Source organism: Rhizobium sp. 007, assembly GCF_015353075.1.
Lineage (GTDB): Bacteria > Pseudomonadota > Alphaproteobacteria > Rhizobiales > Rhizobiaceae > Rhizobium.
In genome coordinates this window covers 230,686-346,028 of the sequence record NZ_CP064189.1, presented here as the reverse complement: position 1 = coordinate 346,028, position 115,343 = coordinate 230,686, and the positions used below count along the sequence as shown (strand labels likewise).

Genomic DNA, 115,343 nt, shown 5'->3' with positions numbered 1-115,343 from the left:
ACGGTTCCGGCGCCGAGGAGCTCCGGCGCCGGTTTGATCCACGCCGGCAGCGCATCGACCTTGGCCGGGCGCCGCTGTTGCGGTTTGTGATCGCGCGCGAGCCGGGCAGCGGGCGCTGGCTGCTGCTGGAGCTGCAGCATCATCTGATCGGGGATCACACGACGCTGGAAGTGATGCATGCCGAGGTGCGGGCCGTGCTCGACGGGCGTGCGCATGAGCTGGCAGCACCGCAGCCGTTCCGCAATCTGGTGGCGCAGGCGCGGCTGGGGGTTGATGCCAAGGCGCATGAAGAGTTCTTCCAGGAACAGTTGGCCGACATCGACGAGCCGACCATGCCGTTCGGGCTGAGCGAGGTCGCGGCGACGGCAGCGGGTCGGCGAGGCACGGCGGATGCTGCCGCAGGCGCTCAACGATCGGCTGCGGCAACAAGCGCGGCGGCTCGGGGTAAGCCTGGCGAGCCTTTGCCATCTGGCCTGGGGGCAGGTGGTGGCGCGTGCAAGCGGCCGTGAGCAGGTGGTGTTCGGCACGGTGCTGTTCGGCCGCATGCATGCGGGTGCGGGCGCCGACCGGGCGCTGGGCCTGTTCATCAACACCCTGCCTGTGCGGCTCGACCTCGACGGGACCGGGGTCGAGGCGAGCGTGCGGACCACCCATGCGCGGCTTTCCGAGCTGCTGGCGCACGAGCATGCCTCGCTGGCGCTGGCGCAACGCTGCAGCGGGGTGGCGGCGCCGGCGCCGCTGTTCAGCGCGCTGTTGAACTACCGTCACAACACGCCGGCGCTCGCCTGCGAAGCGGATGATGTCCTGTCCGGCATGGAATGGCTGGGCGGCGAGGAGCGCACCAACTATCCGCTGACCCTGTCGGTGGAGGATTTTGGCGAGGCGCTCGGCCTGACGGCGCAGGTGGCGGAGCCCGTGTCTGCGGATCGGGTCTGCGGCTACATGCAGCAGGTGCTCGAGCAACTGGCCGAGGCGCTGGAGCATGCCCCCAATAGGCCGGTGCGCGAGCTCGATATCCTGCCGGCCGCCGAACGCAGCTATCTGCTGGAGGATCTGAACCGGACGGCGGCGGCCTATCCGTCGGAGCGGTGCATCCACGAGCTGTTCGAGCAGCAGGTCCGGCGCGCACCCGAAGCCGTCGCCCTCGTCCATGAGGACGACCGCCTGAGCTATGGCGAGCTCAACGCCCGGGCCAACCGGCTGGCCCATCATCTGATCGGGCTGGGTGTGAAGCCGGATCAGCCGGTGGCGATCTGCCTGGAACGCAGCCCGGCGATGGTGGTGGGACTTTTGGCGATCCTCAAGGCGGGCGGCGCCTATCTGCCGCTGGATCCGGCCTATCCGTCGGCGCGGCTGCGGCAGGTTGTCGAGGATGCCGCACCGCACCTGCTGCTTTGCGATGCCGCCGGACGCGCCGCACTCGGCGCCGAGGCGCTTGTCGATCTGACGGTGATCGATCTGGAGACGGCCACCCCGGCCTGGGCCGAACTGCCGGCCTCGAACCCGGACCCGCGCGCCCTTGGCCTGACCGCGCGCCATCTCGCCTATGTCATCTACACCTCAGGCTCAACCGGAACCCCAAAGGGGGTCATGGTCGAGCATCGGGGGTTGGTGCGTCTGGTGGCGGGCAACGATTTCGTCGAAATCTCGCCGCAGGACATCTTTCTCAATGCCTCCTCGCCGACATTCGACGCGACCACGTTCGAGGTCTGGGGTGCCTTGGCGAACGGCGCCAGGGTTGTGCTCTATCCTGGACGTCACCTCTCGACCGCAACGCTGGCCCAGATCATCCAGGACCAAGGCGTCACCATCGCTTGGATGACTGCCCGGTTGTTCGACGTCTATGTCGCGGAGGGGCGGAGCACCAATCGGCTACAGCAACTGCTGGTCGGGGGCGAGGAGGTCTCCATCGCTTCCATCAGGGCATGCCAGAAGCGACATCCGACGCTGCGAATCTCAAATGGCTACGGCCCGACAGAGAACACCACCTTTAGTCTTTGCTATCCGGTGCCTGCTGAGTTCGATGGCCGGCAACGGGTGCCGCTGGGTCGACCAATTCGCAATTCGGTGGCCTATCTGTTGGATCGGTTTGCCCAGCCCGTGCCGTTCGGGGCGGTGGGCGAGCTTTACATCGGCGGGGCAGGGGTTGCGCGGGGCTACCTGAACCGGCCCAAGCTGACGGCCGAGCGGTTTTTGGCCGATCCGTTCAGCGATGAGGCAGGCGCCCGGATGTACCGGACCGGCGACCTGGCGCGGTATCTGCCGGACGGCAATCTGGAGTTTCTGGGCCGCAACGACGACCAGGTGAAGATCCGCGGCTTCCGCATCGAGCCGGGCGAGATCGCCGCACGGCTTTGCGAGCACGCCCGGGTGCGCGAGGCGGCGGTGGTGGCGCGCCAGGACCGCGCCGGCGACAAGCACCTTGTCGCCTATGTCGTGTGTGGACCCGAGGCCGGATCGGACGACGACGATGGAAGCGGGCTGGCCGTCGCCTTGCGGGCGCATCTGGGCGGGCGGCTGCCGGACTACATGGTGCCGTCGGCGTTCGTGCGGCTCGAGGCGCTGCCCTTGACGGCGAACGGCAAGCTCGACCGCAAGGGGCTGCCGGCGCCGGCCGACGACGCCTATGCGCGCCGCAGCTATGAGGCGCCGCAGGGCGGGATCGAGACGGCGCTGGCCGGGATCTGGGCCGAGCTCCTCGGTGTCGAGCGGGTCGGACGCCACGACCACTTCTTCGAGCTCGGCGGACATTCCTTGCTGGCGATGCAGCTGCTCAGCCGAGCATCAGATCTTGGGCTGAAGTTCAGCACCGCCGACCTCTTCCAAGCCCCTGTTCTGACGGACTTTGCATCGAAGATTGACTTGGAACCACAGCTCAGCAATCCAGGAGTGATATCCGTTCAAGCAACCGGCTCGCAGCCGCCGCTGTTCTTTGTTCCCACAGGTTTGGGCGATTGTTCCTATGTCCCCAGTTTGGTAAAGGAAATGGACGTAGACTGTCCCGTCTATGCTTTGCCATGGCCGTCTTTCGATGAAGTTCGTCCACCAACCCTTGAGGCGATAGCCGCGGAGATCATCGTGGCGATCAGAGAGATTCAGCCGCGGGGTCCATATCGCTTGGCTGGATACTCATCAGGCGGAATATTGGCTTACGCAATCGCACAGCGCTTGCTGAGTCTCGATGACGCTGTGTCGTTCATCGCTCTCATCGATGTTACGCTACCTGCAAATCCATCAAGCATATCGCCCACCCAAATGATACGAGAAGTAGTACTGGATTCTTTTGAATCCTTGGATGATGAGAGCTTCGAAGTGTTGGAACGCTTTACTAGACAAAGTTCGATCGCACAGCTGCTTGAAAAGGCACAGCAAATCGGGGCGATACCTCTGGATCGTGATCTCCAAAACGTTGTTCTGATGTATGAAAAAAGCGCGCAATTTCATGCGGCGCTACAGTCGTATCGGGTTCCGTCGCTGCCAATTGAGGTACATCAGTTTTATGCCACTGAGCCTCTCATCAGTCGTCGGGTACCACCTGATGAAGCCTCAATAGGTCCAGAGGCAAGCTCACCCATGCGCGGTTGGGACCGGGTTCTAGGTGCGGCGGCCATTCATGCTGTGCCGATCCCAGGTAGCCACGAAACATTGATGAGCGTTCCACAAAACCGCGTAGTTCTGGCACGCTCCATATCACGAGCCTTAGGTGGTGTGGACTCTAGGCGCACCTGATGCCACTCAGATCTCGGAGTCGATGGCATCTTCTCGCGAATTCAGGCGAAGCTCTTCGTCTGACGGTCGGTCGTCATCGGAAAGCTGTTCGTCGTGCCGGTGTCGCCGCCATGAATGAAATCTCCGCAAGCGGCATGACGACCAAGAACAGCCCTCGTAGAAGCAAACATTGCCGCGAAGGGCACCGTAAAGTTAACTGACGGCTGATGAAGATGTGCGTACATGGGCCATGTCAGAAGTTGCTCGTGATCCGCTTTATCGTCGCCACCGCTTTCCCGCCGAGATCATTGCGCACGCGGTATGGCTCTACTTTCGCTTTCCGCTCAGCCTGCGCATGGTTGAGGACATGCTGGCGGCCCGCGGCATCATCGTCACGCATCAGACCGTTCGAAGCTGGGCGGAGAAATTCGGACGGCATTTCGCCCGGGAGATCAAGCGACGGTCGGCCGGCTGCCTGGGCGACAAATGGCATCTCGACGAATGTGTGGTGGCGATCAATGGCAAGAAGCAGTGGCTCTGGCGTGCCGTCGATCAGGACGGCTTCGTCCTCGAAGTGCTGGTGCAAAGCCGCCGAAATGCCAAGGCGGCAAAGCGCCTGATGCGCAAGTTGCTGAAGGCTCAAGGGCGGACACCACGGGTCATGATCACCGACAAGCTCCGGTCCTATGATGCCGCCAGGCGCGACCTCATGCCCGGTGTCGAACACCGGTCGCACAAAGGCCTCAATAATCGAGCGGAAAATTCGCACCAGCCGACCCGACGACGCGAAAGGACCATGAAACGCTTCAAGTCGGCACGCCAGCTTCAGCGGTTCGTTTCCATCCATGATCCGATTGCCAACCTGTTCCACTTTCCCCGCAATACGCTGTCATCGGCTCAATATCGAGACTGCGTAACGCCGCCATGCAATCTGGAACAAAATCGCGTGTGTCGCCGCAGCCTGACAGCCGTCCCCGCCAGCTATCGCTGCATCAATCCGCTGATAACTTTACAGTGCCATCCAACATCTCCCAGCAACAGCTCGTCGACCTTGCCCATCACCTGAATGCGCAGCCACGCAAATGCCTCGGCTACAAAACACCGGCCGAAGTGTTCATCGCTCATTTGCGTGAATCCGGCTGATCCCCTACCCTGCACTCGCCCATGTTGCACTTGGTGTAGATTCTCACACGTGCCGGGTGACAGCGGCAATGGTGGTTGACTTGGCTCGCGGCGTGACGCCGTTGTCGGGTTGCAGTTGCTTATCGAACGACGCGCGCCACGAGGAGATTAGTCAAAGCGCTAAAGGCACGAATCGCCGCTGTATCCATTCGGTGAATGATGACATGCAAAAAAGTAATTTTGCCGGTTGTGTCAAACCTTACTAGAACACGTCCAGCATAATCAGGGCATCACACGGTCTGCGGACAATGCGCCTGCCCTCGGCGACTGAACGGAGAAAAATTTTGTCTGATGCAAAACTTCAGAACGTACTCTCGTCTCTTTCGCAATTGGCCAGGAAGCTGGATTGTTTGGCGTCCAGCCCAGCACCGGATGCTAGTTGCGTCAAACTAAACACGAATGAAAACCCCTTTGCGTTGCCGTCACCCTGACGCGCTCTGCGCCTCATTAATCGTTACTCGAACCCACTGTCGCTAAAAGCGATGATCAGAAAAGCTGCGCAGGCGATGGAGACCGCACGTGAGAGAGAATTCCTACATAATTCATGGTGGTTCTCAGGGCCGGGAGCGGATGCGGCTCGTCGCTGAGGTCCTGTGGCCCGGGACACTCGCATTCCTGGCGCACGCCACACCGATGGCGGGGAAGCGTGTCCTGGACCTCGGATGCGGCGGCGGCGACGTCACTCTCGAGCTCGCCCGGTTCGCGGGATCAGACGGGTGTGTCCTCGGCCTTGATTTCGACCCCGTCAAAGTCGCCATAGCGCAGGATGAAGCCACCGTCGCCGGCTTAACGAATGTTCGGTATTGCGTTGGTGATGCACAGTCGCCAGACATTTTTGGAATCCTAGGCGCGCCTTTCGACATCGTTTATGCACGTTGTTTTCTCTCTCACCTCACTGAGCCCGATGCGGTTCTCAGGCACATCCGCGACGCTCTCGCGCCCAATGGCCAGCTCCTGGTCGAGGACGTTGATTTCGGCAACTCTTTCTGCACCCCAAAGTCATGGGCCTTCGATCTTTACGTGGATCTCTACCAGCGTGCGGCCCGTAGGCGTGGCGCCGATCCGGAAATGGGAGCGAGCCTCGGTCAACGGTTGGCGTCGGCGGGGTTCAAGGTTGCCCGTAGATCGTGGACGCAGCCCACGGGTTGTGAACGCAAGATTAAGCTGCTGTCGGCGTTGAGCTTGGAGGCAATAGCCGAATCCGTCGTCGTCGACGGCGTGGTAAGCTCCGACATTGTGTCAAGTGCTGTCGACGAACTTTATCGATTGGCGGAGGATAGCACGACGGTCATGTCGACTCCGAGGATCGTGCAGGTCAGTGGAACCTGCCAACCGTAGCTGGGGCTGGTGGCCAGCCGGGCGATCATAGAACCAGCTGGAGTGTCGATCCGATTCAGATCATTCCCCAGGAGCGCGACGATTGAACCCCGATGCTGCTAGACGGGGTCTCCTTGTCGCTTAGTTTGCTGTGTTCTGACTGGGCAATGCAGTTCATTTCGTCAGCGATCCCCTGGCTCTCAGCCGGCGCCAACAGTGCAGCGTCTGGAAGAATAAACCTATCGAGCAGATTTCATTTGAGCTCCTGCGGCGAAGATCGGGAGACTACCGTGGTCGTGCGAATCCTTTACGGTGTCCCTGCAATCGACATGCCGACCAGGACCGTTGTAGGGAAAACCATGTGCATCGCGTCGCCGCGCCGACGGAATACTTGCGCTTCAGCGTCGGTTTCGGACATATATGTCTTCACTCGGACTGACAGCCGTAGCATCAAATGACGATTGTCGCCTCTGACCTGCCATGGAACTTTCATCCAGCGGCGATTAGAGCCTCGGCGGTTTTCGTTTACGCCAATTGGCGCGGCGGGGAGCAACCGGCGGGAACGGTAGCCTTCATCCTCTAAAGCGTTGGAGCCGGTTGCGGCAATGGTCCCGGCATAGGCTGCCGGGGTGCATCCGAGCGACGAATGCGGCGGAATCTAGTGTAGTCGTCAACCCATTCGGAAATGGCACTGCGGGCGTGGCCGAGTCCGCAGAGCAGGTTCTCGTTCAGCGCTCGTCGCGCATGCGGCCGGTGAAGGACTCGAAATGGCACTGTAAAGTTATCAGCGGATTGATGCAGCGATAGCTGGCCGGGACGGCTGTCAGGCTGCGGCGACACACGCGATTTTGTTCCAGATTTGCATGGCGGCGTTACGCAGGTCTCGATGTTGAGCCGATGACAGCGTGTTGCGGGGAAAGTGGAACAGGTTGGCGTTGGTGCACGGATGTGGAGCTGAACGGATGGGGATCTTTGAAACGGCTGACTATGGCGTGGCTGCCTTGCGGCGGACGGCTTTCGGGCGTGCGCAAGCAAGCATGCGGTTGAGGACGGCGCAGCCGATGGCGACTTCGGTCTGCTGACCAGGCAGCGACCTGGCCCGCAGACGCCGCCCGATGATGGACTTGTATCGCCCGATTGCCGTCTCAACCAGCGAGCGTTTGCCGTAGCCGTTAGAGACCTGCCATTTCATCCGGCCGTCACTGTTGATTGCGGCGATATGCCGGTTCCGTTGGCCGGGAGGTCTATCGTCGCTTGGCTCGACCGCGTGGCGCGAGGCGGAATGACGATAGCCGCCGCCGCGCTATGATCGATGACTGCGTCGTATGTAGGTTTTCCATCATAGGCACCGTCGGCTGTGAACTGTGCGATCGGACCGCCAATCTGGTCGAGGAGTGGCGCAACTTGAGAGACATCGCCAGCATCCTTATCCGTCAGGGTATGGGCAACGATCTCGCCGCTATCCGCATCCAGTGCCAGATGCAGCTTTCGCCAACCTCGGCGGGATCTGGCGCCATGCTTCTCCTCCAGCCACTGGCCCGCGCCGTAAACCTGCAGGCCGGTGCTGTCCACCAGAACATGCAACGGTCCGGCAGGTGGAACCTGATTTCCGGGCCGCTTCCCGGCAGATCGCCATGCGCGCGCCCGACGGCTCAGCGTGGTGTGATCGGGGACGGCAAGCGCTAAGCCCATCAATTGCAGCACCGATTCCAACAAGCCTTCTGCCTGGCGAAGCCGCAAGCCAAACACCAGGCCCAGCGTCAAGGTGGTCTCGATTGCCAGATCTGAATAACGGTGCTGGCCGCCGCGGGTCTTGCGTCTTGGAGCATACCATTTGGACAGGGCTTCCGGTGTCAGCCACAAGGTCAGGCTGCCACGCCGACGAAGTCCTGCTTCATACTCCGGCCAGTTCGTCACCCTGAACTTCGTCTTCTCAATGTGATGACGACGGCTGGCATTGTGTTTGAAAGGCATGACTAAACGACAAGAGCTGTTGCGGTTCCCTCTTGCCTAACTCAGAACGCTAAACGTTCCGTGCACCAACGCCGTAGGGAGGGGCTTATTCGATTGTCTCTAGGATTTGGTGATGCTTGACTATCGCGCCGAGGCCGCCATTGAGCAATGCCAGGATGTTATCCTTCGTCATCGGAAGCGTTTCGATCCTCTCGATGTGCATTATGGGCCACTCTGCGTCGGGATCGCTGGTCACGTCTCTGCGCAGATCAAGCACCGATCGGCGCGCAGCTTCCTCCTCGTCAAAGAATACATCGGGAATCCCGGTATCGACCCAACGATTTTCGTCGCGTGAACGAAGCGGCGAGTACGTGTAGAATGTGAAAGACTGGTCTCTGGACATAGTGGTTCCTTGCGATGGTTTGGGCCATTACTAGGCTGGGTGACCGATCTTTGCGAGGATGAAGGGGTTAAATCAATTGTAGAATCCTACAAGGTCTGCCGAACGATTATAGGATGGCCGGTGCGGGGACTTGCCGGGATGGGCGTTGTTGCGTGGATCACCCGGCGACTGATATTGAGCGGTGGTTTTCAGTCTCCTGATCCGGATTTCGACGATGCCGCACAATTTCAATGCCGATCGGCGGGACAAGATTGCCAAGCAGAAATATCAGGTGACGAATTGGCCGGCATATAATGAAAGCCTGCGTCAACGTGGTGATTTGACCATCTGGGTGAAGGATGAGGCCCTGTCTTTATGGACGGCGCGGAGGCGGACATCGCGGGGTGGTCAGCCGAAATACTCGGATCTGGCGATTACGTTGTGCTTGACGCTGCGCGTCGTCTACGGGCTGGCGCTACGCCAGACCCAAGGCTTGATGCGCAGTGTCGCGGCGCTGATGGGGTTCGATATTGCCGTGTCTGACTTCTCCACCCTGTCTCGCCGGAGCAAAGGGCTGGCGTTGCCGTCGACAAAGTCCCGAGCCACAACATCAGGTCCGGTCCATCTGGTTGTCGACAGCACCGGCTTGAAGGTCTTCGGCGAGGGCGAGTGGCTGGAAAACAAGCACAAAACCAAGGCCAAACGCAAAAGATGGCGCAAACTGCACCTTGGTCTCAATCTTGTCAGTGGTGAGATTGTTTGTTCCGATCTGACCGTGGATGATGTCGGCGATCCGACAGCGTTACCAGGACTTCTGGACCAGATCGGTGGCCCCGTCGAGAAGTTCATTGCCGACGGCGCCTATGATGGAACGCCAACCCGAGATCTTCTGGCGACACGCTTTGGTGAGATCGTGGAGGTCATTATCCCACCTCCCAAGACTGCCGTTGCCAGCCCTCAATCGGTGCTGGTTCCATCTGTCCGCGATCGCCATATTGCAAAAATCCAGACCAAAGGGCGGATGGCATGGCAGAAATCCACCGGCTACAACAAGCGCAGTCGCGCGCGTCTCTATGCACGTAATCCGAAGGATCACGGGTCGCGATCATGTTGCTGAAATAAAGAACATCAGTCAGGGGAACGGATTGCCGAAGCATCATCGGATAGTGCGGATAGCCCCCGTCATCCCCCCATGAATTAAGGATGTCCATTTCAAACTGGACTGTCGCTTGTCCGGTTGCTTGGGCCGCTTTTTTCAGCCTCATGACGGTCTGTGCGTAGCTGTCTTGCGCCGTCGGACGATCTTGCACGAGTTCTTGGCGTAAATCTGCGAAGTCGCTGTCACTTCCTTGTCTCTGATCGTGATGCGCGTGATGTAGCCATGCCTGTCGTTTTTCCCGATGGCGAGGCAATCGGTCGTCCATTCGCCATTCAAATTCAAAGGCTTTTCCTGAGCAAAGGCGGTGGCCGGAGCAGCCAGGGCTAACAGATATGTTCCGGCGACAAGATAGCGAATCAAGGTCATCACAGCCTCTCTTGATATTGACTTCGAACGATATGGATAAAAAATCTCGGCCCAATTATGAAGGCCGCGCCCCTGTTACGCGGCCCGTAGCATTCTGCCGGGAAGTCGCAATGACCTGAAGCCTTCCGGCATCTGTTGCTCGGCATCCCAGGAATAGATGCCAGTGAGATTTATGTGTTCCCAACTGAGCGGCGAGATGTGCTTGAGAAGATCGTCGGGAACAATTCGTCCCTGCTGGCGCAGATGGGCCGTGGCGCGGCTGAGATAGACGGTGTTCCAATGCACGATCGCGCTCACGACCAGATTGAGGCCGGATGCCCGGAATGCCTGGCTATCGAAAGACCGGTCGCGGATTTCGCCGCGCTCGTGGAAGCGCTTGCCGATCAGGGAGAACAGGATCCAGGATTGGCGAAAACCCGTCAAGGTTTAGCCGCGCCAGGCGGCTCGTCGCCGGCGAGAGAAAGTGCAAAGATTTTTAGCAAAACATAACAGTCTGTTACGTTTTGAACACGTTTGCATTGCATTCTTCATAAATGAACGCCACAGTTACGCCACATCCTTAAACGAGCGTTTCCGAGCAAGCACACGCTTGTGGTTGCGCAATGACGCGTGGCCAATGACATCCATGCGTTGGATGTCCCTCTAAAAAACTAGGAAGGAATGAAAGTATGTCCGATACCCAGTTGAAAGAGCGTCCCACCCAATCAGAAAACAAGAAGCCCTTGCCGCAGGACGACAAGGCGTTTCAGGACGCCCTGAAGGAAATCTCCGGCGATACGGAAGACTATGCTGGCTTTGATGCCGGCCCGCGTCGCGATATCGGTCCTCGGACCTGATTAGAAGGAGAGCGGGGATGTGGAGGGAATTGTATCAAGATTCTCAGGAGTTTATCGGCCCTCATTTGGTTCGAAGCCTCAAAGCGTTTCCGCTCTCCTTTGATCATATTGCCGATGCTTTGGATGGAGCGAAGAGCGACAACGGTCCCTCGAAGCTCAACTACTTCCGCGGCTACGTTGGCGGTAAGGAAGATTACAGCCTCGCGGAAAAATTCCTGCGTTACGACCTGGCGCCCAACTCGATCGAAAGATCGATTGCCGACGCGTTCGGCGGAGAGGCCCCGAAACTTGGGGAAACCGCCGGTCTCATCGTCAACGGCTCGCTCCAGTGGTCCGACCGCCTCCAGGAAGTAAGTAGCGAGCACGCCCACCAGATCGCGTCGATCTATGCTGACCAGCAGATCACCTTTGATGTGACGCTCTTTATTGGTGCATATGGATCCACGCCGTTCGGAGTGCACATTGACGACGCGAGCCACCGCACAATTCTCTTCAATCTTGGACCGGGCGACAAGGGTATGGCCATTTGGCGCAACCAGGACATCCTCGAACAGTTTGCGAAACCGGCCCCTGCCGGATGGTCCGCTGCATGTGCTGGTCGACAGCACGGGATTGAAAATGTACGGCGCCGGGCAATGGCTTGAGGAGAAACATGGCGCAAGGTCACGCCGCAAATGGCGCAAACTCCATCTGGCAGTGGATGCCAATAGTGGCGAGATCATTGCTCATAAGCTGACCGATCAGAACACGGATGATCCTTCACAGGTGGAGCCGTTGCTCAGCCAGATCGACGGCGGGATCGACCAGTTCACAGCCGACGGAGCCTATGACGGCAAGCCAACCTATAGGTCTGTCCTGCAGCACAGTGCCACCGCGAGCGTCGTCATTCCACCGCGTTCGACGGCGGTTGAAAGCGGTGACACCGGGCCGCCCGGTCAAAGGGACAAGCACATAGCGACGATCGCAAAAGACGGGCGGCTGAAATGGCAGGCAGCCACCGGCTATGGCAAGCGGGCGCTGATCGAAACCGCCATCGGGCGATACAAGGCTTCAATCGGACGACGCTTGCGAGCTCGTTCGTTCGCAGCTCAGCAGGTGGAGGTCGCCATCGGTTGCGCCGTTCTCAACCGAATGCTGGCATGCGGACGCCCGGACTCTGTCCGCTGCCAGGTTAGGCAGACATAGTTAACCCTGTCAAAGACCGAGGTCCGTCGAATTCTTGATCGCTGCACCAACGCCGTTGCTGGCCGGACTTGCCAGCCACACCTCGTTCGCAGCTTGATCAACCGCCTTCCGAAGCGTGGTTCGGCTTTCCTCAGGAAACAGCGTTTCCGCCAATGTCAATCTTTTGGCGGCGCTTCGCTCGATCCCGGCTAAATCGAGAAGTGTTGCGAACGTCAGCACCGGCTCACTCCGAAATCACAGTCACCCATTGCCCGAGATCGGCCTTTTCCTCCGGAGACCCATAACGCAGTCGGTTCATGATGGTGTGGACGGCCATCAGCGCCATGGCGGCCGACTTGCCTTTCACCTGGTACGTCGAGCCGTCAGCCGTAAACGTTGCTCGATGCGGGCCAAATTCGAGGCAGATAGTCCCGTAAATGTCCGGGTGCGAAACCATGATCAGGTGCTCAACGCCTTTGACCGATGTCGTCCACGCATTGTCGACGCCTCGCTCCTGCACCTTGTCGAAGCTTTCTGTCATCGACGTGGGAGGCCCCAGGTCGAAGGACATCAGCGCCTGCACTTTGCGGTCGAGGAAGCGACCAGACGTTCCGGACGCAAGGTCGGACATGATCTCATCATAAGTCACCTTACGCGGACGACGATTTTCTGGCTTGCGGTGCTCGGCTTGAGGAGCCGCCCTTCCTCGCTTTCCGCATCCGCCTTATTGGCGCGGATATGCAAGCCGAAAGATCGGTAGATGTTTCCCTTCAGTGACCGCCTCATGTTCCCTCGTTTTCATCCAGGCGGTAGACCTCGGCATTGTCCTGCACCTCCCGCAAGCCTTTGTAGGATGCATTGCGCAACTTGTTATCTGAGGTCCAAGCCCGGTACTCAATCTCCGCGATGAGCGTCGGCTGAATCCATACGACCTTCCGCTTGCACGAGTATGGAACCGGCGGCTGCTTTCTCCTCCACAGCAGCTTGTCTATGGTGGTCCGTAGCACGAGCGACGCTCGCTCCTTGAATCCAGTTCCTACGCTGCCCACGTAGGTCAAATGATCGCCTCGATAGGCCGCAAGCAGCAGGGAACTGAAGCCGCCGAAAGCGCCGACGGAGGGCTCATACCCGACGATGAAGAATGCTTCGCTCTGGACGCATTTGCATTTGATCCAGTCGCCGGTTTTGCCGGATCGGTAAACGCTATCGCGATTCTTCCCAACGATCCCTTCCAAGCCCAGCCTGCAGGCGTGGTCCAGCAGCTCGACAGGATCAGCGTCGATCTCCTCAGAAAGCCGGATCGCGCTTTCCTTGCCCTGCAGCAGGTCTTCGAGCAGATGGCGGCGAGAGCGGTATTCCAGCCCTCGCAGATCGTGGCCGTCGAAATGGATCAGGTCGAAGGCCATCATGGTTGCGGGCGATACGAGGTTGCCGCTCCGTCGGCCGACCGCGCCCAGACTGGATTGTAACAAGTTGAAATCCGAGCGGCCTTGTTCATCGAACACGCAGGCCTCGCCATCCAAAATCATTGACGCAGGTCCCAGTTCTCGAGCCGCGTCAGCAATTGTGGGAAATCGATGCGACCAGTCGTATCCGCCTCTCGTTAGAACACGGATTCGACCGGCCTCGACGTGGACGTGAATTCGATACCCGTCCCATTTGACTTCCCAGGCGTACCCTTCTGCCGGTGGACGTTGCTTCAGCAAAGCCAGGGCCGGTTCCACTCGATCCGGCATGGGATCGAAGGGCAGGGCGGGTTGCCGTTTCCGGACACGGCGACTTTGAAGCTGGCTGCTCTCATCAGCGAGGAGCGGTTTCGAGCGAGGCGGACGCGGGACTTTTGCCATGCTGTCTATTTCAACAGCATCTGCTTAAAAGTATCCATATGAAAGTCGCCGTTGACCGGGTGATGGCTTACTTCTTCCTCTTCGTCAGCTCGCAGAACGTGAAGATCAGGTATGTGCCAGCATGAACACTCCGCCCAAAACCGGATTGATGAGGCCGAAGATTGCCCACCTTCCCGAAGCCGAGAGCGATTGGGCAATGGACCAACCAACACCTCTGGGCGTCAACTGCCTAGCCGAGAACCGAATACTCGGTGTCCCAATTGACACCTGAAGCAATAGCTCATAGTCGATTTTTCTGTGTATGTACCGATTCCCCGCCATCACTGGATGCATCCGTTGGCGTGGAATGCTCCTGGCGAATTTTTAGAGGTTTGGTCCGCCGTGTCCAATTTTATAAATAGCTTTGCAGAGCAAATTTCGATCATTTCGGATTCCGACGCCCTTGAATACCTTGAGGTCCGCCAATCAGCGCCTCGGGCGGTCAATGAGTGGATCCGCATCGGCACTTGGAACGCTGAGCGCTGCAAGCAGCTTCCCGCGTCGGCGGAATTGCTCGCTAGTCAGGATCTCGACCTGATCCTTCTGTCGGAAATGGACTACGGCATGGCTCGATCCGGCAATTTCAATACAACCAGGGATTTGGCGGACAAGCTCGCGATGGACTATGTCTTTGGTATCGAATTTATCGAGTTGGGCCATGGCAACCAGACTCAAGAACGAGACAAACAATGTCGGCCTTCACGGAAATGCATTGTTGTCGCGTATTGCGCTCGCGAACCTGGAAATCGGTCGACTGTCAGGGGGGAGTTGTGTCGAAGCTCGATTGGCACTCCGATCGTATCGGGAGTCGGATGGCAATTTTTGCGACCGTGGCAGGTTTTGACCTCGTGGTCGTCACGGTCCATCTGGAGTCGCTGAATGACCCTGAGCTGCGGGCGAAACAAGCCCAAGAGGTCGTCGATCTCCTTGAGCGCAATTTTCCTCGCATGCCAGCGATCATTGCGGGAGACTTGAACAGTTCTGCGCTTCCGGAGGGCGCCTCCCAGCCTGATAAAGTACCGGATTGGTTTCTTCATCCACATCAATATGAACCAATGTTCGAGGTTTTTGACAGCGCAGGGTTCTCATGGAGATCGTGCAACACTGCCCAGCACACGCGAAGGCCACTGGCCAACGGCTGGCCTCGCCCCCCGTTCAAAAAACTAGACTGGGGGCTGTCGCGTGACCTCGCTGTTCGTGCGTTTGAGGTTATCCCCGCCGTTGATGATTGTGGCGACCCGATCTCTGATCACGAGTTGATAAGTTTTGAGGTCTCGCCGCGGCGCTCGACATCCAAAACGCAATCATGACCGAGGCCGGTTCGCGGTCCGTAAGGCGCTGTGGCAGCCGACTGCCCATGGTTCGGCATCGGCGGGTCATGCCGTCGAAGTAGCAGACTGCAACGTCCGGTCCTGCTTGTAATGCCTATTACACCTTGCCGATGTCGGTGCGATAATGGGCTCCCTCGAAGGGCTTGTCGCAAACCTTCCCGTAGATCGAAACTACCGCTTGATCGGCAACATTTTCACGCTTTGTTAAGCTTTTGAAGTCCGAAAAGGCACCCGATCAGATCGTTCTGATCGTTGACGGTCCAATCGCCGGTGAAGCCGAAACCCTTCCTTAGCCAGAGCATCGCTTCGAAACCAGCAATCGTTCGGCGTGGCGTATTGAAGGATTGGAAGCCGCCGATTTTTGGCATGTTCTTCTTCACCCGGAAGTGGTCGCACTCGATGCCTTGTTGGAGGTGCTTGGTGACATAGTGGACCGGATTCGGATGCAATAGCCCATCATCAACGGCTGTCTTAATCGTTGACGGGAAGGTGTTGGCGCCGTCTGTGCCGATCTTCTCTGGCGACATCAAAGGCTCATCCTTCAACATTTTACGGAAGAATCGCTTCGCGGCATCGAGGTCGCGCTTTGCGGTCGGCAAGAAGTCGACCGGGTTTCCATGCTTGTCGATGGCGCGGTACAGATAACGCCACTTTCCGCGGATCTTGACGTAGGTCTCATCGATCCGCACTGAGCCACAATGGGGTCGGCGGAACTGACGGAGCCGCTTCTCGATCAGCGGCGCGTAGGCAAGGACCCAGCGATTGATGGTACTGTGGTCGACCTCGAAGCCACGCTCTCGGAACATTTCTTCCAAGTCCCGGTAGCTCAGTGGATACCTCAGATACCAAGTCACGGCTTGGACGATGAGCCATGCCTCGAAATGCCGCCCTTTGAAGTCATCCTTCGATTGTCGCTTCAGTTTCTCAGCAATGGCATTTAAAATCATCAATACGCTCCACCACATAGGGAGCGGGAATTTCCCCGCCGATCGTCCATGCCGTTAAACAAGAAAATTTGCGACAAGCCCGTTGTCGATCCGACACGTGTCGAACATGTGACATGACACTGTTGGGATCATCCTATTGTTTAGAACGGATTTTCTCTGTTGGCACGGTGCATGCGTGGTCATCGGCAAACGTGCATAGACAGACGAGAATTGTTCCATGATCACGCCCACCGAACACTCAGATGAGGTCACCGAACTGCCCCACCGCCGATCCGATTGGTATCTCGGCGCGGTTGCCCGCGCAATTCGAACCGGTGCGGCTGGTTTGAGCCGCTACGTGGCGCGGCGCCTAGGATGGGAAACGCCGGTGGGCGAACTGCTGAAGGGGTAGAGATGACGCGTTGCTCTTCGCCGGGACACTTAAGCCTTTTTGAACCAGATGGGCAGCGCCCTGCAGCCCCTTCAAGATGCTCGAGCGTGTTCATTGGCAGTGGTACGCTCGCTGTCAGGTGCACTGCGCTCGCAATCGAGATGGGCCACGCCGTTCGCGCGGTGCTATCTGCCGACACGATATTCGCCGATTGGGCGGCTCGCGCCAACATCTCGGTTGTAGCCAGTGTCGAAGAGCTCTCGACGTTGCTTGCCACCGAGCCGGTGGAGTGGATTTTTTCCGTAGCCAATCCGTTCCTATTGCCGGCCGATGTGTTCGGACGAGCCCGTCAAGGCGCTTTCAACTATCACGACGGAACGCGATATGCGGGGACGCATGCGACGTCCTGGGCGCTGCTGGCACAAGAGAGCGAACATGCGATCACCTGGCATCGGATCGATGACGGTGTTGATACTGGTGAGGTGGCGATTCAGCGCCAGGTGTTGGTGACGCCGGCCGACACGGCGCTGAGCTTGAACCTCAAATGTTACGAAGCGGCCGTCGAGGGTTTCCGCGCGCTTTTAACCGGCTTGGCGGCGGGCGAGCTCAGTACCCGTCCGCAGGCATTGGAAGACAGAAGCTATTTTCCGAGACATCGGCGCCCGGATGCGGCCGGCTGTCTGCGATGGCATCGCTCCGCGCAAGACTTGTCGGCGATGACGCGTGCCTTGGACTTTGGGCCGTATCATCCCAATCCATTGTGTCTGCCCAAGGTTCTCGCAGGGGATGGTTTTATCCCGGTGAGGCGCCTTGAGACGTTAGCGCGACGCTCGGGCCTTCCGGCCGGTTGCCTGCTCGAGATCCAGCCCAGCCACTGGCGCGTGGCGACGGGGAGTGAGGATGTCGATGTATGCTTTGGCAGCCTGGACGGTCAGGCTCTGGACGCGCGAGCGCTGGCAATGCAGGTCGATCTGGACGTAGGCGATCGCCTTCCGGTTTTGAGCGATGACCAGGCGCGCAGCCTGACGGCTGCACATGAGGAGATAGCGCCTTCAGAGGATTTTTGGCGACAGCGGCTTGAGCAGTTTAAAACAGTGGTGCCTCCTTTCCTGTCCGCGTCGGAAACGGAGACACCCCCCAGATGGCAGACAAGTGTGTGGTCCATTCCAGATGCTTTGGCTGCGCTGTCCGCCATTGACCGGGCGGAGCACCTGGCAATTGCGTGTTTGATCTATCTGGCCCGCGTTACTGGCGAATCGGAGCTGCAACTGGGGTGGAGGCCGGCGCCAAACGGATCGCAAGCTGGTTGGAACGCGCTGGAGGCGCTGATCGCTTCTGTCGTGCCGATGGAGGTTGCCATTGATCTTGCACATGGTTTTGAAGACCTGCGCAAAGTGGTGGCGGCGGAATTCGCTCGGTTGACCGAGCACGCGAGCTTTGCGCGCGATCTTGTCGGACGCTGCCCGTCCCTCAAGGGGACGGAGGCGTTGCGGTCGCAACGGCCCTGGCCGATCGGCCTGACGATTACCACAAACAGCTATTCTGCTGCTGATCTGCCTTCGAGCCCCGGTTCAGAGACCGTTCCTTGCGGTGATTTGCTGACATTCGAGATTTGCGCTCTGGATGGGAGCTTCCGCTGGCATTTTGACGCCAATCGATTGGCGCCGGAGCAGATCGATCGCATGACGCAGCATCTGCAAAACTTGGTGTCAGGTGTGATGGCCGATGCCGACCAGCCGGTCGGCCGCATCGACATTCTTCCGGCCGAGGAGCGGACCTATCTTTTGGAGGAGCTGAACCGGACGGCGGCCGATTATCCGTCGGATCTGTGCATCCACGCGCTGTTCGAGGCGCAGGTGCAAAAGGCGCCCGACGCGGTGGCGGTGGTCCACGAGGACGAGCGTCTGAGCTATGGCGAGCTCAATCAGCGCGCCAACCGGCTGGCCCATCATCTGATCGGGCTCGGCGTCAAGCCGGACGAGCGCATTGCGATCTGCGTCGAGCGCAGCCCGGCGATGGTGGTGGGGGTGCTGGCGATCCTCAAGGCCGGCGGCGCCTATCTGCCGCTCGATCCCAGCTATCCCTCCGGCCGGCTGCGGCAGGTGCTCGCCGATGCCGCGCCGCGGCTGCTGCTGTGCGATGCGGCCGGCCGCAAAGCGCTCGGCGCCGAGGCGATCGCAAGCCTGAGCGTGGTCGATCTCTCGAACGGCGAGCATCCCTGGGCCGACCAGCCCGCAGACGATCCCGACCCGCATGCCCTCAGCCTCACCCCCAGCCATCTCGCCTACGTGATCTATACCTCCGGTTCCACCGGAACGCCAAAGGGCGTCATGGTCGAGCATCGCGGACTGGTCAATTATCTGTCCTGGGCCCGCGAGGCTTACACGCCCATATCCTCCTCCGTCGTCTCCTCTTCGCTCGCCTTCGATGCTACCATTACCAGTCTGTTTGCGCCTCTAATCTGTGGTGGGTATGAACATCTCATATCCGAGGGAAAGGAAACCGAGGACCTTAAGGTAGAGCTAGTCTTAGGCCGCAGGCTGGTCAAAATCACTCCCAGTCATCTGGATGTTCTTGGGCAGCAACTGCAGTCGGCTGGAGATGCCAGTCAAGTGGAGCTGTTCGTCATTGGCGGCGAGGCATTGTCGTCTTCGACGGTCGAGCGCTGGCGTCAGATCCAGCCGGCTGCCAGAATGGTCAACGAGTATGGCCCGACGGAAGCGGTTGTCGGTTGTGCTTTCCATGACATCCCCGCAGACCTCTCCGCATCGACAAATGTGCCGATCGGGCGTCCGATATCGAACACGCGGCTTTATGTGCTTGACGACCATGGTCAGCCGGTTCCGTTCGGGGCTGTGGGCGAGCTCTATATCGGCGGTGCAGGCGTTGCGCGTGGCTACCTCAACCGACCGGATCTGACGGCGGAGCGGTTTATCGCCAGTGCCTTTGTCGAGGGCGATCGTCTCTATCGGACCGGCGACCTGGCGCGCTACCTGCCGGACGGCAATCTGGAGTTCCTGGGCCGCAACGACGAGCAGGTGAAGATCCGCGGCTTCCGCATCGAGCCGGGCGAGATCGCCGCGCGGCTGCTGGAGCACAAGCTAGTCGCCGAGGCGGCCGTGGTGGCGCGCGCGGATGTGACCGGCGACAAGCGGCTTGTCGCCTATGTGGTTGCGAAGACGACGGACGGGCCGGACGACGGCGATGGCGCCGAGCTCGCCGCCGCGTTGGCGCCCATCTCGGTGGCCTGCTGCCCGACTACATGGTGCCGGCCGCCTTCGTGCGGCTATCGGCGCTGCCGCTGACGGTAAACGGCAAGCTCGACCGCAAGGCGTTGCCGGCGCCGGAGGACGACGCCTATGCGCGTCGGAGCTACGAGGCGCCGCAAGGCGAGGTCGAGACGGCGCTGGCAGGGATCTGGGCCGAGCTGCTCGGCATCGAGCGGGTCGGCCGTCACGACAATTTCTTCGAACTCGGCGGACATTCCTTGCTGGCGGTGCAGCTGATGGAGCGGCTGCGGCGGCAGTCGCTCGGGGTCGAGGTGCGCACCCTGTTCGCCAGGCCGGTGCTTTGCGATCTCGCCGCCAGCCTCGGCAGCCATCACGAGGTGGCGGTGCCGGCCAACCTGATCACCGAGAAGAGTACGGCGATCGCGCCAGAGATGCTGCCGCTGATCGATCTGACCCAGGAGGAGATCGACCGGATCGTCGCCACGGTGCCAGGCGGGGTCGGCAACATCCAGGATATCTATGGCCTGTCGCCGCTGCAGGACGGCATTCTGTTCCACCATCTGCTGGCAACCGAGGGCGATCCCTATCTGCTCGTCAGTCAGATGGCCTTTGCCGATCGGGGTGTGCTCGAGCGCTACCTTGCGGCGGTTCAACAGGTGGTCGACCGCCACGACATCCTGCGCACCGCCTTTGCCTGGGAGGGCCTGTCGAGCCCGGCCCAGGTGGTCTGGCGCAAGGCGGCGCTGGATGTGAGCGAGGTCGAGCTCGACGAAGATGGCGGTCCCGGTCATGAGCAGCTGAGGCGGCGGTTCGATCCGCGTCAGCATCGCATCGACCTTGGCCGGGCGCCGCTGTTGCGCTTCGTGATTGCGCGTGAGCCGGGCGGCGGGCGCTGGCTGCTGTTGGAGCTGCAGCACCATCTGATCGGCGATCACACGACGGCCGAAGTGATGCATGCCGAGGTGCGGGCCGTGCTGGAAGGGCGCGGGCCTGAGCTGGCCGCGCCGCAGCCGTTCCGCAATCTGATCGCGCAAGCCCGTCTCGGAGTTTCGTCCGAAGCGCATGAAGCGTTCTTCCGGGAGATGCTGGCCGGCATCGACGAGCCGACGCTGCCGTTCGGGCTGAGCGAGGTCTACGGCGACGGCCGCGGATCCCGCGAGGCACATCGGACGCTGCCGCAGGCACTCAACGACCGGCTGCGGGCCCAGGCGCGGCGGCTGGGTGTGAGCCTGGCGAGCCTGTGCCATCTGGCCTGGGGCCAGGTGGTGGCGCAAAGCAGCGGCCGCGAGCAGGTGGTGTTCGGCACGGTGCTGTTCGGTCGCATGCATGCGGGTGCCGGCGCCGACCGTGCCATGGGATTGTTTATGAATACCCTGCCGTTGCGACTGGATCTGGACGGGAGCGGGGTTGAGAAAAGTGTGCGTATCGCCCACGCCCGTCTGGCCGAACTGCTGGCGCACGAGCATGCCTCGCTGGCATTGGCGCAACGCTGCAGCGGGGTTGCCGCGCCGGCGCCACTGTTCAGTGCGCTGCTGAACTACCGTCACAACACGCCGGCGGCCGGCTCGACAACCGATGATGATCTGTCGAGCATGGAATGGCTGGGGAGCGAGGAACGCACCAACTATCCCGTGACGCTGTCGGTGGACGATTTTGGTCAGGAGCTGGGGCTCACGGCGGACGCGGTCGAGCCGATCTCCCCCGATCGGATCTGCGGTTACATGCAGCGCGCGCTCGAGCAGCTGGCGGAGGCATTGGAGCAGGCGCCGAATACGCCGGTGCGAGAGCTCGACATCCTGCCGGCTGACGAGCGCAGCTACCTGCTTGAGGAGCTGAACCGGACGGAAGCGGACTATCCGTCGGACCTGTGCATCCATGAGCTGTTCGAGGCGCAGGTGCAAAAGGCGCCCGACGCGGTGGCGCTGGTCTTCGAAGAGCAGTCGATCTGCTATGGCGAACTGAACGCCCAGGCCAACCGGCTGGCCCATCATCTGATCGCGCTTGGGGTCAGGCCGGACCAGTCGGTGGCGATCTGCGTCGAGCGCAGCCCGGCGATGGTGGTGGGGGTCTTGGCGATCCTCAAGGCCGGCGGCGCCTATGTGCCGCTCGACCGAGCCTATCCGTCCGGCCGTCTGCGGCAGGTGCTCGACGATGCCGCCCCGCGGCTGCTGCTTTGCGATGCGGCCGGCCGCAAAGCCTTCGGCCCAGACGCGATCGGTGACCTAAAGGCGATCGATCTCGATGCGGCTACTTCTGCCTGGGCGGAACTGCCGGCGTCGGATCCCGACCCGCATGCCCTCGGTCTGACCCCCAGCCATCTCGCCTATGTCATCTACACCTCCGGTTCCACCGGAACGCCAAAGGGCGTCATGGTCGAGCATCAGAACTTAGTCAATCTTATATCATGGCATGTGCAAACGTTTTGTCCGCAACCAGAAACGTGCTGCGCGCTCACGGCTGGATCAGCGTTCGATGCCAGCACCTGGGAAGTATGGTCCGCATTATGCAATCGTAGCACATTGCTGCTCCCGCCCGGAGCATCGGCAGAAGAGCCTCTTCGTCTGCTGCAATGGTGGCGTGATCAGGCGTTGGACGCTGCCTTTTTGACCACCCCGCTGGCGGCGATCGCATTGGAAGACAAGTTGGTAAATCCAAAATTGGGATACCTGCTGATCGGCGGTGACCGTCTCCAGCGTGTTCCTTCCCGGCTACCGCCTCCTCTCAAGTTGATAAACAACTATGGCCCTACGGAAGCCACCGTCGTGGCAACGTCGGGACAGCTTCTCAGTGACAACACTGTGCCGCATATCGGCCGTCCGATAGCGAACACGCGGATCTATCTGCTGGACGCTCATGGTCAGCCGGTTCCGTTCGGGACGGTGGGCGAGCTCTATATCGGCGGTGCAGGCGTTGCGCGTGGCTACCTCAACCGACCGGATCTGACGGCGGAGCGGTTTATCGCCAGTGCCTTTGTCGAGGGCGATCGTCTCTATCGGACCGGCGACCTGGCGCGCTACCTGCCGGACGGCAATCTCGAGTTCCTGGGCCGCAACGACGAGCAGGTGAAGATCCGCGGCTTCCGCATCGAGCCGGGCGAGATCGCCGCGCGGCTCTGCGAGCATGAACGGGTGCGCGATGCGGTGGTGGTGGCGCACGAGGATGGCGCCGGCGACAAGCGGCTCGTCGCCTATGTGGTTGCGAAGACGGCGGACGGGTTTGACGAAGCCGATGCGCCGGGCTTGCTGCGTCGTTGCGGGCCCATCTCAGTGGCCTGCTGCCGGACTACATGGTGCCGTCGGCCTTCGTGCGGCTGGAAGCACTGCCGCTGACGGTAAACGGCAAGCTCGACCGCAAGGGCTTCCGGCTCCGGAGGGCGATGCTTATGCGCGCACCGTCTATGAGGCGCCGCAGGGCGCGGTCGAGACGCTGCTGGCCGGGATCTGGCAAGAGCTGCTCGGCCTCGAGCGGATCGGCCGCCACGACAACTTCTTCGAACTTGGCGGCCACTCATTGCTGGCGGTGCGCCTGCTTGCCCGGCTGACAGAGGCCTTGGCAGTGGAGCTGCCGCTGGCGACCCTGTTCGCCAGGCCGACATTGGCCGATTTGGCGCTAAGTGTTGGCGAAGTGCTGAACGGTTCTGGTGCGCAGGCAGCACCGGCCATTATGCCAGTTGGACGTGATGGTGCGCTTGCGCTGTCCTATTCGCAGCAGCGTCTTTGGTTTTTGGCGCAGCTCGACGAGGGCAGCACCAACTATCACATCCCGCTGGCCTTGCGGCTGCGGGGAGCGCTCGACCGCGTCGCCTGGCAGCGCAGCCTTGACCGTTTGTTTGCCCGTCATGAGGCGCTGCGCAGTGTCTTTGTCGCACCGGAGGGCAAGCCCCGGGTCGAGCTGCTGCCGGCCGATGCCGGCCTGCCGGTGACAGAGCACGATCTGCACGGGCTGCCGGATGCGGATGCCGTGCTTTCCGAGCTGTGCGATGAAGAGATGCACTCGCCGTTCGACCTGGCGCGCGGGCCGCTGATCCGCGGCCGGCTGATCCGGCTGGCGGCTGACGACCACGTCTTCCTGCTGACCCAGCATCATATCGTCTCGGACGGCTGGTCGATGGGCGTGCTGGTGCGTGAACTCAGTCAGCTTTACCGGGCGTTCGAGGCTGGAGAGGACGATCCTTTGCCGCCGCTGGCGATCCAGTACCCGGATTATGCCGCCTGGCAACGCCAATGGCTGTCGGGGGAACGGCTGCAGAGCCAGGCGCAGTATTGGCGCGACACCCTGGCCGGCGCTCCGGCCCGTCTTGCCTTGCCGACGGACCGGCCGCGGCCGGCCCAGCAGTCGTTTGCCGGGGCCAGTGTGCCTGTTGTCATCGATCAGGACCTGACGCGCGGGCTGAAGCGGCTGAGCCGGCAGCATGGCACGACCTTGTTCATGACGGTGCTGGCGGCCTGGGCGGCGGTGCTGTCGCGTCTGTCGGGTCAGGACGACCTTGTGATCGGCGTGCCGAGCGCCAATCGCGGCCGGCGCGAGATCGAAGAGTTGATCGGCTTCTTCGTCAACACCCTGGCGCTTCGGGTCGACCTGTCCGGCGAGCCTGATGTGTCGGAGCTTCTGGAACGGACGCGGCGCACGGCGCTCGCCGCACAGGAGCATCAGGATCTGCCATTCGAGCAGGTGGTCGAGATCGTCCAGCCGCCGCGGGCTCTTGATCACACGCCGTTGTTCCAGGTGATGTTGGCCTGGCAGAACAATGCCGTCGAGACCTTCGATCTTCCCGGATTGAGCGTGAAGGCCGTGGGGGAGGGGCTCGACCAGGTCAAGTTCGATCTCGAACTGAGCCTTGGAGAGCAGGGCGAGGTCATCGCCGGGACTCTGGGTTATGCGACGGCGCTGTTCGATCAAGCGACGATCGAGCGGCAGCGTGGTTATCTGCTGGCGCTGCTGCGGGCGATGGTTGCCGATGCCGAGCAGCCGGTCGGCCAGATCGACATCCTGCCGGCCGAGGAGCGCAGCTACCTGCTGGAGGAGCTGAACCGGACGGACGCGGACTATCCGTCGGAGCGGTGCGTCCATGAGCTGTTCGAGGCGCAGGTGCAAAAGGCGCCCGACGCGGTGGCGGTGGTCCACGAGGACGAGCGTCTGAGCTATGGCGAGCTCAATCAGCGCGCCAACCGGCTGGCACATCATCTGATCGCCCTCGGGGTCAAGCCGGACCAGCCGGTGGCGATCTGCCTGGAGAGCAGCACGGCGATGGTGGTGGGGCTGCTGGCGATCCTCAAGGCGGGCGGCGCCTATCTGCCGCTCGATCCGGCCTATCCGAGCCCGCGGCTCAACCAGGTGCTCGCCGATGCCGCCCCCAAGCTGCTGCTTGCCGATGCCGCCGGCCGCGAAGCGCTCGGCGCCGAGGCGATCGCCGATCTCAGCGTGATTGATCTCGACGCGGCCACCCCGGCCTGGGCGGAACTGCCGGCGTCGGATCTCGACCCGCGCGCGCTCGGGCTCACCTCCCGCCATCTCGCCTATGTCATCTACACCTCGGGCTCCACCGGAGCACCCAAGGGCGTCATGGTCGAGCATCGGGGATTGGTGAACCTGGGCTTGGCGCAGATCGGGCTTTTTGGCGTCGGTTCAAATAGCCGGGTCGTGCAATTCGCCTCATTCGGTTTTGATGCGAGTGCTTGGGAACTTATGATGGCGTTTGGCTCCGGCGCCGAATTGCATTTGCCTGCGGACGAGCGCCGCCAAGCGAGTGCCGAACTATCGGATTACCTGCGAAGCCACGCTATCACCCATGCGACGTTACCTCCAGCCTTGCTTCAGGCAAGCAGGAATGTGGAATATTTGGCGTCGCAAGCTCTCATTCTTGCTGGAGAGTTGCCGAAGGCCGAACTCATCCGACGTTTAGCTCCAGCCTCTGTTATCAACGCCTACGGCCCGACCGAAGCAACAGTTTGCGCCACGGTTTGGACTTGCCCGGCTGACTTTGATGGGGCGATCGTGCCGATCGGGCGTCCGATATCGAACACGCGGCTTTATGTGCTTGACGACCATGGTCAGCCGGTGCCGTTCGGGGCTGTGGGCGAGCTCTATATCGGCGGTGCAGGCGTTGCGCGTGGCTACCTCAACCGACCGGATCTGACGGCGGAGCGGTTTATCGCCAGTGCCTTTGTCGAGGGCGATCGTCTCTATCGGACCGGCGACCTGGCGCGCTACCTGCCGGACGGCAATCTGGAGTTCCTGGGCCGCAACGACGAGCAGGTGAAGATCCGCGGCTTCCGCATCGAGCCGGGCGAGATCGCCGCGCGGCTGCTGGAGCACAAGCTAGTCGCCGAGGCGGCCGTGGTGGCGCGCGCGGATGTGACCGGCGACAAGCGGCTTGTCGCCTATGTGGTTGCGAAGACGACGGACGGGCCGGACGACGGCGATGGCGCCGAGCTCGCCGCCGCGTTGCCGCCCATCTCGGTGGCCTGCTGCCCGACTACATGGTGCCGGCCGCCTTCGTGCGGCTATCGGCGCTGCCGCTGACGGTAAACGGCAAGCTCGACCGCAAGGCGTTGCCGGCGCCGGAGGACGACGCCTATGCGCGTCGGAGCTACGAGGCGCCGCAAGGCGAGGTCGAGACGGCGCTGGCAGGGATCTGGGCCGAGCTGCTCGGCATCGAGCGGGTCGGCCGTCACGACAATTTCTTCGAACTCGGCGGACATTCCTTGCTGGCGGTGCAGCTGATGGAGCGGCTGCGGCGGCAGTCGCTCGGGGTCGAGGTGCGCACCCTGTTCGCCAGGCCGGTGCTTTGCGATCTCGCCGCCAGCCTCGGCAGCCATCACGAGGTGGCGGTGCCGGCCAACCTGATCACCGAGAAGAGTACGGCGATCGCGCCAGAGATGCTGCCGCTGATCGATCTGACCCAGGAGGAGATCGACCGGATCGTCGCCACGGTGCCAGGCGGGGTCGGCAACATCCAGGATATCTATGGCCTGTCGCCGCTGCAGGACGGCATTCTGTTCCACCATCTGCTGGCAACCGAGGGCGATCCCTATCTGCTCGTCAGTCAGATGGCCTTTGCCGATCGGGGTGTGCTCGAGCGCTACCTTGCGGCGGTTCAACAGGTGGTCGACCGCCACGACATCCTGCGCACCGCCTTTGCCTGGGAGGGCCTGTCGAGCCCGGCCCAGGTGGTCTGGCGCAAGGCGGCGCTGGATGTGAGCGAGGTCGAGCTCGACGAAGATGGCGGTCCCGGTCATGAGCAGCTGAGGCGGCGGTTCGATCCGCGTCAGCATCGCATCGACCTTGGCCGGGCGCCGCTGTTGCGCTTCGTGATTGCGCGTGAGCCGGGCGGCGGGCGCTGGCTGCTGTTGGAGCTGCAGCACCATCTGATCGGCGATCACACGACGGCCGAAGTGATGCATGCCGAGGTGCGGGCCGTGCTGGAAGGGCGCGGGCCTGAGCTGGCCGCGCCGCAGCCGTTCCGCAATCTGATCGCGCAAGCCCGTCTCGGAGTTTCGTCCGAAGCGCATGAAGCGTTCTTCCGGGAGATGCTGGCCGGCATCGACGAGCCGACGCTGCCGTTCGGGCTGAGCGAGGTCTACGGCGACGGCCGCGGATCCCGCGAGGCACATCGGACGCTGCCGCAGGCACTCAACGACCGGCTGCGGGCCCAGGCGCGGCGGCTGGGTGTGAGCCTGGCGAGCCTGTGCCATCTGGCCTGGGGCCAGGTGGTGGCGCAAAGCAGCGGCCGCGAGCAGGTGGTGTTCGGCACGGTGCTGTTCGGTCGCATGCATGCGGGTGCCGGCGCCGACCGTGCCATGGGATTGTTTATGAATACCCTGCCGTTGCGACTGGATCTGGACGGGAGCGGGGTTGAGAAAAGTGTGCGTATCGCCCACGCCCGTCTGGCCGAACTGCTGGCGCACGAGCATGCCTCGCTGGCATTGGCGCAACGCTGCAGCGGGGTTGCCGCGCCGGCGCCACTGTTCAGTGCGCTGCTGAACTACCGTCACAACACGCCGGCGGCCGGCTCGACAACCGATGATGATCTGTCGAGCATGGAATGGCTGGGGAGCGAGGAACGCACCAACTATCCCGTGACGCTGTCGGTGGACGATTTTGGTCAGGAGCTGGGGCTCACGGCGGACGCGGTCGAGCCGATCCCCCGATCGGATCTGCGGTTACATGCAGCGCGCGCTCGAGCAGCTGGCGGAGGCATTGGAGCAGGCGCCGAATACGCCGGTGCGAGAGCTCGACATCCTGCCGGCTGACGAGCGCAGCTACCTGCTTGAGGAGCTGAACCGGACGGAAGCGGACTATCCGTCGGACCTGTGCATCCATGAGCTGTTCGAGGCGCAGGTGCAAAAGGCGCCCGACGCGGTGGCGCTGGTCTTCGAAGAGCAGTCGATCTGCTATGGCGAACTGAACGCCCAGGCCAACCGGCTGGCCCATCATCTGATCGCGCTTGGGGTCAGGCCGGACCAGTCGGTGGCGATCTGCGTCGAGCGCAGCCCGGCGATGGTGGTGGGGGTCTTGGCGATCCTCAAGGCCGGCGGCGCCTATGTGCCGCTCGACCGAGCCTATCCGTCCGGCCGTCTGCGGCAGGTGCTCGACGATGCCGCCCCGCGGCTGCTGCTTTGCGATGCGGCCGGCCGCAAAGCCCTCGGCCCAGACGCGATCGGTGACCTAAAGGCGATCGATCTCGATGCGGCTACTTCTGCCTGGGCGGAACTGCCGGCGTCGGATCCCGACCCGCATGCCCTCGGTCTGACCCCCAGCCATCTCGCCTATGTCATCTACACCTCCGGTTCCACCGGAACGCCAAAGGGCGTCATGGTCGAGCATGCGAGTGTTCTCAATCTTCTACACGCTTTTTTGGATGTATCCGGCCTCACAGCGCAGGATTCACTCCTCGCGATCACGACGATCTCTTTCGACATTGCGGGGCTGGAACTCTATCTTCCACTGGCCGTGGGAGCTAACGTCGTCCTTGCTCACGGGAGCAATGCTGTTGGATTGGAGCAGCATCTATCGCATCAGAAGATAACGGTGATGCAGGCGACCCCGGCATCGTGGCGTATGCTCTTCGACGCCGGCTGGGAGGGTGCGCCCGATTTACGCGCGTTGTGCGGCGGCGAAGCGTTGCCTGCAGATCTGGCCTCGAACCTCGGCGGAAGGGTAAAATCTCTCAGGAATCTCTATGGTCCGACGGAGACTACAATTTGGTCGACCACCTTCCTTGCCGACACGGGGATTGAGGCGCCTTGCCGGAATGTCCCGATCGGACGTCCGATATCGAACACGCGGGTGTACCTGCTGGACGCTCATGGCCAGCCGGTGCCGTTCGGGGCGGAGGGCGAGCTCTATATCGGCGGTGCAGGCGTTGCGCGTGGCTACCTCAACCGACCGGATCTGACGGCGGAGCGGTTTATCGCCAGTGCCTTTGTCGAGGGCGATCGTCTCTATCGGACCGGCGACCTGGCGCGCTACCTGCCGGACGGCAATCTCGAGTTCCTGGGCCGCAACGACGAGCAGGTGAAGATCCGCGGCTTCCGCATCGAGCCGGGCGAGATCGCCGCGCGGCTCTGCGAGCATGAACGGGTGCGCGATGCGGTGGTGGTGGCGCACGAGGATGGCGCCGGCGACAAGCGGCTCGTCGCCTATGTGGTTGCGAAGACGGCGGACGGGTTTGACGAAGCCGATGGCGCCGGGCTTGCTGCGTCGTTGCGGGCCCATCTCAGTGGCCTGCTGCCGGACTACATGGTGCCGTCGGCCTTCGTGCGGCTGGAAGCACTGCCGCTGACGGTAAACGGCAAGCTCGACCGCAAGGGGCTTCCGGCTCCGGAGGGCGATGCTTATGCGCGCACCGTCTATGAGGCGCCGCAGGGCGCGGTCGAGACGCTGCTGGCCGGGATCTGGCAAGAGCTGCTCGGCCTCGAGCGGATCGGCCGCCACGACAACTTCTTCGAACTTGGCGGCCACTCATTGCTGGCGGTGCGCCTGCTTGCCCGGCTGACAGAGGCCTTGGCAGTGGAGCTGCCGCTGGCGACCCTGTTCGCCAGGCCGACATTGGCCGATTTGGCGCTAAGTGTTGGCGAAGTGCTGAACGGTTCTGGTGCGCAGGCAGCACCGGCCATTATGCCAGTTGGACGTGATGGTGCGCTTGCGCTGTCCTATTCGCAGCAGCGTCTTTGGTTTTTGGCGCAGCTCGACGAGGGCAGCACCAACTATCACATCCCGCTGGCCTTGCGGCTGCGGGGAGCGCTCGACCGCGTCGCCTGGCAGCGCAGCCTTGACCGTTTGTTTGCCCGTCATGAGGCGCTGCGCAGTGTCTTTGTCGCACCGGAGGGCAAGCCCCGGGTCGAGCTGCTGCCGGCCGATGCCGGCCTGCCGGTGACAGAGCACGATCTGCACGGGCTGCCGGATGCGGATGCCGTGCTTTCCGAGCTGTGCGATGAAGAGATGCACTCGCCGTTCGACCTGGCGCGCGGGCCGCTGATCCGCGGGCGGCTGATCCGGCTGGCGGCTGACGACCACGTCTTCCTGCTGACCCAGCATCATATCGTCTCGGACGGCTGGTCGATGGGCGTGCTGATGCGTGAACTCAGTCAGCTTTACCGGGCGTTTGCGGCTGGAGAGGACGATCCTTTGCCGCCGCTGGCGATCCAGTACCCGGATTATGCCGCCTGGCAACGCCAATGGCTGTCGGGGGAACGGCTGCAGAGCCAGGCGCAGTATTGGCGCGACACCCTGGCAAACGCTCCGGCCCGTCTTGCCTTGCCGACGGACCGTGCGCGTCCGGCCCAGCAGTCGTTTGCCGGGGCCAGTGTGCCTGTTGTCATCGATGCGGACCTGACGCGCGGGCTGAAGCGGCTGAGCCGGCAGCATGGCACGACCTTGTTCATGACGGTGCTGGCGGCCTGGGCGGCGGTGCTGTCGCGTCTGTCGGGTCAGGACGACCTTGTGATCGGCGTGCCGAGCGCCAATCGCGGCCGGGGCGAGATCGAAGAGTTGATCGGCTTCTTCGTCAACACCCTGGCGCTTCGGGTCGACCTGTCCGGCGAGCCTGATGTGTCGGAGCTTCTGGAACGGACGCGGCGCACGGCGCTCGCCGCACAGGAGCATCAGGACCTGCCGTTCGAGCAGGTGGTGGAGATCGTCCAGCCGCCCCGGCATCTCGATCACACGCCGCTGTTCCAGGTGATGTTGGCCTGGCAGAACAACGCCGTCGGGTCGTTCGACCTTGCCGGGCTGAGCGTGGAGGCGGCCGGGGACGGGCTCGATCAGGTCAAGTTCGATCTGGAACTGAGCCTTGGCGAGTGCGATGAGGTCATAGCCGGAACGTTTGGTTATGCGACGGCGCTGTTCGATCAGGCGACGATCGAGCGGCAGCGTGGTTATCTGCTGGCGTTGCTGCGAGCGATGGTTGCTGATGCCGGGCAGCCGGTCGGTCGCATCGAGCTGCTGTCATCCGACGAGCGGACCTATCTGCTGGAGGATCTAAACCGGACGGCGGCCGATTATCCGTCGGATCTTTGCATCCATGAACTGTTCGAAGCGCAGGTGCAGCGTGCGCCCGATGCCGTCGCGCTGGTCTTCGAAGAGCAGTCGATCTCCTATGGCGCGCTCAACGCCCAGGCCAACCGGCTGGCCCATCATCTGATCGGGCTCGGGGTCAAGCCCGGTGATAGCCTTGCAACAATGCTGGACCGCTCCGTCTCTCTTGTGGTGGCGCAGCTGGCGATCTTGAAGGCTGGGGGAGTGTATGTGCCGATCGATCGCGCTCTTCCGTCTGCGCGACAAGAATGGCTGATTGCCGATTGTGCTGCACGCTTGGTGCTTAGCGAGAGTGACGATGGGGATTTGGTCGAGGCGACGATCCCTGTTTTGCCCATTGAGCCGCTGATGGCTGGAACCGGAGCCAGTGCCGATCTTGGCATCGCATTGAGCGCCGACGCTGCCGCTTACGTGATGTACACGTCTGGCTCAACTGGCCTTCCGAAGGGAGTTGTTGTGCCTCATCGTGCCGTCAACCGGCTCGTGATCAGCAATGGATATGCGAAGATCGATGCCGGAGATCGTGTGGCATGGGCGGGTAATCCTGCCTTTGATGCCAGCACATTTGAAGTCTGGGCGCCGCTGCTTAACGGTGGTTGCATTGTTGCAATGGATTCCAGCACAGTCTTAGATGCAGCAAGCTTTTCCAAAGCGCTCGAACGTCAGAAAGTGACATCCCTGTTTCTAACAACGGCGTTATTCAACGAGTATACGTCATCGATTGCCCCAACGTTAGCACAACTTAAATACCTCCTGTGTGGAGGAGAGCGGAATGCCTCCCCCGCCTTCCTAAAGTTGCTGAGAGAACAAGGTCCTGTACGTCTCATTCACTGCTATGGTCCGACTGAAACGACGACCTTTGCGGCTACCTACACCGTAGGTCCGATGCAGGAGAAAGCTCTCGGTGTCCCGATCGGCCGTCCGATTGCCAACACGCGGGTGTATCTGCTGGACGGTCATGGTGCGCCCGTGCCGTTCGGGGCGGCGGGTGAGCTTTATGTCGGCGGGGCGGGGGTGGCGCGCGGCTATCTCAACCGGCCGGAGCTGACGGCCGAGCGGTTCATCGCCAGCCCCTTTGTGGCGGGCGACCGGCTGTACCGGACCGGCGACCTGGCCCGCTACCTGCCGGACGGCAATCTGGAGTTTCTGGGCCGCAACGACGAGCAGGTGAAGATCCGCGGCTTCCGCATCGAGCCGGGCGAGATCGCCGCCCGGCTTTGCGAGCACGCGCTTGTGCGTGACGCCGTCGTGGTGGCGCGAGAGGATGGCGCCGGCGGCAAACGGCTGATCGCCTATGTGGTTGCGGCGGCGGAGCAAGCCGGCGAGGCCGAGAAGTCCGACCTTGCCGGTGCCTTGCGCGCCCATCTGAGTGCCTGCCTGCCCGACTACATGGTGCCGTCGGCCTTCGTGCGGCTATCGGCACTGCCGCTGACGCCGAACGGCAAGCTCGACCGCAAGGCGCTGCCTGTTCCGGAGGACGATGCCTATGCGCGCCGGACCTATGAGGCGCCGCAGGGCGCGGTCGAGACGGCGCTGGCGGCGATCTGGGAAGAGCTTCTCGGGATCGAGCGGGTCGGCCGCCACGACCACTTCTTCGAACTCGGCGGCCATTCGCTGCTCGCGGTGCAGCTGATGAGCCGGCTGCCGCAGGCTCTCGGTGTCGAGATGCCGCTGACGACGCTGTTCGCCAGGCCGACATTGGCCGATTTGGCGCTAAGTGTTGGCGAAGTGCTGAACGGTTCTGGTGCGCAGGCAGCACCGGCCATCATGCCAGTCGGACGTGATGGTGCGCTTCCGCTTTCCTATTCGCAGCAGCGTCTCTGGTTCTTGTCACAGTTGGACGCGGAGAGCACCAACTATCACATGCCGCTGGCCCTGCGGCTGCGGGGAGTGCTCGACCGCGTCGCCTGGCAGCGCAGCCTTGACCGTCTGTTTGCCCGTCACGAGGGGCTGCGCAGTGTCTTTGTCGCGCCGGAGGGCCGGCCCCGGGTCGAGCTGCTGCCGGCCGATGCCGGGCTGCCGGTGACAGTGCACGATCTGCACGGGCTGCCGGATGCCGAGGCCGTGCTTTCCGAGCTGTGCGATGAAGAGATGCACTCGCCGTTCGACCTGGCGCGCGGGCCGCTGATCCGCGGCCGGCTGATCCGGCTGGCGGAGGACGAACACGTCTTCCTGCTGACCCAGCATCATATCGTCTCCGACGGCTGGTCGATGGGCGTGCTGGTGCGGGAGCTCAGTCAGCTTTACCGGGCGTTCGAGGCTGGAGAGGACGATCCCTTGCCGCCGCTGGCGATCCAGTATCCGGATTATGCCGCCTGGCAACGCCAATGGCTGTCGGGGGAACGGCTGCAGAGCCAGGCGCAGTATTGGCGCAACGCCTTGGCAAACGCTCCGGCCCGTCTTGCCTTGCCGACGGACCGTGCGCGTCCGGCCCAGCAGTCGTTTGCCGGGGCCAGTGTGCCTGTTGTCATCGATCAGGACCTGACGCGGGGGCTGAAGCGGCTAAGCCGGCAGCATGGCACGACCTTGTTCATGACGGTGCTGGCGGCCTGGGCGGCGGTGCTGTCGCGTCTGTCGGGGCAGGACGACATGTCAGTGCTGTCGAGTGTGCCGACCGCCAATCGTGGCCGGCGCGAGATCGAAGAATTGATTGGCTTCTTCGTCAACACCCTGGCGCTTCGGGTCGACCTGTCGGGCGAGCCTGATGTGTCGCAGCTTCTGGAACGGACGCGGCGCACGGCCCTGGCTGCGCAGGAGCATCAGGACCTGCCGTTCGAGCAGGTGGTGGAGATCGTCAAGCCGCCCCGGCATCTCGATCACACGCCGCTGTTCCAGGTGATGTTGGCCTGGCAGAACAACACCGTCGGGTCGTTCGACCTTGCCGGGCTGAGCGTGGAGGCGGCCGGGGAGGGGCTCGATCAGGTCAAGTTCGATCTGGAGCTGAGCCTTGGCGAGCATGGCGAGGAGATCGCCGGAACGTTCGGCTATGCCACGGCGCTGTTCGATCAAGCGACCATCGAGCGGCAGCGTGGTTATCTGCTGGCGTTGCTGCGGGCGATGGCTGCCGATGCAGGGCAGCCGGTCGGTCGCATCGAGCTGCTGTCATCCGACGAGCGGACCTATCTGCTGGAGGAGCTGAACCGGACGGAAGCGGCCTATCCGTCGGAGCGGTGCATCCATGAACTGTTCGAAGCACAGGTGCAGCGTGCGCCGGAGGCGGTGGCGGTGGTCCATGAGGACGAGCGTCTGAGCTATGGCGAGCTCAATCAGCGCGCCAACCGGCTGGCGCATCATCTGATCGGGCTCGGGGTCAGGCCGGACCAGCCGGTGGCGATCTGCCTGGAGCGCAGCCCGGCGATGGTGGTGGGGCTGCTGGCGATCCTCAAGGCGGGCGGCGCCTATGTTCCGCTGGACCCGGCCTATCCGTGCGCGCGGCTGCGGCAGGTGCTCGAGGATGCCGCACCGCACCTGCTGCTGTGCGATGCGGCCGGCCGCAAAGCGCTCGGCGCCGAGGCGATCGCAAGCCTGAGCGTGGTCGATCTCTCGAACGGCGAGCATCCCTGGGCCGACCAGCCCGCAGACGATCCCGACCCGCATGCCCTCAGCCTCACCCCCAGCCATCTCGCCTACGTGATCTATACCTCCGGTTCCACCGGAACGCCAAAGGGCGTCATGGTCGAGCATCGCGGACTGGTCAATTATCTGTCCTGGGCCCGCGAGGCTTACACGCCCATATCCTCCTCCGTCGTCTCCTCTTCGCTCGCCTTCGATGCTACCATTACCAGTCTGTTTGCGCCTCTAATCTGTGGTGGGTATGAACATCTCATATCCGAGGGAAAGGAAACCGAGGACCTTAAGGTAGAGCTAGTCTTAGGCCGCAGGCTGGTCAAAATCACTCCCAGTCATCTGGATGTTCTTGGGCAGCAACTGCAGTCGGCTGGAGATGCCAGTCAAGTGGAGCTGTTCGTCATTGGCGGCGAGGCATTGTCGTCTTCGACGGTCGAGCGCTGGCGTCAGATCCAGCCGGCTGCCAGAATGGTCAACGAGTATGGCCCGACGGAAGCGGTTGTCGGTTGTGCTTTCCATGACATCCCCGCAGACCTCTCCGCATCGACAAATGTGCCGATCGGGCGTCCGATATCGAACACGCGGCTTTATGTGCTTGACGACCATGGTCAGCCGGTTCCGTTCGGGGCTGTGGGCGAGCTCTATATCGGCGGTGCAGGCGTTGCGCGTGGCTACCTCAACCGACCGGATCTGACGGCGGAGCGGTTTATCGCCAGTGCCTTTGTCGAGGGCGATCGTCTCTATCGGACCGGCGACCTGGCGCGCTACCTGCCGGACGGCAATCTGGAGTTCCTGGGCCGCAACGACGAGCAGGTGAAGATCCGCGGCTTCCGCATCGAGCCGGGCGAGATCGCCGCGCGGCTGCTGGAGCACAAGCTAGTCGCCGAGGCGGCCGTGGTGGCGCGCGCGGATGTGACCGGCGACAAGCGGCTTGTCGCCTATGTGGTTGCGAAGACGACGGACGGGCCGGACGACGGCGATGGCGCCGAGCTCGCCGCCGCGTTGCGCGCCCATCTCGGTGGCCTGCTGCCCGACTACATGGTGCCGGCCGCCTTCGTGCGGCTATCGGCGCTGCCGCTGACGGTAAACGGCAAGCTCGACCGCAAGGCGTTGCCGGCGCCGGAGGACGACGCCTATGCGCGTCGGAGCTACGAGGCGCCGCAAGGCGAGGTCGAGACGGCGCTGGCAGGGATCTGGGCCGAGCTGCTCGGCATCGAGCGGGTCGGCCGTCACGACAATTTCTTCGAACTCGGCGGACATTCCTTGCTGGCGGTGCAGCTGATGGAGCGGCTGCGGCGGCAGTCGCTCGGGGTCGAGGTGCGCACCCTGTTCGCCAGGCCGGTGCTTTGCGATCTCGCCGCCAGCCTCGGCAGCCATCACGAGGTGGCGGTGCCGGCCAACCTGATCACCGAGAAGAGTACGGCGATCGCGCCAGAGATGCTGCCGCTGATCGATCTGACCCAGGAGGAGATCGACCGGATCGTCGCCACGGTGCCAGGCGGGGTCGGCAACATCCAGGATATCTATGGCCTGTCGCCGCTGCAGGACGGCATTCTGTTCCACCATCTGCTGGCAACCGAGGGCGATCCCTATCTGCTCGTCAGTCAGATGGCCTTTGCCGATCGGGGTGTGCTCGAGCGCTACCTTGCGGCGGTTCAACAGGTGGTCGACCGCCACGACATCCTGCGCACCGCCTTTGCCTGGGAGGGCCTGTCGAGCCCGGCCCAGGTGGTCTGGCGCAAGGCGGCGCTGGATGTGAGCGAGGTCGAGCTCGACGAAGATGGCGGTCCCGGTCATGAGCAGCTGAGGCGGCGGTTCGATCCGCGTCAGCATCGCATCGACCTTGGCCGGGCGCCGCTGTTGCGCTTCGTGATTGCGCGTGAGCCGGGCGGCGGGCGCTGGCTGCTGTTGGAGCTGCAGCACCATCTGATCGGCGATCACACGACGGCCGAAGTGATGCATGCCGAGGTGCGGGCCGTGCTGGAAGGGCGCGGGCCTGAGCTGGCCGCGCCGCAGCCGTTCCGCAATCTGATCGCGCAAGCCCGTCTCGGAGTTTCGTCCGAAGCGCATGAAGCGTTCTTCCGGGAGATGCTGGCCGGCATCGACGAGCCGACGCTGCCGTTCGGGCTGAGCGAGGTCTACGGCGACGGCCGCGGATCCCGCGAGGCACATCGGACGCTGCCGCAGGCACTCAACGACCGGCTGCGGGCCCAGGCGCGGCGGCTGGGTGTGAGCCTGGCGAGCCTGTGCCATCTGGCCTGGGGCCAGGTGGTGGCGCAAAGCAGCGGCCGCGAGCAGGTGGTGTTCGGCACGGTGCTGTTCGTCGTCGCATGCATGCGGGTGCCGGCGCCGACCGTGCCATGGGATTGTTTATGAATACCCTGCCGTTGCGACTGGATCTGGACGGGAGCGGGGTTGAGAAAAGTGTGCGTATCGCCCACGCCCGTCTGGCCGAACTGCTGGCGCACGAGCATGCCTCGCTGGCATTGGCGCAACGCTGCAGCGGGGTTGCCGCGCCGGCGCCACTGTTCAGTGCGCTGCTGAACTACCGTCACAACACGCGCCGGCGGCCGGCTCGACAACCGATGATGATCTGTCGAGCATGGAATGGCTGGGGAGCGAGGAACGCACCAACTATCCCGTGACGCTGTCGGTGGACGATTTTGGTCAGGAGCTGGGGCTCACGGCGGACGCGGTCGAGCCGATCTCCCCCGATCGGATCTGCGGTTACATGCAGCGCGCGCTCGAGCAGCTGGCGGAGGCATTGGAGCAGGCGCCGAATACGCCGGTGCGAGAGCTCGACATCCTGCCGGCTGACGAGCGCAGCTACCTGCTTGAGGAGCTGAACCGGACGGAAGCGGACTATCCGTCGGACCTGTGCATCCATGAGCTGTTCGAGGCGCAGGTGCAAAAGGCGCCCGACGCGGTGGCGCTGGTCTTCGAAGAGCAGTCGATCTGCTATGGCGAACTGAACGCCCAGGCCAACCGGGCCCATCATCTGATCGCGCTTGGGGTCAGGCCGGACCAGTCGGTGGCGATCTGCGTCGAGCGCAGCCCGGCGATGGTGGTGGGGGTCTTGGCGATCCTCAAGGCCGGCGGCGCCTATGTGCCGCTCGACCGAGCCTATCCGTCCGGCCGTCTGCGGCAGGTGCTCGACGATGCCGCCCCGCGGCTGCTGCTTTGCGATGCGGCCGGCCGCAAAGCCCTCGGCCCAGACGCGATCGGTGACCTAAAGGCGATCGATCTCGATGCGGCTACTTCTGCCTGGGCGGAACTGCCGGCGTCGGATCCCGACCCGCATGCCCTCGGTCTGACCCCCAGCCATCTCGCCTATGTCATCTACACCTCCGGTTCCACCGGAACGCCAAAGGGCGTCATGGTCGAGCATCGGGGATTGGTGAACTATTTGCACTGGGCCTGTGGGGCCTACGCGCCCAGGTCCTCCTCGGTAGTCTCCTCGTCCTTGGCCTTCGATTCCGTACTTACCAGCCTTTTTGTGCCTTTGTTGTGTGGTGGCCATGCACAGCTTGTCAGGGAGGGAGACGAGGTCGAGGGGGTGAAGGAAAGGATCCGCTCGCACTGCGGGGTCATCGACATCACGCCGAGCCATTTGGACGCGCTTGGCCAACAGATGCTGGCGGACTCTACCGCCAGCGAGGTTGGCCTGTTTATCATCGGCGGTGAAGCGCTGTTCGGTTCGACAGTCGAGCTGTGGCGCAGAGTCCAGCCTGCGGCCAGAATGATGAATGAGTACGGCCCCACCGAAACGATCGTCGGCTGTCTGTTCTATGAGGTTCCGGCAGCGCCAGCTGTATCCGCGAACGTCCCGATCGGCCGTCCGATCGCGAACACGCGGGTGTATGTGCTTGACGCTCATGGTCAGCCTGTGCCGTTCGGGGCGGTGGGCGAGCTCTATATCGGCGGGGCGGGGGTGGCGCGCGGCTATCTCAACCGGCCGGAGCTGACGGCCGAGCGGTTCCTGGCCGATCCGTTCAATGATGAGCCCGGGGCGCGGATGTACCGGACCGGTGACCTTGGGCGTTATCTGCCGGACGGCAATCTGGAGTTCCTGGGCCGCAACGACGAGCAGGTGAAGATCCGCGGCTTCCGCATCGAGCCGGGCGAGATCGCCGCCCGGCTGCTGGAGCACAAGCTAGTCGCCGAGGCGGTGGTGGTGGCGCGCGCCGATCGCGCCGGCGACAAGCGGCTCGTCGCCTATGTGGTTGCGAAGACGGCGGACGGGTCGCACGAGGCCGATGGCGTGGAGCTTGCCGCAGCGTTGCGGACCCATCTCGGTGGCCTGCTGCCGGACTACATGGTGCCGGCCGCCTTCGTGCGCCTGGAAGCACTGCCGCTGATGCCGAACGGCAAGCTCGACCGCAAGGCGCTGCCTGTTCCCGACGACGATGCCTATGCGCGCACCGTCTATGAGGCACCGCAGGGCGCGGTCGAGACGGCGCTGGCGGCGATCTGGCAAGAGCTGCTCGGCCTCGAGCGCATCGGCCGCCACGACAACTTCTTCGAACTCGGCGGCCACTCGCTGCTGGCAGTACAGCTTCTCAGTCGAGCGCTATCACTTGACCTCAGGTTTGACGCCGCTGATCTCTTTCAAGCTCCTGTCTTGCACGAACTCGCGTCGAAGATTGATGTACAGCGGCACCGCAATACATCTCGAGTGCTTTCCATTCGTGCTACGGGATCGCAGCCGCCGCTCTTCTTTGTTCCTTCGGGTTCAGGAGATTGTTCCTATGCCCTTAGCTTGGCAAGGGAAATGGACGCATCCTGTCCCGTCTATGCTCTGCCATGGCCGCCTTTCGATGAAATTCGTCCCCTAACTCTTGAACACATAGCCGCCAAGGTAATCCTGGCGATCAAAGAAATCCAGCCGCAAGGTCCGTATCGCCTTGCTGGATACTCTTCAGGCGGAATTTTGGCTTACGCAATTGCCCAGCGCCTACTATATCTCGACGAGGCTATATCATTCATGGGTTTCATTGATGTTGCGCTATCCTCAAATCCATCGAGCATACGACCCTTAGAAGTGGTGGGAGAAGCGGTGCTGCAATCCCTTGATGTCGTGGACCATGACGTCCTCGAACTCGAGGACCACCTTGCACAACAAAATTCAATCGCTCAATTGCTCAAGAAGGGACAGCAACTTGGAGCGCTGCACGCGTATCGCGATATTCAAAGCGAAGCTTTGATGTATAAAAGGATCGACCAGTTCCAACAAGTGGTGCAATCGTATCGAGTTCCGTCCCTGCCAATCGAAATACATCAGTTTTATGCCACCGAGCCGCTCATCAACCTTCGTGCAGGAACTGAAGAAAATATGGATGGTCAAGAGGCAAGCTCGCGCATGCTAGGTTGGCAACATATCATAGCTGCGGCGTGTGTTCATGCCACACCGATCCCAGGCAACCATATGACGATGATGAGCGTTCCGGAAAATCGCCGAGTTCTGGCCCGACGGCTCTCAACTGCCTTAAACCGGTCACCTGAGAGCGGCGGTGCAAAAACCTGCCACGGTAGCGGCGGAATAGTCCGGCCGCGGGCGGAGTAAAATCCGGCCACCTATTTCCTTGCTGCATTGAACGCAGGAGGGACAGGGGATCTACACCGTGGAACTTTGTCTGAAGGTTCGGCTGGCTGTTTCGGAAGGAATGAGCCGTCGTCAGGCTGCAAAGCATTTCAACATATCGCGCGACAGTGTCGCCAAGATTATTCTGTTCCGCCCGGCTATCAGCGCCGGTCACCTGTGCGGCGGCCGAAGCTGGATGCGTTTGTGTCAACCATCGATCAGTGGCTCGATGAGGATGTGAAGGTGCCGCGCAAGCAGCGCCATACGGCCAAGCGGGTGTTCGACCGGCTCCGTGACGAGTGCGGGTTCACCGGCGGCTACACGATCATCAAGGATTACACGCGCGAGCGGGAACAACGCCGCCAGGAGGTGTTCGTGCCACTGCCGCATCCGCCGGGCCATGCGCAGTGTCGTTTTGCAGTTAATCGTGAGACTCTGCCTGCAAGCATTTCAACGAGATAGCACGGCACACTATTTGGATCGAGCAGTAAATTTGAGATTTCAGTTCGTGATTTGGCACCTAATTTGATATTTTGCCACAAGGACAGGAGCTTTCCATCCTAGCAGATCACGTCCAGTAAATCGGAATTTTTACAACCACTTAAAATCAGAATTGGTCAATGCGGAACATGGGCGGACCGTCTCAAATTAACTGCCAAGAGCTGCTCTAACGGGCGCATTCTCACGTTTAACTGCCAAACGACAGGGACAAATCGGAGGGGGATCACCCGCCCGCAGGCGAAGCAGAAGGGGCGACGCATGATCCGCGCATGCGGATCCGCGTCGATCCTGCACGGAGCGTGGCCGGAGGCCTTAGCGGAGGAAGGACGGGGAGACCGATTTTCTCCTTGCAGGGGAGAGGGGCAGCGCGCCCTTCCCATCGCCACGATCTTTGGCGGATGGCTAGCAAGAAAGGTGCGCAGCTGACCTCGCGTCAGCTTCTTCCAGAACAGTGGCCTGCCGGTAGCGTCTGCACCATGCAATTGGAACATGGATTAGCCAAGTCCTATCCCGATCACAGCGGCACGATCCAGCATGGAGGCGAATTGCTCTAGGCGGCGGTCTAGCCGGAGTGCTGCGGCGCAACAAGCGAACCTGTGCTTTTGGCAACGGCGCCGCTCCAATCACCTGCGGCGGGGAACCCATGCACTGCCAGACTCTCAGGAGCGACAGGCCGCGCCGTTACGATCGATCCGATGAAACCAACCTTTGTTGGTAAATCGTATACGCGCCAGCAGTGGCTTCCCTGCTCGTTCCGAAGCCACAGACGCGCACCATTGGGGCCAGTTTGTCGCGAGAGTGGAACCACGACCTGCGACAGGGGGTGGGCAAGTCCGAGTCCCAGAGCTTTTACTGCGGCTTCTTTACGAACCCAAAGGCGCAATAATAGTTCAGGAGCATTCGTCATCGTCCGAAGCCGTCGCCATTCTGCCGGCGACCAAATGGTCTCAAGCCAGCTCCATTCAACCGCTTGGTCCAGGCATTCGACGTCGATGCCGAGCAAAGGCTGGTGAGAGACAGCGACAAGTGCTAGGTCGCCGCTGCGGCTCAACGAAAAAATAGGCCCTCCGGGAACGTATGGGCGACGCCATTGGCTGTACGCAAATTTCACATCCCAGGGCTCAATAAGCAAGCAACCGGCCAAGATTCGGCGTAGGGCCACGTGCGCCGCTGCAAACCTTCGCGCGTCGTGCCGATGCTTCAAACGATTATATTTTTCCTGTTCTTCGTGATCCAACCAGGCAAGGCAGTCCGGCCACGGGTGGGGCGGAACGTTCAAATCAAACTGCCAGATCTTCACAGATTTCATTTGAGACGCTTGTGTTTCTGTTTTGGTAATTCAACTCTTTCGCCGAAGTAGCATTGCGATGTTAAACGCGAAGCGAACGTTCATCTCTGCTCAAGCGCCGCCACTCTCGATAAAGGACGAGCGTGGCAGTCAGGCCAGCAGCAGCCTCACTGAGAACGGGACTAATGATGAGACCTTTGACGCCCAGCCACCGCGGCAACACTAGCAGGAGTGGTATCAGGAATAGCCCATCGGGCGTAATTGCGAGCAGCGATGCCCGTGTCACTTCGCCTTTGGCCTGTACCAGCATAATAGTGACTGCCATTGCGGGAAAGCAAACAGAAGCAGCTAGGAATGCAGCAATTGCGCGTTCCGCGACCGCGATAGCTGAGGTCTCCGTAACAAACCAGGCGGCCAAAGCGTGCGATTGGCCGATGCCTATGAGCGCGCACATCGATGAGAACGCTAAGGATAGGGACAATATTGCGGTCAATGCCTGCCGCACTCTGTCGCCCCTTCCCGCACCGATGTTGTAGCCGACCGCAGATTGGGCACCGATGCACAGGCCACTGATTGGTAGAGCCACTATGAAAAGCAGCCGCGTTGCGACACCCACCCCGGCCAAAGTATCGTCGCCAAATGTGCTGGCAGTAGAATTGAGCAGCCACATGGCAGCAATGCCAGCCACACTCGCGAGCGCCGCCGGACTTCCTACCGCCAGAATGACACCTATACGCGCCAATAAACCGGTTGCTGGATGACGGCCTAGCCTCACCACACCGGACGCGGTCGCAAAATGCCAACCGTACACGGCGGCCGCAGCCGCTTGCGCAATCAATGTTGCGAAACCAGCTCCTGCGATCCCCAGATCCAATCCGAAGATCAGCAGGGAATCGAGCACTGCGTTGAGAGCAAATGCCACAATCTGCGTGACCATGCTGAATAACGTGTTCCCCTCGGCCCTGACGATGAAGCCGCAGATCATGTTGAATACGAGCAGCACCTGGGCAAACAGGAGCGGCCTTAGGTATTCGATCGCATAGGGCAGCGTATTGTTGCTAGCGCCAAACCATGTCAGGAGGACGCTGATGCTGGTCGCGATACTACCAGAAGCTAATATCGCAATGCCCAAGCCCAAGACAATTGCTGTCAAGGCGAATGCTGCTGCGGATGCATGGTCATGCCGACCGAGGCTGCGCGCCACGGTCGATGCTGCCCCAGTCCCCACCGCTTGCCCGACAAGCGTCAGGACCATGGTAATTGGGAATGTAATCGCAAGAGAGGCCACCGCCTCTGCCCCAAGACGTCCAACGAAGAAAGCATTCAAAAGCTGGTAGGCCGCACTGACGCAAAGTCCCACAATCGTTGGAACGGCAAGCCTTAGCACAAGTGGCACCATGGGCTCGTTCTCGAGCTGCTCTAACTGGATCGGTTTCATTTGAGCGCCTGCTTTTAGGTAGAATATCATCGGACACTGGAGTCAGTTGAGACTTATTATTGTCTATTGCAAATCTCGCGAATGATTCCCGTCAGGTTGTTCTGCAATTTGTTTGCAGTTGACGTGGCCGATGATCCATCAATACGAGAATAGTTATGTTGTTGCACTATGCGCAAACAGCTATTCACTTCGTCGATTGAGTACTCAAGCCAATGGTGTTTGTTAAAATTCATGTCTTCGCCACACCATAACGGCGCCTCTTGCTGGTCCAAAAAACGGCGCCCGCCGATGGCCGCTAGAGGAGCACGGAAATTGATCACAACACGCGGCGTTGGCAATCGTGCCGCGCGCGCCGCCACTCTCTCATCAGGATGAAATGCTTGGAGAGCACGCAGGCCAAGGCCAAGGGTGGGTATCCGGCGACGTTGGGCGGCTACAGAGCGCAATTGTGCCATCGCTGGTTCAGTGCCATCGACCACCAGTGGCATTGGCAAGAGTTCACAGCAGATTCCAAGGTTATTTGATAGATCGACACCGCCCAATACAGGAGTGCGCAGGGCCGTAATGCTGTCCACGTAAAGTCCAAGCATTGGACGATCGCCACCTAATGTCCGCAAAAAAGCCAATAGAATAAGATCCAGCCCATCTATCCCAGCACGATCGGAAAATCCTAACAGTGCAGCGGTTTCCACTTGAGGGATGCTGAGAAATCGAGTCCCTTGGGATTCACACAACCGCAAGAATTCGTCGTTGTCCACTTCGCCGGCCCGCAACAACGCCTGCATGCGACGCGCGCCGACAGGATCGGATGGGGTTGGGTCTCCTCCAGAACGCGCCGCCGCTAGAGCCAGTGGCGAATCGGAGGGCATTAATGCTGCCCAAGGTCGGGTTTCCCAGTATTCAAGCTCTTCCTCGGCATGATCTATCGCATGATTGCGAAGGAGGTTAAGCCAATTGGCTATGCTGGCGTGTCCTGTGAGGGCGGTTGGCTTGACCTCTAGGCCAGCCGCCGCAGTCCTATAGAGTCGTTCCAGTTCCCCAATTAAAAGACGAAAACCGTAGCCGTCTGTAAGGAAGTGATGCACGACAATGAATAGCCAGCTTCGCTGTGTCTGCGGTTGGCCCCCCTCGAATAGCAACACCCTGAGGAGGGGGGTGCGACCGTCGAACCGGAAGGCATACTGTGCCTGTTCGGTTTTTTCTGACACGATCTGTTCCCACATTTCCGGCAAATCGGCGGGGAGTGTGATACGTTCTAGCGACAGCGGGTCGTCGGTCGGGAGCGTGCGCGCCGGAGTCCCGTCTGAGCGAACGAGCCGGGTACGAAGCATGGGATGCTCATCACCCAGCGTGGCAACGGCTTGCGATAAGAGCGTTCCATTAAGCTCTCCTGCGCTGAATTTCCACAGGCCGTACAAATTGAAGTGCTCATCGTAGCCCATGTGCTGGCTGAAGAAACGCATGGTGGGGGAAAAAGGCGGGGCCACATTCTCGGATTTGATGCGATCGAATGTAGTCTCATTGGGCAGAGCATCCCCGTGTGCGTCAATGAGACTCGCCAGGTCGGCCAGTCGAGGGTTATCGTAGAGTTCGCCGACGGTGAAGCGCAAGCCACGAAGGCTGGCGTCGGACACGCATCGCACACTTAGGATCGAAGTTCCCCCAAGAGCGAAGAACTCGTCCTCAGCTGAAACCTCTTCGCAACCCAACAGACGCTCCCAAAGATTTGCGAGGGCTGCCTCGGTTACCGTTTGCGGTCTCCTTCCTTTGCCGGTGGACATCGCAGTTGGCAGTGGTAAGGCGCGACGGTCCAATTTGCCACCTGGATTGCGAGGCAGTTCATCAATGCGCATAATGCGCGCTGGCACCATGTATGTTGGAAGTGTTTCCCGTGTGAATGCCAGAAGGTCGGCCTCATCGAGGAGATCTGCAGTGCTGACCACATAGCCCACCAGCAAGCCGCCCCGATCCGGCATGGCATGCAACGCGACCCCGGCATCGCTTACGGCGGGGTGCGATCGGAGCGCATGCGCGACCTCGTCGAGTTCGACGCGGTAACCGTTCACCTTGACTTGGTCATCGTCGCGGCCATGAAGCTCCAGCGTCCCATCCTCCCGGAATCTGGCAAGATCACCAGTCCGGTAGAGCAACTGGCCGCCTTGCATCATTTCGAACCGAGTTGCCGGTTGCTCTATCTTATCGAGATACCCAAGACTCAGGCATGCACCTGTGACACACAACTCACCCAGCGCGCCGCGCGGCATAAGTTCCAGCTTCTTGCTTCGCACGGTCAATTGCACATTTGCAATCGGTCGACCTATAGGAACATTACTTGAATCAAGCGGACGTGAATAATCCACTTGGTGCCAGGCGGCATTGGAACTGCACTCGGTCGAGCCATAGAAATTAAAGAGATTTGTGGCTGGAAACGCGAGCGTAAAGCGCTTGACGAGGTCAGGCGGCAGTGCCTGAGTGCTGCTAGCAACCAGCCGAAGCGCACTTGCCGACGGACCGCCGGTCGAGCGCGCCATGATCAGTGCATCCAAGATGGGTGGGGCGGCGAGGAGATGACTGATCTTATGGTTTTCAAGCACGGACAGCAGCCGTTCTGGGATGACAAGCTCCTCTCGGGACAGCAAATAAGCGGGAACCCCCTGCAGCAACGGACCGAAAATTTCCCAAGTGCTTGCGACAAGCGTTGCGGACTTCTGGACCACTGCAACGTCACCGGCAAGGAACGGCAACTCTGACCACATCCAGTGCAAACGGTTCAGGCACGCCGACGCCGGGACGCGCACTCCTTTCGGCTCCCCGGCCGTTCCTGACGTGAAGACGATGTGGAGGACATCATGAGGCAAGACCGGATGAGGCACCCCCCCTATCGCAGCGGTTCCTGAGAGGGAATTCAGTGAAACCACCTGGCATGGCGAGTTTTCGTAGCATGCCCAGGAAGCATGAACTTCGCTGTCGGTCAGCAGGACCTTCGGGGATGTTGCCCGTAAGATGTGAACAGCGCGAGCTTGCGGCAACTCAGGCCCTAAGCAGACATATGCGGCATGCACCTTCACGCAAGCAAGGAGCGCCACCAGCGTTGCAATTCCCCTATCTGTCGCGATTGCTATTCGATCACCTGCGCGTGCACCCAGACCAGCCAACCCATTGGCAACACGGTCGACCGAGTCGTTCAGTTCAGCGTAGGAAATTCGGCCTCCGTTCCAGAAAAAGGCGGTGTGTTCTGGAGTGCGTTGCACCTGGGCCTCGAACAGTTCACGTAAGGTTGCCTTGCAACCGAAATCGCGGCTGGTGTCGTTGAAGGACGCAAGAAATCGCACTTCATTCTCGTGCAATAGTCCGAGAGAACTGAGCGGTGCGTCGGGCGCTGCGACGCAATGCTTCAACGTGTGTTCCAAATTGCGCAGGATCCGCTCGGCTTGAGGTGCCTCGAGGACCTCTTTGCAATACGTCAGTTGAAGATAGACGCCGTCCCCTTCCTCCTGCGCGTAGAGTATCAGATCGTACTTGGCGTAACCCAGCTCCAGTTCACGGATGGTGATGGTCAGTCTTCCGCCGTCTCCGTGTACTTCCTCCGGTTGCTCCGAGTACATGTTGAACATGACCTGAAAGACCGGTGATATGTTGCTGCGTCGTGCAATGTTAAGGGTCTCCAGCATCCGCCCGAACGGATAGTCACCATGTGAGATGGCATCCGAAACAGTTTCCTGTACCCCCTTTACCAACGTATTGAAGGTTTCCGTGTCGTCGATTTTCAGCCGCAGCGGCAGCATATTGAGGAAAAAGCCAAGAAGCTGCTCGGTACCAGGGCGCTGCCTGACTACGTGAGGCGCGCCCACTACGACCTCGTCCTGTCCGGCATATTGCGCCAGCACGATCGCAAACCCTGCCAGAAGTGTTGCGAATAATGTTGACCGGTTGTCAGCAGCCACACGACGAAGCGCGGCCGTCACGCCCGCATCCAATGCTAGCCCTTGGGCGTGGCTGGCATATGTGAGGTGTCGGGGGCGTTTGTGATCGCTTGACAGCTCGAGGACCGGTAATTCTCCGCTTAACATCTGCTGCCAGTATGTCCCTTGAACATTGTAGCGATCAGGGGTGAGATTTTTTGCTTCCCACAGAGCGTAGTCGCCGAGGCCAATTTCGGGCGTTGCTGGCGAAGCTGCGGCCTGGCCAACCGTATGACTCTCGTAGAGGCGTCGCAGATCGCGCGCCAACACCGAAAGCGACCATGCGTCCATGATGATCTCATGGGTAGTTAGGTATAGCTCGTGTCGGCGCTCGTTCCTACGAACGAGGGCGGTCCGAAGAAGTGGGCCAGTCGCCAAATCGAACGGTTGCGCGCTGTGTTGCCGCTGAATTGCCGCGACGTGCTCGGCTTGAGTCATTGAAGGCAACGACGAGAGATCTTGGTACTCTAGTCGAGGTAGCGGCCCGTCAAAGGCCATCAGGGGATGGCCATCTTTCTCCAGGAATCTCACCCGCAGCGTGTCAAAACGATGGAGTAAATCAGTCCAGGCCGCCTCGAATGCACCGCGATCCAAGAAACCCTCAAGATTGACGACCGTCCGAAGCTCGTAGTTTCGCGCCTGGGGGTCGAGCTTCCAGAGGAACCACAGGTGAGTTTGAAGATATGTTGGCGGCACCACTTTCGTCGCCGCCTCAGGAATGCGGATAATGGGAGGCAACTGTGTCTCGGCGCCCTGCTCGATCGTCCGCGCCAACTCCCGGACCGTTGAACGGTGAAGTTGGCCCGGCTGTATCTGGCGACCAAAAAGGCGGTGAACCCGATTAGCGAGCAACATCATTCGCAGCGAATCGCCTCCCAAATCGATGAAGGCGTCGTCGAGGCCGACAGGAGCCACGCACAGGATCTGCTCCCAAAGGTTCGCAAGCTGTCGTTCGATTTCTGATCGTGGCGATACGAAGGCAACATCGGACAGCGGGCGCATTCCATCTGGAATCGGCAGGCGGCCGTAGTCGAGCTTGCCGTTTGCATTGAGTGGGAGCGTCGGCACTTCAAAAATTTGATCCGGCATCATGTACGGCGCCAAGTATCGGCCCAGATGCTCTTGCAGATCTCTCAAAGTGCAGTGATCGCGCAAAGCGACGAAGGCAATCAGGCGGGGCGGCACAAGATCTGCATCGACGGCTGATGCATTTTCACCGCAACTTTCCCACCCCAGTTTTGCACGGGCGGTGAGTTTCGCCCGTCGATGTTGGCTTCGATGCAGGACTACAGCGCTTCCCATCACGCCATGATGGCTGTTGAGAACAGTTTCAATTTCTCCCAATTCGACACGGTAGCCCCGCACCTTGACCTGCCGATCCGCTCGGCCAAGGCACTCAAGCAAACCATCGGGCCGCATGCGAGCCAAATCACCGGTCCGATACAAACGGCTGTGGCTCGGCGTGTCGTCGAACGGATTCGCCACGAAAACCGCCGCAGTGCGTTCCGGGTCATTGATGTAACCCCGAGCGACGCCAGCACCGCTGACACATAGCTCCCCAACTTCCCCTCTCGATGCAAGTTTCAGAGGATCACTGTCCGGCCTGACAAGGTAGACACGAAGCCCGGGAATAGGTCGGCCGATCGGTACGTAAGTTTCATTGGCGGCTGGCGGCTGTGTCACCAAGTGGTGCGTGACGCCGTCGCCGCACTCCGTTGGGCCATAATGATTGAGGATGGGAACTTTCTGATGGTGCGTCAGCCATTTGCGACATAGATCGGGTGACAGCGGTTCGCCAACAGTTGAGATGCAGCGCAGGTTCTCAAACTGAGGTGTGCTCTCGCCTTCTGTGGCAACGAGATAGGCACGCAGGAGCGATGGCACGAACTGAATTACCGTGATCCTCCGATCGTGCAAAGTTTTTGATAATTGGCGAGGATCCGCAATAACAGCGGAAGACAAAATGTCGATGGCTCCACCCACCAATAGGCCTGCCAAGAATTGCCAGAGTGATATGTCGAAGCAGTGGGAAGCCGTTTGAGCAACGCGGTCGGTCGCACAAAGGCTGAGATCCGCAATTTTGGCATTGAGGTGGTTGGCCAACGCGGCATGTGTGAGCACCGCGCCCTTTGGTCCGCCGGTGGTTCCGGACGTGAAAATGACATAGGCAGCATCACCCGGCTTCACATCAAGGAATGTTGTGGCCGAGGCGGGTATCGAAGTGGCTAGGCCGGCATTGACGACCGAAGCGGTTCCCGCAATTGCTTGCGCAAGCTCCAAATCGTCTGGAGCGGTAACCAGGATGGCGCATTCGCTACGCTCAACCATGCCCCGCAGCCGATCGGTGGGGCATGTCGTGTCCAGGGGTACGTAGACGGCGCGCAGCCGAAATATCGCTAGCATACAAGCAAGCAGCGCTGGGCCACGCGGCATCAACACAGCCACTGCGATGCCCCGTGTGCAGCCATGAACGCCAAGCGCGGCGGCAAGTCGACTGGTGAGATCGTCCAGTTCGCCATACGTCAGGTAATCTTCGCCGAAATACACGGCGGGACGGGCGGGGCATTCTTTTGCCGATTGGCCAAAGCGGGAAACAACAGATACAAATACTTTCGGAGAAGCGGGATGTAAGCTGTCCATAAGAGTGCGTTTTCCAAACTGCATTAACGAAGGAAATTTCCTGTAGTGGCCTGGCGTTCCAGCTCTTGTTCCAGGCCATGGTAGACGCCGAGCAAGCCCGCCGAGGGGCAGGCATGTCCGGCGCTCGTACGAACAGCATGGCCCAGTATTGAGCACACCGTTGAATGGATCGTAGACAGGCACAAACGCGCCAGCCTCGCTCGATTGCGACGCTGTCATTCTGGATGAGTTTTGCGGAACCTTACATTTTCTGACCTTCTCTTCGGCTGGTCCACTGGTCGTTGCCAGAGGTCTAAATAGACATTCACAAGCAGCTTGCGAGAAACTTTCTCTCAATCCCTTTGCGATGAACCCCTGCATATAGTGCGCCAAACGAAAAACGATTTATAAACAACAACATGACTTCCAAGGTTGCCATGTCGCATGTTCGACATTGTTCAACATCAAACAAAACTGTGCACGTGTTGGCCGGCTCTTAAGTTCCGCTTTCCCGGGGGTGGAATCCTGTCCATGACGGCGATGGCGAGTGCGTGCAGATTGGCAACGAGGAGCTTCGTGGAATTTGTTCGGCGCGACTTTGTCCGAAATGGCGTGAGGATAAATGATCAAGGGGGAGTAGAGCTTCGGGCCCTGTCGCAAAAACAATGATGCTGGAATGGGCGGTGACGATTTTCAGCGGCCCTTTAATGAGCGATTTCAAGTGTCGCAATTTTGAGGGCGAGGTCATCCTTTGGGTGGTTCGCTGGTGTTGCCGGTGCGGGGCATTCAAAATGCTGAAAAGGGCCTAATGCGTATGCGCCGCCTGCATCCCATTGATTCCGCGTGTTTCTGAACGTTGAGGTTTCTGTCAGAAGATTTTCGGCAAGAGCTGGAGATTTGGCATGGCGGATGGTCACGGGTTTGTTGGGCGATGCGAAGTTGTCGAGCCTCGTCGGGGAAACCGGCGATGGCCCAATGATCTGAAGGCGCGAATTGTAGCGGAAAGCCTTCAGCCTGGTGCTCGGGTTGTTGATGTTGCGCGTCGTCATGATCTCATTGCGCATCAGCTTTCGGACTGGCGACGGCAGGCACGTCAGGGTCTTCTGGCGCTGCCTGCGGAGCTGATGGCTGGCGTGCCTTGCGAGAATAGCGGCCCATTCGAGCCTGCCTTTGTGCCACTTGATTATGACGGAGCCGAAGATTGCTACCGATGTTCGCCGATCCCGGAGACGGTCGAGATCACTTCGGGGACCATGACGGTAGAAATAGGCGTAGACCTTGTGGTGAGGGTTCCCGGCGATGTGCCGGTTGATCGGGTTGCGGCTCTGGTGCGGGCGATGCGAGGGATGGCATGATCGTCGCGGGCCAACGATTACCGATCTTGATCGCGACGAGGCCGGTGGACTTCCGCTGTGGTCATCAGGCGCTGGCATTGATGGTGCAAACCGAGTTGAAGCTCGATCCGCATTCCGGGGCGACGGTGATCTTCCGGTCGAAGCGCGGGGATCGCCTAAAAATCCTGGTATGGGATGGCACCGGAATAGTGCTGATCTACAACGATCTGCATTCATACTGCATCTCTCTTTCGCATTCAGTTGAAGGTTTTGGCGTGTCTGGCATTTTGCTTATGCGCGGCGACGCGATCGATGAGCTGGTTCCATCGACTGCATTGCTTTTGCGGTAAATATGTCTTCGGAAGCTCGTACAGGTAGTAGTGCCCGTTGTAGGCATGGCTGGTGACGAGGCCGTGTTCAGCCCATCTGGCGAGAGTATGTTCATGGATATTGAGGTGGGCAGCCGCCTCCTTTTTTGTCAACATCCCACGATCCCGGAGCCGATCTAGCGTGATCTCAGCTTGTATTCGCGAACGAGATAGGTGACGCGTTTGGTTGTGAAGCGTGCATTCCGCTGGTCACGGCGCGTTACAGAGCCCGGACGATATCCCTCCGTTTCCATTTAAACTGAGATTCGGCTGCGGCGTGTATGATGGTCAAGCACTTTGGGAGTCGGCCTACAACTTCAAAGAAAACAGAACCTTATCCCTTCGAGAAGGCGTTGAAGCACGGGAATCTGCCTTTACGATTCTCATATTTAAGTGCCAAACTTCACGGGAACGGTCGCATTCTCACGATTACCTGCCAAGCGACACATCCTGTTCGATGAAGGTCGCGCCGTCGGCGCGGCCTCGTTCTATTTGAAAAGCGCCATGGTCCGCTGGTTGGTGAGGGCGGCTCGCTTCGCCTCGAAAGTGTAGCCGTCCCAATCCTTCCAAGGCTCCCAGCCCTGCGCGGTGGCGCGTCCGTACCAGACGCGCACCCGCACTCTATCGGCGGCAACCTCCTCCACAATGGAAACCGTGAAGCTTCCGCCCATGCCTGACGGTATGTCGAAAACCTCGACGCTACGGCGCTCGTGTCGCATGTCCGCACCTACAGCCGGAAGTGAGCGACAAGCGCCTGATTGGCGCGGTGGCAGGCAAGGGCATAGGTGACGATTTGCGCCACCATGTCAGCATCGGTTGCACCCGCCCGTTTCGCCCTATCGGCCATATCCTCGGAAAGTTCGCTATCGTCCTCGCCGACATGCTTGTTGCCGACAATCCATGAAATCTGCCCGGTTGGCAGGTCGGGCCGTAGCTTGGCTGGAAGAGCGGAAATCCGCCCTTTCCGTGTGCTCGCTGCGGTTCCGGCCTGTTCTGCCTCCGTCGTGATCGGATAATAGGCCGTGACCAGTTTCCGGCGCTGCGCGTCGGCGGCGCTGATGAAAGCGTGCCGGCCGTCCTCGGTCTTGTAGAGCGCCCAATCGGCCAGCGGTTCCGCCGAAATAGGGGTCGCCCGTGCCATGAAACTCCATGACGAAATAGATTGCCTGGGTCATCGGAATGTCCTTCCTTCGAATGGGGGCGGTTGATCAGGCGGCGTTGGCGCCGCTGATCGTCTTCAACACGCGCTGGGCGGCGTGGCGTCCGGACTCGTTCAAGTGCCGTTGCCAAGCGCCTTGAGACGGCGACCAGCGGAAGCCGTTCGCCTTCAGGACGCGCCGCGTCGGGTCGTCCGGCTTGCCGGGAAAGATCAACTGGATACGCGCGATATCGGCGTTCTCCTTGATCTCGACGGCTCCGGCGCTCGTCTCGACCTCCTGGCTTTGGGTGCCGCGCTCCTTCATCCTTGCGAGGACAGCAAGGCGCTGCTGCAGGCGGCGAAGCTCGGCACGGCTGTTGGTCGTGGTGAAACCGCGCCGGGACTGCCACGGTGCTAGTTTGATGCCGCTGGCTGCGGTTTCGGCGGAAAGTCCGGTGTTCGCGGCGACGGTGGCAATCATGTCCTCTTCGCTGGCGAGGTCCTTTTCCATCCGCCGAATGATCGCGTTTGCGGCTTTCATCCGGTCGATGGCAAGCGCCGTCTCCTCGATACGGGTCATGATCCTCTGCAGGGCCACCGGATCGCCGGAACGGATCGGCTCATCATCTGCACCATGCGGGAACGCCTTCCGCTTCACTGCCTTGCGGGCCATCGCCTCGTGCGCCTTCAGGTCGGCGCGGCGCGCGTCGGCAATTTTCATACGCTTTTCATTGCGCGCGACGGGGAAGCGGGCGGGGCCGGTGATAAACCAGTTCATGCAACGGCCTTCCGCCGCCCAATAGCGCCGCGTCAATTCGACGTGACGGCGGGCGAAAGCTTCAATTTCCGGTTCCGGAATTGGAGTGCAGGCTTTGTCCCAAAGCTCGGTTATGTAAGCGGCGAACTGGTTCAACCGCTCCGCAAGCTCGGAAAGCTCGGCGTTCGTGCGCCGGTCGGGAAAATGGGTGAGGGCGTGAAACTGCGCCTCGATGTCCTCCGCCGCAATGGTTGCGGCGAAGGTTCCTGCGACGATAGCGAGGATGTTGTTTTCGAGTATTGCGATTTTCATCATGCCTCTCCTTCGACAAGGACAGGGGCGCGGCGCTCGATGCGGCATTGCAAGCCTGCGAGCGCTCCGGCGATGATGATGCCACCGGCCGAAATCTCATCGGCCTTGGCAAACACCGGGTCCAGAACCGGGCGGCAGCATTTGAAATGCTTGGCCGCATCTTCAAGGCTGATGAGGGGGGAGGTGTACGGGGTGCTGCCATCGCCCCCCACGAGCACGATCTTGCCGGCGATTGGCTGCGGGAAACCCTCAAAGATGGTGAAGGCGGTTAGCCCGTCCCGCAATCCGTCCTCATCGACGAAAAGCGTGTGCCGCTCGTCAAACCGTACGACTTCAAGCAGTCGGCAACCGATCAAGTCATAAATCAGCCGGATACCCGTATCGACCGGAAGCTCCACCGGCCTAAAAATCGTGGTCTCCGGGTCCAGCAGGTAAGCAGTGTTCACGCGCATCATTGTTCTAGCCCTTTCCTTTCCGCGAAGCGGTCTAGCGTCTGCCCGAGGGGCAGGAGCCCCGCTCCTGCTCCCCGAGTTCGCGCGGAGCAGCGGGAGAGAGGGAGGCAAGGGAACAAAACGGAGGGGGTTCGCCCGCCCGAGGCATGAGCCGAAGGGGCGACGTAAAATCCGCGCATGCGGATCCGCGTCGATCCTGCACGGAGCGAGCCGAAGGCGAGGGGAGGAAGGACGGGGAGACCGTTTTTTCCCTTGTGAGGGAGAGAGGGCGGCGCCCTCTTTCCCTCCTTCAGGAAGGCAGAGCCGGCCGTCAGGCCGCCATTTCAGATGCGGAAAGGGCCGCCCTGCCTCATAGATCAGGACGGCCCCCGCGGTGCATGACAAGAAGGGCTAGCGACTTGTCATCACCAACTCGTGATTGCTATTTTCCGGCAGGTAATATGCTGATTTTGAAGCGGCCTGTAAACGGGATTTAGAGGCATATTGGTGCAGTCAAGGAGGAGGAGGCGCAGCGGCTCTTGCGCAACCGATCGTTACCCGCAGGGGCGAAGACCGCTTTTCAGCGGGCTTCGTGCCGAAGGCATAGAGCGGGCTCGCGTCAGCGATGCGCCAAATTGATTCCATTTTAGGCGCTTTAGGGGCTCCCAAAATACAACCGTTTGGGTTAGAGAGGTCCATACCCACTAGTAATAATCGGCAGGACGAATGACAGGGCCGTCTCTCGAGCAATGGATTTTAGATCTCGGTTTGCAGCAAATAGACGATCCTCTGATTGGCAAATCGATCTATCGCAAACCATTCGCCGGTCAGGTTATTCTCAGCGCCGAACTTGAAGGACAAATCAGCATCGGCCTCCGGCACTCGCGACAATGCTTGGCCTGAGCGAGCGGGTTTATGAGCGTTACGAAAATAACGTTTCCCGGCTCACCGTTAGCAGACTCGTCCATCTCTGTGAGGTTCTCGGCGCAAGTCCGGAAGAAATGCTGTCGCCGGCCGCTCCCCATCTGTGGGGCAAGACCGATACGGCGGCGGCCCTTCTATTGGCCTCTATCGAAAAGCTACGGACCTTCGACGAGGAAACGTTGCGTGACGTTCTCAGCCTGCTTAGTCACGTCGGGTCCCAAACGAACATCAATAGTGCCAGCAACGACGGCGACAATGATGGCGCGGCGCCAGCCGCGCCATCTCTTCCTCTCGTTGCTGGTCCTTTGCAGGGAGGGGCAGAGCATGGGAACGCACCAGGCTAAGCGACCGATGCTGGAAGCTGAGATTTCGGCATTTGTAGATGACGTCATTGCGACGGGTTGCGATATCTGCGCGATCGGTCACGATGGATATGTTATCGGCGATAGCGACCTATCAGACGAAGAATATGAGATCGCAGGACCGAAGCTGGCCCGTATCAAGGAAAGATATGGCGATCGTGACCATCTCCTGCGGGAAATCGCCATCTACCTACGCTCGCTAGGCCGGCATCACGATCTCGGCTCGCCACCAGTCTATTGGACAGACAATTCGAAACGGCACGAGGAGAGCTGATGCTAAGCCGCCATCCGAATGCAACGCCTAAGAAGATCAATCCTGTCGATATTCATGTCGGCCGTCGCCTTCGCTCGCGGCGGCTCGAAATGGAAATCTCACAGGAGAAGTTAGCCGGCGCGATCGGTGTGACGTTTCAGCAGGTGCAGAAATACGAGAAGGGCATCAATCGGGTGGGAGCAAGCCGCCTTCAACAGATCGCAATTGCACTGCAAGTCCCGGTTTCCCACTTTTTCGATGAGATGCCCGACGACGCCGGGGAGATCAGCGCTGATCCGAAAGTCCGCCTCCACGCGGAAATCATGAAGTTCGCCACCAGCGATGAAGGGATCGAACTCATTCGGACGTTCACTCGCATTGAGGATGCCACGGTTCGGAAACGGGCTCTTGGGGTATGGAAGGCCCTTGGCGAAGGAACGGGATGAATAGATCAGTCTCTTGCTTTGGCGACTCCGCGCAGCGTTCCGAATCCAGGTTTTGTATAATTCTACAATTGCGGGGCGCTCCAGGGGCTGATCTTATCTCGACATGGACACGAAACTTGCGGATTTGAAACTCAGGCCATGGCTCCTCGCTGAGCTCAACCAGCTCGGATATGAGGTGGTTGGAGACATGGAACACCTGTCTGCAGTCGAGATTCTGCGGATACCTGGCATGGGCGGACTGGCCTGGCGGAAGATCGCAAAAGCGATGGGGCGGGACCCATTTCCTGACCTGAAAAAGCGGCGATAACGTTGTGCGGGTCTGGTGCCCAAATTTTTCTGGCGCGACGGAGCAACATTTTCGAACGCGAGCTGACGGCTCACGGTACCTGTCGAAGTCTATCCGTCACGTCCATGACACCGGCAACTTCCCAGACGCCATCCCTTGCCAGGAATTTGTGGCTGTTGGTGTGTGCGATATAGACAGCCTTTTCCTTGACTGTGGCGGCCGGAATCAGCGCTGCCCTGACGATCTGGTAGTCATCGTCGAATAGAACGACGGCGAGGATGTCGAAACCATTCAGGTCGCGGATCGCGGAGAGCTGCCGGGATTTGTTGCGCTGATGAATACGGCGGCCTTTCACCTGGTATCTGATTCCAGCACCGTCGAGGGCGTCATACCCCTTGACTGAATTCGCGGCCTGCTGCCAGCCGAAAGCGGCGCAGAAGAGGTATTCGGCCAGGTCCCCGGTCGGGTTGTTGGCGCTCCTGAGGACATTCCGGCCGCGCAGCTCTTCCATGATAGCCGCGTGCATCGTCAACAGCTCGGCCGTCGTCTTTCCCTCGAATTCCATTCGCTCCCTCTCCGTCGCCTTGACACCCTGCCCGGATGCGAACAAATGTGGAACGATGAAACATCGTCGCGGCATTGAAATAGGTCGCCCGAGCAGGGATGCGATCACGTATATCGGGCCTGTCCAGGACCCGATAGGTACGGCTATCGATGATCTTTCCCAGTGGAATACCCTGGGCGGTAGCTGCCCCTCATGCGAGCGGGAAGGGTGGATCGACCGATACGAGCTGCGACGAAAATGGGGCAATGCCATGCTCCATTCTTTGCAACCCCGCCTGAGGTGCTTGGGCTGCGGCAACAAACAGGGAAATCGTTGGATTTTAGGGTATGCGCCGCCTGCATCCCATTGATTCCGCGTGTTTCTGAACGTTGAGGTTTCTGTCAGAAGATTTTCGGCAAAGCTGGAGATTTGGCATGGCGGATGGTCACGGGTTTGTTGGGCGATGCGAAGTTGTCGAGCCTCGTCGGGGAAACCGGCGATGGCCCAATGATCTGAAGGCGCGGATTGTAGCGGAAAGCCTTCAGCCTGGTGCTCGGGTTGTTGATGTTGCGCGTCGTCATGATCTCATTGCGCATCAGCTTTCGGACTGGCGACGGCAGGCACGTCAGGGTCTTCTGGCGCTGCCTGCGGAGCTGATGGCTGGCGTGCCTTGCGAGAATAGCGGCCCATTCGAGCCTGCCTTTGTGCCACTGGCGATTATGACGGAGCCGAAGATTGCTACCGATGCTTCGCCGATCCCGGAGACGGTCGAGATCACTTCGGGGACCATGACGGTAGAAATAGGCGTAGACCTTGTGGTGAGGGTTCCCGGCGATGTGCCGGTTGATCGGGTTGCGGCTCTGGTGCGGGCGATGCGAGGGATGGCATGATCGTCGCGGGCCAACGATTACCGATCTTGATCGCGACGAGGCCGGTGGACTTCCGCTGTGGTCATCAGGCGCTGGCATTGATGGTGCAAACCGAGTTGAAGCTCGATCCGCATTCCGGGGTGACGGTGATCTTCCGGTCGAAGCGCGGGGATCGCCTAAAAATCCTGGTATGGGATGGCACCGGAATGGTGCTGATCTACAAGGTTCTGGAGCAGGGCAATTTTGCCTGGCCGAAGGTGCAGGATGGAACGATGCGTCTTTCTCGGGCTCAATACGAAGCCTTGTTCGAAGGTCTCGATTGGCGACGAGTTATGGCGCAGCGGGTAACAGCGCCGAGTGCGGCAGGATGACTCACCGGCTTGATTTTGGCATTGTTTTATTGGGCTTTTCTGCTTCGATTTGCTATGAAGACGCATGTCGCAGCCGATCGATCTCAGCCAGTTCCCGGACCTTCCTCCCGAGGTATTGAAAGCCTTTGCGGCGGTGCAGTTCGAGCTGTCGGTCGAGCGTGCGGCACGTCAGCATGAGCAGGCAGTGGTGGCCGAGAAGGACGCCTTCATCACCGAGCTGAAGCAGCTGATCGAGAAGCTTGAGGGCCAGGTTCAGGATTATCGGCGTACGAAGTTCGGGCCGAAATCGGAAAAGCTTGATCCGACGCAGATGGAACTGGCGCTGGAAGATCTTGAGACGGCAATTGCCGAAACTCAGGCCCAGATCGCCTTCGTCGAGGGAAAGATCGCGGCCAGCGTATCCGATCCCGAAAAGGGCGTCCCGCGCAAAGAGCGCAAGGCGCGTGCGCTGCCGCAGGGCCTACCGCGGGTCGAGCGGGTGATCGAGCCCGACAGCATTGCTTGCCCCTGTGGTTGCGGCAACATGGTCCGGATCGGCGAAGATCGGACTGAACGACTTGACCAAATTCCGGCGCGCTACCAGGTGATCGTCACGATCCGCCCGAAATACGCGTGTCCCAAGGGCCGCACGGGCGTGGTCCAGGCGAGGGCGCCGGCGCATCTGTTGGAAGGCAGCTGGCCGACCGAAGCCCTACTGGCGCAGATCGCCGTCTCCAAGCATTCCGAACATATGCCGCTCAACCGGCAGGCCGCGGTCATGGCCCGACATGGAGTGCCGATCGACCGCTCGGTCCTGGCCGATTGGATCGGTCGGACGGGCGCTGTGGTCGCGCCGGTGGTAGACCACATGGCCAAACGGCTGATGTCGGAAAGCGCGCGGCTCTATGTCGACGAGACCACGGCCCCGGTGTTGGATCCCGGACGCGGCAAGACGAAGACCGGTTATCTCTGGGCCGTGCTACGCGACGACCGCGGTTGGAACGGATCTGCGCCGCCGGGCGTGGTGTTCCATTATCGGCCTGGGCGTAAAGGCGAATATGCCGCAGAAATCCTCGACGGCTTCAATGGCACGATCCAGGTCGATGCCTACGGTGGCTACTCGCACCTTGCTACGCCAGACCGCACGGGCGGCGATCCGTTGAGGCTGGCCTTCTGCTGGGCACATGGCCGCAGAAAACTGATCAAGGCCAAGCCGAAGAAGGGCTCGCCCATCGTCGACGAGGCGTTGTTGCGCATCGCCGCTCTCTACAAAATCGAAGACAGTATCCGAGGTTGTGATCGCGAACATCGCCGGGCAGTCCGCCAGAACCTGTCCCGCCCGTTGGTGGACGAGTTCTTCACCTGGCTGACAGCTCAGGCCGCGCGCATCTCACGCAAGTCTGACCTCGGCGAGGCCTTGGCCTATATGTTGAAACGCCAAGATGGGTTCCGGCTGTTCCTGGACGACGGCTGCGTCGACATCGACTCCAACCTGGTCGAAAACGCGATCCGTAGCCCAGCCATGAACCGCCGCAATGCGCTCTTTGCCGGCCATGATGAAGGCGGACGGAATTGGGCCCGATTTGCCAGCCTTATTGGCACATGCAAAATGAACGGCGTTGAGCCTTACGCCTACCTGCGCGATCTCTTCGTCAGCCTCGCAAATGGCCACCTCGCCAAAGACATCGACGCCCTCATGCCATGGGCCTATGCGCAACGGATCAGAGCCTCACAATGACCTCGTCCGGGACTCCCCGACGCGCTCATAGAGCCATCCGAAAGCGTAAGACCTGACCGTTGCAACCGGAAAGTCAATGGGGCGGAGACGCCGCATACATTTTAGGTCAGCTACCGCGCTGATCTCGTGCCAACGCTTTTTCCGGGGTCTCCACAATCCGTTGGTCGATTTTCCCAGTTACGTGCTGCTGGCCGGACTTGCCAGCCACACCTCGTTCGCAGCTGATCTACCGCCTTCCGAAGAAGACAAGCCCGGACGGGCTTATCGAAGGCAGCGTTTGGTGCGCTTGCAATTCAAAGTAGGCGCACCAGGGAGTCGGGGTTAAGAACGTGATCACCGCAATTCGTGTCAGGACCATGCAACTGAATTTCGGACGCCACACGTTGAGCCCAGTGCTGGGCATCACCTATAGATGGAATCCTGACATCGTATTTCTGCGGATGCTCAAATATAAGATTTGTATCGGAAAAACGGCCCTCTCTGATTCGATCTAACCAGATAACAAATGCGCTCCCGAAGGCGTCGCGCGTACTGGAAGTTGGGCAGACGAAATCCGCTATCGCGTTGTGACCGGCCTCACAAACTTTGTCGCAAAGCCAGCCCATACGTTTTGCCTGTTCCAACCGATCTTCAAGGGCAAATCCTAAATCACGCGAAATGTTTGCCCGAACGTCGTCTGCGTTAAAATGGACCGCGTTCAAAAGCGGAGCGAGCGCTCGGGAGAACGTGGTTTTCCCCGCGCCGGTCAGGCCCATCACTAGAATTTTCAGACCTCGCCGCATGGCGACCTCCGGTTGATTTAAAATTACCCGGTATACGGGCATAAAATGCTTTTAACAGCAAAGCATAGATTTTATGTAGTTTAGCAATTTCGTAGTGTGGATCGGAATAAGACAGGGCGCCATGAACGTGTCTCATAATTCTCAGCCGGGAACGGCACTGCTCGCCGCTCTCGATGGACGCTGCATTGTGCTCATTGGCATGATGGGCTCGGGCAAGACGTCGGTCGGCCGGCCGCTCGCGGCGCGGCTCGGGCTCGATTTTGTCGACGCCGATGCCGAAATCGAAGCGGCGCACCGCATGACGATCCCACAAATCTTTGCCCGGCACGGTGAGCCCTATTTTCGCGACGGCGAGCGGCGGGTGCTCGCGCGGCTCTTAGCCGAAGGGCCGAAAGTGGTGGCGACCGGCGGCGGCGCCTTCATGAATGCCGAGACCCGCGTGCAGATCGCCGAGCAGGGAGTGTCGATATGGCTGAAAGCTGATTTCGACGTATTGATCCGCCGCGTGCGCCGGCGCGCCAACCGGCCGCTGCTGCAAACGCCCGATCCCGAAGGCGCCCTGCGCAAATTGATCGATGACCGTTACCCAACTTATGCTCTGGCCGACGTGACGGTGGTGTCCGACGACGGCCCGCACGAAATCGTCGCGGCGAAAACGATGCAGGCTTTGATGTCCTATTTGAACGTCCACCCCGTGCCGCACGCCAGCCCGGGCGCGACGGAAGAGAGTATTTCTACGATATCCTGGTCCGCGACGCAATTATTTTACCGGTCCCGCGGAGCTTGACTCGAGCCATTTCCGATGCTCGCCAATCTTCTCCTGCCAGATGATTTCAGCCCGGCCCGCGACGGCTTTCTTGTCGTTTGTTGTTCTGAAAGCGAAACGACTGTTCACAAGGATTAGCTGTATTCCAAGCTCCTCCGCAGCCTGCCTCACGGACAGCTCCCAATGCGGGGACCATCTTCCATCCGCTTCTTTGCGCTTGCCGCGAATCCGTTCCGGAAACTGCGCAATCTTTGCTGAAGTCAGGTCGTGAAGTTGCTGCCTGCTCTCGTCGTGCCGGGGATTGTCGCCGAACAGTAACTCTTTAGTGAAGCTCATAGTGAAACGCCTCCCTTATGCATTCAATCGTTCCCAGTTTCGCTCAGGAATCCAAGATCGAATTCATCTCATGCGGGGCTAAAGTACCGCGTGTCGCGATCAGATAAGCCACCATATAGGTCAGCTTTTGCCTTGATTCGCGAGTGGTCCGCGGCAAGTAACTGACGATCGCCAGCCGGCCAGCTTCTTCGTCTCGAGCAAGGTCCAGCAGTCCCTCTGCATCGGCGACGCTCCCAACCCCACCGACTGTCCTGCGTTCATCCCACGCACGAACGGCATCCGCGGTCGCCAATTGCGCCGCGATATGCCGTTCCATCAACTCACCAAGGGAAACCGCAGTTTCCGCCCTATTCTCTTCTTTGTGTCCGGCCCCACCCGACGGCCCCATGATTTCTACATAAGAAATGCCGTCGGACACTAACGCACTCAAAGCCGTCCGAAGGGTTGAAGGAAAGTAACCCCTACGGGATCGAAGCGAATCCGAAATTAACATCCCAAAATCCACCTGTTGTCCGCGCCAATCTGCAGGCGCTACCACGTTGCATTACAGTCGAAAAGGCACCGATTTACAATTTGGTGCTGGAAATGGCCCTCAACCCAAGTTCGAAAGTAAGGCTCTTTCCGAAATTGGTGCAGGAGTACAAAAGGGAGCGCGACGAATGCACCACGAAATACTATATCGATAAAAGCCATCAAAATCTTTGGCATGTCGAGGAGCTAATCGCAGCCTTTCCCGACGCTCGCTTTATTGCGATTCAAAGAGAGCCGTACGCCGTTGTGGCGAGCATGCTGCGGCACAACTCTCCAGTCGACGTAGATCAGAAAGCCCAAGAGTTTCCGAAGCCCGATTCCATTTTGGAGTGGCATCACAGATGGAAAGAATTTCCTATTCCGAACAGATTTCTCGGGATTAGCGAAGAAATAGCTGGCTCCTACGAGCAATTCTCCATGGCCAAGAAATGTGCCTTGAGGTGGCAAGCTCACAGCGAAAGATTGAAGTATCTCGTCTCAAAATTCGGGGACAGGGTCCACGTCGTCAATTACGAAAACTTGATTTTGCAAAGGCACGATCGAGATCGAGCGATTGGGAAAGTTTCTCGGAATCCACGACTTAACCACTGAAGCAAGGGGTGAATCGCTCCAAAAGTGGAGAGAATTCCTCTCATCCAAACAGTGTGACGAGATTGAAGAAGTGACGGGCCTGAAAAGCGAGGTTTCACATGAAGGACCATAGCGCCAGATACATCTTTGTCGCGCTCGATCACGGCATATCGATGGGAGCGATACATGGATTGCATGACATGGAACAAACGTTGGGTAAGATTCTCGACGGACCGGTGGATTTCCTAGTTGTCAACAAAGGCACATTCCGCCGGCACAAAAACGTCATCGGAGAAGCCCGTTGTTTCATAAATATTTCCGCGGCTTACCGAGATTCGCTTGAGAAGGTACTGGTTGCAACGCCCCAGGAAGTGGCGGCGATGGGTGCTTATGGCGTTTCCGTGCACGTCAATCTCGGAAATGAACACCAGAGCAATATGCTCAGAGATTTAGGCAGCGCTGCAGAGCAGTGCGCGAGGTTGAATCTCAAACTACTAGCAATGATGTATCACCGTTCCTACAATTCCAGCGGCGAAGTGATCGAACAACGGGACACCGAGACCCTGAGTCATTTATGCACTATTGCCGCTGAGCTCGGTGCTGATTTCGTAAAAATTGCGGCCCCGAATCCCGCTTCCTGAAATCACCCGCGGATGAGATGCTTCTAGTTGTAAGGGAAGCAATCGAAGCGGGCGCTGCCGGTGTGTCATTCGGTCGAAACATCTTTCAGAACGAAGACATCGCCCTCATTCTCGAAAGTATTGACAGCACCATGAAAGCAAAAATCTATCATGGTTAGAGAATTTTGGCTCGCAGTTAAAACCTGGAACAAAGAAGTTGTGATGGACGCCATAGAATTAGGATTCAATGGCATCCTCGCTCAGCCAGAATATATATCCCAAATCAGGCAATTGGCCCGTGTGAAAATCATCTCTGCGGATCCTAACGCCGACATGATTTTAGGCAGCGATGTTTTTGAGATATACCTCGACGGAACAAACATAGGCGAAACGCTCAAAACCTCGAATAGCAATGCCCCCGTCATTCTTTATAGCGACGATTGGCGTGTAATACCGATGGAGAATCTCCTAGCTTCTAGATCAAATGTAATTCAGCACGTGCGCAGTTATGAAGAGGCCGCATTAAGTTTCGAAGCGCTGGAGCGAGGTGCTGATGGCATCCTTCTTGAGACCAGTTCCTCCGAAGAAGTCCGGCGCGTGGCTCATGTCGTTTTGCAGTTAATCGTGAGACTCTGCCTGCAAGCATTTCAACGAGATAGCACGGCACACTATTTGGATCGAGCAGTAAATTTGAGATTTCAGTTCGTGATTTGGCACCTAATTTGATATTTTGCCACAAGGACAGGAGCTTTCCATCCTAGCAGATCACGTCCAGTAAATCGGAATTTTTACAACCACTTAAAATCAGAATTGGTCAATGCGGAACATGGGCGGACCGTCTCAAATTAACTGCCAAGAGCTGCTCTAACGGGCGCATTCTCACGTTTAACTGCCAAACGACACCACCCATCTAGCCTTTGAAAGCCTTGATCGCTGCCACTCGGCTCATCGAAGAAGGCTGGATCAGCCACGGTGACCTTGCCCCCAAGTTTTATCCAGTTTTGAGTTCGCTCCAGCGGTTGTCTAATCGCACTCTACTCGTCAAGATGGTTTTTTGCACTCGGCATCGTCACCGCGTCGGAGAAAGAGAACACGGTGTAAAATTGAATGGTTGGTGGTCCCCTCAGCGACCATCTTGCCATCAGAACTATCCTGTGCCGGGAGCAGGGTTGTCTTCGCGGTCGACAGGTGTCGCCGCATAATGGGTCTTCGCAGGTAGGACCTTCCTATGTTTTTGGCGCAGCTCAAATGAGGTGCAGCCGCTGGAACGGAATGATCCAACCCACGTCCGCAGCAGGGACGCTCAGTGCCTCAAACCAGGTTTGACGCGCCGAGGGAGATGGCTGGCGTGTCGCTTACGCTGTGGCGCCAGCCGATGCATGGAATACTTCTCCTGTCTTGAGCATGCTGTGCATAATGACCGCGAGCTTTCGGGCGACGGCCACTGCGGCGCGCTTGAAGCCCAACCGCTCACGCAGCTTAAGTCCCCAGCTCTTGAGGCGGCTTTCGTTATTGGCTCTGGTTCTCGTGAGGATCACCGTTGCTGCTTCATAAAGCAGCCCCCGCAGATGGTTGTCGCCTCGTCGCGAGATATGGCCGTCATAATCGACCTCGCCAGACTGGTAACGCCGCGTTGTCAATCCAAGCCAGGCGCCAACCGAGCGCGACGTTTTGAAATTATCTGGATCTTCAATCGCTGCAACGTAGGATACCGCCGTGACGGCGCCGATACCCGGAATCGTCATTAAAAGCTTCGTCGCCTGACTCTGTCGCGCCGCTGCGAGCAATTGGCGATCGAGATCAGCCGCCCGCTTGCGTATGTCGCGCCACGCATCGAGCAGAGGCAATATGATCCGTGCCAGGCCGTCATTCCCATCCAAAAGTTCCCTTACCTTGCCATCAAATACCCGACCTGTTCCTTGGGGAATGATGAGACCGAACGTCTTCGTCAGGCCGCGGATCTGGTTGCTGAGCTGGGTCGAGATGCTCAGAAGCTGATTGCGAGCCGCCACCAGGGTGCGCGTCAGCATGCTGTCGAACGCCTTTACCCGGACCGCCTTGTAGAACCCGGCTTCGGCTAACTGGGCCAATCCATCCGCATCATTGGCGTCGGTCTTGTTGAGCGTCTCGTTCAAGACCTTTTGCGCGTGCCGCGCTTCGATGCAGATCGCGGGAACCCCTTCGGCCATCAGTGCATGATAGAACCACGTCGACAATGGCCCCGTTTCAAACACAACGCGCTTGGCGTGCGGGGCGTGCTTGCGGATCACCTGCGCCAAGAGCTTTGGATCAGAAGGGCACTTCCCGCGCCATATCCGCTTCCCGTCTTGTCGGATCGAAATCGCGGTATCTTTTAATGAAATGTCCAGCCCTATATATTGGTCCACGGTTGCCTCCATTTGATGTTTGGGCCCGGTTCCAATCGTGAGCCCGTATATCCATCTTATCGGGGGCAACCACCCTCGCCAGCCATCATTCTAAAAATGGCCTGGGACGATCGCGCCGCGATTACCCCATGTTTTTGGTTGCTGCATTTATGGCGGTAGCGGCGGGTTGCGGTGCGGAGCCATTTCGGCTGCGCAGCACCGCATCACGTCGCGGGTCGATAGTCTGAGCGAATTCGGCAGGTGTCATCCAGCCGATGCTCGAGTGCGGCCGGTGATCGTTGTAATCCACGCGCCAGTTTGAAAGAGCGGATCGGGCTTGAGTCAATGATGAGAAGAGCGTCTCGTTCAAGAACTCGTCGCGGAGCCGTCCGTTGAAGCTTTCGATGAAGGCGTTCTGGACCGGCTTGCCTGGGGCAATGTAATGCCAATCCACCTTGCCCCGATCCGTCCATTGCAGAATGGCGTTGCTGGTGAATTCGCTGCCGTTGTCGCTGACGATCATCCTGGGCTTGCCACGTTTCTCCATGATCCGATCCAGCTCACGGGCGACCCGCAGGCCGGACAGCGAAGTATCGGCGACGAGAGCCAGGCATTCCCTTGTGCAGTCATCCACGACCGTCAGAATCCGGAACCTGCGGCCATCGGTGAGTTGATCCGACACGAAGTCCAGCGACCAACGATCATTGGCAGCCGTCGGGATCAACATCGGCGCTCGGGTGCCTATCGCTCGCTTACGCCCGCCACGCTTGCGCACGGTCAGCTTCTCCTCCCGATAGAGCCGGAAGAGCTTCTTGTGGTTCACAAGGTGTCCCTCGCGTCTGAGCAGCACATGAATGCGTCGATATCCAAAGCGGCGGCGTTCATGTGCCAGCGCCTTCATTCGCTCGCGAAGGCCATGATCGTCGCTGGGCCTGGTTTCATAATGGATCGTCATTCGGCAAAAGCCGATGGCTTTACACGCCCGCCGTTCGCTCATCCCATGTTGGCTCATCAGATGCGCGACAGCATTTCGCTGGGCTGCGGGCGTCACCACTTCTTTCCCAAAAGGTCCTTCAAAGCTGCATTGTCGAGCATGGCATCCGCCAGCAGCCGCTTCAGCTTCGCGTTCTCGTCCTCCAGCGTCTTCAGCCGCTTGGCTTCGGACACGTCCATGCCGCCGAACTTGGCTTTCCACTTGTAGATGCTGGCGTCGCTGACACCGTGCTTGCGGCAAAGCTCCGAGACCGGCGTACCTGCCTCGTGCTCCTTCAATATGCCGATGATCTGTTCGTCTGTGAAACGGTTGCGCTTCATTCTCTGGTCCTCTCAATGAGCCAGAGCTTACTTCAAAATGGATTATTTCAACGGGGCAAGGTCAGCGGCCTGGTCCGCAAGAACACAAAACTCCTCGAGACTTGTTATCTTCTTGGCGCCTGGAAAGGCGCGTTCCCCGTCAAGGACGAGGCCCGTTCTCTCCTTCCCCTCTTCGCCGCGCCGCGCCCGCCGCTCATCCCAACGATCAAGCCAACTATGATACACTCTGATTTCCTACCTCACTCGGTCTCCACGCCCAAACCCTGGGTCACAGAGGCCATATATCCCGAGCAGCATTCCGATGCGGACCATCGTGTGAAGCAAAATGAGACCTGCGAAGAACAGATAAAAGCATAGGCACATGTATAGATATGCGAGAGCGGTGAACACAATCGACATTGGCACCGATATAACTTCAGGGCGCACAATAGCCAACGTGCCCCAACTCGTCGCGTAGTCATCACCGCCGTTCATCAATGGGATCAAGCACACGCCGATCCACTGAAAAAGACCGGCGAACAATACACAAATCAAGAAAACCGCCCAATATGTATACGAAGAAGCTTCGACGTTTCGCGCCCAAGCATCTTCGCTTTCCATCCTGTCGCCCTGGGCCACAAGCTTTAAGCGCACTTCGTATTTCCAGAAGACCAACAGCTCTATTGCGATCGCAAAAAACAGTGGTAAAAGCACCATGAAGAGGAATGTCCAATTCGGTGCCCAAAGAAACCCAACCTGCTTCACGACGCCATCCGCCCGGACGTAAGTGGCGCTGTGAATGCCCGTGATGTACGACAAGAAGCCAAGGGCTGTGGCACCTGCAAATACCGACGCGGGCAAATTCAAGGGCGATCCGCTAGAAAAAAGCGCTTCCGATCTCCGTGCCAAGCTGAAACGCCGACTCGGCCTGTTGCTATCAGGTATTAGGGCCAGCTCTGCCCGGGACTCTGCCTCATCCTCGACGGTTGCAGTCGATGAGATTTCTGGAACCGCTAGCGCAGCGCCGCCTCCTGATTTCTTCAAATCTCGTCTCTTGGCCGTTAACCGAGATTGCGCGGCACCAAGCTCCATCTGCCATTCGCTGGTTGCCCCCGGATCATCGCACCCAAAAATCCTTGCCAGCCAACGAATGTTGGCCGTGCTAATTCCCTTCTCGTTCTCTTGAAACCAAAGCTGCACCGTTCGGAGATCGACCCCAATCCGATTGGAATCTATCTGTGAAATCGCCTCTGCAAGAAGCTCGGGCGTCCATGGCCCTGCAGGAAAACCATCGCTACCTAATGGCCGCCCTGCTCCGGCCGCGGCTAATCGCTTGAATAATTCTTTGAAATCACTCCCGTCCTTCGGTGGAGGGAGAAAAAACTTTCCATTTTTTAACAAAGACTTGCTGGCTCTGATTTCGTTTGGTTTCGTTTGATTTCTTACCTTATCGTGCCTTCGTCCTCAATCAATGCGTTTAAATGCAACGTGGTAGCGCCTGCAGATTGGCGCGGACAACAGGTGGATTTTGGGATGTTAATTTCGGATTCGCTTCGATCCCGTAGGGGTTACTTTCCTTCAACCCTTCGGACGGCTTTGAGTGCGTTAGTGTCCGACGGCATTTCTTATGTAGAAATCATGGGGCCGTCGGGTGGGGCCGGACACAAAGAAGAGAATAGGGCGGAAACTGCGGTTTCCCTTGGTGAGTTGATGGAACGGCATATCGCGGCGCAATTGGCGACCGCGGATGCCGTTCGTGCGTGGGATGAACGCAGGACAGTCGGTGGGGTTGGGAGCGTCGCCGATGCAGAGGGACTGCTGGACCTTGCTCGAGACGAAGAAGCTGGCCGGCTGGCGATCGTCAGTTACTTGCCGCGGACCACTCGCGAATCAAGGCAAAAGCTGACCTATATGGTGGCTTATCTGATCGCGACACGCGGTACTTTAGCCCCGCATGAGATGAATTCGGTCTTGGATTTGTGAGCGAAGCTGGGAACGATTGAATGCGCATTGCGGAACGGCGCGCCCTACGCGTGCTTACACCAGAGCAACGGAATATCCGGATTGACGAGCTTGCTGTCATGGTCGCGCTTCATCGCCTTCGTGGGACTGCATCTCCAATTCAGGTAAAGGAGATTGCGAAGCAGGTCGAAATCGACCACGAGAGAGCGGCTTTGCTGCTCAAGTCCCTCATAGACCGAGACTTCATCGATCCTATCGAAATTGACTTCGGGAATGGGAACTGAAAGGTGCCGCGCGGTTTGCCGCGCAGGCTTCGCCATCTGCCCGGATCGCCTTGGGTTACAGATCAACCGCCACGGCCAAAAAGCCTTTCGTTCCATTCGCGGTTATTGATCTTGCCAGCGCGATATTCGTAGTTCAGGCCGAGCCTCCGGCGGGCTCCTCCTCTTCGGCTTTTCCGGAAGAGCTTTGGATTGACGCCTTCCTGGCCATCTCCGTCTTCGGCCGAGCGTGGCACTCCCATTGATCCCGCTCCGTCTGTGGCGCAAAACAGATGATTTCGTAGCTTTCGAACTTAGGAAAACGTGGGTCTTTTGTGCATAGGCTCTCAATAGCCCCGCCGAAGCGCTGAAATCCGCACTCAAACGTTTCCCTCATGTCCCAATGTTTTTCTTCAGGGTCGGCCGGCGCGCGTGAATCCTGTCGGATAGACCAGATCCACAATAGGGGCACTGGTACTCTTCGATTTGCTCCTGCAGGTCCTCCATCTGCTCGCGCAGCTCTTCAATCTCGCTCTGCAGTTTTTGGAGCGTCGCCCCACTCGCCATCTCTTCGAGTTCGGCGCGGGGATGCAGGCTGTAAAGATCAGGCCTAACGAGGCGGAGAATTTGTATCGCTGCCTCGTCGACGTCGATGTGCTGAGTGTCGATTGCCATCTTGTCTGCCAGGGACGGGCTGAGCGCAGCGACGTCAGCTCTCGTCACGCCCAACCAAATCGGCACAATTTTCCGGTCTTCCTCCACATTAAGGCCAATTAGCGCGTGCAATTCGTGCTGTGTCCATTTCCGTTTGGTGAATGCGGGGCTGATGACAACGATGCCAAAGGCAGACTGCGCGATACCCTTGTCGATCGCCCCGGCTATGCTGTCGCCAAGGCCAATCGAGAACTCGTCGTACCAGACGTTGACGCCTAGTCGGCGCAAGGCCTCGGCAAAGGGCCGAACAAAACTGTCTTTGTCGGGTGAGGCGTGACTGATAATACGTCGTGCTGTTTCGCCATGCCCATCTCTCTTCCGTGCCTTTTCTGGAAAACTTAAACGCTGATGGGGATTCAGCCACGCATACATTCCTTGATCAAGGCGGCTCCTTTCATTGAAAGCGCCCACCCTGCACCACCACGGGAGCCGGGACTGTTCACCACGAAGCCCTTGGCCTCATAATCCCACATCGCGGCAAATGCTCTCTCCCGTGCGTCTATGCGGTTGATAGAAGCGCTACGCTTGTAGATATCACGGGCGAGGTCGCCGCGTTCCAGCCTCCTGACCAAATAGATTGCGGAGGTCAGCGGCAGTGCGCTGACTGGCGATGTCATGATGCATCGTCATCCTGGCCTTGTGACGGCAAAATCTACAGGAAAACAAAATCTACAGGAAAATTGCCCCTCGACTTCGAAATTCTGGCGCAAAAGTCGGGATTTCTGGACCGACTTTTGCGACACGATGTAGGCTCAAACAATCGTCTTCACGAAATCGCTGATGTTGGGCTTTTGCCGGTCGAGCTGCGATTGGTTCACCGTGATAGTTTTCCCGGCAAGGTTCTTGGTGCCGGCATGCAGCCCCATAATCGGGATACCGAGCGCTCCTGAAATCACCGAGGCGGTATTCGCGTCGTTGATCTCTGCCTGAAACATGCGCCGGAAATCACGCGGCGACGAAGGAATGGGGGTGCCAGCAGGATGGATAGCAAAAAGGCTCGGGTTGCTCTTCCAGACGTTCCAGATTTCAGCACCGATCTCATTAACGACCGTCTTAAACGCGCCGGCAGCACCCAAGTTCATCTGTGTCAGCCTGTTGCCCACATAGCTGTAGATGCGCGGTATCGACATTCTCCAGCGCTGAGATTCCAGGAAGAACTGAGACTGAGGCGCACCAGCAATACGGGTGATCCCGAAGAGCAATGCAAGCACAGCCTTGACCGCACGTTTTGACGATCCATCAGCCGAGAAAGGAATAATGAGGTTATCCGAGGCTGACATAGCAAGCTCCGTATAGACCGTGAAGCTCGGATTGCAGTCGATGAAGACGGTCGAATCCTTCACATCCCAAGACCGGCGAATATCCGCAATCAGATCAGATATCCAAAGGTGCACAATCCGCCACGCGTCTGCTGGGCCGGGTGCCGTTGCATTCGCCACACGAGAAGCTTGGATCTCAAGCTCCTCATCCCCGACGACCAGGTACAGGTTATTGGGGATCGTGTTGTTGTAGGGTCGCACGTGGGTGACATATGAGGCTCCAACATTGGGGCTCATATAAGGGCTTAGAATGCGCTCTTCGACATATCCAGCAATCGTTTTTCGCCGAGCAGCGGCGGTCAGGGCGATCTGATCCAAATGCCTCTCGCCCTCGATAATGCCGCCGAGAAGCATACTCGACGAGTTCGATTGCGGGCATAGATCGATAACGAGGACTTTTTCATTCGGATGGGTGCGCGCATACTCAGCGGCGATCTGGAAAGTCAGATAGCTCTTTCCGACCCCGCCCTTGTTATTCCAAATTGCATAAACTGACATGGTAACCTCTCCGGCATGATTTCCTGCTCTCTCTGCCAGAAAATTGAACTCTACTGTTACAGTTTTTCCGCGCCGAAGCGGCTTTACCGCATGGAATTTTGAATTCCGGAAGGCGGTCTATATCATCCCAAGGAAGAGGCCGCCCTTACTGGTAAAGTCCGGCGCAATTCTGAGGGAGGTCAGTGCAACACTATCATCTAATCAGTCAGAAGGCTTCATAGCGGCGGCTGCCGAGCCTCCCCCGGTTCAAGACCCATTGATACGCTCGTATTCGATATAATGGCCAGGCTTTCGATAAGCATTTGAGTCTGCCATGACGCGCGATATTAGGTCTATGACTGTCATGCCATGACGGTGAAGCATTTTTTCGAATGAGCTACTTTCAGCTAGCCCGGGAATGTAATTGCATTCCAAGAACCAAATATTTGATTCCCTACAAACTCTGAAATCGAATCGCACCATATTGTAAAAATCTAGTGAAGAAGCAATCTTTTGTGTTAATGACTGTAGCCTGCAGAAAATATCACTATTGTCGCTTATTACTTGTTTCTTGGCAATTCTGCTAGAGTATTTTTGGTCACGCCCACAAAATTGCATATCCGCTTCGAGCTTTACGATCGGAAGCGTTGTGATCATACGCGATCCTATTATACAGCCACATGTATACTCGTCACCGGGAATGAACTCTTGAATAAGCGCTGCCTTATCGTGGGCAAATATAGTGCGAAGAAGGGCCTCGATTTCCGCCTTCGAATTGGCAGGCTCATGGAATAACTTGGCAAATAGTGATGAACCAAGTGAATTCGGCTTCACTACAATCGAGCGCTTCAATGACTTCGCGATTTCTATTGAATCGGCAACGTTTGTCGGTGTTACGAGTATTGTCTCCGGCACTTTTACGAGTTCAGCAGGCAACACCGAGGATACGAAGGACGACATTGCGTACTTATTCATCGTCAACGACGCGACGTGCGGGTCGCCGAACGTGCCTCTTAGGCCTGCAAGCGCCGCAAGCGTCTGCACGCCTCCGTCCTCTCCGAACTGTCCGTGCAACAAATTCACGACATATTCATCGCGAGATTTGATCGAATCAAAGATGGTAAGCAGTGTGTGTCCAGGGAGAGTGCTAGTGTCGGAAAGACAGGCCTGAAGCTTCTCGATTGTAAGCGCGTTGCAGAATGGGATCGTGCGGACAAGGCCATCATTTCGGCTAATGTGATAAAGATGTTTCACAGCGAATGGTCGCTTTTCATCGCTGAGAGCTAAGTAGGAGGAGATGACGTTTGTTAAGGAAGTAATGGATCCATCATACTCCGTTGAAATACCACCGAATAAGAATGAGACTTCAAGGGGCATATTTTCGTGTCCTTCGTCGCTGTTTGAGTTTGGGATGCGGTGATTTGGGACGGCCAACCTCTGGTTTCGTCTATTGCATTACCTTGGCTCGTTTGAGCAAGAGATCGTAAGTCTCGTTGCCTCGGGGATCAGTAAGCTGTCTTTCAGCTGCAGCCTGTGCAAACGACGTGCCAATCTAACAAGACGTGCAGGTGAAAGGGGAAATCATGCGTACGGCCCGAAACGCAGGAAACTTGCGCCCTTGTTGTGTAGGGTTTCAAACGCAGGTGCTCTGAACCCGACACGACTGGACAGCTTCTGTAATGGGTCAATATCTTTCTCCTTTTTTGTTCGTCGCCAGCGGGCATCACCTTTCTGTTCCGAGTTTATGCCGACCGTCGAACTATGCCGAACCGGTGGTCTGGGTATTCCAACCCTGACGGACCGCATCGTTCAACGTGTATGTTGATGGCCATGAATCTGGAAAGTGATTTCCATCGTTTATCCTATGGCTTCCAGCCGGAACGGAGCGTGCATCATGCCGTTCGTACCGTGAAGATACGGCTACAGGATCGGACACGACAAGCGGCCGCTGGATCATCGAAGGTGATCTCGCAAGCTATCTCGACACGGTGTCGATACCGGACAATACTCCCCATAAGTGCCGTTTGAATCTTCCCCGGTTTGGGCTGTTGCCGGTCTTCCGGCGGCGCAATCTCACCGATACTCTTTCCGATGGTCCGAAAGGGGATTTCGGTGATCAAGCTGAGGGAGATGATAATGATCCTGGACCTGCATCGGCAGAGGCTGACGGTTTCGGCCATTTCAAGACAAGCAGGCATCGATCACAAGACGGTGCGCAAATTATATCGAGCGCGGCCTGGAAGCTCCAGTCTGAGCCGAGACAGCCGCGTGCGACGGTGATTGCTCCTTATGCGGCCTATCTTCGGGATCGCATCAAAGCCTATTGCCCGGATTGACGGGGCAACGTCTGTTTCGGGAGATCTAGGAACGCGGCTATCGCGGCGGCTACAAGAGCCACGCGGGCGGGCGCATGGCTTCATCCGGGGATGCCGGTCACGAGCGCATCCGCCCATGACGGAGCCCAGTCAGGAATGTCGTGACGAAGGACAACACGGCCTCCACCGTCTGGGCCGGCAGCGCCTACAGATCAAAGGCGAACGAGGAATGGCTGGCGAAGAACGGTCTGAAGTCGGACATCCATCAAAAGAAGTCGAAGGGCCGCCCCATACCGGAGGTCATGTCTAAGGCCAATGGCTACGATCGAAGATCAGGTCCGCCGTCGAACACGTTTTCGCCAGGCAGAAAGACAAGATGAAACCGTCAGAACCATTGGCATTCGCCGTGCAACGATGAAAATCGGCATGGCGAATATCGCCTACAACATGCTTCCATACGTCTTCCATGAAGGCAGACGCGCTATCGCATGACTATCGTCAGCCCGAGAGGGCGATATAAGCCAACAGTTCCAGCATGAAATCGCCGGCCGATACCGACAAAAGCCATCAGACCGCGCCGCCAATCACAAATTCAACGGTATTTCGAGCCTTCCAACTGTTCGTCGGATTTTTGCGGGACGGTTTCAACCACATTGAATCTCAAAGGGAACGCAATTTTTCAACGACTTCGTTTGCAACCTGACGCATCACACTCACAAAAAGGTCGGCGTGAGTGGATCTCAGTGCCTTGGCCGGTCTCCACAGATTCAGCTGATACGGCACAGGCACACTAAAGCGACGCAGGGCAACGCCTTTCGCGGCATAGTGCGAAGCTGTCAAAGGATTGACGATGGAGACGCCAACACCGGAAGCGACCATCGAACAGACGCCTGTGGCCGTCGTTGCTTCCACGCAATACCTTCGAGAGACGCCCTCGGCCTCGAAGATCAGATCGATCTTACGGCGGTACGGATCCTCTTGAGCGAAGTAGACGAAATCAGTGCCTTGGAAATCCTTCGGCTCCAACGCGCTCTTGGACGTAAGGGCATGGTTGCGAGGAAGCACGCATACGACTTCACCAACATCGATGGTTTCCGTGGTCGCATCATCGGCTTCGAAGCTGCCTTCCGTCAAACCTATGTCGAACATCTGGGTGGTCAGATCGTGCCGCAGTTGAACTTCCTCGAGAGAATGTATCGATAGATGGACTTGCGATCGACTTTTCAGGAAACGTTCTGCGACCAATGGAAGGAACGCCTCGGCATAGGCGGGAAGGCTCGCGATCCTCAAGTGAGCCGCGTTATGTTGCTTGATAGCTAATGCGACGCGGCTGATTTCCTGCATCCCCACGAAAGAGCGGCTTACGGCGGAGTGAAGAAGTAGAGCTTGATTGGTTGGAGAAAGACGCTTTCCGAAGCGATTGAAAAGTTCGAAGCCGAGATAGGCTTCAAGCTCCCGAAGCTCTCTGCTTACCGTCGGCTGCGAGGTGCCGAGCGTCTCCGCGGCAGCAGTAGTGCTCTTGTAGATCATCACAGCATTGAAAATTTCAATCTGACGCTGACTCAGTCGCATGAAGCCGGTCTCGTATATATCAGGAATGAATTATGGGTGGCCAATTTAGTATTTTGTCGCGTTTTTGTCATCTGCAAATATCGGACCTAGGACATTGCTAAATGCGAGACGCAGATGACACTTCTGAACGGAAATGAACGCGCGGCACGATCACCGGCGCTCCACCACGACAGCTTCTCCTATGAGAGTGGTCAACTGTTTATCGAAGGGATGTCAGTTAACGAAATTGCAGACGCCATTCCAACGCCGTTCTATTGCTACAGCGCCGCTACGATCAGCAACGCCTACAGACTGCTGGCCGACAAACTCGGCTCGTCGCGAACTTCGATCTGTTTTGCCGTCAAGGCGAATAGCAACGTTTCCGTGCTGCGGCTGCTCTCGGATCTGGGTTGCGGGATGGACATCGTATCAGGTGGCGAGTTGGAGAGGGCGCTTGCCGCCGGCACGCAGCCGTCCAAGCTCGTTTTTTCCGGTGTCGGCAAGACCCGAGCGGAGATCTCTCGCGCCTTGGCGGTTGGCATCCATCAGATCAATGTCGAATCGCCCGCCGAGCTGGATGCCATTCGGGACATCGCTCGATCGCTCGGTCGTAGGGCACCTATAGTCTTCCGGGTAAATCCCGACGTCGATGCGAAGACCCACGCGAAAATCAGCACTGGAAAAAAAGGAGACAAGTTCGGAATCGCCCTCGAGGAAATCCCGGAACTGTACGCGAAGGCCGAAGCGTCGCCCGAACTTGATGTAGCTGGTCTTGCCGTGCACATTGGATCACAGCTCCTGGATCTGTCGCCTTACCGGGCAGCGTACGAACGGCTCGCTGACCTCGTAAAGACACTGCGGTCCCGCAGTCACCAGGTACGGCGCCTCGACCTAGGAGGTGGCTTGGGAATCTCCTATGATTTCGGGGCCGGGCCTGATGTCGGTGAGTACGCGAAGATTATTGAGGAAACGGTCTCGTCCATCGATTGCGAACTCACCGTCGAACCCGGTCGGTGGCTCGTCGGACCAGCGGGCTTGCTGGTCACTGAAGTGCTGTATCTGAAGAATACTGGCAATATGGCGACCGCCATCGTCGACGCTGCCATGAACGACCTCATGCGACCCTCGCTGTATAGCGCCGTTCATCCGGTACTGCCGCTGCAAAATATCGACGGTGGCGACTCCTCGACGTATCAGTTGGTCGGTCCTGTCTGTGAAACTTCCGACGTTTTCGGAAGCTACGAAGGCCTACCCAAGCTTCGGGAAGGGGCTCGGCTCGCATTCGGTTGTGCAGGCGCCTATGGGGCATCGATGGCTTCTACCTATAATTCCCGAGATCTGATCGCAGAAGTTCTGGTTGATGGCGCCCAGTTCCGGGTCATTCGGCGTCGCCAGACGATCGGGGACCTCCTCGCCCTCGAGGCGGACGCGCCATGGCAGTCATCCAATACCTATGCTGACGCAGCAACAGCGCTTTGAAGGCGGTCGCGATATGAACCACATCGAATTCCTCTCGCAACCCCCCTCCGTAGATGCACCGAGGCTTTGGCCATTCGTGAAGATGCATGGCCTGGAAAACTATTTCGTCATTGTCGATAGGCGTGAAATCGCAAAGCTGTTTGACGTCGACGACATCGTCAGGATTTGCAGTACAAGCGTCGGGGCTGGCGGTGAACAACTGCTCAGCATCGAACGACCTTCCGACGAGGGTCGAAAGGCAGGCGCGTACGCGCAGATGAGGATCTTCAACATCGATGGCAAGGAAGTCGGTGCCTGTGGGAATGCTACGCGCTGCATGGCTTACTTGTTGCTTGAGGAGACGGGGACCGAGGAAGTACTGGTCGAGACCAAGTCCGGGGTGCTGCAATGCCGTAGAGCGGGTCTCCAGCAGATCAGCGTTAAACTGGGACCGATTAGCCTGGACTGGCAACAAATCCCGGTGAGCCGCGAGATCGATACCCGCCACCTCCCTTTGACAAGCGGACCTCTTTCCAATGGGGTCGCGCTGAACATCGGCAATCCGCATGTTGTGTTCTTCGTCGACCAACTCGTTGTCGACGACATTCCGACCTATGCCCCGGCCGTGCAGAACGATCCGCTTTTCCCGGAAGGCGTCAACGTTGGCATGGCCCAGATCGTCGATCAGCAAACCATCCGCCTCGCCGTCTGGGAACGCCCCGGCATTCTCACTAAAGCATGCGGGACCGGCGCTTGCGTTGCGGCCTACGCTGCGAAGATGCGAGGGCTCGTGAATTCTCCCAAGGTTACAGTACACCTTCCCGCAGGCCAGCTTCAGATCGAGCTGATCGACAATGATATGGTGATCATGACCGGCCCGGTTGCTTTCTGCTGCCACGGTTTCATCGAAGGAGGAAATCCCAGCACATCTGTGCTGGTGTCGGCATAGGTTGCTGACTCGCTTCTTTGGACAAATAAAAAGGGGAACGCGATGACGATAGGAACAATCAGCCTAGCTCTCTGCGTAGCCGCGATGGCCGCGACGCACTCTCAGCGACCCGCACTGAAGTGATCCGGAGAGAGCGTATAGCAGTCCAATAGGTAGCTACATCGGAACCAAGGAATGATACGGCAATGAAGGTAACTGCATCACCGAACAGCGTTGCGTATGGTGAGCCCGGCGTCTTCCGAGGCCACTTCTCCTTCGCCAACCCCGGTCTATCTGGATACACGTGGCCTCTGTGCGAGATCCGCGGCGATCGTAGCGGCCCGAAGCTTTGTGTCTCCGCCGGCGTTCATGTGAATGAGGTTGCCGCGATTGAGGCTGCGGTTAGAATTCAGAAACTGTTCGATCCCAGCCGCATTCGGGGAGCTGTTTCGATCATCCCGCTCGTCAACCAGCCCGCTTTCTACAAGTACAGCGAGTACTTCTGCCCAATCGACGGAAAGAATATCAACTTCTCCTTTCCAGGTGACCCCAACGGCTCGTTTTCAGAAATTCTTTGTGACGCGGTAATGAACGAGTGGTGCGTGGATGCGGATTGCTACGTAGATATGCACGGAGGGGATCTTCGGGAGAATGTTTCCAAGTTCGCCATCTTTCAGCACACGCACAACTCGTCCCTTGACGAGCGCGCCAGACGTATGGCGATGTGCTTCGACGCCGAACTCGTCGTCGGTCTCCCCGTTGCTCATATGTCGAAGCCGGGCCGCCCGCCGACAGGATTTGCTTCGAAGGACAGGCTCGCAATCATGTCGGAGGCCGGCGCGAATGGATTAGTTGACGAAGCCTCAGTGCAATTTCATGTCGACGGCGTCCTCAATGTCGCACGGACTCTAGGAATACTCGACACACCCTCTACCGAGTTCCGCCGGGCACGGGTTCCTTGCGACGACTATATCTGGATGGTGTGTCCGACAGAAGGAGAGTTTCACTCCGAGGTAGAGCCTGGTGAGCGAATTCACAAAGGTCAGCGGCTCGGAACCATCCGCGATCTGTTTGGCGAAACCGTTGCGAAAATTACCGCACCGGAAACAGGATACTTGCTGTGGCGTATGACGCACCCCTCCATCCCGAAGGGGTCGCCGGTGCTCGCGATCGCTGTGGAAGAACGAGCAGCGAGCCAACGTCAGGGAGACATCCGAACACCTTGAAACCAGACAACGATCAGGCCATGGCTCGGGCCTGACGTTCGAATAAAACCGGAGCTACTTCACAAAAAAGGGGAATAGAGATGAAAATCACAACGATTACTCAATCACTTACCGCAGCATTGTTGCTTGGTGCCCTGTCGGTACCAGCCCAGGCTGACGAGGTGCCGGCAAATCTTAAAGGTTCTGGCGAGTTGGTCATCACTTCCGGCGGCGGTACTTGGGAAGCGGCTCAGAAGAAGGCATTCTTCGATCCTTTCACACGTGACACCGGCATCAAGGTGGTGTTGGTACCGGAAGATCACGCCAAATTGCTAGCTTCGGTGAAGCTTGGTCAGCCTGAAGCCGACCTCACATCTGTTCCCGGCGGTGCCCTCGCCGGCTTCGTCGAAAAGGACGCCGTCGAGAAAATCGACTACAGCCTATTCGCGAAGGACACCCTTGCGGAAATGCCGGAGCAGATGAAGAACGAGAACGGTGTCGGCGCGCTACTCTATTCGGTTGGTGTCGCCTACAACACCACGAAGTTTCCGAAAGGCCAAGAACCGAAAAACTGGGTCGATTTCTACGACGTAAAGAAATTCCCGGGCGCGCGAAGCCTTCCCAAATGCGAAAAGCTCGTCGACGGCGGTTTGCTTGAAGGTGCGCTTATGGGCGACGGCGTTCCCGCTGACAAGGTCTATCCCATCGACATGGACCGAGCATTCGCGAAAGTGGCGGAACTGAAGCCCCATGTCGGTCGCTGGTGGGTCGCCGGTGCAGATGCCCCTCAGAGTTTGATCAGTGGCGAGGTTGATATGGCCGATGCCTACAATGGCCGCATCTTTGGCGCCAAGAAGGAAGGTGCGCCGTTGGAATTTTCCTGGGATCAATCCTTGCTTCAGTACGACTTTTGGGTCGTCATGAAGGGTTCCCCGAATAAGGAAAACGCCGAGAAATTCCTGGCATACGTTTCTCGCCCGGAACCACAGGCCGCGTTCTCGGAAGCCATCTCCTACGGCCCGGTCAACGAGAAAGCTTTCAGCCTCGTATCCAAAGAACTGCTCGATATCCTTCCAGGATCTCCCTCCATCGCCATGAAGCAGGTCTACCAGGATTACAAATGGTGGAACAGCAAGAACGCCGATGGACGCACGAACTGGGACGTAGCACTCGAGCGTTGCGTAGCTCTCCTGTCGCAGTGACGTGGCGCGCGACGCGCCATCTCATAACGAAGAATTCGATACACGCTGCTCGTCCTTGACGAGCAGCGAAGGAGAAAGCCATCATGGACGTGGCAAATCTTAATCCCGTCGCTTCAGCGTCGGAGGGGCTGGCCGAAAGACAAAAACCGATGAAACGATCAGACGGTAAATTAAAAATGGGTGGCGTTGTTGCAGCCACTCCACTACTCGTCTTGTTGATCGGGTTCCTTGTCATTCCGCTGTCCTACATCTTCTGGGGAAGTTTCGAAGGTACGAAGCTGAATTTCGCGCATTACGGACGCGTGTTTGCCAGTGCCGCGAACTTCAACATTCTCCTTCATACGCTCCGCGTAGGGCTTATTGTCACCGTGGTCTCGCTTCTACTGGGCTACCCGGTAGCCTATCTCCTGACCAAGGTTCGGTCGCTCTCTCTGTCCATTCTGGGCGTCCTCATTCTGATCCCTCTCTTCACAGCCTTTTTGATCCGGACTTATGCCTGGATGATCATTCTGGGGCGTGAAGGGATCATAAATAACGCGCTGATCTGGCTCGGCGTGATCAGCGCGCCTCTCCAGCTTCTGAACACCACTTTCGCGGTTGTAGTCGGCATGACGCACGTCTTCGTGCCGATGGCCATCTTCACGATGTATTCAGCAATGGCACGTATCGACCACGATTACGCGCATGCGGCACAGATCCTTGGGGCGAAACCCGTTCAAGCCTTCCTTCGCGTGTATCTGCCGATGACGCTGCCGGGCGTATTTTCGGCGGGCATCCTGATTTTCATCACCGCCATCGGCTTCTACATCACGCCAGCTCTCCTCGGTGGACCGAGCGACACGATGATTTCGCAACTCATCGTAGATCAGATGACGACGCTTCTGAACTTTGAACTCGGATATGCTTCGTCCATGGTCCTGCTTTTCGTCACGATCGCAATCCTCTTCGTCGCGAGCTTGTTCATTCCCCTCGAAATGATCTGGTCGTCGGCGACAAGCTCGCCCGATAGGGAGCCTCGTGCTGCGGCGCGCCTGCTTAAGCGCGTAAAGCGAATGCTTGGTCCGCTCGTCGCCGTTATTGAGGGAGGCACCCATGCAGTCACAAGACCCCTGCTCACCAAAAATGGCGGTTGGCTTTGGGCTTACACGGTCGCGATCCTGATGTTCCTCACAGCGCCCTTGATCGTCGTGGTGATTCTCTCATTTAGCTCTTCGCCGTTTGTGGTGTTTCCTCCCCCGGGTTTCTCGCTGCAATGGTGGCAGAAGCTAGCGAATGCTGCGGACTGGCACCAGTCCTTCTTCTTCTCGATCCAACTCGGGATCGCCGCGGCATTCGTCGCTACGATCATTGGGACCATGGGCGCCTTCTGGCTCGTGCGCACGAAGTTCTTGTTTAAGACGATGCTCTTCCTGGTCTCACTGTCTCCTCTTATGGTCCCGGTCGTAATCATCGCGACGTCCCTCTATGTATTCGAGGCTCGTCTGAAAATCCTGGGAACCTTCGCAGGTTTGGTGATCGGACATGTGTTGCTGTCCGTGCCCTATGTCATAGTGGTCATGGCCGCCGCATTAAGGAACTTTGACGCCTCGCTTGAACCGGCTGCCGCAGTCCATGGCGCTCGGCCGCATCAGGTGCTTCGCCTGGTGACACTTCCGATTTTGAAGCCGGCTCTTCTCACGGCAAGCCTGCTCGCGTTCCTCACATCGTTCGACGAACTTCTTGTCGGCCTCTTCCTTCTGGGGCGTCAGACACCGACGCTTCCAATCAAGTTCTGGGCCGATATCAAGTATCAGATCGATCCGCTTCTTAGCGCAGCATCCACTCTCATCGTCGTGCTCGTTACGGCATCGATAATTACAGTACAACTGATCCGCGCGCGTCACGAAAAGCGCACTGCGGCCAGTGCGGCCGAATGATCGGAGACTGATATGTCCACTAGCCTTGAAATGAAAAACATTCAGAAGTTCTATGGCCCTCTGCATGTGGTGAAAGACTTCGATCTCCACATCCAGCCGGGGGAGTTCGTAACGTTCCTGGGACCATCGGGCTCTGGCAAAACGACCGCGCTCAAAATGATCGCCGGATTCGAAACGCCGACATCAGGTGACATCTTCCTGGGCACTCGGTCGATCGTCGATCTTCCCGCTTACGAGCGTGGTATTGGCATGGTCTTCCAAAACTATGCGCTCTTTCCGCATATGACGGTCGCAGAAAACGTGGCCTTCCCCCTCACCGTCCGGAAGGCGCCTCGCAAAGACGCCGAGGAAAAGGTCGCAAAGGCCTTGCAACTCGTCAGAATGGATCAGTACAGTAGCCGCTATCCCAACCAACTATCAGGTGGTCAGCAGCAGCGCATCGCCTTGGCCAGAGCGATCGTGTTCAATCCGAGCATCCTGCTCATGGACGAGCCGCTCGGGGCATTGGATCGGAATCTGCGTGAGCACATGAAGATCGAAATCATGCGGATTCAGAAAGAACTCAACATGACGGTTGTCTTCGTAACTCACGACCAGGACGAGGCGCTAACAATGTCCGACCGCATAGCCGTGATCAACGAAGGTCGGCTCGTGCAGGTAGATGACAGCAAAAGTCTTTATAGTAAGCCCAAAAACCGCTTCGTCGCGTCATTCGTTGGAGAATCGAACATGATTCCCTGTCGCGTCGATGAGGCGGAAAACGGAGCGGGCAAGGTCACGATGGCAGGGATTTCTACCTGCTCAGCACAACTGACAGGTCAGTCCCAGGGTGACGATGGCTGGCTCTTTGTTCGCCCAGAGCATATCGACATCACCCCTGTGTCAACGTATTCCGAGGCACTGAACTCCGTCGCCGGCGTCATCGAGAACGTGCTCTTCCTTGGTGAGATGACCAGATACCACATTCGGTGCGGTGACGAAACCATCATCGTCAAGCGGCAAAATCGAGGACAACCCCACTTTACGGGTGGCACCTCGGTAACGGTGTCTTGGAAACCCGAGGATTGCGTCATGCTGAACTAACTGCGGCGTCGCAATCGTGGATCAAACGTCGCCCTTTGATCTGGACGGGTCCAGGAATTTAGCTTCGACACATCGCTTCATCGGAAGGGGTTGAGGTATGGCCGAGCTAGTTGACCGGACATCCTTCCACTCAGAGCCTCTTCTTCAACCGAGACTATCGTCACAATGACCTTGACCTTGCCCCGTTGAAATAAGCCATTTTGAAGTAAGCTCTGGCCCTTTTTAAGCTTGCAGTTGGCGGCATCGAGCATGAGACGAATACATGTACCTGGCACCGCTTTGGCGGATTGAGTCAAGGTTGTTTTGGAAATCTGTCGACACCTTCTCGTAGGAGGTGTCGATGCCAGTGCGACTGGTGCCAGGTCAATACGAACCTCTACGTCATTGCATTTTTTTGGCTTCGACCTGTCGTTAGTTAGGGAGACTCCCTAACGAGATAGCGGCTTTTGCTCGCGGCGGCATCTTGTTGGGGACTCATGAAATATTTGGCACCAGAGTGGCGATAGAGTTTGATCTATTGATTTCTCGAAGAAGCCAATCCTGAAACTGCACTGCCAGCCCTAGCGTGCGCTTCTGCTCGGGGCGAACGACATAGTACGCATTCTCCGTTTGCATTGATAGGGGGACAAACGGGGCCAGCATGCCGGAGGCAAGCTCATCTTCAACTAAATATGTAGGGAGGAGAGCGACTCCAAGGCCCGCGATCGCGGCCGAAATGATCATCGAGAATTGATCAAACCGCGGACCCTGATACGCGCGAGGAATCGGTATGCCGTGATGGGCGGACCAGTCAGACCAGAGTTTTGGTCTTGTCGTCAAATGCAACAATTGCGCAATGCAAAAAGGATCGTTCGTTGCCGCACGAGTTCCCTCTTGAAAAGCCGGGCTTGCAACAGGCAAAACGGTCTCGTTACACAAGAACGTGGCGGTTGCACCTGCCCATGTGGGCTGCCCGAAATGAATTGCCAGATCAAAATTCTCCTCGGCGAAACTGAACGGGCTCGAGCGTGACTCAACGGATATAGCAACGTCAGAATGATCGGCAATGAACCTTCCGAGCTTGGGAACAAGCCACTTGGCCCCGAAAGTCGGCAGTGTGGCAATTCGCAGGGACGAGCTCATGGTCCCGGCTGCTACGGCTCCAATCATCAGGCGCTCAGACTGCACTAGCAACTGCCTGACTTCAGGCAGCAGTTTCTGTCCTGCGTCGGAAAGCACGACACGACGTTTGATGCGCTCGAATAGTCGCAGTCCAGTTTGCAGCTCAAGTTCAGCTATCTGCCTGCTGATGGCACCCTGGGTGAGATTGAGTTCTTCAGCAGCCCTGGAGAAGTTCTCGTGACGCGCAGCGCATTCGAATGCCTGCAGATTTACGATGTCCGGGATCAAGGCTCTGCGCATATATATTCCAATCTCTCATTAATTTAACAGGAAACCTCACAACACGGCCACGAGAATCCGGGTTACGGTGATGAAAATGAATGATAAGCGCTAGCCACAGGAATTTCCACCATGACCGAGAAGGTTTCCGCAAGCGACATCCGGGCCTCGTTTTCGAGTGCGATGTCCGCAATGTATCGAGAAGAAGTTCCGGCATATGGCACGCTCATGGAGCTGGTCGCTCGCGTGAACCAACAGGCGCTGGCCAGCTATCCGGAGCTGAAATCCCGTCTCGAGGCGACTGACAACTTGCAGCGCATTTCCGAGGAGCGGCACGGGGCCATCCGGCTCGGCACCGCAGCTGAGCTTGCAATGATGCGTCGCATCTTCGCGGTGATGGGAATGTATCCGGTCGGCTATTATGATCTGTCGACCGCGGCTGTTCCTGTTCACTCGACGGCTTTCCGGCCGGTTGGGGAAGAGGCGCTCAAGCGCAATCCCTTCCGCGTGTTTACCTCGCTCCTGCGCCTCGACCTGATCGCGGACGAAGCCCTGCGGCAAGAGGCGCAGGCCGTTCTTGCCGAGCGCCAGATCTTCACGCCTGACGCCGGTTCCCTGACGGAAAAGGCGGAGAGGGAAGGCGGGCTCGGAAAGGAAGATGCAGCCAGTTTCGTATCGGAAGTACTGGAGACCTTCCGCTGGCACGAAAAGGCTAATGTCGAACTTTCCATGTACCATCGCCTGCACGACGCCCACCGGTTGATAGCGGATGTCGTGTCGTTCAAGGGGCCGCACATCAACCACCTAACGCCCCGCACCCTGGACATCGACAAGGTGCAAGCGCTTATGCCGGAATATGGCGTTGCGCCCAAGGCTGTGGTCGAAGGTCCGCCCACACGCAAATGCCCGATCCTACTGCGCCAGACCTCGTTCAAGGCTCTGGAAGAGCCGGTTTCTTTCCAGGATGGCGAGGGGGGCTGGCAGGCTGGCACCCATACGGCCCGCTTCGGCGAGATCGAGCAGCGCGGTGTCGCGTTGACCCCGACTGGCCGCGCCCTTTACGACAAGCTGCTCGATGACACGCGCAAGATCGCACGTCCTGCCGCCGATGGCTCTAATGCCGCTGCCTATGAGACCGCGCTTGCCGAGACGTTCAAGGCTTTTCCGGATGATTGGGCGTCGATCCGCTCCCAAGGTCTCGGCTACTTCACTTATGCGCTGACCGAAAAGGCGGAGCATACGGCTCCGGCGTCGTTCGATCTCGATACATTGATCGCCGAAGGCTTTATCCGCTTCGATCCCGTCGTCTACGAAGACTTTCTGCCCGTCAGTGCCGCCGGAATCTTCCAGTCAAATCTGGGCGACGGCGCGCAGCAGGAATTTGAAGCGAGCCCGAACCAGAAGCGGTTCGAAGCCGATCTCGGCGCCAAAGTCCTGAACGAATTCGATCACTACGCGGGTATCGAAAAGACGTCGCTCGAAGCCTGCCTCAACGCGCTTCAGAAGCGTGCCGCAGCCGAGTAGCCGGCCGAACCAACCTTCTCCTGGAGTTTCCATAGATGAACATTGTTCCTGAAAACCTCTCCCTCAAAGCGGAAGCTGCTGCCGTTCTGGACCGCCTCGGCGTGGACAAATCCACCTATATGGGCGGTAACCTTAGCTCCTTCTCTCCCGTCACCGGCGAGCAGACCGGTAGCCTGAAAACCGTTTCAGCAACGGAGGCCACCGAGACTATCGAGCGCGCCGATACTGCATTTCGCGCATGGCGCCTGGTGCCCGCCCCGAAGCGTGGCGAGCTGGTTCGGCTGTTCGGTGAGGAACTGCGCGCCGCCAAGGCCGATCTCGGACGTCTCGTGTCCATCGAAGCCGGAAAGATTCCGTCCGAAGGCCTCGGCGAAGTGCAAGAAATGATCGATATCTGCGATTTCGCGGTCGGCTTGTCCCGCCAGCTATACGGCCTGACGATCGCCACCGAACGCCCCGGCCACCGCATGATGGAAACCTGGCATCCACTCGGTGTCATCGGGATCATTTCCGCTTTCAACTTCCCCGTTGCCGTCTGGGCTTGGAATACCGCCCTTGCCTTAGTCTGCGGCAACAGCGTGGTGTGGAAACCTTCCGAAAAGACGCCCCTAACCGCGCTTGCCGCGCAGGCCATCCTCGATCGCGCCCTGAAGCGCTTCGGCGATGCGCCGGAGGGCCTGGCACAAGTGCTGATCGGCGACCGCACCGTTGGCGAGGTTTTGGTCGATCACCCGAAAGTGCCGCTGGTTTCTGCAACCGGGTCGACCCGGATGGGCAGCGAGGTCGGACCGCGCCTTGCCAAGCGCTTTGCCCGCGCAATCCTTGAGCTTGGTGGCAACAACGGTGGCATCGTCTGCCCTTCCGCCGATCTCGACATGGCGTTGCGTGCCATTGCCTTCGGCGCGATGGGCACCGCCGGCCAGCGCTGCACCACGCTGCGCCGTCTCTTCGTCCATGAAAGCGTCTATGACCAACTCGTGCCGCGTCTGAAGAAGGCCTATGCCAGCGTTTCCGTCGGCAACCCGCTGGACGGCGCTTTGGTCGGTCCGTTGATTGACAAGCTGGCTTTTGAGGGGATGCAGAAAGCGATCACCGAGGCCAAGGCGCACGGCGGCGCCGTGCATGGCGGCGAGCGGATAGACGCGGGTAGCGCGGACGCCTATTATGTGAAGCCTGCCTTGGTCGAAATGCCGGCGCATGACGGCCCGGTGCTGGATGAGACTTTCGCACCCATTCTCTACGTGATGAAATACAGCGACTTCGACGCCGTTCTGGCCGATCACAATTCGGTGGGTGCAGGTCTTTCCTCGTCGATTTTCACACTGGACATGCGCGAAGCCGAGCGCTTCTTGGCGGCGGATGGTTCGGATTGCGGCATCGCCAATGTCAATATCGGCACGTCCGGCGCTGAAATCGGTGGCGCTTTCGGCGGGGAAAAGGAGACCGGCGGCGGACGTGAGTCCGGTTCCGACGCATGGAAGGCCTATATGCGCCGCGCCACCAACACCATCAACTATTCGAAATCCTTGCCGCTCGCGCAGGGTGTCTCTTTCGATATTGAATAGGGCTCGACGCCATGACGATCTCAATGAACGTTGGGGAGGCGAGCTTTCGGCCCGCCGCGCGACTCGCCTCTGTCGGCGTTTCGAAAATCCTGCAAATTGGCGCCAAAGCCGCGGCGATGAAGCAAGAGGGCTTGCCCGTCATCATTCTCGGCGCGGGCGAGCCGGATTTCGACACACCGGACCATATCAAGCAGGCCGCGAAGGCAGCCATTGATGCCGGTGAGACCAAATACACCGCGCTCGACGGATCTCCAGCTATGAAGCAGGCGGTCTCCACCAAGTTCAAGCGCGAGAACGGCATTGACTACGCTATCGACGAAGTGACCGTCGGCGCCGGCGCCAAGCAGATCCTGTTCAACGCCTTCATGGCAACCATCGATCCGGGCGACGAGGTGATCATACCCACACCCTACTGGACCTCCTATTCCGATATTGTAGAAGTGTGCGGCGGCACATCCGTTCTTGTGCCATGTGATGCTGCGGCCGGGTTTCGTCTTCAGGCTGAACAACTCGAAAAGGCGATCACGCCGAAAACCCGCTGGCTGCTGTTGAACTCGCCGTCCAATCCGTCCGGCGCGGCCTGTAGTCCCGCAGATTACCAACCGCTGATCGAAGTTCTACTACGCCATCCGGATGTCTGGCTGATGGTGGACGATATGTATGAGCATATCGTCTATGACGGGTTCGAGTTCGTCACACCGGTGGCACTTGAGCCGAAGCTCAAAGAGCGGACGTTGACAATCAACGGTGTCTCCAAGGCCTATGCGATGACCGGCTGGCGTATCGGCTATGCCGGTGGCCCCAAGACGCTGATCAAGGCCATGGCGGTCATCCAAAGCCAAGCCACGTCCTGCCCGTGCTCGATCAGTCAGGCAGCTGCTATTGCCGCGCTCAACGGTCCGCAAGATTTCCTGAAGGACCGCCAGACAAGTTTCAAGCGACGTCGCGATCTGGTGGTCGGTCGACTCAACGCCATTCCTGGTCTGGAATGCCGCACACCCGAGGGGGCTTTCTATACGTTTTCGAGCTGCGCCGGTATACTGAACAAGGTCACTCCGAAAGGAAAGACCATCGCGACTGATGCTGACTTCACTGACTACCTCCTGGAAGACGCACAGGTAGCTGTGGTGCCCGGTTCTGCTTTCGGTCTTTCCCCCTTCTTCCGCATTTCCTACGCGACATCGGAGGCGGAACTGGTAGAAGCGCTGAACCGCATCGAACAGGCTTGTGCTGCTCTGAAAGGATAAATTCTCCCGTCATGATTCCACGCCTCGATCGCCCAGCTTCCGTCGCTGACGCTCCTGTCACCTTCTTCGAGCATCTGATCGAGGCGGGCTTTCGCGGCGATATTGAAACGCGGGCGGCCTCCCGCACGGTCTATGCCACGGATAATTCCATTTATCAGATGGAGCCGCAGGCGATTGTCTTTCCCCGCGATGCGGAAGACCTGCAAATCATCGCCCGCACCCTTTCAGAGCCAGCTTTCCGCACCATCGTCATTGCCCCGCGCGGCGGTGGCACAGGCACCAACGGCCAGTCTCTGACCGATGGCGTAGTGGTCGATTGCTCACGGCACATGAACCGCATTGTCGAAATTGATCCGGTGCGGCGGGTGGCGCGCGTTGAGGCGGGCGTCGTCAAGGACCAGCTGAACCGGGTGCTAAAGCCGCATGGATTGTTCTTCGCGCCGGAGCTTTCCACCTCGAACCGGGCGACGATCGGCGGTATGATTTCCACCGATGCCTGCGGGCAGGGCTCCTGCCTCTACGGCAAGACGTCGAACCATGTTCTGGGCCTGCGGGTCGTGCTGACGGATGGGACGGATTTCTGGTCACGGCCCCTGGAAAGCGGTGAGCTTGCCGAGATCTGCACACGCGACGACCGCATTGGTGACGTGCATCGGACCGTGGAGCGCATCACGCGGGAAAAGCAGGAACGGATCGCCGAGGTCTTCCCAAATCTCAACCGCTACCTGACCGGGTATGATCTGGCGCATGTGCGACAGCAGGATGGATTTTTCGACCTCACCGCCGTGCTGTGCGGGTCGGAGGGAACCCTCGCTCTGATTGCAGAGGCCGAACTCAATCTCATGCCGCTTCCCGCCGAGGTGGCGCTCATCAACATCCGTTACAGCGATTTCAATGCCGCGCTGGAAGATGCCCGCAACCTCGTAGCGCTCGGCGTCGCCTCGGTTGAAACGGTTGACGAGAAAGTTCTTGGTCTTGCCAAGGGCGATATTGTGTGGAGCGACATTGGCCGTTTCTTTCCCGCCGACGGGGAGCGGGCGGCTAACGGGATCAACATCGTGGAAATCTTGGCTGACGACCGCGACGCGCTTGAGCAAAAGATCGCGGAGGTCGCTACCACGCTCGAGGCGCGGCCCGGTGCAAACCAGCTGAGGTTCACGGTGGCGCGCGGCCATGCCGATGCCGAGGCGATTTGGACCATGCGCAAGCGCGCGGTGGGCCTGCTCGGTAATGTCGAAGGCTCGGTTCGGCCGGTGCCGTTCGTCGAGGACACCGCCGTGCCGCCTGAGCATTTGGCTGCCTATATCCGCGAGTTTCGCGATCTTCTTGATAGGGCAGGCTTGTCCTACGGCATGTTCGGCCATGTCGATGCCGGCGTGCTGCATGTCCGCCCGGCTCTTGATCTGGTTCGACCGGATCACACAGCCCTGGTTCGCCAAATTAGCGATGCGGTGGTGGCGCTCACCCGCAAATATGGCGGCGTGCTATGGGGCGAGCATGGCAAGGGCGTGCGGTCGGAATATGTGCCGGAATTCTTCGGAGACCTTTACCCTTGCCTGCAGGACATCAAGCGCGCCTTCGATCCGCAAAACCGGCTCAATCCAGGCAAGATCACCAGCATCAATGGAAGACCGTTGCTGAAGATCGATGAGGTGCCGCTCCGCGGCGATTTCGACAGGATTATCGGGCACGAGATCCGCGCCGCGTTCGACAATGCCGCCTATTGCAATGGCAATGGTGCCTGTTTTGATTTCGATGAAAGAAGTCCCATGTGCCCTTCCTACAAGGCGACACGGGATCGGCGTCAGTCGCCCAAGGGCCGTGCGTCATTGATGCGCGAATGGCTGCGGCTTCTGGCGGAGAAGGGTACCGATCCCGGTAGGGAAGGGGAGCGTCTGCGTAAAGCCGTCGGTCTGTGGCAACTGCCGCGCCGTATCCTCAATTCATTCACCCCGACAAACGCTGGCGATTTCTCGCATGAGGTCAAGGCGGCGATGGACAGTTGCCTCGCCTGCAAAGCCTGCGCCGAGCAATGTCCTGTTAAGGTCAGTGTCCCCTCTTTCCGGGCCAAGTTTTTGGAGATCTACCATGGCCGCTATCTACGTCCCCTCAAGGACCCGCTCGTTGCATCCATCGAGACAATGCTGCCGATGATGGCGCGTGTCCGACCGCTCTACAACCTCGTCGCAGGCACTGTGCCTGGCAAGGCTCTGACGCGCCTGGCTGGGCTGACGGCACTCCCACCTTTGCCCGCAGTTTCGCTGCGCAAGGAAGCCAGACGGCTGGGAGTGGCCATTGCGCATGCCGAGGACTTGACAGGGTTCGCCAATGAAAAACTGTCCCGGACAGTCGTCTTCGTGCCGGATGTCTTCACCTCCTATTTCGATCCGGATGTCGCACTTGCGGCGATCAGCCTTGCCCGCAAGCTGGGGTATGAGCCTTTGCTTGCCGCTCCGCACATCAACGGGAAAGCGCTGCATGTGCATGGCTATCTGGCCCGCTTTGAAAAGGCGGCAAGAGAAACGTCCGCCTACCTGCAAGGGCTTACTGATCTTGGCGTAACATTAGTCGGCATTGATCCTTCAATGACACTTGCCTTCCGCAGCGAATATAGCCCGCTGCCCGGCAAGCCCTTGGGTGCCGATGTCGCCCTGCCGCAAGAGTGGCTGGCAAATGTTCTAGCAGAGCAACGTCCGGCCAAAGCCATCGAAGGTACGCGTTACACGCTCATGCTCCATTGCACGGAAAGAACCAACGCGCCTGCCGCCATCGGGCAGTGGAAGGCGGTATTCGCGCAATTCGGTATTGAACTCGCAGTTGCCGAGACGGGGTGTTGCGGGATGGCGGGCACGTTTGGGCACGAGACGCGCAACAGAAGACTATCGGAAGCGCTCTACGAAATGAGTTGGAAGTCTCCGATCGCAGGTCGACAAAAAGAGGACGTTGTCATGGTCACTGGATATTCCTGCCGGTCGCAGGTCAAGATCCTTGAGGCCGTTGTTCTGGAGCATCCCCTTCAAGTCATAGAACGCCTTGTCGGTCGCAACGCATAGAGACTGGCGTTGTAATCAGCGGCGAGGCGCATTTAGCTGGATGTGTTCAGCGGCTTAGCCGGGTGGACATGATGATCGAGGAAAGCGTTCGCTCAACGCCATCGATCATTCCGATCCTATCGACGAGTTGATCAAGTTCCGAAATCGACGGAGCCTCGAGAACCGCAATCAGATCGAATGTGCCGCTCACCGAATGCAGTGATTTCACACCATGGATTGCCTGCAGCGAAACGCAAACCTGTGATAAGACTTTTGGCGCGAGCGTGATCATGACATGGGCTTTCGCAAGACCCGATTGATACGCATCGGACAGTCTAACGTTATATCCGGCAATGACCCCTTCACGCTCCAGGCGATCAAGTCGGGCCTGAACGGTCGTTCTCGACAAACCGAGCTTTTTGGCAAGGCTTGCCACGGGCGCCCGTGCATTTTCACCAAGCAAATCGAGCAGTTCCCGGTCTTTTTCCGTTACATTCATTGGAACCCCGGCATTCAGACAATCCGATACGGCGAAGTGCTTAAAACAAGCAAACAAAAATAGCAATGTGACCCTATGATATGTTGTCTCACCCCTTCAAACTATCAACATTGAAATTCTGAAGCGAAGGGGACTGAAATGAAGGATGTAGTGATCATTGGCGCAGGCAAAATCGGTGGCGCCATCGCATTAATGCTGGCCGAGACCGGCGATTACAATGTTGTCGTAACCGATCGCGATCAGGCGCAGCTCGACAAGCTCGACAAGCATTCCGCAATTTCGGGGAAGATTGTTGATATCACCGACAACGTGGCGCTCGTTGGGCTACTTCGCGGGAAGTTCGCCGTTCTGTCCGCAGCGCCATTTAATCTGACCGGCAAAGTCGCCGAGGCTGCACTGGAGGCTTCCGTGCACTACCTCGACCTAACGGAAGATGTCGCAACGACGAAGAAGGTCGAGGAACTGTCCAAGGGGGCGGATGTTGCTTTCATCCCTCAGTGTGGCCTCGCGCCCGGCTTTATCTCGATTGTCGCCAATGACCTTGCCAAGCGCTTTGACACGCTGGATAGCGTGCGCATGCGCGTTGGCGCACTGCCGCAATATCCCTCAAACGCTCTGAACTACAATCTGACCTGGAGCACGGATGGGCTGATCAACGAGTATATCGAGCCGTGCGAAGCGATTGTCGAGGGCAAGTTCGTCACGGTTCCAGCAATGGAAGAGCGCGAAGAGTTCTCACTCGACGGAGTGACCTACGAGGCGTTCAACACTTCCGGTGGTCTCGGCACGCTCGCGAAGACGCTGGAGGCGCGCGTCCGGACGATGAACTACCGCACGATCCGCTATCCCGGCCATCAGGCGATCATCAAGGCGCTTTTGAACGACCTCAACCTCAAGAACCGCCGGGACGTGCTCAAGGACTTGTTCGAAAACGCTCTGCCGGCCACGATGCAGGACGTGGTCGTGATCTTCGTCACCGTGTGTGGCTGGAAAGATGGCCGCTACATGCAGGAAACCTACGCCAACAAGGTTTATTCGGGTGTCGTCGCGGGCAAGGCGATGAGCGCGATCCAGATCACGACGGCGGCCGGCATCACGACGGTTCTCGACCTCCTCGCCGATGGAAAACTGCCTCAGAAGGGCTTCGTTCGGCAGGAGGAAGTCGCGCTCGCAGATTTCCTGAACAATCGCTTTGGCCGGGTTTACGACCCTGAGGCCATGCGTCTGAAGAAGGCGGTCTAGTCCCTGTCATGACTTCGGGCGCCCGGCGCTGATGGTGTCGGGCGTGTCGCTCTGAACGCGGGCTGCGCTCACCCTTCGCGGGGTGGGCTTGGCAACCCGGCAGTCGTTCACAACAACAGCAGACCCCAACGAGCATTGTCCGATGAATTCCGCCAGCTTCCTTGAAAGCGTCGACCAGAACCTCCGTCATGCCATGTCCTTTCTTGATCTGCCGGAAGGACTGGCTGAACGGATCATCCAGTGCAACTCGACCTATACGGTCCGCTTCGGTGTTCGGCTACGTGGCCGCATGTACAGCTTCATCGGCTGGCGCTCGGTCCACAGCGAGCACTGCGAACCGGTGAAGGGCGGTATTCGTTACGCCTCCAATGCGGATGCTGAAGAGGTCGAGGCGCTGGCCGCACTGATGACGTTGAAGTGCTCGCTCGTCGACGTCCCCTTCGGTGGCTCCAAAGGCGCGCTGAAGATCGATACACGTGAGTGGACACCGCAGGAACTCGAGCGCATCACCCGCCGCTTTACTCAGGAACTCAACAAGCGTGGCCTGATCGGACCGGGCGTCAACGTTCCGGCTCCCGATATTGGTACCGGCGAGCGTGAGATGGCGTGGATGGTCGACGAGTTCCGTCGCGCCAATCCGACGGATGTCATTAATGCCCGGGCCTGCGTCACCGGAAAGCCTTTGTCCAAGGGCGGCATTGCCGGGCGAACGGAAGCGACGGGCAGAGGGGTGCAGTTCGCCATCCAGAGCTATCTTTGCGATACCCGCACGAAAGGTTTGGAGGGCCGGCGCGACCTGAAGGGCGCGTCGTTCATCGTTCAAGGCTTCGGCAATGTCGGCTATCACGCCGCCAAGTTCCTCTCGGAAGAGGACGGCGCACGCGTCACCGTTGTTGCTGAGCGCGATGGCTATGTCGCCAACCCCGAAGGTCTTCTCATCGAAGCCCTCAAGCAGCACCAGATCCAGACCGGCAGCATACTTGGCTTCGAAGGCGCCAGGTCCTTTGCCGGCGATATGACCGGCATCGAGCAGCGCTGCGACGTTCTCATTCCGGCGGCAATGGAAAATGCCATCCATGCCGGGAATGCCGAGCGCATCAAGGCGCATCTCGTCGTCGAAGCGGCCAACGGTCCCGTCACCTTCGAGGCCGACAAGATCCTCCGCTCCCGCGGCGTCACCATCCTTCCCGATCTCTACGTCAATGCCGGCGGTGTCGTCGTCAGCTACTTCGAGTGGGTCAAGAACCTGACACACATTCCGTTCGGGCTGATGGAGCGGCGCCGGCGCGAGCGGCGCAACCAGACGATCGCGGCTGCGCTTGAGCGGATGACCGGCAAGGAGTTCCCCGCCGATATCCGAGACGAGTTCCTGGAAGGCGGCGCCGAGATCGATCTTGTCCGCTCCGGCCTCGAAGACGTCATGCGCAGCACCTGGGCACGCATCGGCGATCTCATCGAGAAGCAACCGGAGCTCGGTGATTACCGCACCGCGGCGTATGTCGCCTCGATCCGGCAGATCGCCGAAGCCTATGAGGCAATCGGGATTTAGGTCGAGGGGCGCGGCATGCTGACAGGAGATGCGGATCAGCCGACGACAGCGGATTTCACGGCCGAGCTCCATGCGCGGCCGTCCATCTACTTCTCCGGACCTGCGCTTGTCGAGCACGTCGCTCTGATCCCGTCTCAGCCGCCTGCCAGACAAACTGGCGGCTGCATATCTTTCGGAAAGCATGACACGGACCTTATAAGGACGCGTGTGGAATACCATACAGAGTTCGTAACCGTCACACGCGTGACGATGCTCGACCACGGACCGGATCAATGGCCGGAGCCGACGCTGGTGATTTCCGACATTTTGGCATTGCTGGAGCTCCCCTCGGCATCCGTCGTCGGTCAGGTCAGTATCCTGGTGATAGGGCCTGCCCCGGATGAACTGGGAGACGTCCTGTCAAAATTCGGGTTTGGCGTCAGCGCTGCGTCAATGATCGGGGCAGGGGCTGGCCAAGTATGCTCCGACTTCCGGGTTCGTTCAAATGGATGGAGCCATACACTGCTGTTCAACAAGGACTTGAACGCCTATCGGCTCGGCCGAATGGTCCGCAGGATCTACGAGATAGAGACCTACCGCTCGATGGCGCTGCTTGGCTTGCCACTTGCTCGGCGTCTCGCGCCGCAGCTTGCCGAGTTCGATGCCCGGCTTGGAGAATTGGCAGACCGCAATCAGTCGACGCCGGCAGACCAGCACAAGAGCCTGCTCAACGAAATCTCGGAATTCTCCGCCGCCATCATCACCGCTTCGGCGGAAACCCGCAGCCGCTTTGGCGCGACCGTAGCCTACGCCAAGATTGTCGAGGAACGCATCAGCGAGCTGCGCGAGGCACATGTGCCGGGCTTCCAACGATTTGGCGTGTTCATCACAAGGCGCTTCAAACCAGCAGTTCGCACTTGCGAGGCTGCAGCCCATAGGCTTGAGCAGCTGTCCGGCGCCACCATGCATCTTCTGAACCTGCTCCAGACCCGCATCCAGGTCGAGATCGAGTTCCAGAATGCCGTCCAGCTCCAGTCGGTGGCAGAACGGGCGGCGACCCAGGTGAAGATCCAGCGCGCGGTCGAGGGTTTCTCGATCATTGCCATCAGCTACTACCTCATCAGTCTCATCAAAACGGCCTTCGAGGCATGTCAACACACCGGATGGGAAGTAAGCCCGCTGCTGATGCTCGGGTCGATCCCGCTAGTGTTCGTGACTGTAACGGCCACCGTGCTTCGCGTGAAGCACGCGCTCGCGACACATGAATAGAACAATGATTGCATGATGCAAGTGAGGAACGCCAATGTCACCAGATGCTTCGAGCTCCAAAAATCAAGACGAAATCCTGCAAAACTACGGGCCCATCGGCATAGCACTGTTGCATGGATCAGACTTTGGACGAGGCAACCCTATCCACTGCATTTTTCATGCAACGCGCTCGAACTTGGGCCGGCCAAGTTCTGTCATCCGGTTAAGAACACGGACGCCAATCTTCGCTTCAGTCTTCTGTTTGTCAAAATGTCGCGCTTTGAGTTTGGGCCCGATCACAGCCTTCCATCGACCCATCTGGGTCTCAGCGCGACTGCGCTTGTTGTAGCCGGTGGATTTCTGCCATGCCATCCGCCCTTTGGTCTGGATTTCTGCAATATGGCGATCGCGGACAGATGGAACCAGCACCGATTGAGGGCTGGCAACGGCAGTCTTGGGAGGTGGGATAATGACCTCCACGATCTCACCAAAGCGTGTCGCCAGAAGATCTCGGGTTGGCGTTCCATCATAGGCGCCGTCGGCAATGAACTTCTCGACGGGGCCACCGATCTGGTCCAGAAGTCCTGGTAACGCTGTCGGATCGCCGACACCATCCACGGTCAGATCGGAACAAACAATCTCACCACTGACAAGATTGAGACCAAGGTGCAGTTTGCGCCATCTTTTGCGTTTGGCCTTGGTTTTGTGCTTGTTTTCCAGCCACTCGCCCTCGCCGAAGACCTTCAAGCCGGTGCTGTCGACAACCAGATGGACCGGACCTGATGTTGTGGCTCGGGACTTTGTCGACGGCAACGCCAGCCCTTTGCTCCGGCGAGACAGGGTGGAGAAGTCAGGCACGGCAATATCGAACCCCATCAGCGCCGCGACACTGCGCATCAAGCCTTGGGTCTGGCGTAGCGCCAGCCCGTAGACGACGCGCAGCGTCAAGCACAACGTAATCGCCAGATCCGAGTATTTCGGCTGACCACCCCGCGATGTCCGCCTCCGCGCCGTCCATAAAGACAGGGCCTCATCCTTCACCCAGATGGTCAAATCACCACGTTGACGCAGGTTTTCATTATATGCCGGCCAATTCGTCACTTGATATTTCTGCTTGGCAATCTTGTCCCGCCGATCGGCATTGAACGTGTGCGGCATCGTCGAAATCCGGATTAGGAGACTGAAAACCACCGCTCAATATCAGTCGCCGGGTGATCCACGCAACAACGCCGCCTCAGGCGTCAAGCCAGTTTTCGAGCCTCAGTCCGGGATACGCCAGAAAGTCTCGCGTATTGTTGGTAACGAGCACGGTGTTCAATGCGATTGCATGCGAAGCGATCAGTTTGTCCAGGTGATCCTTCTTCCGGTCCCGAGTCGCCAGACGAACCGGACCATAGGCACGCGCTGCCGCGATCCCGAACGGCTCTACCGTGATCAGCTCGGCCAGGGCTGCAAGATTATCGAGTTCCCGCGCTGGATCATCGGATACGGAAACTCCGTACTCGAGTTCCGCGAAGGTGATGGCGGACATCACAACGTCACCCACATAGCAACTGGCAAAGCGGCGGGCGACCTGCTCCGGCTGGTTCTTCATCAGGTAGATACACATATTGGTATCGAGCATGTAGCGTGGCATCAGATCTTGTCCCGCTCGCCTTGCTCATGGGGCTCTCTTCCGTCGCGCATGAAATCCGGCGAGAAGCGGGCAAAGACGTCCAGAACGCCGGCCAGGGAGCGATGCACCGGACGGATGCGAAGCTCGTCGCCCACACGCTCGATCTCCAACTCGACATCGGTCCGGTCGAAGGCCAGTTCGGCCGGGATGCGCACGGCCTGGGAATTTCCGTTCTTGAAAGCTTTGGTGGTGTGCATGGCATCATCCTTGTGTGTACGGGGATGTACCATACACTCCCGGCGCTCAAATGTACATCTATTTGTGTGTACGGTAGTAGGGTTCCTTTCGACATGCGGCGGCCGATACCCGTATCGGTTAGGGGCAGCCCCGTCGTGTGCTGTTCGTAGTCGCGGACGAAACGGCCTTATAGAGCCGGTATTTACCAGCACTGTTGCATGGATCAGACTTTGGACGAGGCAACCCTATCCACTGCATTTTTCATGCAACGCGCTCGAACTTGGGCCGGCCAAGTTCTGTCATCCGGTTAAGAACACGGACGCCAATCTTCGCTTCAGTCTTCTGATTGTCAAAATGTCGCGCTTTGAGTTTGGGCCCGATCACAGCCTTCCATCGACCCATCTGGGTCTCAGCGCGACTGCGCTTGTTGTAGCCGGTGGATTTCTGCCATGCCATCCGCCCTTTGGTCTGGATTTCTGCAATATGGCGATCGCGGACAGATGGAACCAGCACCGATTGAGGGCTGGCAACGGCAGTCTTGGGAGGTGGGATAATGACCTCCACGATCTCACCAAAGCGTGTCGCCAGAAGATCTCGGGTTGGCGTTCCATCATAGGCGCCGTCGGCAATGAACTTCTCGACGGGGCCACCGATCTGGTCCAGAAGGGCACCGTAAAGTTAACTGACGGCTGATGAAGATGTGCGTACATGGGCCATGTCAGAAGTTGCTCGTGATCCGCTTTATCGTCGCCACCGCTTTCCCGCCGAGATCATTGCGCACGCGGTATGGCTCTACTTTCGCTTTCCGCTCAGCCTGCGCATGGTTGAGGACATGCTGGCGGCCCGCGGTATCATCGTCACGCATCAGACCGTTCGAAGCTGGGCGGAGAAATTCGGACGGCATTTCGCCCGGGAGATCAAGCGACGGTCGGCCGGCTGCCTGGGCGACAAATGGCATCTCGACGAATGTGTGGTGGCGATCAATGGCAAGAAGCAGTGGCTCTGGCGTGCCGTCGATCAGGACGGCTTCGTCCTCGAAGTGCTGGTGCAAAGCCGCCGAAATGCCAAGGCGGCAAAGCGCCTGATGCGCAAGTTGCTGAAGGCTCAAGGGCGGACACCACGGGTCATGATCACCGACAAGCTCCGGTCCTATGATGCCGCCAGGCGCGACCTCATGCCCGGTGTCGAACACCGGTCGCACAAAGGCCTCAATAATCGAGCGGAAAATTCGCACCAGCCGACCCGACGACGCGAAAGGACCATGAAACGCTTCAAGTCGGCACGCCAGCTTCAGCGGTTCGTTTCCATCCATGATCCGATTGCCAACCTGTTCCACTTTCCCCGCAATACGCTGTCATCGGCTCAACATCGAGACCTGCGTAACGCCGCCATGCAATCTGGAACAAAATCGCGTGTGTCGCCGCAGCCTGACAGCCGTCCCGGCCAGCTATCGCTGCATCAATCCGCTGATAACTTTACAGTGCCCGGTGAACTTCTCCTTCTTCCTTTGCCTTGCGGCTTGCCGTATGCGGTCCAGCTCATGGGACACACTTTCCCGGTCCTGTGCCCGGCGCGTGCTGTGCTGATCCGCATTCCTCTCGGTTCCCGCCCTTCGCTCCCCCTGCTCCGCCACCGGCAGGCCGGTTTTGTTCGCAGGCTTCATCGCTACTATGGCGGAATCAGACTCCTCGTGATCGTGCATCATCGGCTACGGTTCCTCACCTTCCCGATGCGGACCAGTGTGGCCAAGCCATACTGGCCAATCACGAGGCCTCCCGGTTCCCGTGCAAGAAGCGTCTATGCATGCCAGGGTCTCCGACCGCGCCAGGTCAAACGGCCACTTGCGATAACGTGTCCGTTCATATTGCCTTCCGCATAGGTGGAAAGCGTCGGCACCCGAAATGTCCAGTCTTTCGCGGCTCAATGGCTGGCCTGCATGCTCCCCTGTCAACACTTCACGTACAGCCTCACGACTGCCCGCGCATGACTCGGGGCCAATGTGGATCGCTAGTCCTTCATCGTAATGGACTTTCACCATCTACTCCTTGCCGGTTTCTACCGGCGTTCCCACCCAATCGGCCCCACGTACTGCTGCGGCCGATTTCGGGCGCTGGCATCGCGCTGTCGCGTCTCGACGAACGGATCTCTCGTTCGCCGGTCGGGCAGGGTTTTGTCGAACGATCCCACTTCACGGACGCCTGCGCCTCGCTGTGGATCGACGGCGAGCTGGTGCACCTCGAGGACCTGGTGCTGCACGACGCTAACCACGACGTTCGCGCCCCGACGCATGAACTGACTGTCGCCCGGGACGTCCTGAAAACCCGCCGGCGGATCGGGGCAATTTTGCAGAACTTGACGCACACAACCTATCGTGCGTCTACTCCGAGCCAACTGCACTTGCTGGACGTGACATCGCCTGTGTCTCACTCACAGCTAGCTACGTTGGCTGAGATACCCATTCGGAAACCTCAAAGGGGCCTAAATAGGTGGACATTATAACGCTTGATCAACAGAACATCCTCGTCGGCATTCGTCCGATAGAACGCACCGACGAGGCCGCCTTGTTCGCATCCGAAGTTGCTGCGCTGGGACGCGCTGTTGCGAAAGTCCGTCGCCAAAGCGGTGCTGCAAGAATCATCGCCCGAACACTCCTCGGCGAACTAGGATTTCCACCGATGCCTATCCTAAAGACGCGGTCGGGTATTCCGACCTGGCCAGCCGGCATTGTTGGCTCTTTGGCTCATCACGATACAGTAGCAGCAGCCACTATTGCAGGGAAGAAAAGGATTGCAACGGTTGGCATCGACATCGAACCAAATGAACTTCTTCCGGAGAACTTGATTGAATTGATTGCAACTCCTAGGGAGCAACGCATGTACGACTTGCGTATGCTCCAACGGCGGGACCTCTTTGTTTTGAAGGAGGCGGTATATAAGGCGTATTTTCCACTATATAATGACTTTCTTGAATTCCAAGACGTTGAAATTGATATTCGCGCCCGTTCAGGATACGTGCAGAAGGCAAATTGCACCTTTTTCCTAGAGCTACTTATTTCCAAAAATGTAATCGGTTTGGCGTATTTGAGATCCTGATCGAAATAGATTGAATCAGAACCGCTTGGTGAAGGAGCTGCGGCTGGCGGGTCCGCGTTGTCCGATGTCCGACAATTCCGCGTTGTCCGATGTCCGACAATGTCGAACATGCGACATAGCAGTGTTAACGCCACCATATTGTTCTAAAATGACTTTCTCCTTTGGCACGGTATATGCGCGTTCACCTACGAACGCGCATGGATAAGGAGAAATGGTCCCTTGATCACGCTCACTGGAAGCCAGACGAAGTCAAGGTGGTTGCAATACTGCCGATACAGTATTGCAGAGGGCGGGGGCTTGCTAAGCACTTTGGGAAGCGCCGTTACTCTCCGCTTTCGGGTGCCTGCTGATTTCGATGGCCAACAAAGGATAGCGCTGGACCGACCAATTCGGCATTCAGTGGCCCTGCGTGGCCGAATGCCGCGGTTGGGCTCGCTGCGGGCAAGTGCCCTGCGCTATGATCTGCCGCATTTCACAAGCGATGATGGGCAGGTGATGTCTCCCAGCGTGACGAGTCCGTCAGAAGGTACTCGGTAGTCTAAACGGACCGTTCAAAGAATCTCAAAAGCTACTCATCTCATTAGCTTGTCGCCAAAGCATTTGGTGATCACTAAATTGACTGCGTCACTAAATAGAAGGACTGAAAATGACTTCTGGCGGCTTCTTTTTAACTCTTGATCTTCCTTTCAGATTTGGGGCGGAGAGCGTGGACGAGTGTGCAAGGCGTGACAATGTCATCGTTATGCCCATGAGCTTCTTCGCGTTGGATAACTCTCAAGACTACCGGATTCGATTGGCGTTCAGCGCTGTTAGCCCCGAGCAGATCCGAACCAGTGTGACCGGTTTGGGCCGCTACGTGGCGCGGCGGCTTGGGCGGGAACTGCCCAGCTTGGTGGGTGGACTGCTACATATCGGTCTTCTCCGGCGCGCGGCTGTGGCCGCGAACAAGGCGATCAGGACATGAACCCTGCAGCACGGTCAATCTCCTCCAGCATCGTTGTTGGCAGTGGTACGCTTGCTATCAGCTGCGCTCAGCTGGCAATGGCGATGGGCCACGTCATTGGTGCGGCCCTGTGTGGCGACGCCATATTCGCAGAGTGGGCGACTCGCGCCAACATCCCGTGTGTAGGGAGCGTTGAAGAGCTCTCGTCTTTTTTGGAGGCCGAACCGGTAGATTGGATTTTCTCGGTTGCCAATCCGTTCATATTGCCACCGGACGTGTTTGGGCGAGTGCGTCAAGGTGCTTTCAATTACCACGACGGTCCATTGCCACGATATGCGGGAACGCACGCGACGTCCTGGGCGCTGCTGGCGCAGGAGACCGAATATGCCATCACGTGGCATCGGATCGATGATGGTGTTGATACGGGTGACGTCGTGGTTCAGCGCCAAGTGCTGATTGCGCCCGCCGATACGGCGTTGACCCTGAACCTTAAATGTTATGAAGCCGCGATCGAGGGCTTCCGCGAGCTTTTAACTGGCTTGGCGAAGGGAGAGCTCACTGCCTATCCGCAGGCGCTGGTGAGCAGAAGCTACTTTCCGAGACGTCGACGCCCGGATGCGGCAGGCTGTCTGCGATGGGATCGGCCCGCGCAAGATCTGTCAGCGATGACGCGTGCCTTGAACTTGGGCCCATATCATCCCAATCCATTGGGTCTGCCGAAGGCTCTCGTAGGCGATGAGGTGGTCACAGTCAGACGCTTGGAGGTGCTGCCTCAACGCTCGGGCCTCCCGGCAGGTTCTCTGCTTGAAATCCACTCCAGCCACTGGCGGGTGGCGACGGGTACACAGGATGTCGATGTTTGCTTTGGCAGCTCCGATGGTCAGGCGGTGGACGCGCGAGCCCTCGCCAGGCATTCCAATCTGGATGAAGGTGGTCGCCTTCCAATTTTGAGCGACGATGAGGCGCGGAGCATAACTGCGGCCCATGAATTGCTGGCGCCTTCAGAGGATTTTTGGCGACAGCGGCTAGAGCAGCTTAGAATATTGCAGTTTCCTTTCCTGTCGTCGTGCGTGGCTGAGACGCCGCCCAAACGGCAGTCGAGTTCGTGGTTCATGGCAAGTGCTTTGGCTAAGCTGTCGCCAAATGATCGCACGGAATACTTGGTAACGGCTTGGCTGATCTATCTCGCCCGCATCACCGGAGAAACAGAGCTTCAACTGGGATGGACGCCTGCATCGGATCGATCGCAAGCCGGTTTGAAAGCGGTGGAGGTGCTTATCGCCTCTGTCGTGCCGATGGAAGTTACCATCGACCTTGCACATGATTTCGAAGAAGTGCGCAAAGCGGTGGCGGCCGAATGCGCTCAGCTGAGCGAGCACGCTAGCTTTGCCCGGGATCTTATCGCGCGCTGCCCGACATTGCGAGGTGTGGAGGCGCTACGGTCGCACCAGCCCTGGCCGATTGGCATCACAATCACGACAGACAGCGGTTCTGTCGCTGGCGATCTGACGACAAGCCAAAGTGCTGGGTCAGCCCCATGCGGCGATTTGCTGACGTTTGAGGTTTGCACTCAGGATGGGAGCTTTCGATGGCATTTTGATGCAAGTCGATTAGCACCGGAGCAGATCGACCGTATGACGCAGTATTTGCAAACTTTGTTATATGGTGTGACGGCCGATGCCGTGCAGCCGGTGCGCGAGCTCGACATCCTGCCGGCCGCCGAACGCACCTATCTGCTGGAGGATCTGAACCGGACGGCGGCGGATTATCCGTCGGAGCGGTGCATCCATGAGCTGTTCGAGCAACAGGTCCGGCGCGCACCCGAAGCCGTCGCCCTCGTCCATGAGGACGACGAGCTGAGCTATGGCGAGCTCAATGCGCGGGCCAACCGGCTGGCCCATCACCTGATCGGGCTCGGGGTGAGGCCGGATCAGCCGGTGGCGATCTGCCTGGAGCGCAGCCCGGCGATGGTGGTGGGTCTTTTGGCGATCCTCAAGGCGGGCGGCGCCTATCTGCCGCTGGATCCCGCCTATCCGTCGGCGCGGCTGCGGCAGGTGCTCGAGGATGCCGCACCGCACCTGCTGCTTTGCGATGCCGCCGGACGCGCCGCACTTGGCCCCGAAGCGCTCGCCGATCTGACGGTGGTCGATCTGGAGACGGCGACCCCGGCCTGGGCCGAACTGCTGGCCTCGAACCCGGACCCGAGCGCCCTTGGCCTGACCGCGCGCCATCTCGCCTATGTCATCTACACCTCCGGATCAACCGGAACCCCAAAGGGCGTCATGGTCGAGCATCGGAGCCTGGTCAATCTGGGGTTGGCTCAGATCGGGCTTTTTGGCGTCTGTTCAAACAGCCGTGTCGTGCAGTTCGCCTCCTTCGGTTTTGATGCAAGTGCTTGGGAGCTTGTCATGGCGTTTGGCTCTGGCGCCGCATTGCACTTGCCTGCGGATGAGATCCGCCACGCGAGTAACAAGCTATCGGATTACCTGCGAAGCGAATCCATCACCCATGCGACGTTACCTCCAGCCTTGCTTCAGGCAAGCAGGGATCTGGGATGTTTGGCATCGCAAGTTCTCATTCTTGCTGGCGAACTGCCGAAAGCAGAACTCGTCCGAAGTCTGGCCCCGGCATCTATCGTCAACGCTTATGGCCCGACCGAAGCAACAGTCTGCGCGACGGTTTGGAGTTGTCCCGATGATTTTGATGGGTCAGTTGTCCCGATCGGCCGTCCGATTGCCAACACGCGGGTGTATCTGCTGGACGGTCATGGTGCGCCCGTGCCGTTCGGGGCGGTGGGTGAGCTTTACATCGGCGGGGCGGGGGTGGCGCGTGGCTACCTCAACCGTGCCGAGCTGACGGCGGAGCGGTTCCTGGCAGATCCGTTCAGCGATGAGGCAGGCGCCCGGCTGTACCGGACCGGCGATCTGGCGCGCTATCTGCCGGACGGCAATCTGGAGTTCCTCGGCCGCAACGACGACCAGGTGAAGATCCGCGGCTTCCGCATCGAGCCGGGCGAGATCGCCGCGCGGCTTTGCGAGCACGCCCGGGTGCGCGAGGCGGCGGTGGTGGCGCGCCAGGACCGCGCCGGCGACAAGCACCTTGTCGCCTATGTCGTGTGTGGACCCGAGGCCGGATCGGACGACGAGGATGGAAGCGGGCTGGCCGTCGCCTTGCGGGCGCATCTGGGCGGGCGGCTGCCGGACTACATGGTGCCGTCGGCGTTCGTGCGGCTCGAAGCGCTGCCCTTGACGGCGAACGGCAAGCTCGACCGCAAGGGGCTGCCGGCGCCGGCCGACGACGCCTATGCGCGCCGCAGCTATGAGGCGCCGCAAGGCGAGATCGAGACGGCGCTGGCCGGATCTGGGCGAGCTTCTGGGGCTGAGCGGGTCGGACGCCACGACCACTTCTTCGAGCTCGGCGGCCACTCCTTGCTGGCGGTGCAGCTCTCGAGCCGGCTGTCGCAGGCTGTTGGCGTCGCGCTGCCGCTGACGAGGCTGTTTGCCAGGCCGGTGCTTTCCGATCTGGCGGCAAGCATCGTCGAGGCGTTGAGCCGCGCCGGTCCGCAAGAGCTGCCGGCGATTGCGGCCGTGTCGCGTCATGAGCCGCTTGTGCTGTCGTTTGCGCAGCAGCGGCTATGGTTTTTGGCGCAGCTGGACGAGGGCAGCACACAACTATCACATTCCGCTGGCCTTGCGGCTGCGTGGTGGGCTCGACCGCACCGCCTGGCAGCGCAGCCTTGACCATTTGTTTGCCCGTCACGAGGCGCTGCGCAGTGTCTTTGTCGCACCGGAGGGCAAGCCCCGGGTTGAGGTTCTGCCGCCGGATGCGGGGTTGCCGGTGCTCGAGCACGATCTGCGGGCCGGCCGGATGCAGAGGCGGCGCTTCTGGATCTGTGCCATGAAGAGGCGCGCACGCCATTCGATCTTGCGCGCGGGCCGCTGATCCGCGGGCGTCTGATCCGGATGTCGGATGCGGAGCACGTCTTTTGCTGACCCAGCATCATATCGTCTCGGACGGCTGGTCGATGGGCGTGCTGATGCGTGAACTCAGTCAGCTTTACCGGGCGTTTGCGGCTGGAGAGGACGATCCTTTGCCGCCGCTGGCGATCCAGTATCCGGATTATGCCGCCTGGCAACGCCAATGGCTGTCGGGGGAACGGCTGCAGAGCCAGGCGCAGTATTGGCGCGACGCCCTGTCCGGCGCTCCGGCCCGACTTGCCTTGCCGACGGACCGTGCGCGGCCGGCCCAGCAGTCGTTTGCCGGGGCCAGTGTGCCTGTTGTCATCGATGCGGACCTGACGCGGGGGCTGAAGCGGCTGAGCCGGCAGCATGGCACGACGTTGTTCATGACGGTGCTGGCGGCCTGGGCTGCGGTGCTGTCGCGCCTGTCGGGGCAGGACGACCTTGTGATCGGCGTGCCGAGCGCCAATCGCGGCCGGCGCGAGATCGAAGAGTTGATCGGCTTCTTCGTCAACACCCTGGCGCTTCGGGTCGACCTGTCGGGCGAGCCGAGCGTGTCGGAGCTTCTGGAACGGACGCGGCGCACGGCCCTGGCTGCGCAGGAGCATCAGGACCTGCCGTTCGAGCAGGTGGTGGAGATCGTCAAGCCGCCCCGGCATCTCGATCACACGCCGCTGTTCCAGGTGATGTTGGCCTGGCAGAACAACGCCGTCGGGTCGTTCGACCTTGCCGGGCTGAGCGTGGAGGCGGCCGGGGACGGGCTCGATCAGGTCAAGTTCGATCTGGAGCTGAGCCTTGGCGAGTGCGATGAGGTCATAGCCGGAACGTTTGGTTATGCCACGGCGCTGTTCGATCAGGCGACGATCGAGCGGCAGCGTGGTTATCTGCTGGCGTTGCTGCGAGCGATGGTTGCTGATGCCGGGCAGCCGGTCGGCCGCATCGATATCCTGCCGGCCGCCGAACGCAGCTATCTGCTGGAGGATCTGAACCGGACGGCGGCCGATTATCCGTCGGACGGTTGCGTCCACGAACTGTTCGAGGCGCAGGTGCAGCGTGCGCCGGATGCCGTGGCGGTGGTTCATGAGGACGAGACGCTGAGCTATGGGGAACTGAATGCCCGTGCCAACCGGCTGGCCCATCACCTGATCGGGCTCGGTGTCAAGCCGGACGACCGTGTGGCCATCTGCCTTGAGCGCAGTCCGTCGATGGTGGTGGGACTGCTGGCGATCCTCAAGGCGGGCGGCGCCTATGTTCCGCTGGACCCGGCCTATCCGTCGGCGCGGCTGCGGCAGGTGCTCGAGGATGCCGCGCCGCGGCTGTTGCTTTGCGATGCCGCCGGTCGCGCCGCACTCGGCGCCGAGGCGCTTGCGGCCGTGAGTGTGGTCGACGTGGCTGCGGCAATACCCGCCTGGGCGGATGCGCCATCTTCCGACCCCGACCCGCAGGCGCTCGGCCTGACCGCACGCCATCTCGCCTATGTCATCTACACATCCGGTTCAACCGGAACACCAAAAGGCGTCATGATCGAGCATCGGGGGATGGTCAATTATCTCTCCTGGGCCTGCGATACCTACACGCCGAGATCGTCGTCCGTGGTTTCCTCTTCACTGGCCTTCGACGCCACGGTGAACAGCCTGTTTGCCCCTCTGCTTCATGGGGGCCATGCCCTGCTTACCAAGGAGGGAGATGAGGTTGACGGATTAAAGGCAGAGATCGTCTCTCCGCGCGGGCTCGTCAATATCACCCCGAGCCATCTGGATGTGCTTGGGCAACAGCTATTGTCGGCTTCGGACACCAGCCAGGTTGGCCTGTTCGTCATCGGCGGCGAGGCGCTGTCGAGTTCGACGGTGGCAATGTGGCGCGGGATCCAGCCGCAGGTGCGAATGGTCAATGAGTATGGCCCGACCGAGACCGTGGTGGGCTGCGCCTTCTACGACATTCCGGAGGAGCTTTCCGGATCGATGAACGTCCCGATCGGCCGTCCGATTGCCAATACGCGGGTGTATCTTCTTGACGGTCATGGTGCGCCCGTTCCGTATGGAGCGGTCGGGGAGTTGTATATCGGGGGTGCCGGTGTAGCGCGTGGCTACCTCAACCGCCCCGAGCTGACGGCGGAGCGTTTCCTGGCCGATCCGTTCAGCGATGAGGCAGGGGCCCGGCTGTACCGGACCGGCGACCTGGGGCGCTATCTGCCGGACGGCAATCTGGAGTTCCTCGGCCGTAACGACGAGCAGGTGAAGATCCGCGGCTTCCGCATCGAGCCGGGCGAGATCGCCGCACGGCTTGGCGAGCATGCCTGGGTGCGCGAGGCGGTGGTGGTGGCGCGCCAGGACCGTGCCGGCGACAAGCACCTTGTCGCCTATGTCGTGTGTGGACCCGAGGCAGGATCGGACGACGACGATGGAGGCGGGCTTGCCGGCGCCTTGCGGGCGCATCTGAGCGGGCGGCTGCCGGACTACATGGTGCCGTCGGCGTTCGTGCGGATCGAAGCACTGCCCTTGACGCCGAACGGCAAGCTCGACCGCAAGGGGCTGCCTTCGCCGGAGGACGACGCCTATGCGCACCGCACCTATGAGGCGCGCGCGGCGAGATCGAGACGGCGCTGGCAGAGATCTGGGCGGAACTGCTCGGTGTCGAGCGGATCGGCCGCCACGACCACTTCTTCGAACTCGGCGGACATTCCTTGCTGGCGGTGCAGCTGATGGAGCGGCTGCGGCGGCTGTCGCTCGGGGTGGAGGTGCGCACCCTGTTCGCCAGGCCGGTGCTGGCCGATCTTGCCGCCAGCCTTGGCAGCCATCACGAGGTGGCGGTGCCTGCCAACCTGATCACCAAGCAGAGTACGGCGATTACGCCGCAGATGCTGCCGCTCGCCGAATTGACCCAGCCGGAGATCGATCGGATCGTGGCGACGGTTCCCGGTGGCGTCGGCAATATCCAGGACATTTATGGCCTGTCGCCGCTGCAGGACGGCATTCTGTTCCACCATCTGCTGGCAACCCGGGGCGATCCCTATCTGCTGGTCTCGCAGATGGCGTTCGCCGACCGTGGCCTGCTTGAGCGCTATCTTGGCGCGGTTCAGCAAGTCGTGGCCCGGCACGACATTCTGCGCACCGCCTTTGTCTGGGAAGGGCTGTCCAACCCGGCGCAGGTGGTCTGGCGCACTGCACCGCTGGATGTGGTCGAGGTTGAGCTGGATGCAGATGGGGGTCCTGGCCATGAGCAGTTGAAGCGCCGTTTCGATCCACGTCAGCATCGTATTGATCTCGGCCGGGCGCCATTGATGCGGTTCGTGATCGCCGTCGAACCAGATAGTGACCGTTGGCTGCTGCTGGAGCTGCAGCATCATCTGATCGGGGATCACACGACGTCGGAGGTGCTGCATTCCGAGGTCGAGGCGGTGCTGGGGGGCCGAGGGCATGAGCTGGGCACGCCGCAGCCGTTCCGCAATCTGATCGCACAGGCCCGACTGGGGGTCGGTGTGGAGGCGCATGAGCAGTTCTTCCGATCGCAGTTGTCGGATATCGACGCGCCGACGACGCCGTTTGGGCTGAGCGAGGTCTATGGTGATGGCATCGGGTCTCACGAGGCGCGGCGGATGTTGCCGCAGGCGCTGCACGACCGGCTGCGCAGCCAGGCACGACGGCTCGGGGTGAGCCTTGCGAGCCTTTGCCATCTGGCCTGGGGCAGGTGGTGGCGCGTGCAAGCGGCCGTGAGCAGGTGGTGTTCGGCACGGTGCTGTTCGGCCGCATGCATGCGGGTGCCGGCGCCGACCGGGCGATGGGCCTGTTCATGAACACCCTGCCATTGCGTCTGGATCTGGACGGGACGGGGGTCGAGGCGAGCGTTCGGGCCACACATGCGCGGCTGGCTGAGCTTCTGGCGCACGAGCATGCCTCGCTGGCGCTGGCACAGCGCTGCAGCGGGGTTGCCGCACCGGCGCCGCTGTTCAGCGCGCTGCTGAACTACCGCCACAATGCGCCGGCGGCCGTGTCGGGTGCTGCCGCTGCGGTGGCTGATGTTCTGTCCGGCGCGGAATGGCTGGGCGGCGAGGAGCGCACCAACTATCCGCTGACCCTGTCGGTGGAGGATTACGGCCAGTCGTTCGGTCTGACGGCGGAGGCGGCCGAGCCGATCTCTGCGGATCGGGTCTGCGGCTACATGCAGCAGGTGCTCGAGCATCTGGCCGAGGCGCTGGAGCGGACGCCGGACATGCCGGTGCGGGAACTGGAAGTTCTGTCATCCGACGAGCGGTCTTATCTGTTGGAGGAGTTGAACCGGACTGCGGCCGATTATCCGTCGGACGTTTGCGTCCACGAACTGTTCGAGGCGCAGGTGCAGCGTGCGCCGGATGCCGTGGCGGTGGTTCATGAGGACGAGACGCTGAGCTATGGGGAACTGAATGCCCGTGCCAACCGGCTGGCCCATCACCTGATCGGGCTGGGTGTCAGGCCGGATCAGCCGGTGGCGATCTGCCTGGAGCGCAGCCCGGCGATGGTGGTGGGTCTTTTGGCGATCCTCAAGGCGGGCGGCGCCTATGTTCCGCTGGATCCCGCCTATCCGTCGGCGCGGCTGCGGCAGGTGCTCGAGGATGCCGCACCGCACCTGCTGCTTTGCGATGCGGCCGGCCGCGCAGCACTCGGCCCGGAGGCGACGGCCGATCTGACGGTGATCGATCTGGAGACGGCGCCCCCGGCCTGGGCCGAACTGCCGGCCTCGGACCCAGACCCGAGCGCCCTTGGCCTGAGCCCGCGCCATCTCGCCTATGTCATCTACACCTCAGGCTCCACCGGAACACCAAAAGGCGTCATGATCGAGCATCGGGGGATGGTCAATTATCTCTCCTGGGCCTGCGATACCTACACGCCGAGATCGTCGTCCGTGGTTTCCTCTTCACTGGCCTTCGACGCCACGGTGAACAGCCTGTTTGCCCCTCTGCTTCATGGGGGCCATGCCCTGCTTACCAAGGAGGGAGATGAGGTTGACGGATTAAAGGCAGAGATCGTCTCTCCGCGCGGGCTCGTCAATATCACCCCGAGCCATCTGGATGTGCTTGGGCAACAGCTATTGTCGGCTTCGGACACCAGCCAGGTTGGCCTGTTCGTCATCGGCGGCGAGGCGCTGTCGAGTTCGACGGTGGCAATGTGGCGCGGGATCCAGCCGCAGGTGCGAATGGTCAATGAGTATGGCCCGACCGAGACCGTGGTGGGCTGCGCCTTCTACGACATTCCGGAGGAGCTTTCCGGATCGATGAACGTCCCGATCGGCCGTCCGATTGCCAATACGCGGGTGTATCTTCTTGACGGCCATGGTGCGCCGGTTCCGTATGGAGCGGTCGGGGAGTTGTATATCGGGGGTGCCGGTGTAGCGCGTGGCTACCTCAACCGCCCCGAGCTGACGGCGGAGCGTTTCCTGGCCGATCCGTTCAGCGATGAGGCAGGGGCCCGGCTGTACCGGACCGGCGATCTGGGGCGCTATCTGCCGGACGGCAATCTGGAGTTCCTCGGCCGCAACGACGAGCAGGTGAAGATCCGCGGCTTCCGCATCGAGCCGGGCGAGATCGCCGCACGGCTTGGCGAGCACGCCTGGGTGCGCGAGGCGGTGGTGGTGGCGCGCCAGGACCGTGCCGGCGACAAGCACCTTGTCGCCTATGTCGTGTGTGGACCCGAGGCCGGATCGGACGACGACGATGGAGGCGGGCTTGCCGGCGCCTTGCGGGCGCATCTGAGCGGGCGGCTGCCGGACTACATGGTGCCGTCGGCGTTCGTGCGGATCGAAGCACTGCCCTTGACGCCGAACGGCAAGCTCGACCGCAAGGGGCTGCCTTCGCCGGAGGACGACGCCTATGCGCACCGCACCTATGAGGCGCCGCGCGGCGAGATCGAGACGGCGCTGGCCGGCATCTGGGCGGAGCTGCTCGGTGTCGAGCGGATCGGCCGCCACGACCACTTCTTCGAACTCGGCGGACATTCCTTGCTGGCGGTGCAGCTGATGGAGCGGCTGCGGCGGCTGTCGCTCGGGGTGGAGGTGCGCACCCTGTTCGCCAGGCCGGTGCTGGCCGATCTTGCCGCCAGCCTTGGCAGCCATCACGAGGTGGCGGTGCCTGCCAACCTGATCACCAAGCAGAGTACGGCGATTACGCCGCAGATGCTGCCGCTCGCCGAATTGACCCAGCCGGAGATCGATCGGATCGTGGCGACGGTTCCCGGTGGCGTCGGCAATATCCAGGACATTTATGGCCTGTCGCCGCTGCAGGACGGCATTCTGTTCCACCATCTGCTGGCAACCCGGGGCGATCCCTATCTGCTGGTCTCGCAGATGGCGTTCGCCGACCGTGGCCTGCTTGAGCGCTATCTTGGCGCGGTTCAGCAAGTCGTGGCCCGGCACGACATTCTGCGCACCGCCTTTGTCTGGGAAGGGCTGTCCAACCCGGCGCAGGTGGTCTGGCGCACTGCACCGCTGGATGTGGTCGAGGTTGAGCTGGATGCAGATGGGGGTCCTGGCCATGAGCAGTTGAAGCGCCGTTTCGATCCACGTCAGCATCGTATTGATCTCGGCCGGGCGCCATTGATGCGGTTCGTGATCGCCGTCGAACCAGATAGTGACCGTTGGCTGCTGCTGGAGCTGCAGCATCATCTGATCGGGGATCACACGACGTCGGAGGTGCTGCATTCCGAGGTCGAGGCGGTGCTGGGGGGCCGAGGGCATGAGCTGGGCACGCCGCAGCCGTTCCGCAATCTGATCGCACAGGCCCGACTGGGGGTCGGTGTGGAGGCGCATGAGCAGTTCTTCCGATCGCAGTTGTCGGATATCGACGCGCCGACGACGCCGTTTGGGCTGAGCGAGGTCTATGGTGATGGCATCGGGTCTCACGAGGCGCGGCGGATGTTGCCGCAGGCGCTGCACGACCGGCTGCGCAGCCAGGCACGACGGCTCGGGGTGAGCCTTGCGAGCCTTTGCCATCTGGCCTGGGGGCAGGTGGTGGCGCGTGCAAGCGGCCGTGAGCAGGTGGTGTTCGGCACGGTGCTGTTCGGCCGCATGCATGCGGGTGCCGGCGCCGACCGGGCGATGGGCCTGTTCATGAACACCCTGCCATTGCGTCTGGATCTGGACGGGACGGGGGTCGAGGCGAGCGTTCGGGCCACACATGCGCGGCTGGCTGAGCTTCTGGCGCACGAGCATGCCTCGCTGGCGCTGGCACAGCGCTGCAGCGGGGTTGCCGCACCGGCGCCGCTGTTCAGCGCGCTGCTGAACTACCGCCACAATGCGCCGGCGGCCGTGTCGGGTGCTGCCGCTGCGGTGGCTGATGTTCTGTCCGGCGCGGAATGGCTGGGCGGCGAGGAGCGCACCAACTATCCGCTGACCCTGTCGGTGGAGGATTACGGCCAGTCGCTCGGCCTGACGGCGGAGGCGGCCGAGCCGATCTCTGCGGATCGGGTCTGCGGTTATATGCAGCAGGTGCTCGAGCATCTGGCCGATGCGCTGGAGCGGACGCCGGACATGCCGGTGCGGGAACTGGAAGTTCTGTCATCCGACGAGCGGTCTTATCTGTTGGAGGAGTTGAACCGGACTGCGGCCGATTATCCGTCGGACGTTTGCGTCCACGAACTGTTCGAGGCGCAGGTGCAGCGTGCGCCGGATGCCGTGGCGGTGGTTCATGAGGACGAGACGCTGAGCTATGGGGAACTGAATGCCCGTGCCAACCGGCTGGCCCATCACCTGATCGGGCTGGGTGTCAGGCCGGATCAGCCGGTGGCGATCTGCCTGGAGCGCAGCCCGGCGATGGTGGTGGGACTGCTGGCGATCCTCAAGGCGGGCGGCGCCTATGTTCCGCTGGACCCGGCCTATCCGTCGGCGCGGCTGCGGCAGGTGCTCGAGGATGCCGCGCCGCGGCTGTTGCTTTGCGATGCCGCCGGTCGCGCCGCACTCGGCGCCGAGGCGCTGGCGGCCGTGAGTGTGGTCGACGTGGCTGCGGCAATACCCGCCTGGGCGGATGCGCCATCTTCCGACCCCGACCCGCAGGCGCTCGGCCTGACCGCACGCCATCTCGCCTATGTCATCTACACATCCGGTTCAACCGGAACACCAAAAGGCGTCATGATCGAGCATCGGGGGATGGTCAATTATCTCTCCTGGGCCTGCGA

At 59.5% G+C, this 115,343-nt stretch carries 77 protein-coding genes and 14 pseudogenes (2 of these 91 only partly in view); 55 read left to right on the top strand and 36 right to left on the bottom strand.

The window, feature by feature from the left end; all coding sequences use genetic code 11:
* The 6 genes and pseudogenes from ISN39_RS38090 to ISN39_RS33035 all read left to right on the top strand — a co-directional run.
* Window positions 1-509: the final stretch of a non-ribosomal peptide synthetase gene (locus ISN39_RS38090; RefSeq protein ID WP_194732178.1), read on the top strand. Its footprint begins 6,082 nt before the window's first position; the window shows 509 of its 6,591 coding nt (coding positions 6,083-6,591); the start codon falls outside the window, past its left edge; its stop codon occupies window positions 507-509.
* Entirely contained in the window at window positions 391-3,729 is a 3,339-nt protein-coding gene (locus tag ISN39_RS38085; RefSeq protein WP_194732177.1) for a non-ribosomal peptide synthetase, read from the top strand. The genes ISN39_RS38090 and ISN39_RS38085 overlap by 119 nt, the downstream gene beginning before the upstream one ends.
* Window positions 3,730-3,958: 229 nt before the next feature.
* The gene (locus ISN39_RS33040) at window positions 3,959-4,774 is read left to right on the top strand and encodes an IS6 family transposase (protein WP_246763558.1); all 816 of its coding nucleotides are present in this window, start codon (window positions 3,959-3,961) and stop codon (window positions 4,772-4,774) included.
* Window positions 4,729-4,851: pseudogene (locus ISN39_RS37160) on the top strand (IS30 family transposase); the annotation flags it as partial. The gene ISN39_RS33040 and the pseudogene ISN39_RS37160, both read left to right, overlap by 46 nt.
* A gap of 323 nt (window positions 4,852-5,174) precedes the next feature.
* Window positions 5,175-5,312, top strand: a pseudogene (locus ISN39_RS37155) (histidinol-phosphate aminotransferase); the annotation flags it as partial.
* A 97-nt stretch (window positions 5,313-5,409) separates the two neighbouring features.
* Window positions 5,410-6,228, top strand: coding sequence for a class I SAM-dependent methyltransferase (locus ISN39_RS33035; protein ID WP_194732176.1), 819 nt, complete (start codon window positions 5,410-5,412; stop codon window positions 6,226-6,228).
* A gap of 468 nt (window positions 6,229-6,696) precedes the next feature.
* Here ISN39_RS33035 and ISN39_RS37150 read toward each other — a convergent pair.
* A pseudogene (locus ISN39_RS37150) lies at window positions 6,697-6,986 on the bottom strand (integrase core domain-containing protein); the annotation flags it as partial.
* Between the two features lie 206 nt (window positions 6,987-7,192).
* A pseudogene (locus ISN39_RS33030) lies at window positions 7,193-8,181 on the bottom strand (IS5 family transposase).
* A gap of 112 nt (window positions 8,182-8,293) precedes the next feature.
* On the opposite strand from ISN39_RS33030, the gene ISN39_RS33025 reads away from it, so the two are divergent.
* Window positions 8,294-8,515 (top strand): hypothetical protein, encoded by a 222-nt coding sequence (locus tag ISN39_RS33025; RefSeq protein ID WP_194732175.1) that lies wholly within the window; start codon window positions 8,294-8,296, stop codon window positions 8,513-8,515.
* Window positions 8,516-8,777: 262 nt separating this feature from the next.
* Complete coding sequence (locus ISN39_RS33020) at window positions 8,778-9,659, top strand: IS5 family transposase (RefSeq protein WP_194732174.1); 882 nt, start codon at window positions 8,778-8,780, stop codon at window positions 9,657-9,659.
* Between the two features lie 144 nt (window positions 9,660-9,803).
* Here the strand turns inward: ISN39_RS33020 and ISN39_RS33015 are convergent, their stop codons facing one another.
* Window positions 9,804-10,067, bottom strand: a complete 264-nt coding sequence (locus ISN39_RS33015) for a hypothetical protein (RefSeq protein ID WP_194732173.1) — start codon at window positions 10,065-10,067, stop codon at window positions 9,804-9,806.
* 75 nt (window positions 10,068-10,142) lie between these two features.
* Window positions 10,143-10,430, bottom strand: a pseudogene (locus ISN39_RS33010) (Tn3 family transposase); the annotation flags it as partial.
* Between the two features lie 305 nt (window positions 10,431-10,735).
* Here ISN39_RS33010 and ISN39_RS33005 point away from each other — a divergent pair.
* On the top strand, window positions 10,736-10,903 hold the full coding sequence (locus tag ISN39_RS33005) for a hypothetical protein (RefSeq protein ID WP_194732172.1): 168 nt from the start codon (window positions 10,736-10,738) through the stop codon (window positions 10,901-10,903).
* Window positions 10,904-11,338: 435 nt separating this feature from the next.
* Complete coding sequence (locus ISN39_RS32995; RefSeq protein WP_348652009.1) at window positions 11,339-12,088, top strand: IS5 family transposase; 750 nt, start codon at window positions 11,339-11,341, stop codon at window positions 12,086-12,088.
* A gap of 9 nt (window positions 12,089-12,097) precedes the next feature.
* Here the strand turns inward: ISN39_RS32995 and ISN39_RS32990 are convergent, their stop codons facing one another.
* The 3 genes from ISN39_RS32990 to ligD form a co-directional block, all read right to left on the bottom strand.
* The gene (locus tag ISN39_RS32990; protein WP_194732170.1) at window positions 12,098-12,307 is read right to left on the bottom strand and encodes a hypothetical protein; all 210 of its coding nucleotides are present in this window, start codon (window positions 12,305-12,307) and stop codon (window positions 12,098-12,100) included.
* A gap of 4 nt (window positions 12,308-12,311) precedes the next feature.
* Window positions 12,312-12,698, bottom strand: coding sequence for a hypothetical protein (locus ISN39_RS32985; protein ID WP_194732169.1), 387 nt, complete (start codon window positions 12,696-12,698; stop codon window positions 12,312-12,314).
* Between the two features lie 151 nt (window positions 12,699-12,849).
* Window positions 12,850-13,914 carry a non-homologous end-joining DNA ligase gene (ligD, locus tag ISN39_RS32980; RefSeq protein ID WP_194732168.1) on the bottom strand — a complete coding sequence of 355 codons (1,065 nt, stop codon included), beginning with the start codon at window positions 13,912-13,914 and terminating at the stop codon, window positions 12,850-12,852.
* Window positions 13,915-14,765: 851 nt separating this feature from the next.
* Here ligD and ISN39_RS32975 point away from each other — a divergent pair.
* On the top strand, window positions 14,766-15,263 hold the full coding sequence (locus tag ISN39_RS32975; RefSeq protein WP_194732167.1) for a hypothetical protein: 498 nt from the start codon (window positions 14,766-14,768) through the stop codon (window positions 15,261-15,263).
* A gap of 215 nt (window positions 15,264-15,478) precedes the next feature.
* On the opposite strand, the gene ISN39_RS32970 is transcribed toward ISN39_RS32975, so the two are convergent.
* Window positions 15,479-16,231 carry an IS6 family transposase gene (locus ISN39_RS32970; protein ID WP_194732230.1) on the bottom strand — a complete coding sequence of 251 codons (753 nt, stop codon included), beginning with the start codon at window positions 16,229-16,231 and terminating at the stop codon, window positions 15,479-15,481.
* A gap of 217 nt (window positions 16,232-16,448) precedes the next feature.
* On the opposite strand from ISN39_RS32970, the gene ISN39_RS32965 reads away from it, so the two are divergent.
* The 9 genes and pseudogenes from ISN39_RS32965 (at window position 16,449) to ISN39_RS32935 (ending at window position 41,572) form a co-directional block, all read left to right on the top strand.
* Window positions 16,449-16,622, top strand: coding sequence for a hypothetical protein (locus tag ISN39_RS32965; RefSeq protein ID WP_194732166.1), 174 nt, complete (start codon window positions 16,449-16,451; stop codon window positions 16,620-16,622).
* 86 nt (window positions 16,623-16,708) lie between these two features.
* The gene (locus tag ISN39_RS32960; RefSeq protein ID WP_194732165.1) at window positions 16,709-19,906 is read left to right on the top strand and encodes an amino acid adenylation domain-containing protein; all 3,198 of its coding nucleotides are present in this window, start codon (window positions 16,709-16,711) and stop codon (window positions 19,904-19,906) included.
* Complete coding sequence (locus tag ISN39_RS32955; protein WP_194732164.1) at window positions 19,864-23,160, top strand: non-ribosomal peptide synthetase; 3,297 nt, start codon at window positions 19,864-19,866, stop codon at window positions 23,158-23,160. The genes ISN39_RS32960 and ISN39_RS32955 overlap by 43 nt, the downstream gene beginning before the upstream one ends.
* Window positions 23,048-26,353, top strand: coding sequence for an amino acid adenylation domain-containing protein (locus ISN39_RS37145; RefSeq protein WP_246763557.1), 3,306 nt, complete (start codon window positions 23,048-23,050; stop codon window positions 26,351-26,353). Before ISN39_RS32955 ends, ISN39_RS37145 begins: the two co-directional genes overlap by 113 nt.
* Window positions 26,311-28,083 carry a condensation domain-containing protein gene (locus ISN39_RS37140; RefSeq protein WP_246763556.1) on the top strand — a complete coding sequence of 591 codons (1,773 nt, stop codon included), beginning with the start codon at window positions 26,311-26,313 and terminating at the stop codon, window positions 28,081-28,083. The genes ISN39_RS37145 and ISN39_RS37140 overlap by 43 nt, the downstream gene beginning before the upstream one ends.
* Window positions 27,998-37,312 carry a non-ribosomal peptide synthetase gene (locus ISN39_RS32950; protein WP_246763555.1) on the top strand — a complete coding sequence of 3,105 codons (9,315 nt, stop codon included), beginning with the start codon at window positions 27,998-28,000 and terminating at the stop codon, window positions 37,310-37,312. The genes ISN39_RS37140 and ISN39_RS32950 overlap by 86 nt, the downstream gene beginning before the upstream one ends.
* A 226-nt stretch (window positions 37,313-37,538) precedes the next feature.
* Window positions 37,539-40,499, top strand: a complete 2,961-nt coding sequence (locus ISN39_RS32945; RefSeq protein WP_194732163.1) for an amino acid adenylation domain-containing protein — start codon at window positions 37,539-37,541, stop codon at window positions 40,497-40,499.
* Window positions 40,500-40,599: 100 nt separating this feature from the next.
* Window positions 40,600-40,925: pseudogene (locus tag ISN39_RS32940) on the top strand (IS21 family transposase); the annotation flags it as partial.
* Between the two features lie 491 nt (window positions 40,926-41,416).
* Complete coding sequence (locus ISN39_RS32935; protein WP_194732162.1) at window positions 41,417-41,572, top strand: hypothetical protein; 156 nt, start codon at window positions 41,417-41,419, stop codon at window positions 41,570-41,572.
* 8 nt (window positions 41,573-41,580) lie between these two features.
* Here ISN39_RS32935 and ISN39_RS32930 read toward each other — a convergent pair whose 3' ends face one another.
* From ISN39_RS32930 to ISN39_RS32920, 3 genes are all read right to left on the bottom strand, one after another.
* Window positions 41,581-42,327 carry a 4'-phosphopantetheinyl transferase superfamily protein gene (locus tag ISN39_RS32930; RefSeq protein ID WP_194732161.1) on the bottom strand — a complete coding sequence of 249 codons (747 nt, stop codon included), beginning with the start codon at window positions 42,325-42,327 and terminating at the stop codon, window positions 41,581-41,583.
* Window positions 42,328-42,388: 61 nt separating this feature from the next.
* Window positions 42,389-43,744 (bottom strand): MATE family efflux transporter, encoded by a 1,356-nt coding sequence (locus ISN39_RS32925; RefSeq protein WP_194732160.1) that lies wholly within the window; start codon window positions 43,742-43,744, stop codon window positions 42,389-42,391.
* 56 nt (window positions 43,745-43,800) lie between these two features.
* Entirely contained in the window at window positions 43,801-50,370 is a 6,570-nt protein-coding gene (locus tag ISN39_RS32920) for a non-ribosomal peptide synthetase (protein ID WP_210388719.1), read from the bottom strand.
* Between the two features lie 857 nt (window positions 50,371-51,227).
* Here ISN39_RS32920 and ISN39_RS32915 point away from each other — a divergent pair.
* Both ISN39_RS32915 and tnpB (ISN39_RS32910) read left to right on the top strand, forming a co-directional pair.
* Window positions 51,228-51,680, top strand: a complete 453-nt coding sequence (locus ISN39_RS32915) for a transposase (protein WP_194732158.1) — start codon at window positions 51,228-51,230, stop codon at window positions 51,678-51,680.
* Window positions 51,677-52,009: an IS66 family insertion sequence element accessory protein TnpB gene (tnpB, locus tag ISN39_RS32910; RefSeq protein WP_194732157.1), complete on the top strand. Its 333-nt coding sequence runs from the start codon at window positions 51,677-51,679 to the stop codon at window positions 52,007-52,009. Before ISN39_RS32915 ends, tnpB (ISN39_RS32910) begins: the two co-directional genes overlap by 4 nt.
* A 506-nt stretch (window positions 52,010-52,515) precedes the next feature.
* Here tnpB (ISN39_RS32910) and ISN39_RS32905 read toward each other — a convergent pair.
* From ISN39_RS32905 to ISN39_RS32890, 4 genes are all read right to left on the bottom strand, one after another.
* Window positions 52,516-52,746, bottom strand: coding sequence for a hypothetical protein (locus tag ISN39_RS32905; RefSeq protein ID WP_194732156.1), 231 nt, complete (start codon window positions 52,744-52,746; stop codon window positions 52,516-52,518).
* 8 nt (window positions 52,747-52,754) lie between these two features.
* The gene (locus ISN39_RS32900) at window positions 52,755-53,168 is read right to left on the bottom strand and encodes a hypothetical protein (protein WP_246763554.1); all 414 of its coding nucleotides are present in this window, start codon (window positions 53,166-53,168) and stop codon (window positions 52,755-52,757) included.
* Between the two features lie 67 nt (window positions 53,169-53,235).
* A complete protein-coding gene (locus ISN39_RS32895; protein ID WP_194732155.1) occupies window positions 53,236-54,237 on the bottom strand; it encodes a hypothetical protein in 1,002 nt (333 codons plus the stop codon).
* Window positions 54,234-54,689 carry a protein psiB gene (locus ISN39_RS32890; protein WP_194732154.1) on the bottom strand — a complete coding sequence of 152 codons (456 nt, stop codon included), beginning with the start codon at window positions 54,687-54,689 and terminating at the stop codon, window positions 54,234-54,236. The genes ISN39_RS32895 and ISN39_RS32890 overlap by 4 nt, the downstream gene beginning before the upstream one ends.
* 866 nt (window positions 54,690-55,555) lie before the next feature.
* Between ISN39_RS32890 and ISN39_RS32885 the strand changes: the two genes are divergently transcribed.
* From ISN39_RS32885 to ISN39_RS37135, 4 genes are all read left to right on the top strand, one after another.
* Window positions 55,556-55,933, top strand: a complete 378-nt coding sequence (locus tag ISN39_RS32885; RefSeq protein ID WP_246763553.1) for a helix-turn-helix transcriptional regulator — start codon at window positions 55,556-55,558, stop codon at window positions 55,931-55,933.
* On the top strand, window positions 55,914-56,225 hold the full coding sequence (locus tag ISN39_RS32880; protein WP_246763552.1) for a hypothetical protein: 312 nt from the start codon (window positions 55,914-55,916) through the stop codon (window positions 56,223-56,225). Before ISN39_RS32885 ends, ISN39_RS32880 begins: the two co-directional genes overlap by 20 nt.
* Window positions 56,225-56,650 carry a helix-turn-helix transcriptional regulator gene (locus ISN39_RS32875; RefSeq protein WP_194732153.1) on the top strand — a complete coding sequence of 142 codons (426 nt, stop codon included), beginning with the start codon at window positions 56,225-56,227 and terminating at the stop codon, window positions 56,648-56,650. Before ISN39_RS32880 ends, ISN39_RS32875 begins: the two co-directional genes overlap by 1 nt.
* Before the next feature lie 103 nt (window positions 56,651-56,753).
* Window positions 56,754-56,957 (top strand): hypothetical protein, encoded by a 204-nt coding sequence (locus tag ISN39_RS37135; protein WP_246763551.1) that lies wholly within the window; start codon window positions 56,754-56,756, stop codon window positions 56,955-56,957.
* Window positions 56,958-57,027: 70 nt separating this feature from the next.
* Here the strand turns inward: ISN39_RS37135 and ISN39_RS32870 are convergent, their stop codons facing one another.
* The gene (locus tag ISN39_RS32870) at window positions 57,028-57,501 is read right to left on the bottom strand and encodes a hypothetical protein (RefSeq protein ID WP_194732152.1); all 474 of its coding nucleotides are present in this window, start codon (window positions 57,499-57,501) and stop codon (window positions 57,028-57,030) included.
* Between the two features lie 413 nt (window positions 57,502-57,914).
* Between ISN39_RS32870 and ISN39_RS32865 the strand changes: the two genes are divergently transcribed.
* From ISN39_RS32865 to ISN39_RS32855, 3 genes are all read left to right on the top strand, one after another.
* On the top strand, window positions 57,915-58,370 hold the full coding sequence (locus ISN39_RS32865) for a transposase (RefSeq protein ID WP_194732151.1): 456 nt from the start codon (window positions 57,915-57,917) through the stop codon (window positions 58,368-58,370).
* On the top strand, window positions 58,367-58,720 hold the full coding sequence (gene tnpB, locus ISN39_RS32860) for an IS66 family insertion sequence element accessory protein TnpB (RefSeq protein WP_060716442.1): 354 nt from the start codon (window positions 58,367-58,369) through the stop codon (window positions 58,718-58,720). The genes ISN39_RS32865 and tnpB (ISN39_RS32860) overlap by 4 nt, the downstream gene beginning before the upstream one ends.
* Window positions 58,721-58,784: 64 nt before the next feature.
* Entirely contained in the window at window positions 58,785-60,437 is a 1,653-nt protein-coding gene (locus ISN39_RS32855) for an IS66 family transposase (RefSeq protein WP_194732150.1), read from the top strand.
* 293 nt (window positions 60,438-60,730) lie between these two features.
* Here ISN39_RS32855 and ISN39_RS32850 read toward each other — a convergent pair whose 3' ends face one another.
* Window positions 60,731-61,219, bottom strand: coding sequence for an adenylyl-sulfate kinase (locus ISN39_RS32850; RefSeq protein WP_194732149.1), 489 nt, complete (start codon window positions 61,217-61,219; stop codon window positions 60,731-60,733).
* Between the two features lie 121 nt (window positions 61,220-61,340).
* Between ISN39_RS32850 and ISN39_RS32845 the strand changes: the two genes are divergently transcribed.
* Complete coding sequence (locus ISN39_RS32845) at window positions 61,341-62,006, top strand: shikimate kinase (RefSeq protein WP_194732148.1); 666 nt, start codon at window positions 61,341-61,343, stop codon at window positions 62,004-62,006.
* On the opposite strand, the gene ISN39_RS32840 is transcribed toward ISN39_RS32845, so the two are convergent.
* On the bottom strand, window positions 61,980-62,321 hold the full coding sequence (locus tag ISN39_RS32840) for a hypothetical protein (protein ID WP_194732147.1): 342 nt from the start codon (window positions 62,319-62,321) through the stop codon (window positions 61,980-61,982). The two genes, ISN39_RS32845 and ISN39_RS32840, sit on opposite strands and share 27 nt — an antisense overlap.
* Window positions 62,322-62,364: 43 nt before the next feature.
* Window positions 62,365-62,637, bottom strand: coding sequence for a hypothetical protein (locus ISN39_RS32835; RefSeq protein WP_194732227.1), 273 nt, complete (start codon window positions 62,635-62,637; stop codon window positions 62,365-62,367).
* A 128-nt stretch (window positions 62,638-62,765) separates the two neighbouring features.
* Here ISN39_RS32835 and ISN39_RS32830 point away from each other — a divergent pair, with 128 nt between their 5' ends.
* From ISN39_RS32830 to ISN39_RS32820, 3 genes are all read left to right on the top strand, one after another.
* Window positions 62,766-63,443 carry a sulfotransferase gene (locus ISN39_RS32830; RefSeq protein WP_194732146.1) on the top strand — a complete coding sequence of 226 codons (678 nt, stop codon included), beginning with the start codon at window positions 62,766-62,768 and terminating at the stop codon, window positions 63,441-63,443.
* A gap of 98 nt (window positions 63,444-63,541) precedes the next feature.
* On the top strand, window positions 63,542-64,063 hold the full coding sequence (locus ISN39_RS32825) for a hypothetical protein (RefSeq protein ID WP_194732145.1): 522 nt from the start codon (window positions 63,542-63,544) through the stop codon (window positions 64,061-64,063).
* A 150-nt stretch (window positions 64,064-64,213) separates the two neighbouring features.
* Window positions 64,214-64,768, top strand: coding sequence for a 3-dehydroquinate synthase II (locus tag ISN39_RS32820; RefSeq protein WP_194732144.1), 555 nt, complete (start codon window positions 64,214-64,216; stop codon window positions 64,766-64,768).
* Window positions 64,769-65,397: 629 nt separating this feature from the next.
* Here ISN39_RS32820 and ISN39_RS32815 read toward each other — a convergent pair.
* The 4 genes and pseudogenes from ISN39_RS32815 to ISN39_RS32805 all read right to left on the bottom strand — a co-directional run.
* Window positions 65,398-66,429 (bottom strand): IS110 family transposase, encoded by a 1,032-nt coding sequence (locus ISN39_RS32815; protein WP_194732143.1) that lies wholly within the window; start codon window positions 66,427-66,429, stop codon window positions 65,398-65,400.
* A gap of 121 nt (window positions 66,430-66,550) precedes the next feature.
* Window positions 66,551-67,722 (bottom strand): IS3 family transposase gene (locus ISN39_RS32810; RefSeq protein ID WP_194732142.1). Its coding sequence is split into 2 segments (ribosomal slippage): window positions 66,551-67,473 and window positions 67,473-67,722, totalling 1,173 coding nucleotides; the frame shifts between segments, so codons are not numbered across the junction.
* A gap of 66 nt (window positions 67,723-67,788) precedes the next feature.
* A pseudogene (locus tag ISN39_RS37130) lies at window positions 67,789-67,947 on the bottom strand (dienelactone hydrolase-related enzyme); the annotation flags it as partial.
* An 84-nt stretch (window positions 67,948-68,031) separates the two neighbouring features.
* Window positions 68,032-69,102, bottom strand: a pseudogene (locus ISN39_RS32805) (hypothetical protein); the annotation flags it as partial.
* Between the two features lie 309 nt (window positions 69,103-69,411).
* Here ISN39_RS32805 and ISN39_RS32800 point away from each other — a divergent pair.
* Entirely contained in the window at window positions 69,412-69,684 is a 273-nt protein-coding gene (locus ISN39_RS32800; protein ID WP_194732226.1) for a hypothetical protein, read from the top strand.
* A gap of 44 nt (window positions 69,685-69,728) precedes the next feature.
* Here the strand turns inward: ISN39_RS32800 and ISN39_RS32795 are convergent, their stop codons facing one another.
* The 6 genes from ISN39_RS32795 to ISN39_RS32770 all read right to left on the bottom strand — a co-directional run bounded on the left by ISN39_RS32795 (window position 69,729) and on the right by ISN39_RS32770 (window position 73,810).
* Window positions 69,729-69,983: a hypothetical protein gene (locus tag ISN39_RS32795; protein ID WP_194732141.1), complete on the bottom strand. Its 255-nt coding sequence runs from the start codon at window positions 69,981-69,983 to the stop codon at window positions 69,729-69,731.
* A 26-nt stretch (window positions 69,984-70,009) separates the two neighbouring features.
* Complete coding sequence (locus tag ISN39_RS32790; protein WP_194732140.1) at window positions 70,010-70,186, bottom strand: hypothetical protein; 177 nt, start codon at window positions 70,184-70,186, stop codon at window positions 70,010-70,012.
* Window positions 70,187-70,316: 130 nt separating this feature from the next.
* The gene (locus ISN39_RS32785) at window positions 70,317-71,009 is read right to left on the bottom strand and encodes a TIR domain-containing protein (protein WP_194732139.1); all 693 of its coding nucleotides are present in this window, start codon (window positions 71,007-71,009) and stop codon (window positions 70,317-70,319) included.
* On the bottom strand, window positions 70,994-71,254 hold the full coding sequence (locus tag ISN39_RS32780; protein ID WP_194732138.1) for a hypothetical protein: 261 nt from the start codon (window positions 71,252-71,254) through the stop codon (window positions 70,994-70,996). The genes ISN39_RS32785 and ISN39_RS32780 overlap by 16 nt, the downstream gene beginning before the upstream one ends.
* 135 nt (window positions 71,255-71,389) lie before the next feature.
* A complete protein-coding gene (locus tag ISN39_RS32775) occupies window positions 71,390-72,454 on the bottom strand; it encodes a ParA family protein (protein ID WP_194732137.1) in 1,065 nt (354 codons plus the stop codon).
* 246 nt (window positions 72,455-72,700) lie between these two features.
* Window positions 72,701-73,810 carry a D-alanine--D-alanine ligase gene (locus tag ISN39_RS32770; RefSeq protein ID WP_194732136.1) on the bottom strand — a complete coding sequence of 370 codons (1,110 nt, stop codon included), beginning with the start codon at window positions 73,808-73,810 and terminating at the stop codon, window positions 72,701-72,703.
* Window positions 73,811-74,210: 400 nt separating this feature from the next.
* On the opposite strand from ISN39_RS32770, the pseudogene ISN39_RS37125 reads away from it, so the two are divergent.
* The 3 genes and pseudogenes from ISN39_RS37125 to ISN39_RS32765 all read left to right on the top strand — a co-directional run.
* Window positions 74,211-74,424 (top strand): annotated as a pseudogene (locus ISN39_RS37125) (group II intron reverse transcriptase/maturase); the annotation flags it as partial.
* A gap of 121 nt (window positions 74,425-74,545) precedes the next feature.
* Window positions 74,546-74,795 (top strand): annotated as a pseudogene (locus tag ISN39_RS37120) (IS21 family transposase); the annotation flags it as partial.
* A gap of 268 nt (window positions 74,796-75,063) precedes the next feature.
* Window positions 75,064-75,240 (top strand): hypothetical protein, encoded by a 177-nt coding sequence (locus tag ISN39_RS32765; RefSeq protein WP_194732135.1) that lies wholly within the window; start codon window positions 75,064-75,066, stop codon window positions 75,238-75,240.
* A 168-nt stretch (window positions 75,241-75,408) separates the two neighbouring features.
* On the opposite strand, the gene ISN39_RS32760 is transcribed toward ISN39_RS32765, so the two are convergent.
* Window positions 75,409-76,320 carry a LysR family transcriptional regulator gene (locus ISN39_RS32760; RefSeq protein ID WP_194732134.1) on the bottom strand — a complete coding sequence of 304 codons (912 nt, stop codon included), beginning with the start codon at window positions 76,318-76,320 and terminating at the stop codon, window positions 75,409-75,411.
* A gap of 114 nt (window positions 76,321-76,434) precedes the next feature.
* Here ISN39_RS32760 and lysA point away from each other — a divergent pair, with 114 nt between their 5' ends.
* The 6 genes from lysA (at window position 76,435) to ISN39_RS32730 (ending at window position 84,091) form a co-directional block, all read left to right on the top strand.
* A complete protein-coding gene (lysA, locus tag ISN39_RS32755; protein ID WP_194732133.1) occupies window positions 76,435-77,778 on the top strand; it encodes a diaminopimelate decarboxylase in 1,344 nt (447 codons plus the stop codon).
* Window positions 77,779-77,791: 13 nt separating this feature from the next.
* Entirely contained in the window at window positions 77,792-78,706 is a 915-nt protein-coding gene (dapF, locus tag ISN39_RS32750) for a diaminopimelate epimerase (RefSeq protein ID WP_194732132.1), read from the top strand.
* Window positions 78,707-78,891: 185 nt separating this feature from the next.
* Window positions 78,892-79,911 (top strand): succinylglutamate desuccinylase/aspartoacylase family protein, encoded by a 1,020-nt coding sequence (locus tag ISN39_RS32745; RefSeq protein WP_194732131.1) that lies wholly within the window; start codon window positions 78,892-78,894, stop codon window positions 79,909-79,911.
* Window positions 79,912-79,991: 80 nt separating this feature from the next.
* The gene (locus ISN39_RS32740; RefSeq protein ID WP_194732130.1) at window positions 79,992-81,092 is read left to right on the top strand and encodes an ABC transporter substrate-binding protein; all 1,101 of its coding nucleotides are present in this window, start codon (window positions 79,992-79,994) and stop codon (window positions 81,090-81,092) included.
* A gap of 83 nt (window positions 81,093-81,175) precedes the next feature.
* Complete coding sequence (locus ISN39_RS32735; RefSeq protein ID WP_194732129.1) at window positions 81,176-83,008, top strand: ABC transporter permease subunit; 1,833 nt, start codon at window positions 81,176-81,178, stop codon at window positions 83,006-83,008.
* Between the two features lie 12 nt (window positions 83,009-83,020).
* Complete coding sequence (locus ISN39_RS32730) at window positions 83,021-84,091, top strand: ABC transporter ATP-binding protein (protein WP_194732128.1); 1,071 nt, start codon at window positions 83,021-83,023, stop codon at window positions 84,089-84,091.
* 474 nt (window positions 84,092-84,565) lie between these two features.
* Here ISN39_RS32730 and ISN39_RS32725 read toward each other — a convergent pair whose 3' ends face one another.
* Window positions 84,566-85,498, bottom strand: a complete 933-nt coding sequence (locus ISN39_RS32725) for a LysR family transcriptional regulator (RefSeq protein ID WP_194732225.1) — start codon at window positions 85,496-85,498, stop codon at window positions 84,566-84,568.
* A gap of 105 nt (window positions 85,499-85,603) precedes the next feature.
* On the opposite strand from ISN39_RS32725, the gene ISN39_RS32720 reads away from it, so the two are divergent.
* The 4 genes from ISN39_RS32720 to ISN39_RS32705 are packed head-to-tail and all read left to right on the top strand — an operon-like array spanning window position 85,604 to window position 92,860.
* Window positions 85,604-86,995: a VOC family protein gene (locus ISN39_RS32720; protein WP_194732127.1), complete on the top strand. Its 1,392-nt coding sequence runs from the start codon at window positions 85,604-85,606 to the stop codon at window positions 86,993-86,995.
* A 35-nt stretch (window positions 86,996-87,030) separates the two neighbouring features.
* Entirely contained in the window at window positions 87,031-88,560 is a 1,530-nt protein-coding gene (locus tag ISN39_RS32715) for an aldehyde dehydrogenase family protein (protein WP_194732126.1), read from the top strand.
* Between the two features lie 11 nt (window positions 88,561-88,571).
* On the top strand, window positions 88,572-89,807 hold the full coding sequence (locus tag ISN39_RS32710; protein ID WP_194732125.1) for a pyridoxal phosphate-dependent aminotransferase: 1,236 nt from the start codon (window positions 88,572-88,574) through the stop codon (window positions 89,805-89,807).
* 11 nt (window positions 89,808-89,818) lie between these two features.
* Complete coding sequence (locus ISN39_RS32705; RefSeq protein ID WP_194732124.1) at window positions 89,819-92,860, top strand: FAD-binding and (Fe-S)-binding domain-containing protein; 3,042 nt, start codon at window positions 89,819-89,821, stop codon at window positions 92,858-92,860.
* A 46-nt stretch (window positions 92,861-92,906) separates the two neighbouring features.
* On the opposite strand, the gene ISN39_RS32700 is transcribed toward ISN39_RS32705, so the two are convergent.
* Complete coding sequence (locus ISN39_RS32700) at window positions 92,907-93,338, bottom strand: Lrp/AsnC family transcriptional regulator (RefSeq protein ID WP_194732224.1); 432 nt, start codon at window positions 93,336-93,338, stop codon at window positions 92,907-92,909.
* Between the two features lie 138 nt (window positions 93,339-93,476).
* Here ISN39_RS32700 and ISN39_RS32695 point away from each other — a divergent pair, with 138 nt between their 5' ends.
* The 3 genes from ISN39_RS32695 to ISN39_RS32685 all read left to right on the top strand — a co-directional run bounded on the left by ISN39_RS32695 (window position 93,477) and on the right by ISN39_RS32685 (window position 97,377).
* Complete coding sequence (locus tag ISN39_RS32695; RefSeq protein ID WP_194732123.1) at window positions 93,477-94,580, top strand: saccharopine dehydrogenase family protein; 1,104 nt, start codon at window positions 93,477-93,479, stop codon at window positions 94,578-94,580.
* Window positions 94,581-94,773: 193 nt separating this feature from the next.
* The gene (locus ISN39_RS32690) at window positions 94,774-96,129 is read left to right on the top strand and encodes a Glu/Leu/Phe/Val dehydrogenase (RefSeq protein WP_194732223.1); all 1,356 of its coding nucleotides are present in this window, start codon (window positions 94,774-94,776) and stop codon (window positions 96,127-96,129) included.
* Window positions 96,130-96,144: 15 nt separating this feature from the next.
* The gene (locus ISN39_RS32685) at window positions 96,145-97,377 is read left to right on the top strand and encodes a DUF3422 domain-containing protein (protein WP_194732122.1); all 1,233 of its coding nucleotides are present in this window, start codon (window positions 96,145-96,147) and stop codon (window positions 97,375-97,377) included.
* Between the two features lie 156 nt (window positions 97,378-97,533).
* On the opposite strand, the gene ISN39_RS32680 is transcribed toward ISN39_RS32685, so the two are convergent.
* The 4 genes and pseudogenes from ISN39_RS32680 to ISN39_RS32665 form a co-directional block, all read right to left on the bottom strand.
* On the bottom strand, window positions 97,534-98,514 hold the full coding sequence (locus ISN39_RS32680) for an IS5 family transposase (RefSeq protein WP_194732121.1): 981 nt from the start codon (window positions 98,512-98,514) through the stop codon (window positions 97,534-97,536).
* Window positions 98,515-98,590: 76 nt separating this feature from the next.
* Window positions 98,591-98,992 carry a type II toxin-antitoxin system VapC family toxin gene (locus tag ISN39_RS32675; RefSeq protein WP_194732120.1) on the bottom strand — a complete coding sequence of 134 codons (402 nt, stop codon included), beginning with the start codon at window positions 98,990-98,992 and terminating at the stop codon, window positions 98,591-98,593.
* Complete coding sequence (vapB, locus tag ISN39_RS32670) at window positions 98,992-99,228, bottom strand: type II toxin-antitoxin system VapB family antitoxin (RefSeq protein WP_194732119.1); 237 nt, start codon at window positions 99,226-99,228, stop codon at window positions 98,992-98,994. The genes ISN39_RS32675 and vapB overlap by 1 nt, the downstream gene beginning before the upstream one ends.
* 241 nt (window positions 99,229-99,469) lie before the next feature.
* Window positions 99,470-99,874: pseudogene (locus ISN39_RS32665) on the bottom strand (transposase); the annotation flags it as partial.
* 49 nt (window positions 99,875-99,923) lie between these two features.
* Here ISN39_RS32665 and ISN39_RS32660 point away from each other — a divergent pair.
* The 5 genes and pseudogenes from ISN39_RS32660 to ISN39_RS37730 all read left to right on the top strand — a co-directional run.
* Window positions 99,924-100,550 (top strand): annotated as a pseudogene (locus ISN39_RS32660) (IS6 family transposase); the annotation flags it as partial.
* 746 nt (window positions 100,551-101,296) lie between these two features.
* Window positions 101,297-101,542 (top strand): annotated as a pseudogene (locus ISN39_RS37115) (hypothetical protein); the annotation flags it as partial.
* Between the two features lie 152 nt (window positions 101,543-101,694).
* Entirely contained in the window at window positions 101,695-102,300 is a 606-nt protein-coding gene (locus ISN39_RS32655; protein WP_022719486.1) for a 4'-phosphopantetheinyl transferase superfamily protein, read from the top strand.
* Window positions 102,301-102,946: 646 nt separating this feature from the next.
* Window positions 102,947-103,264: a hypothetical protein gene (locus tag ISN39_RS32650; RefSeq protein WP_145611386.1), complete on the top strand. Its 318-nt coding sequence runs from the start codon at window positions 102,947-102,949 to the stop codon at window positions 103,262-103,264.
* Window positions 103,265-104,163: 899 nt separating this feature from the next.
* A pseudogene (locus ISN39_RS37730) lies at window positions 104,164-115,343 on the top strand (amino acid adenylation domain-containing protein); its annotated part runs 4,638 nt beyond the window's last position; the annotation flags it as partial.

What these genes read in the sequence shown, in the direction of transcription:
- ISN39_RS32890 (WP_194732154.1), bottom strand. Translation starts at nt 54,689, where the DNA reads ATGATGCGCGTGAACACTGCTTACCTGCTGGACCCGGAGACCACGATT.
- ISN39_RS32735 (WP_194732129.1), top strand. Translation starts at nt 81,176, where the DNA reads ATGGACGTGGCAAATCTTAATCCCGTCGCTTCAGCGTCGGAGGGGCTG.
- ISN39_RS32685 (WP_194732122.1), top strand. Translation starts at nt 96,145, where the DNA reads ATGCTGACAGGAGATGCGGATCAGCCGACGACAGCGGATTTCACGGCC.
- ISN39_RS32885 (WP_246763553.1), top strand. Translation starts at nt 55,556, where the DNA reads ATGCTTGGCCTGAGCGAGCGGGTTTATGAGCGTTACGAAAATAACGTT.
- ISN39_RS32825 (WP_194732145.1), top strand. Translation starts at nt 63,542, where the DNA reads ATGAAGGACCATAGCGCCAGATACATCTTTGTCGCGCTCGATCACGGC.
- ISN39_RS32675 (WP_194732120.1), bottom strand. Translation starts at nt 98,992, where the DNA reads ATGCCACGCTACATGCTCGATACCAATATGTGTATCTACCTGATGAAG.
- ISN39_RS38085 (WP_194732177.1), top strand. Translation starts at nt 391, where the DNA reads ATGCTGCCGCAGGCGCTCAACGATCGGCTGCGGCAACAAGCGCGGCGG.
- ISN39_RS32730 (WP_194732128.1), top strand. Translation starts at nt 83,021, where the DNA reads ATGTCCACTAGCCTTGAAATGAAAAACATTCAGAAGTTCTATGGCCCT.
- ISN39_RS32820 (WP_194732144.1), top strand. Translation starts at nt 64,214, where the DNA reads ATGGTTAGAGAATTTTGGCTCGCAGTTAAAACCTGGAACAAAGAAGTT.
- ISN39_RS32800 (WP_194732226.1), top strand. Translation starts at nt 69,412, where the DNA reads ATGGAACGGCATATCGCGGCGCAATTGGCGACCGCGGATGCCGTTCGT.
- ISN39_RS32780 (WP_194732138.1), bottom strand. Translation starts at nt 71,254, where the DNA reads ATGACATCGCCAGTCAGCGCACTGCCGCTGACCTCCGCAATCTATTTG.
- tnpB (WP_060716442.1), top strand. Translation starts at nt 58,367, where the DNA reads ATGATCGTCGCGGGCCAACGATTACCGATCTTGATCGCGACGAGGCCG.
- dapF (WP_194732132.1), top strand. Translation starts at nt 77,792, where the DNA reads ATGAACCACATCGAATTCCTCTCGCAACCCCCCTCCGTAGATGCACCG.
- ISN39_RS32745 (WP_194732131.1), top strand. Translation starts at nt 78,892, where the DNA reads ATGAAGGTAACTGCATCACCGAACAGCGTTGCGTATGGTGAGCCCGGC.
- ISN39_RS32915 (WP_194732158.1), top strand. Translation starts at nt 51,228, where the DNA reads ATGGCGGATGGTCACGGGTTTGTTGGGCGATGCGAAGTTGTCGAGCCT.
- ISN39_RS37140 (WP_246763556.1), top strand. Translation starts at nt 26,311, where the DNA reads ATGGTGCCGGCCGCCTTCGTGCGGCTATCGGCGCTGCCGCTGACGGTA.
- ISN39_RS32985 (WP_194732169.1), bottom strand. Translation starts at nt 12,698, where the DNA reads ATGTCCGACCTTGCGTCCGGAACGTCTGGTCGCTTCCTCGACCGCAAA.
- ISN39_RS32690 (WP_194732223.1), top strand. Translation starts at nt 94,774, where the DNA reads ATGTCCTTTCTTGATCTGCCGGAAGGACTGGCTGAACGGATCATCCAG.
- ISN39_RS32905 (WP_194732156.1), bottom strand. Translation starts at nt 52,746, where the DNA reads ATGCGACACGAGCGCCGTAGCGTCGAGGTTTTCGACATACCGTCAGGC.
- ISN39_RS32935 (WP_194732162.1), top strand. Translation starts at nt 41,417, where the DNA reads ATGGCTAGCAAGAAAGGTGCGCAGCTGACCTCGCGTCAGCTTCTTCCA.
- ISN39_RS33020 (WP_194732174.1), top strand. Translation starts at nt 8,778, where the DNA reads ATGCCGCACAATTTCAATGCCGATCGGCGGGACAAGATTGCCAAGCAG.
- ISN39_RS32920 (WP_210388719.1), bottom strand. Translation starts at nt 50,370, where the DNA reads ATGCAGTTTGGAAAACGCACTCTTATGGACAGCTTACATCCCGCTTCT.
- ISN39_RS33025 (WP_194732175.1), top strand. Translation starts at nt 8,294, where the DNA reads ATGCTTGACTATCGCGCCGAGGCCGCCATTGAGCAATGCCAGGATGTT.
- tnpB (WP_194732157.1), top strand. Translation starts at nt 51,677, where the DNA reads ATGATCGTCGCGGGCCAACGATTACCGATCTTGATCGCGACGAGGCCG.
- ISN39_RS32650 (WP_145611386.1), top strand. Translation starts at nt 102,947, where the DNA reads ATGACTTCTGGCGGCTTCTTTTTAACTCTTGATCTTCCTTTCAGATTT.
- ISN39_RS32705 (WP_194732124.1), top strand. Translation starts at nt 89,819, where the DNA reads ATGATTCCACGCCTCGATCGCCCAGCTTCCGTCGCTGACGCTCCTGTC.
- ISN39_RS32875 (WP_194732153.1), top strand. Translation starts at nt 56,225, where the DNA reads ATGCTAAGCCGCCATCCGAATGCAACGCCTAAGAAGATCAATCCTGTC.
- ISN39_RS32710 (WP_194732125.1), top strand. Translation starts at nt 88,572, where the DNA reads ATGACGATCTCAATGAACGTTGGGGAGGCGAGCTTTCGGCCCGCCGCG.
- ISN39_RS32775 (WP_194732137.1), bottom strand. Translation starts at nt 72,454, where the DNA reads ATGTCAGTTTATGCAATTTGGAATAACAAGGGCGGGGTCGGAAAGAGC.
- ISN39_RS32715 (WP_194732126.1), top strand. Translation starts at nt 87,031, where the DNA reads ATGAACATTGTTCCTGAAAACCTCTCCCTCAAAGCGGAAGCTGCTGCC.
- ISN39_RS32695 (WP_194732123.1), top strand. Translation starts at nt 93,477, where the DNA reads ATGAAGGATGTAGTGATCATTGGCGCAGGCAAAATCGGTGGCGCCATC.
- lysA (WP_194732133.1), top strand. Translation starts at nt 76,435, where the DNA reads ATGACACTTCTGAACGGAAATGAACGCGCGGCACGATCACCGGCGCTC.
- ISN39_RS32795 (WP_194732141.1), bottom strand. Translation starts at nt 69,983, where the DNA reads ATGGCGAAGCCTGCGCGGCAAACCGCGCGGCACCTTTCAGTTCCCATT.
- ligD (WP_194732168.1), bottom strand. Translation starts at nt 13,914, where the DNA reads ATGGCAAAAGTCCCGCGTCCGCCTCGCTCGAAACCGCTCCTCGCTGAT.
- ISN39_RS37135 (WP_246763551.1), top strand. Translation starts at nt 56,754, where the DNA reads ATGGACACGAAACTTGCGGATTTGAAACTCAGGCCATGGCTCCTCGCT.
- ISN39_RS32970 (WP_194732230.1), bottom strand. Translation starts at nt 16,231, where the DNA reads ATGATTTTAAATGCCATTGCTGAGAAACTGAAGCGACAATCGAAGGAT.
- ISN39_RS32945 (WP_194732163.1), top strand. Translation starts at nt 37,539, where the DNA reads ATGGAATGGCTGGGGAGCGAGGAACGCACCAACTATCCCGTGACGCTG.
- ISN39_RS32925 (WP_194732160.1), bottom strand. Translation starts at nt 43,744, where the DNA reads ATGAAACCGATCCAGTTAGAGCAGCTCGAGAACGAGCCCATGGTGCCA.
- ISN39_RS32785 (WP_194732139.1), bottom strand. Translation starts at nt 71,009, where the DNA reads ATGTATGCGTGGCTGAATCCCCATCAGCGTTTAAGTTTTCCAGAAAAG.
- ISN39_RS32720 (WP_194732127.1), top strand. Translation starts at nt 85,604, where the DNA reads ATGACCGAGAAGGTTTCCGCAAGCGACATCCGGGCCTCGTTTTCGAGT.
- ISN39_RS32895 (WP_194732155.1), bottom strand. Translation starts at nt 54,237, where the DNA reads ATGATGAAAATCGCAATACTCGAAAACAACATCCTCGCTATCGTCGCA.
- ISN39_RS32900 (WP_246763554.1), bottom strand. Translation starts at nt 53,168, where the DNA reads ATGGCACGGGCGACCCCTATTTCGGCGGAACCGCTGGCCGATTGGGCG.
- ISN39_RS32680 (WP_194732121.1), bottom strand. Translation starts at nt 98,514, where the DNA reads ATGCCGCACACGTTCAATGCCGATCGGCGGGACAAGATTGCCAAGCAG.
- ISN39_RS32950 (WP_246763555.1), top strand. Translation starts at nt 27,998, where the DNA reads ATGCAGCGCGCGCTCGAGCAGCTGGCGGAGGCATTGGAGCAGGCGCCG.
- ISN39_RS32790 (WP_194732140.1), bottom strand. Translation starts at nt 70,186, where the DNA reads ATGGGAGTGCCACGCTCGGCCGAAGACGGAGATGGCCAGGAAGGCGTC.
- ISN39_RS32880 (WP_246763552.1), top strand. Translation starts at nt 55,914, where the DNA reads ATGGGAACGCACCAGGCTAAGCGACCGATGCTGGAAGCTGAGATTTCG.
- ISN39_RS32740 (WP_194732130.1), top strand. Translation starts at nt 79,992, where the DNA reads ATGAAAATCACAACGATTACTCAATCACTTACCGCAGCATTGTTGCTT.
- vapB (WP_194732119.1), bottom strand. Translation starts at nt 99,228, where the DNA reads ATGCACACCACCAAAGCTTTCAAGAACGGAAATTCCCAGGCCGTGCGC.
- ISN39_RS32995 (WP_348652009.1), top strand. Translation starts at nt 11,339, where the DNA reads ATGGATCCACGCCGTTCGGAGTGCACATTGACGACGCGAGCCACCGCA.
- ISN39_RS33005 (WP_194732172.1), top strand. Translation starts at nt 10,736, where the DNA reads ATGTCCGATACCCAGTTGAAAGAGCGTCCCACCCAATCAGAAAACAAG.
- ISN39_RS32850 (WP_194732149.1), bottom strand. Translation starts at nt 61,219, where the DNA reads ATGCGGCGAGGTCTGAAAATTCTAGTGATGGGCCTGACCGGCGCGGGG.
- ISN39_RS32700 (WP_194732224.1), bottom strand. Translation starts at nt 93,338, where the DNA reads ATGAATGTAACGGAAAAAGACCGGGAACTGCTCGATTTGCTTGGTGAA.
- ISN39_RS32965 (WP_194732166.1), top strand. Translation starts at nt 16,449, where the DNA reads ATGATCACGCCCACCGAACACTCAGATGAGGTCACCGAACTGCCCCAC.
- ISN39_RS33040 (WP_246763558.1), top strand. Translation starts at nt 3,959, where the DNA reads ATGTCAGAAGTTGCTCGTGATCCGCTTTATCGTCGCCACCGCTTTCCC.
- ISN39_RS32765 (WP_194732135.1), top strand. Translation starts at nt 75,064, where the DNA reads ATGGCTACGATCGAAGATCAGGTCCGCCGTCGAACACGTTTTCGCCAG.
- ISN39_RS32870 (WP_194732152.1), bottom strand. Translation starts at nt 57,501, where the DNA reads ATGGAATTCGAGGGAAAGACGACGGCCGAGCTGTTGACGATGCACGCG.
- ISN39_RS32975 (WP_194732167.1), top strand. Translation starts at nt 14,766, where the DNA reads ATGGCAATTTTTGCGACCGTGGCAGGTTTTGACCTCGTGGTCGTCACG.
- ISN39_RS33015 (WP_194732173.1), bottom strand. Translation starts at nt 10,067, where the DNA reads ATGACCTTGATTCGCTATCTTGTCGCCGGAACATATCTGTTAGCCCTG.
- ISN39_RS32770 (WP_194732136.1), bottom strand. Translation starts at nt 73,810, where the DNA reads ATGCCCCTTGAAGTCTCATTCTTATTCGGTGGTATTTCAACGGAGTAT.
- ISN39_RS32760 (WP_194732134.1), bottom strand. Translation starts at nt 76,320, where the DNA reads ATGCGACTGAGTCAGCGTCAGATTGAAATTTTCAATGCTGTGATGATC.
- ISN39_RS32930 (WP_194732161.1), bottom strand. Translation starts at nt 42,327, where the DNA reads ATGAAATCTGTGAAGATCTGGCAGTTTGATTTGAACGTTCCGCCCCAC.
- ISN39_RS32845 (WP_194732148.1), top strand. Translation starts at nt 61,341, where the DNA reads ATGAACGTGTCTCATAATTCTCAGCCGGGAACGGCACTGCTCGCCGCT.
- ISN39_RS32955 (WP_194732164.1), top strand. Translation starts at nt 19,864, where the DNA reads ATGGTGCCGGCCGCCTTCGTGCGGCTATCGGCGCTGCCGCTGACGGTA.
- ISN39_RS32835 (WP_194732227.1), bottom strand. Translation starts at nt 62,637, where the DNA reads ATGGAACGGCATATCGCGGCGCAATTGGCGACCGCGGATGCCGTTCGT.
- ISN39_RS32855 (WP_194732150.1), top strand. Translation starts at nt 58,785, where the DNA reads ATGTCGCAGCCGATCGATCTCAGCCAGTTCCCGGACCTTCCTCCCGAG.
- ISN39_RS32840 (WP_194732147.1), bottom strand. Translation starts at nt 62,321, where the DNA reads ATGAGCTTCACTAAAGAGTTACTGTTCGGCGACAATCCCCGGCACGAC.
- ISN39_RS32865 (WP_194732151.1), top strand. Translation starts at nt 57,915, where the DNA reads ATGGCGGATGGTCACGGGTTTGTTGGGCGATGCGAAGTTGTCGAGCCT.